Below are 114899 nucleotides of genomic sequence, written 5' to 3'. Positions count from 1 at the left end.
CCGCCCTGACCGGGCGGCCGGACGCGGTCTTCCACCCCGGACAGCTCGAGGCGATCTCGGCCCTGGTCGAGCACCGGCAGCGCGCCCTCGTGGTGCAGCGCACCGGATGGGGCAAGTCCGCCGTGTACTTCCTCGCGACCCTGCTGCTGCGTCGTCGCGGGGGCGGCCCGACCGTGCTGGTGTCGCCGCTGCTCGCCCTCATGCGCGACCAGGTCGCCGCGGCCGCGCGGGCCGGCGTCCGCGCAGTGTCGATCAACTCCGCGAACGCCCACGAGTGGGCGGACACGCAGGCGGCCCTCGCGCGCGACGAGGTCGACGTGCTCCTCGTCTCCCCCGAGCGGCTCAACAACCCACGCTTCCGCGACGAGCAGCTGCCGACGCTGATCACCCGGATGGGCATGCTCGTCGTCGACGAGGCACACTGCATCTCCGACTGGGGACACGACTTCCGCCCCGACTACCGCCGGCTCGCCGAGCTCATCCGCTCGCTCCCCCAGGGTGTGCCCGTGCTCGCGACGACGGCGACCGCGAACGAACGCGTGGTCGAGGACGTCGCCGAGCAGCTCACCGCCGGCCCCGACGCTCCCGTCTTCACGATCCGCGGTTCGCTGGCGCGTGCGTCGCTCCGGCTCGGCGTCCTGACGCTGCCCGACGCCCGACAGCGCCTCGGGTGGTTGCTCGCGCACCTCGGCGACCTGCCCGGCAGCGGCATCATCTACACGCTGACCGTCTCCGGGGCCGAGGACATCGCCCGGCTCCTGCGCGAGAACGGGTACGCCGTCCGCGCGTACACCGGACGGACCGACACCGAGGAGCGGGAGCAGCTCGAGCAGCAGCTCAAGGGCAACGAGCTCAAGGCGCTCGTCGCCACGAGCGCGCTCGGGATGGGCTTCGACAAGCCGGACCTCGGGTTCGTCGTGCACGTCGGCGCTCCCTCGTCGCCCGTCGCCTACTACCAGCAGATCGGCCGCGCGGGGCGTGCTACCGACAACGCCGACGTGCTGCTGCTGCCCGGGCGCGAGGACCGCGAGATCTGGCAGTACTTCGCGAGCGCGTCGATGCCGACCGAGGCCCGCGCCTCCGCCGTGCTCGGTGCGCTCTCCACCGACACGGCGATGTCCACCGTGGCACTCGAGGGGCTCGTCGACATCAAGCGTTCCACGCTCGAGCTGCTGCTCAAGGTGCTCGACGTCGACGGAGCTGTCCGCCGCGTCGCCGGCGGCTGGGTGTCGACCGGGCAGCCGTGGCGGTACGACGCCGCCCGGTACGAGCGGGTCGCCGCCGCTCGCGAGGCCGAGGCCGCGTCGATGCTCGCCTACGAGTCCACCTCGGCGTGCCGCATGCAGCTGCTGCAGCAGGACCTCGACGACCCGTCCGCCGAGCCCTGCGGGCGCTGCGACAACTGCGCGGGCGTCTGGTACCCGACCTCGGTGTCCGACTCGGACGCCTCGGGTGCCGCCGCCGCACTCGACAAGGTGGGCGTCGAGATCGCACCCCGCGCGCAGTGGCCGTCCGGCATGTCCTCCCTCGGCGTGCCCGTGAAGGGGAAGATCGTGGCCGCTGAGCTCGTCGAGCCGGGCCGGGCCGTCGCCCGTCTCACCGACCTCGGCTGGGGCGGCCCGCTCCGCGCGCTCTTCTCGGCGGCGACGCCGGACGGCCCCGTCTCCCGTGAGCTGGTCGACGGGTGCATCCGCGCCCTGAAGGACTGGCCCTGGGCCGAGCGTCCGACCGGGGTCGTGGTGATGTCGTCGCGGTCCCGGCCGGAGCTCGTCGGGTCGTTGGCGCAGGCACTGGCTTCGATCGGGCGGCTGCAGTTCCTCGGGACACTCGAGCGGAGCGGTGGGGAGCCCCGCGGTGACGGCGCGACGAACAGCGCCTACCGGTTGGCCGGGGTGTGGGACACCTTCGTGGTGGACCCGGCGTTGGCTGCGGCGTTGGCGTCGCACCAGGGGCCGGTGCTGCTCGTCGACGACCTGGTGGACAGCCGGTGGACGATGACCGTCGCGGGGCGGGAGCTCCGGCGTGCGGGCGCGTCGGCCGTGCTGCCGTTCGCGCTCGCGACGGTGGCCTGACACCCGACGGCGGACCGGCCTCGACGTCCTTCGCGTCCGCCCGTCCGGTGTGCTCCGCTCAGGCTGCGCCGATCGCGTCCAGCTCTCGGATCGCGTCGGCCGGCAGCGTGATGCCCGTACCTTCGACGTTCTGCCGCAGGTGCTCCACCGAGGACGTGCCAGGGATGAGCAGGATGTTGTCCGAGCGCTGGAGCAGCCAAGCGAGGGCGACCGACAGGCGCGACTCCCCCAGTCGCTCCGCGACCGCGTCGAGCGCCTCGGACTGGATGGGCGAGAAGCCCCCGAGGGGGAAGTACGGCACGTACGCGATGCCCTCGGCCGCCGTGAGGTCGACGAGGTCGTCGTCCCCGCGCTGCGCCACGTTGTACATGTTCTGCACGCAGACCACGGGCGCGATCCCGAGGGCCTCGACGAGCTGCGCGCCCGTCACGGTCGAGAGTCCGAGGTGGCGGATCTTGCCCTGCTGCTGCAGTTCGGCGAGCGCCTCGAACTGCGGGGCGATGCTGCCCGGCTCCGGGGCGTCGAAGCCACCGACGCGGAGGTTGACGACATCGAGCTGCTCGAGACCGAGCCGGTCGAGGTTCGCATGCACGTCCTCGACGAGCTGCTCGGGCTTCCGCGCGGGCGGCCACTGCCCCTTGTCGTTCCGGCGTGACCCGACCTTCGTGACGATGTGGACCTGCTCGGGGTACGGGTGCAGGGCTTCGCGGATGATCTCGTTCGTGACGTGCGGTCCGTAGAAGTCCGCGGTGTCGATGTGGGTGATGCCGAGTTCGACCGCCGTGCGCAGTACCCGGACGGCCTCGTCGCGGTCGGCCGGCGGGCCGAAGACGTGCGGGCCGGCGAGCTGCATCGCGCCGTAGCCGAAGCGGGTGACCTCGAGGTCGCCGAGGTCGTAGGTGCCACCGGGGAGGCTGTTCGTCGTCATGGTTCGACCATGCTCCCGATCACTGCGATGTGCCTGGCCCTGGTTGTCCCCGGGTCCACGAGGCGTTCCTCGGGCAGGGACCGGCCACCGGCCGCGATCACACCCCCGGACGATCCCCGGGCGTCCTGACGGGCTTCGGGAACGTCGCACGCATGTGGTCGCTCGTCAGCACGTCGCCGATGCCGATCATCAGCAGCGAGAAGAGGATCTGCTCGACGACCATCCAGAACGGGTAGAGGCCCGGGATCGCCGCGACGACGAGGGTGACGACGGGGAACATCCGGCTGAAGAGCCGGAGCCGCTGGTACGCCCAGTAGTAGCCGAGCTGCGCGCGCCACGCGAACACGTACAGGGTCAGGGTGATCAGGAGCACCACGGTCGCCCGGAACCACACCGCCCAGGCGACGCTCTCCCCCGCCCGGGTCAGGAGCACCGCGACGACGATCGCTGCGAGACCGACGACGGTCTCGGCGACGAGCAGCCACCGGATCCACCGGAAGGACCGCACGGTGTCGGGGTGCGCGAGCATGTCCTCCCGGATGACGTAGTCGGCCTGTCGACCGCCGGCCAGGCGGTCCAGGTGCAGCCGGCACCACAGACGGTCGGCGAGGACGGGGAGGGACACGTCTCCATGGTGCCGCATCCGGCTCGTGTCCTGGGTCCGGTCGGGGCCGTCGGACTGCGGGAACGACCAGGTCGCGGGCGTCTCGGAGTGTCGACAGGCCGGGCGGACGGCCCGCGTCGGCGTCAGTCCACCGGTACGAGCAGGGCGACGCCGAGCACCTGGTCGGTGTCGCCGTCGACCAGGGCCGCGGACCGGGTGTCCGCCTGCAGCGAGGACGCGTCCGTGACGACCGAGAAGCCCCCGGCGGTGTCCCCGTCCATCGGGACCCGCATGGACGCCGACGCGTGGGCGAGCGCGCCGAGGTCGGGCGTCGGGTCGGACGTCAGGACGAGTCGGACCGCCCGGTGCTCCGGCGGCAGGGTCACGCCGTCGACCCGGACCGCGACGGCGTCGGCACCGAGCCGCTCGATGCGGACCGACGCGGCGACGCCGTCGACCGTGGCCGCGAGGGGACCGCCGACGGGCAGCACCCGGGCGACCCAGTCCTCGACGCTGCGCGGGACACCCTGCGGACCGGTGGCCTCGGGGACAGGAGCACCGAGCGCGTTCGACACCCCGAGCGGCACCGGTCCGTCGGCGTCCTGCGGCGCGGGTGCCGTCGGTCCTGGGCCGTCCGGCACCGCGGACGCGGGATCGGCGGGGCGCGCCTGCCGGAACGCGTCGTCGTCGACTCCCGTGCTCAACCAGGCCACGCCGACGGCGGTGACGACGACGGCGAGCACCACCAGGACCGTCCCCGGTCCGCGCAGTGCCCGCCGCCCCATGCCGTCGTCCGACCGCTACGTACGCTTGCGGCGCTCGCGCACCCGCATGTTGACGTTGATCGGGGTGCCCTCGAAGCCCCACACCTCGCGTAGACGGCGGGTGATGAAGCGGCGGTACTGCGGGTCGAGGAAGGCCGACGTGAACAGCACGAACGTCGGCGGCTGGCTCGACGCCTGGGTCCCGAACAGGATGCGGGGCTGCTTGCCGCCACGGACCGGGTGCGGGTGCTCCTGCACGAGCTCGGCGATGAAGGCGTTGACCTTGCCGGTCGGGATGCGGGTGTCCCACGACTCGAGCGCGGTCTCGAGCGCCGGCACGAGCTTCTCGAGGTGACGGCCGGTCCGTGCCGAGATGTTCACGCGCGGTGCCCAGGCGACGTGCGCCAGGTCCTGCTCGATCTCGCGCTCGAGGTAGCGGCGACGGTCGTCGTCGAGCAGGTCCCACTTGTTGTAGGCCAGGACGAGCGCGCGGCCGGACTCGAGCACCAGGTCGATGATCCGGAGGTCCTGCGTCGAGATCGGTTCCGTCACGTCGAGCACGACGACGGCGACCTCGGCCTTCTCGAGCGCCGCAGTGGTGCGGAGCGACGCGTAGAAGTCGGCGCCCTGCTGCAGGTGCACGCGCTTCCGGATGCCGGCGGTGTCGACGAAGCGCCAGACGCGGCCACCGAGCTCGATCTGCTCGTCCACCGGGTCGCGCGTGGTGCCCGCGAGGTCGTTCACGACGACGCGCTCCTCACCCGCCGCCTTGTTGAGCAGCGAGCTCTTGCCGACGTTCGGTCGGCCGAGGATCGCGACGCGACGGGGTCCGCCGACCTCCTGCTTCGCGACGGCCGACGTGTCCGGCAGCGTCTTGATGATGAGGTCCATGAGGTCGGCCACACCGCGGCCGTGCAGCGCGGACACCGGGTGCGGCTCGCCGAGCCCGAGGTTCCACAGCTCGTACGCGTCGAGGTCGCGGCGGTCGTCGTCGGCCTTGTTCGCGACGACGATGACCGGGCGGTCGGTACCGCGGAGCATCTTGACGACGTGCTCGTCGGTCGCGGTGATGCCGACCGTGACGTCGACCACGAAGAGCACGGCGTCGGCCAGGTCGACCGCGACCTCTGCCTGGGCGGCGACCGAGGCGTTGATGCCCCGGGCGTCGGGCTCCCACCCGCCGGTGTCGACGAGCGTGAAGCGCTTGTCGTTCCACTCGGCCTTGTAGCTCACGCGGTCGCGGGTGACGCCGGGGACGTCCTGCACGACGGCCTCACGTCGACCGATGATGCGGTTGACGAGCGCCGACTTGCCGACGTTCGGCCGACCGACGATCGCGAGCACCGGGTACGCGGGCAGGTAGTGGACGCCGTCCTCACCGATCTCGCCCGCCTCGAGGAGGGCGACGTCCTCCTCGTCGAGCTCGTACTCGTCGAGCCCGGCACGGAGCGCGTTGGCGCGCTGGTCCGCCTCGGCGTCGTCGAGACCGGCGAGCCGCTCACCGAGCGCGTCGTCGTACTCCGGGAAGTCGTCGTTGTCGTGGCTGTCCTGCTGGGCCATGGTGGGTTCCTCGTGTGCGACCGGGGTCGCGGTGTCGGTGGCCGGTGCCGGCCTGGCCGGTTCCCCGGCCGTGGTGACCGGACGGTGTCCGGTCGTGCGTCAGTGCGTGGCCGCTCGGGCCAGGTCGACGACCGCCTGCACGGTCTGGTCGAAGTCGAGGTCGGTGGAGTCGAGCGTCGTGACGCCGTCCGCGGCGTTCATGAAGTCGACGACCTTGGCGTCCGCCGCATCACGTCGGGCGAGTGCGGCGGAGGTCTCGGCGGCCGACTGGGTCGTGACCTCTGCCGAACGCCGAGCCATCCTAACCGACTCGTCGGCGGTGAGCAGGATGCGGACCTCCGCGTCGGGAGCGACCACCGTGGTGATGTCACGCCCCTCGGTGATGATCCCCTGCGCGTCGGCCTTCCGCATCACCTGTCGGAAGAGCTGCACGAGCTTCTCGCGGACCTCGGGCAGCTTCGCGATGTGCGCCACCGCGGCGGTGACCTCCGGCGTGCGGATCGCTTCCGTGACGTCGGTGTCGCCGACGCGGACGAAGTAGTCGTCGGGGTCGGTGCCGATCGCGTAGTCGAAGGTCTCCCAGCTCGCCACGACGGCCGCCGGGTCGTCGAGGTCGACGCCCTGCTGCAGCGCGTGCCACGCCAGGGCACGGTAGGCGGCGCCGGTGTCCTGGTACCCGAAACCGAGCGCCCGGGCGGCGGCACGCGAGACGCTCGACTTGCCGCTGCCGGCCGGACCGTCGACCGCGATGACGGTCTTCGCGACGAAGGCTCCCTGCGGCAGACCGGACGGTACCGGGGCACTCGTCGACCCCGGCTCACCACCGGGGGTGCCGAGTCCGCCGTCGGGCCCGCCGAGCGCACCGCCGTCGGCACCACCGGCAGCGCCGTCACCGGGCGTCGGGGTGGGCAGGCCGGAGTCGGGCCCCTCGGGGCCCCCGGTGACGCCGGACTCGTTCGGCGTGACGTGCGTGTCGTCGTTCAGGCCCATGCTGCTGCGATCCTCCATCCGCGACCCTCGAGCTCTTCGACGAGTCGCTGTTCCTGCTCGGGCACGACCGACACCTCGACGATGCCGATGGGTGCACCCGGTGAGTGCTCGAGGCGCATGTCCTCGAGGTTGATGCCGATCTCCCCGATGAACTGCAGGAGCGCGGCGATCTGGCCCGGGGTGTCGTCGACGAGGACGACCACCTGGGCGAAGCGCTTCGTGGTGCCGTGCTTGCCCGGCAGGCGCTCCACACCGCGGTTGCCGGCGGCGATGGTCTCGGCGATCGTGCGGGGCGAGCCCTGGGCGTCGGGGGCGTCCAGGGCACGGAGCACCCGGTCGAGGTCGTCGCGCAGGTCGGCGAGCACCGGCTTGATGTGCGCGGCGTTCGCGCCGATGATCTGCACCCACAGCCCCGGGTCGCTCGCGGCGATGCGGGTCACGTCGCGGACACCGCCGCCCGCCAGGCCGAGCGAACCGTCCGGTGCGTCCCGCAGCCGTGCCGCCATGAGCGTCGAGACGAGCTGGGGCGCGTGCGAGACGTACGCGACGGCGAGGTCGTGCGACTCCGGCTCCATCGGGACCACGGTCGCCCCGACGTCGAGCGCGAGGTCCTCGACGACGGCGGCCCGCTGGTAGGAGATGGCGTCGTGGCCGGCGATCACCCACGGCCGTCCGACGAACAGGTCGGCCCGGGCCGCGGTGGGACCACTGCGCTCCCGACCCGCCATCGGGTGGGAGCCGATGTACCGCGAGACGTCGGCTCCGGATGCCCGCAGCCGTTCGAGCGGCCCGGTCTTCACGCTCGCGACGTCGGTGACGATCGCGTGCGGGAACGCTGCGAGCTCGCGTTCGACCACGGCCGCCACCACGTCCGGCGGCACCGCGACCACGACGAGCTCTGGCTGGTCCCCCTCGGCCGGGCGACGACCGGCGCCGTAGTCCACGGCGAGCGCCAGCGCGGCCGGCGACACGTCGTCGAGCACGACGTCGACGCCCTTCTCGCGCAGCGCGAGTCCGATGGACGCTCCGAGCAGCCCGGCACCGACGACCCGCACGGGTCCGCGGAGCCGCCGGTCGATGTCCGGGTCGGCGAGCGGGGCGGGGGCGTCGGTCACGGGCCTCAGCCTACCGAGCGTCAGTCGGCAGTCTCCTCGTCGGTGTCGACCTGTGCAGAGGCCTTCGCGTCGCGGGCGATGCGGAGGAGCCCACCGAGCTCGACCGTCGACAGCTCCCGCGTCCGCCCGATCGGCAGCGAGCCGAGCTGCAGCGGACCGAAGGACCGACGGACGAGTTCGAGCACGGGGTGGTCGACTGCGTCGAGCATGCGCCGCACGATGCGGTTGCGGCCCGAGTGCAGCGTGATCTCGACCAGGGACTCGCCGCGGGAGGACTCGAGCAGCCGCACCTTGTCCGCCGCGATCGGCCCGTCCTCGAGTTCGACACCCTCGAGCAGCCGCTGCACGGTCGCCGGGTTGACGTTGCCCGCGACCTTCGCGATGTACGTCTTCGTCACACCGAAGGACGGGTGCGCGAGGACGTGCGCGAGGTCACCGTCGTTCGTCAGGAGCAGGAGCCCCGAGGTCTCGGCGTCGAGGCGACCGACGTTGAACAGGCGTTCCTCGTAGCGGTCGACGTACTCGGACAGGTCGCGCCGTCCCCGCTCGTCCTGCAGGCTCGACACCATGCCCGTCGGCTTGTTGAGGAGCACGTAGCGGCGCGAGCTGTCCACCTGCACCGGCACCCCGTCCACCGCGATCTGGTCCGTCTCCGGGTCCACCCGCCGCCCGAGGGCGTCGACGACCTCGCCGTTGATCGTCACGCGGCCCTCGACGATCAGGTTCTCCGCGACCCGTCGGGACGCGATCCCGGCAGCGGCGATCACCTTCTGCAGGCGCTCACCGTCGGCCTGGAGGCCCGACTCACCGCCGGTGGCCGAGCCCGCCCCCGACGCGTCCCAGTCGGGGATGACGGGGCGCTCCGGTGTGCCCTCGAGCGGGACGCCGTGGTCGTCGCGCGCACCCTCCGGGCGCGGCGTCGTTCGCGGGTCGGTGCGGCCTGCGCCGGCACCACCGTTCCGCGGACGGTCGCTGTTCCGCGCCGTGGTCGTCCCGCCGACGTAGCGACGGCCGTTGTGCCACACGGTGCTGGGGCGTCCGTCCGGGCTGCGGCGGTCCTCGGGCGCCGGGTCGCGGCGGTCGTCACGGCGGTCGTCACGGCGACCGACACCACGTCGGTCGCTCGCGCCGCCACGGTCGTCACGACCGCGGTGGCCACCGGACGAACGGTCGTCACGACCGCGGTACCCACCCGACGAACGATCGTCACGGTCACGCGCGCCGCCGCCCTGACGGTCGTCACGGCCGCGGTACCCACCGGAGGAGCGGTCATCGCGACCGCGGTACCCACCGGAGGAACGGTCGTCACGACCCCGGTACCCACCGGACGAGCGATCGTCACGGTCACGCGGACCGCCGCCCTGACGGTCGTCACGACCGCGGTACCCGCCACGGTCTCCGCCCGGACGCTCGTCCCGCCCACGGTACCCGCCACGGTCGTCGTTCCCGCGGTACCCGCCACCGGTCCCACCGGAGCGGTCGTCCCGCCCGCGGTACCCACCACCGGTCCCGCCGGAGCGGTCGTCCCGCCCGCGGTACCCACCGGAACCACCCGACGGGCGCTCGTCGCGACCGCGGTACCCGCCACGGTCGTCGTTCCCGCGGTACCCGCCTCCGGTGCCACCAGAGCGGTCGTCCCGCCCGCGGTACCCACCACCGGTCCCGCCGGAGCGGTCGTCCCGACCGCGGTACCCACCGGAACCACCCGACGGGCGCTCGTCACGCCCGCGGTACCCGCCACGGTCGTCACCGGACCGGCCAACCCCGCGTGCGGAGCGGTCGTCGCGGTCGCGGGACGGGCCTCCGTACCGGCCGCCGTCGCCGCGACCCGAGCCGCCCCGGGGGCCGCCTCGTCGTTCGTCCTCATACGCGGCCATCGGGGATCCCTTCGTTGTGCCCGAAACCGTCCGCGCCGTCCTCCAGGAGCGGCGAGATGAGCGGCAGTTCGTCGAGCGAGTTGATGCCGAGCTGCTGGAGCAGCAGGTCGGACGTGACGTAGTTGATGGCGCCGGTCTCGGCGTCGGTGAACGACTCCTCGATGAGCCCGCGGGCGACGAGGGTGCGGACGACACCGTCGACGTTCACCGCACGGATCGAGGCGATCTGCGAGCGGGTGATCGGCTGCTTGTAGGCGACGACGGCGAGGGTCTCGAGGGCGGCCTGCGAGAGTCGGGCGGGGCGTTCGGCCTCGACGAACTGCTCGACCACGTCGTCGAGCTCCCGTCGGACGTAGAAGCGCCACCCGCCACCGACCTCGCGGAGTTCGAAGCCCCGCCGCACGGTGCCGTCGACACCGTCGAAGTCGGCGACGAGCCGCTCGATCGCCTGGCGGACGGCGGGGACGGGTGCACCGACCGCCGCACCGAGGGCGACCAGGGACTGGGGTTCGTCCGCGATCATGAGGATCGCCTCGAGCTGCCGGTCGACCGGGAGCTCCGCGCGGGCGGCCTGCGTCGCGAGGAGCTCCTGCTCGACGGCGCGGGCCTCGGCCACCTCGTCCGCTCCCCCGGGTTCGGCGCTCGACGAGGCGGCGCGTGCGTCATCCGTCATAGTCGGCTCCCAGGTTGGCGAGGCTCTCGTCGGACCAGTCCTCGGCGGTCCAGCGGAGTGTCAGCTCCCCCAGCGGTTCGAACTGCTCGAACGAGATCGACGCGTTCCGGTACAGCTCCAGGATCGCCAGGAAGCGAGCCACCACGATACCCGTCTCCGAGACACCGGCGACCAGCTCGCGGAACGACACGTCCTCGTCGGCGCGGGTGCGCAGGATCGACACGACGATCGCCGCCTGCTCCCGGATGCTGACGAGCGGGGCGTGCAGGTGGTCGAGGCCGACGGTCGGGATCTCCCGCGGTGCGAACGCGAGCGTGGCGATCGCGGCGAAGTCCTGCACGGACAGCGTCCAGACGAGTTCGGGCGTCCGCGCGCGGAACCGCTCCTCGAGCCGGACGCGGCGCACGTGCCGACGCGACTCCTGCTGCCAGCGGTCACCGAACCACTCCGCGGCCTGCTTGAACGCCCGGTACTGCAGGAGTCGGGCGAACAGCAGGTCGCGGGCCTCGAGCAGCGCGACGTCCTCGGCGTCGACCAGTTCGCCCTGCGGCAGGAGTCCGGCGATCTTCAGGTCGAGCAGGGTGGCGGCGACGACGAGGAACTCGCTCGCCTCGTCGAGCTCGTCCGCCGACTCGGCCTGGCGCACGTACTGGATGAACTCCCCGGTGACTGCTCCGAGGGCGACCTCGGTGATGTCGAGCTCGTGCTTCGTGATGAGCGACAGCAACAGGTCGAACGGACCGTCGAAGTTGCGCAGTCGGACCCGGAACCCCGGCGCGGTCGCGGTGCCCGCGGGTGCGGGCGCGGTGCCGGTGCCGTCGTCGGTGACGCCACCGGTCGGGGTCGGCTCAGGCGACGGCGCCACGCTCGACGAGCTCCCTGGCGAGCGCCCGGTACGCGTGCGCCGCGGCGTGCTCCGGTGCCGTCTGCGTGATCGGGCGCGCGGAGACCGTGGCGTCCGGGAACTTCACGGTGCGGCCGATCACCGTGTCGAGCACGTGGTCGTCGAAGGTCTCCACGACGCGCTCCATGACCTCTCGCGAGTGCAGGGTCCGCGAGTCGTACATCGTGGCGAGGATGCCGTCGAGCCGCAGCGCCGGGTTGAGCCGGTCGCGCACCTTGTCGATCGTCTCGATGAGCAGTGCCACACCGCGCAGCGCGAAGAACTCGCACTCGAGCGGGATGAGCACCCCGTGCGCGGCGGTCAGGGCGTTGACGGTGAGCAGCCCGAGCGACGGCTGGCAGTCGACCAGGATGAGGTCGTAGTCGTTCGACACCTTGCGGAGGACGCTCGCGAGGATCTGCTCACGGGCGACCTCGTTGACGAGGTGGACCTCGGCCGCGGACAGGTCGATGTTCGCCGGGATGACGTCGAGCATCGGCACGTTCGTGGGCCGGATGACCTCGCGCGGGTCCTTCACGGCGCCCATGAGCAGGTCGTAGACGGTGGGGACGTCGTGGGTGCGGACACCGAGGCCGGCTGACAGCGCGCCCTGCGGGTCGAAGTCGACGGCCAGGACCTTGCGCCCGTACTCGGCGAGCGCCGCTCCGAGGTTGATCGACGTCGTGGTCTTGCCGACGCCGCCCTTCTGGTTGCAGAGCGCGATGATGCGGGCGGGGCCGTGACCGTCGAGTTGCTCGGGTACGGGGAACTGCCGCACGGGCCGACCGGTGGGGCCGACCGGGATCTCGTCGGTGCCGGGGGTGGTCGTCGGGTTCGTCCTCACCCGGTCATCGTACCGGCGTGGCGTCCGGGCCTCCGGTCGCACCGCCGCGCGTCCGCAGCCGACGGGTCGGACCCGCGCCGTGCCTCCGTGCCGACGGGCCGCTCCGTCACGCCGGACGGAGCGCCACCCGCATGCTGTCCACCCGGTCCGCGATGACCGCATCGGCGGTCCACCGCTGCTGCAACCGGCCGACCAGGGCCTGCACCGCGGCCTGGTCGAGCCCGGGGTGGAGGGCCAGACCGACCGTCAGCTCGGCGCCGGCGAAGCGGCCGAGCGGGTCGCCCGGTGAGAGCTCGACCCGTGCGACCGCACGTTCCTCGCCGACGGACTCCGCGAACGCCTGCGCGACCTCCGGGTCCTCGAAGCACGGCGTCCACGGCAGGTCCTGGCCGATCGCCCAGACGGCGGGGCGCCGCAGCACGAACTCGGTCGGCGCCGTCGGGTCGAGGACGACCAGCTGGGTCTCCTCGCTCGCCGCGGCCATCGCGACGCGGCGCGAGTCTGCGGGTACGGGGCGGGCGGTGGCGTCCCACGACCGCATCGCCTCGGCCGAGGTGAACGCGGGCATCACGCTGCGACCGTCGGGTCCGGCGACCGTGACGATCGACAGCTCCTGGGTCTTGTCGACGAGCTTCCCGTCGGCCGTGTGCCCGACGTCGCCGGCCTCGGCGACGAGGGGGATGAGCAGTCGGGCGCCGCGGAGGGCGTCCACGACCGCCCGCTGCGAGCCGCCCTGCTGCAGCGCGGCGACGGCCGCGACGACCGCCGGGTCAGCCAACCCGTCGTCGTCCGCGAAGGCGTCGTCGTGCGCGTCGAAGGTCCGACCTGCCCAGGGGTTGCCCGCGGAGTCCGCGGCGCCGCCCGGCGTGTGGGCGTCGTCGGTCGCGCCCGGCTCCGGGGCGTCGGGCCCGGTGCCGCGCCCGTTCGAGATGCCCGCCACGACGACTACTCCGAGGCGATGTCGAGCGCGGCCGGCAGCGTGAACGCGCCGGAGTACAGGGCCTTGCCGATGATGGCGCCCTCGAGGCCGTGCGGCACGAGCTCGCGCAGCGCGCGGAGGTCGTCGAGGGTCGAGATCCCGCCGGAGGCGACGACGGGCTGGTCCGTCCGGTCGCAGACGGCGCGGAGGAGCTCGACGTTCGGCCCCTGCAGGGTGCCGTCCTTGGTGACGTCGGTCACGACGTACCGGGCGCAGCCGGCTGCCTCGAGCCGGTCCAGCACCTCCCACAGGTCGCCGGCGTCCTCGGTCCAACCGCGACTGGCGAGGGTGGTCCCACGGACGTCCAGCCCCACGGCGATCTGCTCGCCGTACTCGCCGATGACCCGCGCCGCCCACTCCGGCTTCTCGAGCGCGGCGGTCCCGAGGTTGACGCGGGCGGCGCCGGTGGCCAGCGCGGCCTCGAGCGACGCGTCGTCGCGGATGCCGCCGGAGAGCTCGACCGAGACGCCCTCGACCTCGTGGATCGCCTTCGCGATCACCCTGCGGTTGTCGCCACGGCCGAACGCCGCGTCGAGGTCGACGAGGTGGATCCACTCCGCGCCCTGGTCGCGCCAGGTGCGGGCGGCGGCGACCGGGTCGCCGTACGAGGTCTCGCTGCCGGCCTCGCCCTGGGTGAGGCGGACGGCCTGGCCGTCGACGACGTCGACGGCGGGCAGCAGGACGAGGGGCGGGGTCGCGGTGAGGTCGGTCATGGTCCTGTCGGTTCTCGGGGGTGGGACGGGCGGGCGGGCGGCGCGGTTCGCGTCCGGGAGGCACGGTGTGCGGTCGTCGCGCCCGGCATGTCCGGTGCGGTACCGGTCCGGTGCACGGCGCGCCGGTCGCGGTCCGGGTCGGGCTGGTCCACACGGCCCGCAGCCTCGTGCCGGACGACGCGGGTGTCAGAGCGAGTCGACCCAGTTGCGGAGCAGCCGGATCCCCGGCTCCCCCGACTTCTCCGGGTGGAACTGGGTGGCGGTGAGCGGCCCGTTCTCGACGGCCGCGACGAAGCGCTGCCCGTGCTCGGACCAGGTCAGGCGCGGCGCACGGAACGGGCCGTACGCGTCGAGCGGGAAGTCCGTCACGCCGTACGAGTGCACGAAGTAGAAGCGCTCGTCGTGCAGCCCGTCGAAGAGGACCGAGTCCTCGGGCGCCTCGACCGTGTTCCACCCCATGTGCGGCAGCACCTCGGCCTCGATCTCCTCGACGACGCCGGGCCACTGGCCCAGGCCCTCGACGTCTGCACCGCGCTCGACACCGCGGGCGAACATGACCTGCATGCCGACGCAGATCCCGAGCACCGGGCGGCCGCCGGCGAGGCGGTGGTCGACGATCTCGCCGCCGCGGACCCCTTCGAGCTGGTCGACGACCGCGGCGAACGCGCCGACGCCCGGCACGAGCAGGCCGTCGGCCCGGAGGGCGGCCTGCTTGTCGGCCGTCAGCGTCACGTCGGCCCCGGCGCGCTCGAGTGCCTTCGCCGCGGAGTGGACGTTGCCCGATCCGTAGTCGAGGACGACGACGTTCGGCTTGGCGGTCACAGCTTCCCCTTCGTGGACGGGATGCCGTCGACCCGGGGGTCGAGCTCGACGGCGCGGCGCATCGCGCGGGCGAAGGCCTTGAACTCTGCCTCGGCGATGTGGTGCGGGTCACGGCCGCCGAGCACGCGGACGTGCACGGTGATGCCAGCGTTGAAGGTGATGGCCTCGAACACGTGGCGGACCATCGAGCCCGTGAAGTGCCCACCGATGCGGTGGAACTCGAAGCCGTCGGGCTCCCCCGAGTGGACGAGGAACGGTCGCCCGGAGACGTCGACCACGGCCTGCGCCAGGGCTTCGTCGAGGGGCACGAGCGCATCGCCGTAGCGGCCGATGCCGGCGCGGTCGCCGAGGGCCTGCTTCAGGGCCTGCCCGAGCACGATGCCGGTGTCCTCCACCGTGTGGTGCACGTCGATGTCGGTGTCACCCGTCGAGCGCACCCGCAGGTCGATCAGCGAGTGCTTGCTGAACGCGGTCAGCATGTGGTCGAAGAACGGGACGCTCGTCGAGATGTCGGACGAGCCGGTGCCGTCCAGGTCGAGCGAGAGCTCGATGGTCGACTCGCTCGTGCTCCGGCTGATCGAGGCGGTGCGGGCGGTCATGCGTCAACCCTAACCGGCGGCTGCACGGCGGCCACGCGGCGCATCGCCTCGAGGAACGCGGTCGTCTCCTCCTCGGTGCCCGCGCTCACCCGCAGGTGGTGCGGGATGCCGAGGTCGCGGACGATGACGTCCTGTTCGAGCAGCGCCTCGAAGGCGGCGTGCGGATCCGCGACGCCACCGAAGAGCACGAAGTTCGACCACGTCTCGTAGGTGCGGTAGCCCATCTCGCGCAGCTCGACGACCATGCGGTCGCGCTGCTGCTTGATGTCGTCCACCATCGCGAGCATCGCCGGGGCGTGCCGGAGTGCGGCGATCGCGGCCGCCTGGGTCAGCGCGGACAGGTGGTACGGCAGGCGCACCAGGCGGAGGGCGTCGACCACCGCCGGGTCGGCCGCGAGGTACCCGACGCGGGCCCCCGCGAACGCGAACGCCTTGCTCATGGTGCGGGAGACCACGAGCCGCGGGCGGCCCGGCAGGAGCGTGACGGCGCTCGGGGCATCAGCGGGCATGAACTCGGCGTACGCCTCGTCGACCATGACGATGCCGTCCGTCGCGTCGTACGCGGCACGGATCGTCTCGATGTCGAGCGGGGTGCCCGTGGGGTTGTTGGGCCCGCACAGGAAGACGATGTCCGGCTGGTGCTCGCGGATGGCGGCCACGACGGTCTCGGGCGCGATCCGGAACTCGTCGTCACGCTGCGCGGGGATCCACCGTGTCCCGGTGCCGGCCGCGAGGATCGAGTGCATCGAGTAGGTGGGCGGGAACCCGAGCACCGAGCGACCCGGGCCCCCGAACGCCTGGAGGAGCTGCTGCAGCACCTCGTTCGAGCCGTTCGCCGCCCAGAGCTGCTCGGGCGTCAGCTGCTGCTCACCGGACAGCCCGCCGTTCAGGTAGCGGGTGAGCGATGCACGGAGCTCGGTGAACTCGCGGTCCGGGTAGCGGTTGACGGTCGTCAGGGCCTGCCGGATCGAGGCCACGATGTCCTCTGCGACGTCCTCGGGAACGGGATGCGTGTTCTCGTTGACGTTGAGCTGCACGCGCACGTGCTTCTGCGGAGCGCCGTACGGGCTCTGCCCACGGAGGTCGTCGCGGATCGGGAGGTCTTCGAGCGTGGTTGCCACCGATCCATCGTAGGCCGCGTCCGCCGGGCGCCGACCGGCCGTCCGGACGGTGGCCCGGCGATCGCCGACCAGGTTCAGTCGCCGGCGGTGTACTTGGCCGGGATGGCGATCTGCTCGCCCGCCTGCAGCGTCGACCCCTCGAGCGCGTTGAGGCTCACGACGTCCTGGACGAAGTCTCGCGGGTCGGCCTGCGGAGCCGTCTCCTCCGCCAGCTGCCACAGCGTCTCGCCGGGCTCGACGGTGACCGTCTCGAAGTGCACGGGCACACCGGCGCGTGAGGAGTCGCCGGCCGAGGCCTGGCCCCCGTTCAGCACGGACAGGGCGACGACCAGGAAGACCGGGAGTGCGGCGAGCGTCGTCAGGACGATGCGGCCGCGGCGCGTGATGCGCAGGCGCGTACGGACGTCGGGCGTCGCGGTGCGCTGCTGGTCAGCGATGGCGATGGTGCTCATGTCGTTCTTGCCTTCCCGTCCGGAGGAACCGAAGTCGTGTACCGAACATAGTTTCGAATGCCACCTCGCACAAGTCCCAGGATCGGATTCGTGGAGGATTTCCTGCCGACACGCTCGAACAGGTGTTTGTCCGGCCCGGGGCGGTCGGATACTGTTTCGATCGACTGGGACGAGTCAAGCGGGGACCACTGACATTCCCGCCCGACCTCCCGGCATCGACGAAGGGCGAGACGACGTGGCGGACGAACTGCGGGTCCAGAAGCCGTTGACGGCGAAGCAGCAGGCGATCCTCGACGCGATCCGTGCGTCGATCGCCAGCCGGGGCTACCCGCCGAGCATGCGCGAGATCGGCGACGCCGCCGGCCTCTCGTCGCTGTCGAGCGTCTCCCACCAGCTCGGCCAGCTCGAGCTCGGCGGCTGGATCCGACGCGACCCGAACCGCCCTCGCGCCCTCGAGGTCCTGGTCGACGAGCCCACGCCCGACGTCGAGACCCCGGACGTCGACGCCACGACCCTCGTGCCGCTCGTCGGACGCATCGCCGCGGGTGTGCCGATCACGGCGGAGCAGCACGTCGACGAGATCGTGCCGCTCCCCCGTCAGCTCGTCGGCACGGGCGACCTCTTCATGCTCAAGGTCGTCGGGGAGTCGATGATCGACGCCGCGATCTGCGACGGCGACTGGGTGGTCGTGCGGTCGCAGCAGACCGCCGACAACGGGGACATCGTCGCTGCGATGCTCGACGAGGAGGCGACCGTCAAGGTCTTCCGCCAGCGGGACGGCCACACGTGGTTGCTGCCGCGGAACTCGGCGTTCGAGCCGATCCTCGGCGACGCCGCGAACGTGCTCGGCAAGGTGGTCGCGGTCCTCCGCTCCGTCTGACCCCGCGTCCCTCCACCGGACGCAGAGCCCCACCACGGACGGGAGGCGCGGTGCCAGCTGGCACCGCGCCTCCCGTTCCGTGCGGGTGGGGATCCCCTGACTAGGCCGACACGGCGGGCGCGACCACGTACGGGTCGAGCTCGGCGACCTGGCGCTGGAAGACCCGCACCTGCAGGCGCGTGCCGTCCTCGACGTAGTCGGTGGTCTCGACCGCACCCGCGTCGTGGAGCGACGAGACGAGGTCACCGCGGTCGTAGGGCACCACCAGGGTGAGCGACACGTCCGGCTCCGGCAGGCGCTCCTCGATCGCCGCGAGGAGCTCGGGGACGCCCTCGCCCGTCCGCGCCGACACGAAGACCGCGTCCGGTACGAGCCCGACCAGGACCAGCCGCTGGGACTCGTCGATCAGGTCCGCCTTGTTGAAGGCGACGATCTCCGGGATGTCCCGCGCCCCGACGTCCCCGATCACGTCGCGGACGGTGGCGAGCTGTGCTGCCGGGTCCGGGTGGGACGCGTCGACGACGTGCACGATGACGTCGGACTCGCCGACCTCCTCGAGCGTGGAGCGGAACGCCTCGACCAGCTGGTGCGGCAGGTTCCGCACGAAACCGACCGTGTCGGCGAAGGTGTACTCGCGGCCCTTGCTCGTCTCGGTCCGACGGACCGTGGCGTCCAGCGTCGCGAACAGCTGGTTCTGCACGAGCACACCGGCGCTGGTGAGCCGGTTGAGGAGCGAGGACTTGCCCGCGTTGGTGTACCCGGCGATCGCGACGCTCGGCACGTCGTTGCGGTGACGGTCGGCACGCTTCGCCTCACGCGCGGGACGGAACCCGGCGATCTGGCGGCGGAGCTTCGCCATGCGGGTGTGGATGCGGCGACGATCGAGCTCGATCTTCGTCTCACCGGGACCACGCGAGCCCATGCCCGCGCCGCCGGAGACCTGACCACCGGCCTGGCGGGACATCGACTCACCCCAACCGCGCAGACGCGGGAGGAGGTACTCGAGCTGCGCGAGCTCCACCTGCGCCTTGCCCTCGCGGCTCTTGGCGTGCTGGCTGAAGATGTCGAGGATGACCGCGGTCCGGTCGATCACCTTGACCTTGACGACGTCCTCGAGCGCACGGCGCTGGGACGGCGCGAGCTCGGTGTCGGCGATCACGGTGTCGGCGCCGGTGGCCTTGACGACCATCGCGAGCTCCTCGGCCTTGCCCTTGCCGAGGTAGGTCGAGGGGTCCGGGTTCGGACGGCGCTGCAGGAGGCCGTCGAGCACCACGGCGCCGGCGGTCTCGGCGAGGGCCGCGAGCTCGCGGAGGGAGTTCTCGGCGTCCTGTGCGTCGCCCTGCGGGTACACGCCGATGAGGACGACCTGCTCGAGCCGGAGCTGCCGGTACTCGACCTCGGTGACGTCCTCGAGTTCGGTGGAGAGACCGGTGACGCGGCGCAGGGCTGCGCGGTCCTCCCGGTCGTACTGGTCGCCGTCGCCGGACCAGCCGTGCTCGTCGACCGATCGGGTCTGGATGGCCTGTGCGGGAGCGAAGATCGCCGACGATGCCTTGGTGTCGGCGTTGCGGAGGACGCGCTCCACGACACCTTCGGCGCTGTCGTCGGATCGTCCGTCGTTCATGGTGGTTTCCGTCATCTTCTCCACAGGGTACCGCCGCCACGCCCGGGACACACGGGGTCGACGGTACGGTTCTTCCATGGCGAACGACCACTACTTCTCCGCCAGTCCGTCGTCGGAGAACCGTGAGCGCCAGGTGCACGTCACGCTCGCCGGTCGACCCCTCACCCTGTCGACGGCGGCGGGTGTGTTCAGCCCGGACGGCATCGACCGCGGCACGAAGGTGCTGCTCGGTTCCGTGCCGCCGCCCGCTGCGGAGGGCGCGCTGCTCGACGTCGGGTGCGGCTGGGGGCCGATCGCGATCACGATGGCGCTCGAGTCGCCGGACGCGCAGGTGTGGGGCGTGGACGTCAACGAGCGGGTGCTCGGCCTCGCGGAACGGAACGCGAGCGCAGCCGGACTGACCAACGTGACGGTCGGGCTGCCCGACGACGTGCCCGGGGACCTGCGCTTCCGCACGATCTGGTCGAACCCGCCGATCCGCGTCGGCAAGGACGAACTGCACGCGATCCTGCTCACGTGGATCCCCCGGCTCGAAGTCGGCGGGGACGCGTGGCTCGTGGTCTCGAAGGACCTCGGCGGCGACTCCCTGCAGCGCTGGCTCCGGGACACGCTCGGCGGCGGGTTCCAGGTCTCGCGGGCGTCGACCGACAAGGGGTTCCGGGTCATCCGGGTGCGCCGCGAGGCGGAGTAGGGCGCGAGGGACCAGTCGTCGCCGGGTGCCGGTGTGCCGCTCGGACAGCACGCGGGCGCGATCACCGCGCCGCTGGCGTCAGACCGTCAGGTCCCCGGAGAACACCAGTTCCGCCGGCCCCGCGAGCGCCACGTGCTCGCCGTCCTCCGCCGCGAACATCCGCACGGTGACGACACCGCCCGGCACACGCACACGCCAGGTGTCCGGCGCCGACGGCCCGGCCCAGTACCGCGTCGCCAGGGCCGCCGCGACCGCGCCGGTGCCGCACGACAGCGTCTCGCCGCTCCCCCGCTCGTGCACGCGCATCGTGATCTCGCCGACGCCGTCCTCGACCAGCGGGTCACCCGGGAGCACGAACTCCACGTTCGCCCCCGCTGCCGGCACCGGGTCGAGCACCGGGACGTACGTCAGGTCCAGCTCCGCGAGCTCGTCCTCGGTCGCCACCGCGACCACGACGTGCGGGTTCCCGACGTCGATGCCGAGGCCGGGTCGGGCACCGTCGAGCTCCTTCGCCCGCACGGTCACGTCGTTCGCCCCGCCGCCCTCGATCCCGAGGCCCCAGCGGCCGAGGTCCGCCGAGAACCCGTTCGTCGTCCGCTGCACGTCGACCAGGCCCTTGCGGCTGCCGACCGTGAGCGTCTCGCCCGGCGCGAGGTCGACGAGCCCCGACTCGGTCAGGTACCGGGCGAAGACCCGGATGCCGTTGCCGCACATCTCGGCCACCGAGCCGTCGGCGTTGTGGTAGTCCATGAACCACGTCGCTGCGGGCTCCACCGCCACGAGCGCACGCCCCTCGGGCAGCGCGTCCGACCGCACGGCGCGGATGACACCGTCCGCGCCGACGCCGAACCGCCGGTCGGCGATGGCCCGGATGCGCTCCGGGGTCAGGTCGACCGTGGCGTCCGGGTCGGCGAACAGGACGAAGTCGTTGCCCGTCCCCTGGCCCTTCGTGAAGTGCAGCTCGGTCACGGCACGATCCTACGGGCCACCGCCTGCAGTCCCGCGACGTCGGTCCCGGTGACGTCGAGCACCTCGGCGTCGTAGCGCTTGAACCACGACACCTGGCGGCGGGCGTACTTCCGGGTCGCGACGGCGGTCGCCTCGACCGCTTCCCCGACGGTCGACCGTCCGTGCACGACGTCGAGTGCCTGCGAGTACCCGATGGCGGCACGGGCCGTCCGTCCCTGCTCCAGCCCGGCCGTGCGGAGGGCGTCGACCTCGTCGACGAGCCCGTCCCGGAACATGCGCTCGGCGCGCGCGTGCAGGGACCCGACGAGTTCGTCCCGCTCGCGGTGCAGTCGCAGCACCCGTGCGGACCGCCAGGCGCGCGGGACGGACGGGAGGCGCGGGGTCACGGCCTCCGACCGGCTCGCGATCTCGACGGCCCGGATCAGCCGCCTGGGGTTGCGCGCGTCGACGTCGGCGGCGGCAGCCGGGTCGAGGACGCGCAGGCGTGCCAGGAGGGCGTTCGGGCCGTGCTCCGCGTGCTCCTGCTCGAGCGCCGCGCGGAGCGCCGGGTCGGTGCCGGGGAACGCGAGGTCGAACAGCACCGAGGACACGTAGAGGCCGCTGCCGCCGACGAGCACCGCGGTCCCGCCCGCTGCGGTGATCCACTCGACGTCGGCGCGCGCGTCCCGCTGGTACGCGGCGACGCTCGCCTCGTCCGTGACGTCGAGCACGTCGAGCTGGTGGTGCGGGACACCCCGGCGTTCCTCGACGGACAGCTTCGCCGTCCCGATGTCCATGCCGCGGTACAGCTGCATGGCGTCGGCGTTGACGATCTCGGCCGGACGGCCCTGGGCAGCCAGCCGTTCGGCGATCGTCAGCGCGAGCTCGGACTTGCCGGTGCCGGTCGGACCGACGACCGCGACGAGGTCCGGCATGCCGGGCTCGTCGCCGCCGGCACCGCCGCCTGCGCGGCCCGCTGCCCGCGCGTCAGCGACCGACACGGAGGCCCGGCAGCCCGAGCGACACCGGACGCGGCCCGGTTCCCGGTGCGGCAGGGGTGGGGACGCCGCAGCTCTCCGCCTGCGCACGGTCCCAGGCATCTCCGGCACGAGTCCGGCGGATGCGCAGCGGCGCCTCGCCGTCGGCGATGAGGAAGTGCGGCGCGGCACGGGTGACCTCGACGGTGACGACGTCGCCCGGGCGCGGTACGTCGGAACCCTGCGGCACGGCGAAGTGCACCAGCCGGGAGTCCTCGGCTCGACCCGACAGACGGTGGGTGGACTCGTCCTTCTTGCCCTCGCCCGTGGCGACGAGCACCTCGACGGTGCGACCGACCTGCTTCGCGTGCTCCTCGGCGGTGATGCGGTCCTGCAGCGCGATCAGCCGGTCGTAGCGCTCCTGCACGACCGCCTTCGGCAACTGGTCCGGCATGGTCGCTGCCGGGGTGCCGGGTCGGATCGAGTACTGGAACGTGAAGGCCGAGGCGAACCGCGACTGCTCGACCACACGCAGCGTGTCCTCGAAGTCCTCGTCGGTCTCACCGGGGAAGCCCACGATGATGTCCGTCGAGATCGCCGCGTGCGGGATCTTCGCCCGCACCCGGTCGAGGATCCCGAGGAACCGCTCGCTCCGGTAGCTCCGGCGCATCGCCTTGAGCACCCGGTCCGAGCCGGACTGCAACGGCATGTGGAGCTGCGGCATGACGTTCGGGGTCTCGGCCATCGCGTCGATCACGTCGTCGGTGAACGCCGCCGGGTGCGGACTCGTGAAGCGGACACGCTCGAGCCCCTCGATCTGCCCCGTCGCGCGCAGCAGCTTGCCGAACGCCTGGCGGTCCCCGAACTCGACACCGTACGAGTTGACGTTCTGCCCGAGCAGCGTGACCTCGATCGCACCATCGTCGACGAGCGCCTGGATCTCGGCGAGCACGTCGCCCGGTCGGCGGTCCTTCTCCTTGCCACGGAGCGACGGGACGATGCAGAACGTGCAGGTGTTGTTGCAGCCGACGGAGATGGAGACCCAGCCGCTGTGCGTCGAGTCGCGCTTGGTGGGGAGGGTCGACGGGAACACGTCGAGCGCCTCGAGGATCTCGATCTGCGCTTCGTCGTTGTGCCGGGCCCGCTCGAGCAGGGTCGGCAGCGACCCCATGTTGTGCGTCCCGAAGACGACGTCGACCCACGGCGCCTTCTCGAGGATGACGTTCTTGTCCTTCTGCGCCAGGCACCCGCCCACGGCGATCTGCATGCCCGGGTGCTCCCGCTTGATGCCGGCGAGCTGCCCGAGGTTGCCGTAGAGCCGGTTGTCGGCGTTCTCGCGCACCGCACACGTGTTGATCACGACGACGTCGGCCTGCTCACCGTCGGCGGAGACGTACCCGGCCGCCTGGAGCGACCCGCTCAACCGTTCGGAGTCGTGGACGTTCATCTGGCACCCGTGGGTGCGGACCTCGTAGGTGCGGGGGCGGGCTTCGACGGTGGCCATGATCGTCCCAGTGTAGGTCGGTCACGGCCACCGCCGGCGCTACTCGAACCGGACGGCCCCACCGCCCGACGGGCTCCGACGCGGCGGACCGTCGAGCGCGCGCTGCACGGCGATCCGGACGACCCCGGAGCCGTAGCCCTTGCGCATGAGGAAGCCGCTGAGCCGACGCTCCGCCGTCTCCCGGTCGAGACCGCGGAGCTGTCGCGCGCGCTTCTCGGCGAGCTCGACGGCGCGGACGAACTCGTCGTCGGCGTCGTCCGCTGCTGCCTCGAGCGCCGCGTCGATCGCGGCCTGGTCGATGCCGCGTCGGCGGAGCTCCGCGACCACGCCCTGACGTCCGAGCCCCTTGCGTTCGTGCAGCCGGTCGACGAGCTCGGTCGCGAGTGCGACGTCGTCGAGCAGTCCGACCCGCACCAAGCGGGCGACCTCGCCTTCGACGACGTCGGCGTCGAGGTCCTGCTTCATCAGCAGCTGGCGCAACTCCGATTCGCTGACGCCCTTGCGCCCCAGCGCCCGCATGCTGATCCGTTCGGCATCGGCGCGCTGCTCGTCGAGCGGTCGCGGCGCATCCGCCGGGTCGATCTCGTCGCCGCTGCCGATCGCGAACACGGAGGCCGTCGTCGCATCGGCCGTCTCGGCGTCGTACCCGTGCTGTTCCGCGCGCGCACTCCGCCCGGAACCGTCACCCACCACCGGGGACACCCACTCGGCCTCGGTCTGCTGCGCCCGGAACGGGATCGCGGTGGGCGCCGGCGCCTGGTGTGCATCCGACGGACCCGACGCTGCTCGTGCTCCCGTGTCGTGGGGGGTGCGGGTCGGCGCTCGCCTGGATCGCAGCTCGTCGTCACCGAGCTCGGTCGATTCCGGCGCCCACTCGCCGTCGGACGCCCAGCGCTCCTCCGGCTCCGGTCCGCGCCCGGTCGACGGGTCCGGCTCGACCGCAGGGGTGGGTCGACCACGACGGGACCGCGCACCGAACAGGTCGGTGACCGGCGCGAGGCCCTCGTCGTGGTCGTGTGTGTCCGTCACGCGCCCTTGCGCTCCGCGAGCTTCGGCGCGATCGAGTCGACCGGAGCGTCGGCCTTGGCTCCGCCGACGCCGAGCTTGGCGAGGATCTTGCCCTCGATCTCCGCCGCGATGTCCGGGTTCTGGATGAGGAAGGAGCGCGAGTTCTCCTTGCCCTGGCCGAGCTGGTCGCCGTCGTACGTGTACCAGGCGCCCGACTTCTTGACGATGCCGTGGTCGACACCGAAGTCGAGTAGCGAGCCCTCGCGCGAGATGCCCGTGCCGTACAGGATGTCGAACTCGGCCTGCTTGAAGGGCGGTGCCATCTTGTTCTTCACGACCTTGACGCGGGTGCGGTTACCGACGGCGTCGGTACCGCTCTTCAGCGTCTCGATGCGACGGATGTCGAGGCGGACCGAGGCGTAGAACTTCAGCGCCTTACCACCGGCGGTGGTCTCCGGGCTCCCGAAGAAGACACCGATCTTCTCGCGGAGCTGGTTGATGAAGATCATCGTGGTCTGCGTCTGGTTCAGCCCACCGGCGAGCTTGCGCAGCGCCTGCGACATGAGGCGTGCTTGGAGACCCACGTGGGAGTCACCCATCTCGCCCTCGATCTCGGCGCGCGGCACCAGGGCGGCCACCGAGTCGACGATGATCAGGTCGATCGAGCCGGAGCGGACGAGCATGTCCGCGATCTCGAGCGCCTGCTCACCCGTGTCGGGCTGGGACACGAGGAGCGCGTCGATGTCGACGCCGAGCTTCTTCGCGTACTCCGGGTCGAGCGCGTGCTCCGCGTCGATGAAGGCCGCGATGCCACCGGCGCGCTGGGCGTTGGCGATGGCGTGGAGCGTCAGCGTCGTCTTACCCGACGACTCCGGGCCGTAGATCTCGATGATGCGGCCGCGCGGGAGTCCGCCGATGCCGAGCGCGACGTCGAGCGCGACGGACCCGGTCGGGATGGTGGCGACCGGTGCGCGCTCGTCCGACCCGAGACGCATGACCGTCCCCTTGCCGAACTGCCGGTCGATCTGGGCGAGTGCGGTCTCGAGGGCCTTCTCGCGGTCTGCGGGTGATGGCATGGGGTGCTCCTTCGTGCTCGGTGTCGGCCGCCTGTAGGCTGTCGCGTCCACCCCAGCCGGTGGTGCAGGGCTGGTGCTCGGCGACAAGGCTTCGGGCTGTTCCCGATGACCTCGAACCTAGGGCGGGCCACCGACATCACTGCCTGCGGCCGCGCGATCTGTGGAGGAGGGTCCTGGACAGCGCTGTTGTGCAGGAACCTAGCACCGATCGAACACGCGTTCGAGCAACACGCCGAACACAGTTTCGGACGGGGAACTCAGTCGCGCGGTTCCGCCAGGCCCTTGCCGTGCCGCTTGTCGACCGGGACGTCCTGCGAGTCACAGAGCGCCTCCCAGACACGGCGCGCGTCGATGCCGGCGTCGAGCGCCTCCGCCGCAGAGCGGCCCCCGAGCTCCTCGAGCACGACGTCACGGGACACCACGGCGCCGTACGCCTCGCCGAACACCTGGTCGACCGCTCGCCAGAACTCACTCACGCGCATCGGACCAGCGTAACGACGAACGCCCCCGCCGGCGGACCGGCGAGGGCGTTCGTGGTGGTGGTGCGTCAGCGCACCGCGAGGTCGTTGTCGAACTCGGCGACGAGGTCGTCGGGCAGCGTGTCCGGGACCGGGGTGAGTCCCTCCACGACCGCGAGACGGTCGCCGACCTCGCGCATGATGGTCGAGATCGGGGTGTCGAGGGCGTCGGCCACCGACGCGAGGATCTCGGAGCTGGCCTCCTTCTGGCCGCGCTCCACCTCGCTCAGGTACCCGAGCGCCACACTGGCCTTGGACGCGACCTGACGGAGGGTCCGGCCCTTCTGCAAGCGGAAGTCTCGCAGGACATCGCCGATCTCCTGACGAACGAGAACCATGGGGACTCCTCCTCTCTGTCGTCTCCGCGCCCGCCTGGCCCTGGTGACCGTGGTCGGGTTCAGCAACAGTAGCGTTGCCGTTCGCAGCATGCTAACCACGCTGGCTGCCGTACTGCTGGAGATTGCGTGGGATGTAACCCAGTGGCAACAGGGCCTATTCCCCGCCGCGGATCCTGGCCGACATCCGTGCCAGGAGTTCGGAGACGGTGGCGTGACGGATTGCATCGCGGTCCCCGTCGAGGTGCAACTCGACGGCCTCGACGCGTTCCGCGGAGGCGATGCCGACGAAGACGGTGCCGACGGGCTTGCCGTCCTGCGGGTCGGGTCCGGCCACGCCGGTGGTGCTGATCCCCCACGTCGCAGGTTCGCCGTCCACCGCCAGCGCGGTCCGGACACCGGACGCCATCTGCCGCGCGACCTCCGGGTCGACCGCGCCGTCGGCCGCGAGCAGCTCGGGGTCCACGCCGAGCAGGGAGGTCTTGACGGGCGTCGCGTAGGCCACGACGCCGCCGCGGACCACGGCACTCGCACCCGCCACGTCGACGAGCGTCGCCACCACCAGTCCCCCGGTCAGCGACTCCGCCACCGCCACCGTCTCCCCACGGGCGGTCAGCTCCGCGACGAGGCCGGGGGCGACGGGGACCACCTCGCCACCGCCGGGAGGCACGTCGCCGCTCGGTCCGTCGGCCTGTGTCACGCTCTGGTGCGGTTGTGCTTCCATGCCTGCCAGAGGTAGTCGGCGCCGCTGAGCACGGTCGCAGCCAGCGCCGCGGTCATGAGGATGCCGTTCACCCAGTGCGCGAGGTCACCGACGACGTCCCACCACGGGAACAGCGCGAGCGTGATCGCGACGGCCTGCAGCACGGTCTTGACCTTGCCGCCGCGGCTCGCCGGGATCACCCGGTCCGACAGCACCGCGAAGCGGAACACGGTGATGCCGATCTCGCGCACCATGATGAGGACCGTGACGATCCAGGGCAGTTCGCCCAGGATCGAGAGCGCGACGAGGGCGCCACCGATGAGCACCTTGTCCGCGATCGGGTCGACGAGCTTCCCGAAGTCGGTGACCAGGTTCTGCCGTCGGGCGATGATGCCGTCGGCGCTGTCGGTGACGATGGCCACCACGAAGACGACTGCCGCCCACACGCGCAGCGACGTGTCCTGCCCGCCGTCGGCCAGCAGCATCACGAAGAACAGCGGCGCCATGAGGATGCGCACCACGGTGATGATGTTGGCGACGTTGGCGGTCGATGCCGGGCCGTCCCCCTTGCGGAGCAGTCGTCCGCGCCAGGGGAACCGGGCTCCGTGTGTGGTCTCCGAGCCGGTCATGTCGCTCACTCCCTGCCCGTCAGTCCCCACGCGTCCTCGTCCGGTCCGTCGTCCTCGACCTCAGGGTACCCGCGGGTCATGTCCGCCACCGGGTCCGAGCCGTACCGGTCGTCGTCCCCGCCGCCCGGGGCGCCCGTCGGCGAGCCGGCGCCGGCCCCGTCGGCCGGCACCGCGCCTCCGGGCTGGGCCGGTCCTGCCGGTCCTGCCGGTGCCGGACCACCCGGCGCGGCAACCGCCGGCGGCTCCTCACCCCGGAGCTTCGCGAGCACGCCGGGCAGCTGGTCGGGCGTGACGAGCACGTCGCGGGCCTTCGAGCCCTCGGACGGGCCGACGATGTCGCGGGACTCCATGAGGTCCATCAGGCGTCCGGCCTTCGCGAAGCCGACACGGAGCTTGCGCTGCAGCATGGACGTCGAGCCGAACTGCGTCGACACGACCTGCTCGACGGCCGCGAGCAGCAGCTCGAGGTCGTCGCCGATGTCCGCGTCGATCTCCTTGCGCTCGACCACGGCCTGGACGTCCTGGCGGTACTCCGGGCGGGCCTGGCGGGTGACGTGCGCGACGACCTCGGCGACCTCGCTCTCCTGCACCCATGCGCCCTGCACGCGGACGGCCTTCGACGACCCCATCGGCAGGAAGAGCCCGTCGCCCTGGCCGATGAGCTTGTCGGCGCCCGGCTGGTCGAGGATGACGCGGGAGTCCGTGACGCTCGTGACCGCGAAGGCCACGCGGGACGGGACGTTCGCCTTGATCAGACCGGTGATGACGTCGACCGAGGGGCGCTGTGTGGCGAGCACCAGGTGGATACCGGCGGCGCGGGCGAGCTGGGTGATGCGGACGATCGACTCCTCGACGTCGCGCGGGGCGACGAGCATGAGGTCCGCGAGCTCGTCCACGACGACCAGCAGGTACGGGTACGGCTTGAGCTTCCGCTCGCTGCCGGCCGGCAGCACGATCTCGTCGTTCTGGACGGCCTTGTTGAAGTCGTCGACGTGGCGGAACCCGAAGGACGCCAGGTCGTCGTACCGCATGTCCATCTCCTTCACGACCCACTGCAGCGCCTCGGCTGCCTTCTTCGGGTTCGTGATGATGGGGGTGATGAGGTGCGGCACGCCCGCGTAGATCGACAGCTCGACACGCTTCGGGTCGACGAGGACCATCCGGACCTCGGACGGCTTCGCGCGCATGAGCAGCGAGGTGATCATCGAGTTGATGAACACCGACTTGCCGGAGCCCGTGGAGCCCGCGACGAGCAGGTGCGGCATCTTCGCGAGGTTCGCGACGACGAAGCCGCCCTCGACGTCCTTGCCGACGCCGATGGTCATCGGGTGCTTCGACTTCGTGGCCGCGCCGGAGCGCAGGACGTCGCCGAGCGAGACGATCTCGCGGTCCGTGTTCGGGATCTCGACGCCGATGGCGCTCTTGCCCGGGATCGGCGAGAGGATCCGGACCTCGTTCGACGCGACCGCGTACGACAGGTTCTTCGACAGCGCCGTGACGCGCTCGACCTTGACGCCCGGACCGAGCTCGATCTCGTAGCGCGTGACCGTCGGCCCGCGCGAGAAGCCCGTGACCTTCGCGTCCACCTTGAACTCGGTGAGCACGCCGGTGATCGCCGCGACGATGTCGTCGTTCGCCTGGCTGCGAGCGACGGAAGGGGTGCCGGCGCTGAGCGTGGTCGCCGCAGGCAGGCGGTACGGGGCGGCCGGGTCCTCGTCGGCGGCGGTCGCGGCGGGCAAGCCGTCGTCGGACGCCTCGGGCTCGGGCGTCGTCGGCGACACGACCGGCGACACCCCGGCGTCGGGACGAGCGACGGCCGCGGGCTGCTCCGGCACCGGGGTGCCGAAGTCGCGGAGGGCCTGCTCGGCCACGGCGAGGTCCTGCTCGACCTGCTGCTCGCCGTGCACGTCGTCGTGCTCGACCGAGTCGTTGAGGTTGACCGAGGCCGGCACGGCGGGTGTGTGGTCCACGAGCCCGGCGGCTGCGCCGGCGTTCGGGTTCGCTGCGGGAGCGCCCGGAGCCGTCTGGGGCGCCGACGCGGGCAGCACGGGGCTGTCGTACGCCGGGTCTTCTTCTCGTCCGGACTTGTTCCGTCGCCACCAGGGGACGGTGCTCGCAGAGTCGTCACCGCCGTCGGTGCCCTGCTCGTCCTCGAACCCGAGGTCCTCGAAGAGCGGGAAGTCGGTCTGGTCCTTCGTGCGGCGCTTCGTCGTGCGCGCTCGCGGTGCGGCCGGCGCGGCGTCCGCCTCGGCGGCGACGTCGTCCTCGGCAGCGGGAGCCGGTGCACCGAACAGGTACGCGTACAGCTCGTGCAGGCGACGACCGGTCTTGTTCGGCGGGGTCTTCGTGATGATGAAGAGCGAGAGCACGAGCAGCACGACCGCGACCGGCACGGCGACCCACACCGTCGCGACGGCGACGAGCCAGCTGATCACGACCCAGCCGAGGACACCGCCCGCGGCGGCCAGGGCGACCATGCCGTCCGAGGCGCTCGGCTGTCCGCCGAACACGTGGCAGAGCGATGCGATGGACACGAGCATCAGTCCGAGGCCGATCCCGATCCGGGTGTTGTCGTGCACCGATGCGGGGTGCCGGAAGAGCCAGCCGGCGAACACGATCATGATGACGGGCAGCGCGACCGCCAGCCGCCCGAACAGGCCGCCGAACGTGTAGGCGTCGAGCGTGACGGACACCGGGTTCGTGGGGTTGAGCCACTCGACCACGCCGCCCGCGAGCGCGAGCACGAAGAGCAGGAACGGGAAACCGTCGCGCCGTTCGTCCTTCGCCAGGGTTTCCTTGCCGAGCAGCCGGAAGAGCGCCCCGACGCCGTGCGCCATCGCGAGCCACGCGGTCACGACGGGGTTCTGCTCGCGGAACACCGGCGTCGGTGCGGCCTGCGGCAGCTTCTTCGTCGTGGCCTGGGTACGCGTCGTCCCGCGCGACCCGCTCCCGCGGGACGACGTGGACGCGCGCGAGCGCGTGGTCGACTTGGTGCCTCCGGCCATGCGACGGAGCCTAATCCCCGCTCGGGACATTCCGTGGATGCCCCGCCGCGGCCGGACGCCCCACGCGCTCAGTACCGGATCGCGTCGATGACCTTCACCCGCACCGCCACGATCGCCGGCAGGAACCCGGCGAGCGCCCCGACGAGCAGCGCCGAGCCGACCCCGATCAGCGCAGCCTCCACAGGGAAGGGCGCTCCCCCGACGTCGACCCCGTTCGTGATCAGCCCGCGGACCGTGCCGTTGCCGAGCACCGCCGCGCCGACCATCACCCCGACGGCACCGGCGACGAGCGTCCCGAGCACGTTCTCGAGCAGCACGGCCACGAAGATCCGTCCGGCGGTCGCACCCACGCCGCGACGGATGCCGATCTCACGGATGCGCTGGCGGACGCTCACGAGCGACACGTTGAGCAGCCCGAGGCCGCCGAGCACGAGGACCAGGACCGCGACCCCTGCGATCACCCAGCGCAGCGCTCCGAGTGGGTCGCCGTCGACCGAGCCGGCCGCGTCGGAGCGCGTCGCGTCGACGGTCCACCCGGGGCCGAGGGCCCGCTCCGCGTCCGAGGCGATCCGCTGCGCCACCGCCTTCCCGTCGTGCTCGGGCACCCAGACCTCGAAGAGCCGCTGCGACCCGTCATCGGGCGAGGCCACGGCGTTCGCCGTCGCGACGGAGTCGGCGAGCTGGTAGAACATCGGCTCGGTGTCGTACTCCGACGACGCGTACCGGCCGATCACGACGGCGGTCACGTCGGGGTTCCCCGGCAGGCGCACGACCGGGTGCGTGGCGACGTCCGGGCTGCCCAGGCGGTCCAGGAACGCCTGGTTGACGACGAGCGCGGGCGCGAGGCGGTCCCGGTCGTCCTCGGTGAACCACGAGCCGTCGTCGATCCGAACACGGTGCATCTCGGCGTACGCGGGGTCGACGGTGACGCCCTGCGCCAGGGTGACCCCGTCCGGGAACTGCACCGGGCGCTGGGTGAAGGAGGCCTCGGTGGCGAAGCGGACGCGGTAGCGCTCGGCCCCGGCGCGGAGCTCCCGGTCGAGGGCATCGGCGTCCGCGGCCGCTGCTGCTCCGCTGCCGTCACCACCAGCGGAGGAGGACCCGGTGACCTGGTACGTCGCCGGTCGGCCGCCGTACTGCTCGTTGAACGCCGCCGTCACCCGTTCCGCGAGCGTCCCGAAGCCGACGACGACCGCGAGCGACGCGACCGCGATGGTCACGCCGACCAGGCTGAGCACGACGCGTCCCCGGTGCACCCGGAGTTCCTGCCACGACTCGACGACGGTCCCGACGACCGTGGTGAGCAGCCGGTTCACGCCGCCACCACCCCGGTCACGACATCAGCGCCGTCGACGACGAGTCCGTGGTCGATGCGGTGCACGACGTCCGCACGTGCGGCGACGGCTGCGTCGTGCGTGATGGTGACGAGCGCGGCGCCGGACTCGGCCGCGACGGTCTCGAGCAGCTCCATGACGACCCGACCGGTGTCGACGTCGAGCGCCCCGGTCGGCTCGTCGGCCAGGATGAGCCGCGGCGAGCGGACGAGCGCCCGGGCGATGGCGACCCGCTGCTGCTCGCCGCCGGAGAGCCGGTGCGGCTGGGTGTCGGCCCGGTCGGCCAACCCCACACGGTCGAGCATCTCGAGGGCGAGCCGACGCCGCGACCAGAACGCCCGGCCGGTCGCGTAGAGCAGGGGGACCTCGACGTTCTCGAGGGCGGTCCGGCCCTGGAGCAGGTTGAACTGCTGGAACACGAACCCGACGTCGGCGCCGCGGACGCGGTCGCGGCGGACGGACCCGGCTCGGCCGAGGTCCTGCCCGTCGAACTCGTGCAGTCCCTCGGTCGGGGTGTCGAGGAGACCGAGGACGTTGAGGAGCGTCGACTTGCCCGATCCCGAGCGGCCGACGATCGCGACACGGCTGTCCGCCTCGACGTCGAGGTCGACCCCGCGGAGGATCTCGAGTGTCGAACCGTCCGGCAGGGCGACGGACTTCCGCAGGTCGCGGACGCGCACGAAGCTCATCCGCCCACCACCGTGCCGTCCTCGGCGGACTCGTCGTCGGGCTGCGCCTCCTTGCCTGGGACGAACTGCAGGACGGTGTCGCCCTCGGTCAGTCCGTCTTTCACCTCGACGCGCTCGCCGTCGTTCAGGCCGAGGGTGACCTGGCGCTCGGAGCGCTTCCCCTCGGCGTCGACGACGGTGACGACGCCGCGCTGTGCGGTTCCCTGCACCGCGGTGGTCGGCAGGGTGAGCACGCCCTGGGCCGAGCCGGCCGAGACGGCGACCGTGACCTCGAGCCCGGGGAAGACCGTGACGTCCCCGGGGACGTCGCAGCGCAGTTGCGTCGAGCCGCCGCCCGACGCCGAGCCGTCCTCCGCGCCCTCGGACGCTGCCGACGAGGCGTTGTCGGGAGCGGCGGCGGAGGCGGAGCTGAGCGACAGGTTCGTGCAGGTGAACGGCGCCGGTCCGTCCGTGATCGTCACGGTCGCCTCCGACGGACGCGAGGTCAACCGGTAGAGCTGCGCGGCCTTGAGCGTGGCGGTGACGCGGTACGCCTCGGGAGCGACGCGCGCGACGGTGTCCCCGATCGCGACGGGCTGCTTCGCCACCAGGTCGAGGCCGGAGACCGTGCCCGACGACGACGCGACGACGGTCGCGAACGTCACGACCGCGGGGAGCGGCTCACCGTCCTCGGTCGTCCCCGTCGCCGGTGTCTCGACCCGCAGGTCGATGATCGGCGCGCCCTGCTCGACGTGCGTGCCGTTCGTCACGAACACCTTGTTCACCGTGCCCTCGGCGGTCGACCGCACCGGCGTCGAGGCGACGGACTCGATCGTCCCGGTCGCCTCGACGTCGTTGACGACGTCGCCCGTCTCCACGGTGACGGTCGGGTCCTCGAGCTGCGCCGTCGGCAGCGTCTCGGCCTCGTCGGGCTGCGCCGCGAAGAAGGCGAGGCGGACGAGGGACACCGCGATGGCGGCGAACACGAGGAACTTCAGGCCGGGCCACACCCAGCGACGCAGGACGGTCACCCTCGGACGGTATTGACTGACATACCGAGCGAGCATCAGCCTGAGGGATGACGCAGGGTGGCCGCCCGGCCGATCCTGGCGGACCCGCGGGACGGGCCCCTGTGATCACGATGTCACCACGTGGCGGGAACGGCCGGGAGGCACGGCGAGCGTTCCCGGGGAACGCTCGCCGTGCCTCCCGGCCGGTTGCCGTGCGGGTGCCTACGCCTCGATGACCACCGGGACGATCATCGGACGACGACGGTGCTTGGTGTTCACCCAACGGCCGACGGTCCGTCGGACGACCTGGCTGAAGGCGTGCGCGTCGCGGGTGCCGTTCGCCGCGGCTTCGGCGATCGCCTTGGCGATCTGCGGGCGGACGTCGTCGAAGACGGAGTCGTCCTCGGCGAAGCCGCGCGACTGGATCTCCGGCCCGACCACGCACTGACCGGTGGTGAAGTCGACGGCGCAGAAGATCGAGATGAAGCCCTCCTCTGCCAGGACACGGCGGTCCTTGAGGTCGGCGTCGGTGATCTCACCCACGGTCGAGCCGTCGACGTAGACGTAGCCGATGTCGAGCTGGCCGGCGACGCTGGCCACGCCGTCCTTGAGGTCGACGACGATCCCGTCCTGCCCGAGGATCACGTTGCGCGGCGGGACGCCGGTCTGGATCGCCAGGTCGGCGTTGGCGTACAGGTGACGGTGCTCACCGTGCACGGGCAGCACGTTCCGGGGACGCAGGATGTTGTAGCAGTAGAGCAGCTCGCCGGCGCTCGCGTGTCCGGAGACGTGCACCTTGGCGTTGCCCTTGTGCACGACCTTGGCGCCGAGCTTCGTCAGGCCGTCGATGACCCGGTAGACGGCGTTCTCGTTGCCCGGGATCAGCGACGAGGCGAGGATGACGGTGTCGCCCTCGCCGATCTCGATCTGGTGCTCGAGGTTCGCCATGCGCGCGAGGACGGCCATCGGCTCGCCCTGCGACCCCGTCGACATGTAGACGATCTGGTCGTCCGGGACGTTCTTCGCCTTCTTCGTGTCGATGAGGACGTCGTCCGGCACCCGCAGGTAGCCGAGCTCGGCGGCGATGTTCATGTTGCGGATCATCGACCGGCCCATGAACGCGACCTTGCGGTTGGTCGCGGCTGCGGCGTCGAGGACCTGCTGCACGCGGTGCACGTGCGACGAGAAGCTCGCGACGACGACCTTCTTGCGGGCGCGCGAGATGACGTTCTCGAGCACCGGTCCGATGTCGCGCTCGGGCGCGGTGAACCCGGGGACGTCGGCGTTCGTCGAGTCCGGCAGGAACAGGTCGACGCCCTGCTCGCCGAGTCGGGCGAAGGCGCGGAGGTCGGTGATGCGGTCGTCCAGCGGGAGCTGGTCCATCTTGAAGTCACCCGTGTGCAGCACGCGGCCGGCCGGGGTGGTGATCGCGACGGCGAGGGCGTCCGGGATCGAGTGGTTCACGGCCACGAACTCGAGGTGGAACGGGCCGAGCTGCTCGGTCTGGTCCTCCTGCACGACGAGCGTGTAGGGCTTGATCCGGTGCTCCTTCAGCTTCGCCTCGACGAGCGCGAGGGTCAGCGTGGAGCCGATCAGGGGGATGTCGGCCTTGAGCTTGAGCAGGTACGGCACGGCGCCGATGTGATCCTCGTGTCCGTGCGTGAGCACGACGCCGAGGACGTCGTCGAGACGGTCACGGATCGGCCCGAAGTCGGGGAGGATGAGGTCGACGCCCGGCTGGTGCTCCTCGGGGAAGAGCACACCGGCGTCGACGATCAGCAGCTTGCCGTCGAACTCGTAGACGGTCATGTTGCGACCGATCTCGCCGAGGCCCCCGACGGGGATGACGCGGAGGGTGCCGGGTTCGAGCGGCTGCGGTGTGGAGATCTGGGTGGGCATTCGGTCCTGACTGTCGTGCGGCGCGCTCCGGCGCCGCGGCTTCCCTAACGTGTGGTGCCTGGCACCTTCGGCAGTGCGCCGCCGGCCGCCGCGTTGCGGTCGGGGCGGAAGTTCGAGAAGTCGGCGCCGGGGATGTCCCGGACCGCTTCGAGGGAGGTCTCGATGGCGTAGGCCTCGGTGTCCTCGGGGCCGACGAGCGGGAGCCGGACGCGCGGGCTGCCGATGCGGCCGAGCCCGTGCAGGACGTACTTCGCCGCGACGGTGCCGGGGACGTGCGTCATGATCGCGCGCACGAGCGGCTCGACGCGCTTGTGCTCGGCGGTCGCGGTCGCCAGGTCGCCGCGGTTCACGGCGTCGACGATGGTGCGGTACGGGGTGCTCGTGATGTTCGCCGTCACGCCGATGAGTCCGGTCGCGCCGATCGACAGGTGCGGGAGCACGTTCGTGTCGTCGCCGGAGAAGTACATGAGGTCGGTGTTGTTGAGCACCCGGGAGACCTCGGCGAAGTCGCCCTTGGCGTCCTTCACAGCGAGGATGTTCGGGTGGTGCGACGCCCGCACGATCGTCTCGTACGTGATCGGGATGCCCGTGCGACCCGGGATGTCGTACAGGATCACCGGCAGGTCGGTGGCGTCGGCGATCATGCGGAAGTGGGTGAGGACGCCCGCCTGCGTCGGCTTGTTGTAGTACGGCGTGACGATCATCACGCCGTCGGCGCCGGCCCGCTCGCTCTGCTTGTAGAGGTGGATCGCGTGCGCGGTCTCGTTCGAGCCGCCGCCCGTGATGATCTTCGCCCGGCCCGCGGCGACGGACTTGCCGACCTCGACCAGGCGGAGCTTCTCCGGGTCGGTCAGGGTGCTCGTCTCGCCGGTGGTGCCGGTGACGACGATGCCGTCGGCGCCGGCCGTGATGCAGTCGTCGATGTGCTGCTCGACGCCGGGCCAGTCGACCTCGCCGTCGGCCGTGAACGGCGTCACGAGGGCGACGAGGACCTGACCGAAGGGATTCTCACGCGGGGACACGCGCACCAGCGTACCGGGGATGCGCGGCGCAGCCGCCGTCCGGTCGGACGGTGCGCGGCGTTCGGACCGTCCGGGAGGCACGGCTCGCCCCCGTCACGCCGGTCATGCTCGGCGGTCGGTTCGCCTCTCGGTCGCCGCGGCCCTGCACCGAACCACGTTCCCGACACCGAACCAACACCGGGACCTGGTTCGACGTCGGTTCCGTGGTTCGGAACCGCCGCGCGCGCTGCACTGCGCGCTACGCGCGGCGGCGCCACTCCAGGAAGCGGAAGCGGGTGCCGTCGACGCGGGACTCCTGCCAGGGGCCCTCGTCGACGAGCTCCCACGCGTCGTCGAGCTCCGGCGCGCGGGTGTCGCCCGGCACGTCGAGGTCGAGGTCGACGACGGTCTCGCACACCCGGTCGGCGAAGGGCAGTGCGTCCGCGTAGACCGCTCCCCCGCCGATCACCCACACGGGCTCGTCGGTGTCGAGCGCGGTCGCCAGGTCGCGCACCACCTCGGCACCCTCGGCCGACCACGAGTCGTCCCGCGTCAGCACGACGTTCCGCCGCCCGGGCAGCGGCCGGAACCGCGGCGGCAGCGAGTCCCAGGTGCGCCGTCCCATCACCACCACGGCGTCACCGGTGACCTGTCGGAAGTGCGCGAGGTCCTCGGGCACGTGCCACGGGATGCCCCCGTCGGCGCCGATCACCCCGGAGTCCGTGCGCGCCCACACCATGCCGACACCACGGACGGGCTCGGTCCAGCCCATCAGACCGCGACCGCTGCCTTGATCGCCGGGTGGTGCTCGTAGCCCACGACCGTGAAGTCCTCGTACTCGTAGTCGTCGATCGAGTCGCGTGGGGCGATCTCCAACGTCGGGTACGGGTACGCCGTGCGGCTCAGCTGCTCGCGGACCTGCTCGACGTGGTTGTCGTACACGTGGCAGTCGCCGCCGGTCCAGACGAAGTCACCGACCTCGAGCCCGGTCTGCGCCGCGATCATGTGGGTGAGCAGCGCGTACGAGGCGATGTTGAACGGCACGCCGAGGAACATGTCCGCGCTCCGCTGGTACAGCTGGCACGAGAGCTTGCCGTCGACCACGTAGAACTGGAAGAAGGCGTGGCAGGGGGCGAGCGCCATGTCCGGCACGTCGGCGACGTTCCACGCCGACACGATGAGCCGACGCGAGTCCGGGTTCGTCCGGATCTGCTCGATCACCTGGGCGATCTGGTCGACGTGCTCGCCGGAGGGAGTCGGCCAGGACCGCCACTGCACGCCGTACACCGGTCCGAGGTCGCCGTCCTCGTCGGCCCACTCGTTCCAGATGCGGACGCCGTGCTCCTGCAGCCAGCGGGCGTTGCCGTCGCCGCGCAGGAACCAGAGCAGTTCGTACGCCACCGACTTGAAGTGCACGCGCTTGGTCGTGACCAACGGGAAGCCCTGCGACAGGTCGTAGCGGAGCTGCGCCCCGAAGATGCTGCGCGTGCCGGTGCCGGTGCGGTCGCCCTTCGGCGTGCCCTCCTCGAGCACGCGGCGCAGCAGCTCCTCGTACGGCGTGGGCACTGCGGACGTCGGCACTGCGGACGTCGGCACTGCGGGAGTCGGCACTGCGGGAGTCGGCACTGCGGGAGTCGGCACTGCGGGAGTGGGGACGGCGGGGTCGGGCTGCACGGTCTCGCTCACGAGAAGAGCCTACGTTGCGTGAGTAGCGTCGTGGGCATGTCGACCCAGCCGCTCTCGATCCTCGTCGCCGGTGCGTCCGGCTTCATTGGGACACCCCTCGTCCGTGCCCTCCGCGACGCCGGGCACCACGTCACGACGCTGGTCCGCCGCACCCCGCGGACGGCCTCCGAGTTCCGCTGGTCCCCCGGCACGCGACCGCTCGACCCGGCGGTGCTCGACGGTGCCGACGTGGTGGTCAACCTCGCCGGTGCGAGCATCGGCAAGCTGCCGTGGACCGCCGCGTACAAGCAGCAGATCCTCGACTCGCGGGTGCAGGCCACCGAGACCCTGGTCGAGGCGATGCGCGGCGCCGCCAGTCCGCCGGCACTGTTCCTGTCGGGCTCGGCATCGGGCGTGTACGGCGACCGGCCCGTCGACGTCCTCGACGACGACGCCGCCCCGGGAACGGGGTTCCTCGCGGACGTCTGCACCGCCTGGGAGGCCGCGGCGACCGCTGCCCCGGAGGGCGTCCGCGTCGTGCTGCTCCGGACCGGCGTCGTCGTCGGGCAGGGCGGCGGCGCGCTCGCGCCCCTCGTGCCGCTCACGAAGGCCGGTCTGGGCGGGAAGCTCGGCACCGGCGGGCAGTACTGGCCGTGGATCGCGCTCGAGGACGAGGTCGGCGCGATCGTGCACCTCGCCACCAGCCCGGACGCCGCCGAGGTGCGCGGACCGGTCAACCTCGCGGGCCCGGAGGCCGCGGTGTCGAACCGGATCACCCGCCGCGTCGCCGAGGACCTGCACCGCCCCTCCCTGTTCAGCGTCCCGGCCTTCGCCCTGCGCACGCTGCTGGGCGAGGCCGCCGACGAGATGCTCCTCTCGAACCAGCGGATGGTCCCGCGCAAGCTCACCGACTCCGGGTACCGGTTCCGGTACGCGTCCGCCGAGGACGCGGTCGACGCCGCCTTCTGAGCGGCTCACGGTCCGGAGGCACGGGGCGGTCCCGGCTCGCGCCTCCGGACCGCGATCAGCGCGCCGCCGCCTTCGCCAGTGCGGTCCGCATCGCAGCGCGCGCCCGCTTGCGGTCGCCGGCCGCGTCGTAGACGATGCCGAGCCGGTACCAGGCACGCCAGTCGCCGGGGTCGGCCTCGACCGCCTCCTTGTACCGCGGGAAGAGCTCGTCGGCGGCCTCGCGTGTCGGTCTGCCTGACGCCCGGACCGGGACCACCTCGTCCGGGGTGCCGCCCTCCCGTTCGAGTCGTGCCCCGAGCCGTGTGATGCGCACGCCGAACCGGAACTCGAGCACCAGGAGCAGCGCGCCGATCGCCGCGACGACGAACAGCGCGACACCGATGCCGATGCCGATCGGCTGACCGGTGCGCACGAACGCGACGGCGCGCTGCCCGACGAGCACGATGTAGAGCACGAGGAGCGCGGTCATGAGCGCCGCCCCCCAGAACGGCGAGCGGAGCGACCGCCAGGTCGACCTCACGGCTCAGCCGATGCCGAGGACGCTGCCGAGACCGACGGTCAGCCCGCGGGCGTCGACCACGGCGGTCAGCGCCGCACGGATCCCGGCGACGTACGCCACGTCGTCGTTCGTGTCGTGGCGGATCGTGACGGTCTCGCCGGGTCCGCTGAGCAGCACGTCCTGCACCGCCTTGACACCGGGCAGTCGCAGCGAGTGGATCGGGACGCTCGCGACCTGCTGTCCGCGGGCGCGCTGGTCGACGTGCGGGGCGTCCACCGGACCCACCTCGCGTCGGGCGTCCGCGATGAGCTCGGCGGTGCGGACGGCCGTGCCCGACGGGCTGTCGATCTTGCCCGCGTGGTGCGTCTCGACGATCTCCACCGAGGGGAACCACGGCGCCGCGATCGTCGCGAGGTGCGTGGCGAGCACCGATCCGACGGAGAAGTTGGGGACCACGAGGACGCCCTGGTCGGGTCGTGCCTCGAGACCGGCGCGGAGCGTCGCCAGGCGGTCGAGCGACCAGCCGGACGTCCCGACGAGGACGTTCGCACCGCTCGCCAGGGCGTGGTCGACGATCGCGGGGCTGAGCGCCGGGACGGTGACGTCGACCACGACGGTCGCGCCGCCGAAGACCGACGGCGGCGCCTCGTGCACGGCGTCCTTCGAGGACAGCGAGGCGACGAGCTCGAAGCCGTCGAGCGACTCCACGACGGAGGCCACCAGGCCTCCGAGACGACCGGTGGCGCCGACGACGGCGACGGGAGTGACCATGCGTCCATCCTAGGATCGACCCATGCCGCTCCAGGTCAGGTCCGTACCCGCCGACGTGCCCGAGGTGGACGCCCTGCTCGACGCCTACCTCGACGAGCGCGAGGCGACGTTCCCGAGCGCGCAGGGCACCTACTCGCGGAAGCGCACGCCGGCCGCCGAGTTCGAGCCCCCGAACGGCGTGTTCGTCGTCGCGTACGACGAGGTGGGCGGGACGTCGGTCGCGCTCGGCTGCGGTGGTCTCCGTCGGATCCCGGACGACGACGGCGACGTCCGGTTCGAGGTCAAGCACGTGTACGTCTCCCCCGCCGGCCGCGGCCGGGGCGTCGCGACCGCGGTGATGGACGCGCTCGAGCGGGCGGCACGGGAGTTCGGCGCGACGAGCGTCGTCCTCGACACCAACGACTCGCTCGTCGCAGCCGGTGCGATGTACCGGGGCCGCGGGTACCAGCGCGTCGAGCCGTTCAACGACAACCCGAACGCGACCGCCTGGTACCGCCTGCCGGTGCGGTGACCGGCGGCGCGCCTCCCGACCGGCGGCGCGCCTCTGGACCGGCGGCGCGACGGGGCGGCCGTCAGACGGGCTGGTCGACCGGCAGGCCGGTGCGCAGCTCGACCGGCAGGTGGGCCAGGTCGTTCAGCGTGACGACCTCGGCCGGCTTGGCCGAGCGGATCCGGATGATCGTCAGCGCGGTGTGGGCGACGTTGGTCCCCATCCACCGCCACTCCGGTGCCTGGAAGGCCTCGCGCACGAACCACCCGATCACCGCGTTGTGCGTGATGAGCAGGTCGTGCCGGTCCTCGCGGGCGGGCGTGAACCACTCGGCGACCGCGTCGCCCATCTGTGCCTGACCGGCGACGATCTCCTCCTCCGTCACGCCGCCGTACCAGCCCTGGTACGCGTGCGGCATGTCCGGCGTCGGACCGGAGGGGATGCAGTCGAACAACAGGGTGGACGGCTCGGGCTGGATCGAGGGGAGCCGCTGCGCCAGGAAGGCCGCGGTCTCGCTCGGAGCGTCGAGCGGCGAGTGGTACACACCGTCGAAGGGCACCCCGCCCAGGCGGTCGGCGACGAGCATGGCCTGCCGCTTGCCACGTTCCGAGAGCTTGCCGTCACGGAGACCGTGTTCGGCGTCCTGGTGCTCACCGTGTCGGACGAGGTAGAGGTAGTGGGACACGTCCGTCACCCCTCGGCACCGATGGCGGCGGCCAACCGCTCCCGCTCCACGGCCCCGACCACCGAGGTGATCGTGGGTCGGGTGAGCAGGTCGCGGGCGAGGTCGAGCACGTCGCCCGAGGTCACCCGGTCCACGCGCTGCAGCGCCGTCCCGAGGTCGGTGAACTCCCCCGTGCCGAGCTCGGACCGGCCGAGGCGGGTCATGCGGGCGTCGGAGTCCTCGAGCGAGAGCGTCAGCGCCCCCTCGATCTGGCCCTTGGCACGACGGAGTTCGTCCTCGGTGATGCCGTCGTCGACCATGCGGGCGAACTCGGCGTCGATGATCTCGACGACGCCCGCGACGTTGTCCGGAGCGCACCCGGCGTAGACGCCGAAGGCGCCGTTGTCGAGGTAGGCGGGGGCGAACGACGACACCGCGTACGCGAGCCCGCGGCGCTCCCGGACCTCCTGGAAGAGGCGGGAGCTCATGCCGCCGCCGAGCACGGCGTTCAGCACGCTGAGCACGGGCCGGCGGTCGTCACGCAGGTCGAGGCCCTGGGAGCCGCGGAGCATGCTGACCTGCTCGGTCGGTCGGTGCGCGACCGCCAGGCGCGGGACCGCGGGGTCGGCGACCGGCTGCGGGGTGCGGCGCGCGAGCGGGGACGCCTTCGGCGCGTCGCGGAACACGTGCTCGACGAGCTCGCGGAAGCGGTCGTGGTCGACGGCACCGGCGGCCGTCACGACGATGCCGTTCGGTGCGTAGTGCTCGCGGTAGTGGTCGAGGACCTCGTCGCGACCGACCGCGCGGATGCTCTCGGGCGTCCCGCCGATCGGGCGACCGAGCGGGTGCCCGTCGAAGGCCGCCGCGAAGAACGCCTCGCCCGCGACGTCGGCGGGGTCGTCGGCCGCCATGGCGAGCTCTTCGAGGATGACCCCCCGTTCGACCGCGAACGCGTCGGCATCGAGCACCGAACCGGTCACCATGTCGCCGATCACCTCCACCGCCATCGGGACGTCGGTGTCCCGGACCCGCGCGTAGTAGCAGGTGTACTCCTTGGCCGTCGCAGCGTTGTGCTCGCCGCCGACCGAGTCGAACGCGATCGCGATGTCGAGCGCACTGCGGCGCCCGGTGCCCTTGAACAGCAGGTGCTCGAGGAAGTGCGTGGAACCGTACTGCCCCTCGCGCTCGTCGCGGGAACCGACACCGACCCAGAAGCCGAGGCTCGTCGAACTCGCCCCCGGCACCGACTCGGTGAGGACCCGGACCCCGGACGACAGCACGGATCGACGGACGAAGGCACCACCGGACGTCAGGAACGACGTGTCCTGGGCCTCGAGCGGCAACGGCACTGGCTGGTTCATCGCAGACGAGCCTACTGATCCGTCGAGGCTGGTCGCCCAGTTTCCACAGCCTCGTGGCACGTGCCTCGAAGTGGGGGACAGTGAAGGAGGATAGAAAGACTCGTCTGTCTGTCCTCACTGTGGTACAGTTTCTGCATCGGGTCGGAAGCCCCCCTAGATTCCGGCCCGGTGGCTCGGGACATCAGTCCTGCGCGGCGGAGTCCCCCCACTCCCCCGCGGAGCCGATGAGTCCGAGGAGCAGCGCTGTGACGGTCGATTCCCCCCAACCGGCCGTCCAGCGTCTCCCGGGCCCGAGCACGAACCTCGTGTCGCCGGACGGGTCGAGCGTCCCCCCGGCTCCCCGTTCCGGCGGCGCGAAGGTCCGCATCCTCGAGACCGCGTCCCGGCTCTTCTACGAAGAGGGCATCCGCGGCGTGGGCGTCGACCGTCTGATCTCCGAGGCGAGCGTCACCAAGGCGACGTTCTACAAGCACTACGGGTCGAAGGACAACCTGATCCTCGCCTACATCCGGGCGCAGGACGAGCGGGTCCGACAGGCGTTCGCGCGACTCGTCGCCGACGCCGACTCCCCGACCGAGGCCGTCCGTGCCTGGGTCGCCGCCGTCTCGGACGAGGTCGGCGGCGCGGAGTTCCGCGGTTGCGCGTTCCTCAACGCCGCCGCCGAGTACCACGACCCCCGTGACCCGGTCCGCCAGGTCGTCGCGGCACACCGCGACTGGTACACGGACGAACTCGCCTCGCTGCTGCAGCGCGCCGGGCACCCGCTGCCGGGTGACGGCGCCGACGAGCTCATGCTCGCGCGCGACGGAGCGATGGCCGGCGCCTACGCGGGTGACGCGATCGCCGCCACCGCGGCACTCGGTCGGGTCGTCGAGCGCGTCATCGCCTGACGCCGCGCACCCGGCGGCGTGACCGCACGACGCGAGTCGTGCGCCGCGGCGCGCTCCGGCCGCGATCACGCGTCGGACGGGAGGCACGTGCCGGGCCCGCACCGCGCCTCCCGTCCGTCCCACCCGTGGACCAGGCCCCGGGTGTTGTCTGGACGCATGGCCAACGACCCCAACTGGAACCTCCCCGAGGTCCCCACGTTCACCCTGACGAGCCCCGACTTCACCGACGGTGGCGCGCTGCCCGACTGGGCACGAGGCACCGACGCCGGTGGCGAGGACCGCTCCCCCGCGCTCGAGTGGGAGGGCGCCCCCGAGGGCACCGCGAGCTACGTCCTCACCGTGTACGACCCCGACGCACCGACCGGCTCGGGGTTCTGGCACTGGAGCCTCACGGACATCCCCGCCACGACGACCTCGCTGCCGCAGGGCGCGGGCAGCGACGACGCCCTGCTGCCGGCCGAGGCGCTCCGTCGCCGCAACGAGTACGGCACGGACACGTTCCTCGGGGCCGCGCCGCCCGCCGGGCACGGTCCGCACCGCTACGTCTTCACCGTGAGCGCCCTCGACGTGCCCGTGCTCGAGGCCCCCGCCGACGCCACCCCCGCGGTCGTCGGCTTCCTGCTGCGGGAGCACCTGCTCGGTCGCGCGCAGCTGACCGGCACGCAGGAGACCCCCGCCTCCTGACGCCGGCCTGCACACGGCAAAGGCCGCCACTCCAGCAGGAGTGGCGGCCGTTGCGGTGTCAGCAGCGCGAGGCGCCGGGGATCAACCCTCGGCGGGGTCCTCGGTGTGCTTCTCGTGGCCCTCGCGGCCCTCGGTGTCCACCTCGTCGGCGACGACCGGCGCGAGCGACAGCTTGCCGCGGTCGTCCACCTTGGTGACCTCGACCAGGATCTTCTGGCCTACGCCGAGCACGTCCTCGACGTTCTCCACGCGCTTGCCACCGGCGAGCTTGCGGACCTCGGAGACGTGGAGCAGGCCGTCGCGACCCGGGAGCAGCGACACGAAGGCACCGAACGTCGCGATCTTGACGACCGTGCCGAGGAACTGGTCCCCGATCTCCGGGTTCGTCGGGTTCGCGATGGCGTTGACCTGCGCACGCGCAGCCTCGGCCGAGGGACCGTCGACGGCGCCGATGTAGACGGTGCCGTCGTCCTCGATGGAGATGTCGGCGCCGGTCTCGTCCTGGATGCCGTTGATCGTCTTGCCCTTCGGGCCGATCAGCTCGCCGATCTTGTCGACGGGGATCTGCACGGAGATGACGCGCGGAGCGGTGTCCGCCATCTCGTCGGGGGCGTCGATGGCCTCGGTCAGCACGCCGAGGATGGCCGAGCGGGCCTCCTTGGCCTGCTTCAGCGCGGCGTCGAGGACCGACGACGGGATGCCGTCGAGCTTCGTGTCGAGCTGGATGGCGGTGACGAACTCCGACGTACCGGCGACCTTGAAGTCCATGTCGCCCAGAGCGTCCTCGGCACCGAGGATGTCGGTCAGGGCCGCGTAGCGGGTCTGCCCGTCGACGGTGTCGGAGACGAGGCCCATCGCGATGCCCGCGACCGGGGCGCGCAGCGGCACACCGGCGTTGAGGAGCGACAGGGTCGAGGCGCACACGGAGCCCATCGACGTCGAGCCGTTGGAGCCGAGGGCCTCGGACACCTGACGGATCGCGTAGGGGAACTCCTCGCGCGACGGCAGCACCGGCACGAGGGCGCGCTCGGCGAGGAAGCCGTGCCCGATCTCGCGACGCTTCGGCGAACCGACGCGACCGGTCTCACCGGTCGAGTACGGCGGGAAGTTGTAGTGGTGCAGGTAGCGCTTCTTGGTGACGGGCGACAGCGAGTCGATCTGCTGCTCCATCTTGAGCATGTTCAGCGTGGTGACACCGAGGATCTGCGTCTCGCCGCGCTGGAAGATCGCCGAACCGTGGACGCGCGGGATCACGGCGACCTCGGCGTCGAGCGGACGGATGTCGGCGAGGCCGCGACCGTCCATGCGGACCTGCTCGGTCAGGATGCGGCCGCGGACGACCTTCTTCGTGACCGACTTGTAGGCGGCACCGACCTGGCCGTTCGCGGACTCGGGGAGCTCCCCGGCCTCGACCTTGGCGGCGACGGCCTCCTTGACGCGGGCCTTGAGGGCGTCGTCCTTGTCCTGACGCTCGAGCTTGCCGGCGATCTGGTAGACGTCCTTGAGCTCGTCGAGCGCGAGTGCCTCGACGGCCGAGTAGACCTCGGGGGCGTACGGCGGGAAGACCGGGTAGTCCTGGATCTCCTTGGCCGACTGCGCGGCCATCTTCGCCTGCGCCTCGACCAGGACCTTGAGGAACGGCTTGGCCGCCTCGAGGCCCTGCGCGACGATCGCCTCGTCCGGCTTGGTGGCGCCACCCTGGATGAGACCCCAGGCGTGCTCGGTCGCCTCGGCCTCCACCATCATGATCGCGACGTCCTCGTTGCCCTGCTCGTCGGTGACGACACGGCCGGCGACGGTGAGGTCGAAGACCGCTTCCTCGAGCTGCGAGGCCTTCGGGAACGCGACCCACTGGTCACCGATCAGTGCGAGGCGCACACCGGCGATCGGGCCGGAGAACGGCAGACCGGAGATCTGCGTCGACGCGGACGCGGCGTTGATCGCCAGCGCGTCGTAGAACTCGTCCGGCGCGATGCTCAGGACGGTGATGACGATCTGGACCTCGTTGCGCAGGCCGTCGACGAACGACGGGCGCAGCGGCCGGTCGATCAGACGGCAGACGAGGATCGCCTCGGTGCTCGGGCGGCCTTCACGACGGAAGAACGAGCCGGGGATCTTGCCGGCGGCGTACGAGCGCTCCTCGACGTCGACCGTCAGCGGGAAGAAGTCGAAGCCCTCGCGCGGGTGCTTGCCGGCGCTGGTGGCCGAGAGGAGCATGGTCTCCTCGTCGAGGTACGCGGCGACCGCGCCCTGGGCCTGCTGTGCGAGGCGACCGGTCTCGAACCGGACGACGCGCTTGCCGAACTTGCCGTTGTCGATGACGGCTTCGGCGAACTTGATCTCGGGACCCTCCAAAAGGGTGCCTCCTTGACGTGTTCGGCAGACCTGGGCGACGGCACCCGTGGTGCGTGCACGCCGAGGGGTCGGGGCGCATGTCTGGCCAGCAGTAGAAGCACTCGGGACGAACGGACTGCCCGCGAGCCACCACCGATGACCAGCTCCGTGCCCGGTCTGCGCAGTGTTGTGTGCCAGCCCCGCAGATGTGACAGCGGAGCGTGACGTCCGGAGAACGGTCCCCGGACGATGAGGACTTTACCAGTCCTCAGGCGCCCGGCGGGTGTTGCTCGCGGCGAACGGGCGTGTCCCCGGTAGCCTGCGGAGATGCGCACCAGCCCTTCCCGGCGCGTGCTCGTCGCGACCGCCGTGGTCGTGGGCGCGCTCGTCGCACCGGTCCTCACCGCCCTGCCCGCGAGCGCTGCGACGACGCAGTACCCGACGTGGCAGGACGTCCAGCAGGCGAAGGGCAACGAGCAGGCCGCTGCCGCTGAGGTGACGAAGGTGCAGGCGGCACTGCAGTCGGTGCAGGCCGACGCCGCCGCGAAGTCGCAGCGCGCACTCGACGCCTCCGCAGCAGCCGACCGGGCCGAGGCGGACCTCGCCACGGCGACGCAGACCGCATCCACCCTCCGCAACCAGGCGGACGACGCCGAACGCACCGCCGCCCAGGCGCAGGACCGGGCCGGGCAGCTCGCCGCGACCCTGTACCGCGACGGCAGCCAGAACGCCATGACGACGCGCATCGCGACCACGGACGACCCGGACCAGCTGCTCTACCAGCTCGGCGCGGTCGACCAGCTCTCGAGCACGTGGGAGGGCGTGCTCGAGGACGCCTCGGTCGCCGGCCACACCGCGGAGTCGCTGCACGACCAGGCCGAGCGCGCGGAGTCCGAGCGGAGCACCCTCGCCGCTGCCGCCGAGGACCGCTCCGCGTCGGCCCGCAACGCGTCCGACGCCGCCGCACGGGCCGTCGCGGACACGCAGCAGCACAGCGACGAGCTCTACGCGCAGTTGGCCGCACTGAAGGACACCACCGCCACGACCGAGCAGCAGTACGAGCTCGGCGTGCAGGTCGCCGCGCAGCAGGCCGCCCAGCAGCGGGCCCGTGAGCGAGCGGCCGCAGCAGCAGCGCAGCAAGCGGCAGCCGCCGCCGCACCGTCGTCCCCGGCGCCGGCGGCGACGAGTGGCGGCTCGGGTACGTCCTACCCGAGCACGGGCGGCGTCACCGTCGACCCGGCCGGCGCGAAGGCGTACGCCCGCAGCGCCATCGGCGCCTACGGCTGGGGCGGCGACCAGTTCTCCTGCCTCGTGTCCCTCTGGACCCAGGAGTCCGGCTGGCGGGCGAACGCCCTCAACGCCTCGAGCGGCGCGTACGGCATCCCGCAGTCACTGCCGGCGAGCAAGATGGCGGTCGCCGGCGCGGACTGGCGGACGAACGCGGCGACGCAGATCAACTGGGGGCTGGCGTACATCCACGACGCCTACGGCTCCCCCTGCGCGGCGTGGAACCACGAGATGAGCGTCAACCCGCACTGGTACTGAGCGCCCGCCGGGCGCCTCGGTCAGTGACCGAGGCCGCCGAGCAGGGACGCGAAGTCGGTCGGCGCGGCGAGCGTCTCCTGCTGCGGGGTCCGTCGGGAGGCGCGGATCGCCCATGCGAGATCGACCCCGGCCCGTCGGACGCGGGCATCGAGCGCGGCGGCGTCCGCTTCGCTCCCCCAGTCGTCGGTTGCTGCGAACACGCCGGTCGGCACCACCGCTGCGCGGAGGTACGCGAACACCGGGCGCAGGGCGTGGTCGATCGCGAGCGAGTGCCGTGCGGTGCCGCCGGTCGCGGCGAGCAGCACCGGCAGGTCGGTCACGCCGTCCTTGTCGAGCACGTCGAGGAACGACTTCGCCAGACCGCTGACCCCCGCGGTGAAGACCGGGGTGACGAAGACGAGCGCGTCGGCCTCGAGCACCGTGCGCTGGGCGGCGGCGAGACCCGGTGCGGCGAACCCGGTGAGCATCGCGTCGACGATCTCGTGCGCGATCGGACGCAGCTCGACGTGGCGCACCTCGGCGGTGCCACCCGGACGGTCGGCCTCGACGGCGGTGACCGCGGCCTCGGCGAGACGGTCGGCCAGCAGGCGGGTGGAGCTGGGCTCGGAGAGTCCGGCGGAGACGACGGCGATGGTGGTCATGAGTGATCCCGACTTTCGATGCGTTTGCATGAACATCGTACCGAACCACGCTGAGCACGCAACCATTCCCGGGAACGAGGAACGCCCCGGTCCTCACGAGGAGGACCGGGGCGTTCGGTCACGCAGTGTCTGCGGGTCGACTAGCGACGCAGGCCGAGGCGCTCGATGAGCGACCGGTAGCGGCTGATGTCGACGTCGGAGAGGTAACCGAGGAGACGGCGACGCTGACCGACCATGAGCAGCAGACCACGACGCGAGTGGTGGTCGTGCTTGTGCTCCTTGAGGTGCTCGTTCAGGTCGTTGATGCGACGCGTCAGAACGGCGACCTGGACCTCGGGGGATCCGGTGTCGCCCGGGTGGGTCGCGTACTCTTCGATGATCTCCTGCTTGACCTTCGCGTCAAGTGCCATGGATGATCCCCTTCCTGTCCGTTGCGCGGTGCTCATGCCTGATGCATGGGCGCTCTTTGTCCGCGGCCGTTCGACGGCAACCGGACGAGACTACCAGAGTTCAGGCCGTCCGGGCACGCAGGCGCTGTCGTCGGGGCACGGGCAGCAGGCTCCGGACGAGTCCGACGAGCGTCGCACCGAGGAGCCCGCCGAGCCCGTTCGACAGCACGTCGCGCGGGTCGGCCACGCGGTACGGCAGCCAGCGGGCCTGCGCGAGCTCGATGCCGACCGACAGCACGACGGCGACGACGGCACCGAGCAGCCACCACCGTCGGGGCAACCAGAGCGCCGCGAGCATGCCGACGGGGACGAACATGCCGATGTTCGCGAGGAACTCCACGCGGTCGTAGGTGAACCACGCGCCGTGCGGCAGTGCCTGCACCCAGGCGACGGCGTGCAGCACGAGCTCGTCCTGCGCGTGCGTGAAGACCCGCGGCGTCAGGGTCATCCGCCAGATCACCCAGGCGTAGCCGGCGGTGAGCGCGAGCAGCAGGAGCTTCCGGAACATCCGGACAGTATCGCCGCGTGCTCCTGGTAGCAGCCCGCGCTCCACCTGGGCGGTCGCCCGGCCGCCCTGGCAGGACCGGCCCTCGGCCTGCCAGCATGGACGCATGCCGGAGCAGGGGAAGCGCGGCCGCTCCAGGGACAGCGGACGCCGACAGTGGGCATGGCTCGGAGCAGGGGCCGTGGTCGCGGCCGCCGTGGTCGCCGTCGTCCTCACGACCCTGCCCGCTCCCCCGCCGGACGGACGCGGCACGGCCGGAGGGGGCACCGACCGACCGGTCGCGGCACGCGAGTCGGCGGCGGCGGCCTTCCCGGGTGGTCTGGCGCGACAGCCGGACGCCGACAACCAGGCGGCTCGCCGTGCGGCCGAGGCGCGGGCGGACGGCGAGCGCACCACCGCCGAGCGGATCGACGAGATCGCGGACCAGCCCGTCGCGACCTGGTTGACCGACCCGTCCGAGCGGGCCACGCGGGAGACGGTTCGACGGGTCGTGCGGAGCGCCGAGCAGCAGGGACGGACACCGGTGTTCGTGCTCTACGCGATCCCCGACCGCGACTGCGGCAGCTACTCGGCGGGCGGGACCGCGGAGGACGCCTACCTGCCCTGGGTGCGGTCGGCCGTCCGGGCGATGGCCGGCTCGCACGCGGTCGTGCTCGTCGAGCCGGACTCGATCGCACAGATCCACGTCTGCGAGCGCCTCGGGCAGGACCGCCTGCGGCTGCTGGACCGCGCGGTGGACGAGCTGTCCGGGCACGGACTGACGGTGTACCTCGACGGCGGCAACGAGGACCGGGTCCCCGTCGCCACGATGGCGCGCTGGCTCCGGCAGGCCGGGGTGGACCGGACGCAGGGCTTCGCGACGAACGTGTCGAACTTCTACCGGGTCGACCAGGAGCGCGCCTACGCGGAACGGTTGGCCGACGCCGTCGGCGGTGACCCGCACTACGTCATCGACGTCTCCCGGAACGGGCAGGGGTGGCGCGGGACGTGGTGCAACCCCGCGGGTGCGGGACTCGGCCAGGCGCCGCACGTCACCCGCGGCACCACCGGGCTCGACGCGCTGCTGTGGGTGAAGACGCCGGGGCTCAGCGACGGCACGTGCAACGGCGGACCGGCCGCTGGCCAGTGGTGGGAGTCGTACGCCCTGTCGCTCGTCGAGCACCGCCGACGGGACTGAACCGCCCGGCCCGTCGTCGGTCGTCGGTGGTTCCATGGCGCCATGACCGCCGCCCACCGCCGATCCGTCGTCCCGCCCTACCTGCTGCGCGCCGTCGCCGATGCGGCGGAGCACCCGCGGGCCGCCTCGGCCGCGCGGACCGCGCTCGCCGAGATGTCCGCCGTCGCCGCACCGAAGCACGAGCACCGCACCCGACCGCGGAGCATCAGCGGGACGGTCGACCGTTCCCCGCAGCGCACCATCGCGGACGCGCACGGATCGACGTCCCTGCCCGGGACGGTCGTCCGACGCGAGGGCGACGCGGACACCGGGGACGCGGCCGTCGACGAGGCGTACGCGGGTCTCGGCGCGACGCACGCCTTCTGGCTCGACGTGTTCGGGCGGGCGTCGATCGACGGCGCCGGGCTCCCCCTCGACGCCACGGTGCACTACGGGCAGGACTACGACAACGCGTACTGGGACGGCCGGCGGATGGTGTTCGGCGACGGGGACGGCGAGGTCTTCGAGCGGTTCACCGTCTCCCTCGACGTCATCGGGCACGAGCTGGCGCACGGGGTCACGCAGTACACCGCGGACCTGACGTACGAGGGGCAGTCGGGTGCGCTGAACGAGTCGGTCAGCGACGTGTTCGGGTCGCTCGTCGCGCAGCACGCCGCCGGGCAGACCGCCGACCAGGCCACGTGGCTCATCGGCGAGGGGCTGTTCACCGACGCCGTGCACGGCGTCGCCCTGCGGTCGATGCGAGCGCCGGGCACCGCCTACGACGACCCGGTGCTCGGCCGGGACCCGCAGCCGGCGACGATGGCCGACTACGTCGAGACCACCGAGGACTCCGGCGGTGTGCACCTCAACTCGGGCATCCCGAACCACGCCTTCTTCCTGGCCGCGACGGCGATCGGCGGGTACGCGTGGGAGGGCGCGGGGGCCGTGTGGTGGGACGCCCTGACCGCGCCGGAGACCACCGAGGGCATCGACTTCGCCGGCTTCGCCCGGGTGACGGTGGACGCCGCCGCGAGCCGCTTCGGCCAGGACTCCGTGCAGCGCGCCGCGGTCGAGGACGCCTGGCGCGCGGTCGGTGTCCCCTCCGGGTCGTGACGGCGTAGAACCGGAGCATGCACATCGTCGTCCGCCGCAGTGGTGGACTCGCAGGCCTCTCCCGGGGCTGGCGGGTCGACACCGACTCGTGCGACGACCCGGACGCCTGGTACGACCTGGTCGGCGCACTCCCGCGCGAGGCCCGGGTCCGGCGCAGACACTCGGTGCCCGACGACTTCACCTGGACGGTGACGGTCGCCAGGACCACCGTGACGATCCCCGGCAGCCAGCTCGACGGCCCCTGGGCGGCCCTCGTCGCCCGCGTGCGCGACGAGGGCGACCCCGTCAGCTGAGCGGCGTGTGGCCGCGGCGTACGCCGCGACGTGGGCACGGCCGGACGGGAGGCCCGTGGCGGCCCCGCCACGGGCCTCCCGTCCGGCTGCCGCTGGCGTCCCGGGGTCAGTCCGTCACGTCGACGACCACCAGGCGGCGCGTCGGGCGGGTCATCGCCACGTAGACGGCCGCTGCGGCGCGTGCCGCGTCCGCCCCGACCCGGTCCGGGTCGACGAGCAGCACGCCGTCGAACTCGAGGCCCTTCGCGTCGGCGCCCGTGAGCACCGTCACCGATCCGGGCCGCGGCGAACCGAGCCCGCGGACGTCGGCGTCGGTCCGCGCCAGGCGCTCGCGCACCGCGGTCACGTCGGACTCCGGCACGATGACGCCGATGGTGCCGGAACCGATGCGCTCGCGCTCCGCCCCGACCCGCTCGGCGACCGTGTCGAGCAGCGCCGTCCGGGGCACCGACACGCGGTCGACGGGGTCACCGTCGCGCACGGCCTCGGTCCGGGTGACCGCCAGTCCGGCGGCGTCGGCGAACGCACCCGCCGCCTGCACGATGGACCGCGGCGTCCGGTAGTTGACCGTCAGCTCCTCGACCCGGTGGTCGAGCGGCACGACGGGCGCGCGACCGCGACGACGACGCGCGAGCGCACCGACGACGTCGTCCCACGTCCGCGCCGCGGCCGGCGACGAGCCCTGCGCCATGTCGCCGACGATGGTGAACGACCGCAGCGGGTTCCGGCGGGCGAGCACCCGCCACTGCATCGGGGAGAGCTCCTGCGCCTCGTCGACCACGATGTGTCCGTAGGTCCACTCACGGTCCTCCGCGGCGCGCTCGGCCGTGGTGCGCGGGTCGCCGCCCTCGGCGAAGGACCCGGCGACCTGCTCGGCGGTGACGATCCCCTCGACGCCCATGTTCTCGATCGCCTGGCGCGCGTTCTCGATGTCGCGGTTGCGGCTGGCCTTCGCCGCACGCTTCGCCGCGCCCCCGGTCGGGTCGAACGGCCCGAGGAGCTCCGCCGCCTCGTCGAGGAGCGGGACGTCCTCGATGGTGAAGCCCGCACCGCGCGGGCGCTGCAGCAGGGCCCGCCGCGCCGGGGTCCAGTCCGGGGTGAGCGAGGCGAGCCAGTTCGGCCGGGCGTACAGGTCCTCGAGGAACTTCTCCGGCGGCAGCGGCAGCCACGCCGTGTTGAGGAGCACGCGGGCGTCGTACGAGCTGCGGATGTCCTCGCGCAGGACCTTCTCGTCGGCCTCGTCCACCGTGGTGCCGCGTGCGCGCAGCTGGTCGGCGAGGAGCCGGGTCATCGCGTCGAGCGCGATCTTGTTGAACGTCACGCGGGCGACGTTGTGCGGCTTGCCCCGGTCCTGCGCACGCTTGAGGGCGTCGGCGACGAGCTGCGGCGGCACCGTGAGGCGCTCCCCCTCGACGTCGAGCACGACCGGCTCGGTCGGCACCACCTGGCGGGAGCGCACGGCACGACGGAGCAGCGACGCCATCTGCGCCGAGCCCTTCACCGCGGCCACGTCGCCGTGGTCGTGCGTCGTCGCGTGCACGCCCGGGTACAGCGACCCGAGCGACGCCATCACGACCCCGGTCTCGCCGAGCGACGGCAGCACCTGCTCGATGTACGTCAGGAACGCCGGCGACGGGCCGACCATGAGCACGCCGGAGCCCCGCAGGCGCTCCCGGTGCGAGTAGAGCAGGTACGCGGCGCGGTGCAGCGCGACGGCGGTCTTGCCCGTGCCGGGGCCGCCCTGCACGATGAGCACGCCCTCGAGCGGGGAGCGGATGATGCGGTCCTGCTCGCCCTGGATCGTCGCGACGATGTCGGTCATCCGACCGGTGCGCTCCGCCGTGACGGCCGCGAGCAGTGCGCCCTCGCCCTGCAGGTGCGTGCGCTCGTCGTCGTACAGCGAGGCGTCGAAGACCTCGTCCTCGACGCCGACGACCGTGCGGCCCTCGAGCGTCAGGTGGCGGCGGGCGCGCATGCCCATCGGGTGTGCCGCGGTCGCCTGGTAGAAGGCGCTCGCACCCGGGACGCGCCAGTCGAGCAGGAGCGGGCGGTGCTCGTCGTCGCGGAGGCCGACCCGCCCGATGTAGCGGAAGGCGTCGTCGGCGGAGTCCGGCTCGGAGACCTCGAGCCGACCGAACACCAGGCGGTCGCCGACGCGTTCGAGCGTCGCGATGGTGTCCTCGTAGAGCCGGGCGTACGCGTCGCGCTCACTGCGGCTCTGGTGGTTGCCCCCGACCGCCTGGCGGCGGGTCTCGGCGAGGCGCTGCTCGGCCTCGGCCGTCAGCTCGTCGAGACGGGCGAAGAGCCCGTCCACGTACCCACGCTCACGGTCGATCTCGGTCGGTTCGGACACACGCCACCCTTCGGGAAACAGGGGTGTCCAGTGTAGTCCCGCCGAGCGGCGACGCGGGGCGACGTGTCGCCGGACGATCGGGAGGCACGTGGCGGACCCGCCACGACCCCCCTCGCAGACGCGGTCGGTGCACCCCGCGCAACGCTCCGCGTTGCCGCCGAGCGGGGTGCGCCCGTCCGTGGGGCGGCAGCCCCTACATCTCCTCGTGCGTGTCCGGGTCGCCGTCCCAGAGACGCCCGCGCTCGAGTCCCGAGATCGCGCGGACCTCGTCGTCGGTCAGCTCGAACCCGAAGACGTCGAGGTTCTCGCGCTGCCGGTCGGGGTCCCCGGACTTCGGCACGGGCACCGCGCCGAGCTGGACGTGCCAGCGCAGCACGACCTGACCAGGCGTCACGCCGTGTGCGGCCGCCGCGTCGAGCACCGGCTGCTCGGTCAGCAGCTCGGACTGCTTCGCGAGCGGGCTCCAGCTCTCGGTGACGATCCCGTACTCGGCGTGCACCTTGCGGAGCTCCGCCTGCGGGAAGTACGGGTGCAGCTCCACCTGGTTCACGGCCGGGGCGACACCGGTGGCGTCGATGATCGCCTTCAGGTGCTCCGGCGTGAAGTTCGAGACACCGATCGAGCGGACCTTGCCGCTGTCGCGGAGGTCGACGAACGCCTTCCAGGTGTCGACGAACTTCCCGACCGAGGGGTTCGGCCAGTGGATGAGGTACAGGTCGACGCGGTCCAACCCGAGGTTCCCGAGCGTCTCGTCGATCGAGCGGTGCGCCTCGTCGTAGCCGTGGTGGCGTCCGGGGAGCTTCGAGGTGACGACGAGGTCCTCGCGGTCGACCTCGGACTCGCGCACGGCACGGCCGACGGCGTCCTCGTTGCCGTAGTTGAGCGCGGTGTCGAGCAGCCGGTAGCCGCTCGTGATCGCCGCTCCGACCGCTGCGGTGCCCTCGTCGCCGTTCAGCCCGTACGTGCCGAGGCCGAGCGCCGGGAAGCGGTGCCCGTCGTTCAGCTCGATGGTGGGCGCGCCGACCTGCATCAGCGGACCCCGAGCAGGTCGATGATGAAGATGAGGGTCTTGCCGGACAGGAAGTGACCGCCGCCGGCCGGGCCGTAGGCGAGCTCCGGCGGGACGGTGAGCTTGCGGCGTCCGCCGACCTTCATGCCGGGGATGCCCTCCTGCCAGCCGCGGACGAGCGCCGCGAGCGGGAAGTCGATCGGCTCGCCGCGGTTCCACGAGCTGTCGAACTCCTCGCCGGTCTCGTACTCGACGCCGGCGTAGTGGACCTTGACCGTCGAACCGGGCTGCGCGACGTCGCCGTCACCCTCGACGATGTCGGTGATCACGAGCTCGGCGGGGGCCGGGCCCTCGGGGGCGTCGAACTCGGGCTTGCTGTTGAGGTCAGTCATGTCCGTCAGTCAACCAGGTGGGGTGCGTGGGCATCCCGAGCGGCGCGGACGTCTCGCTGCCCGCGAACGGGCACGGTCCGTCGCGTGCTGCGCCGAACGGGCGAGATCTGTCACGCTCGGCGGACGAACGCGACGGGTTCCGCCCGTTCGTGCCCGGGCCGGTGCCGATTCCGCCCGCTCGCCCGACGCAGGCCGCAGAATGGTTCCACCGTGACACGACCTGACACCGAACCCCGCCGCCGCCTGCTCGCCGACCTCACCCCGCTCCGCCGCTCCCCCGCGTTCGCGCGGCTCTGGGCGGGCACCGCGATCGCCGGCATCGGCACGCAGATGACCACCGTCGCGGTCGGCCTCGAGGTCTACGAGATCACCCGCTCGACCTTCGCGGTCGCGCTCGTCGGCGTGATCGCACTCGTCCCGATGATCGTCGCCGGGCTCTACGGCGGGATGCTCGCCGACGCATTCGACCGGCGGCTCGTGGCCCTGGTGTCGTCGGTCGTCGCCTGGGCCGCGGTCGCGCTCATCGCCACGCACGCCTGGCTCGGACTGCAGAGCGTGGCGCTCCTCTACGTGCTCGCGACCGTGAACGCCGTGGCCGCGACGGTGAGCAACGCGTCCCGCTCGGCGATCGTCCCCCGGCTCGTCGGGACCGACCTGCTCCCGGCGGCGAGCGCGCTCGGCGGCATCGCGTCCGGGTTCCAGGTGACCGTGGGCCCGGCGATCGCCGGTGTCCTCATCGCGAGCGTCGGGTTCGCGCCGACCTACACGATCGACGTCGTGCTCTTCACCTTCGCGTTCCTCGGCGTCTTCACCCTCCCCCGGATGGCGGCCGACCGCGACGCCCTGCGCCCCGGTCTGGGCTCGCTCATCGAGGGTGCGCGCTTCCTGAAGCGGTCCCGCAACATCACGATGACGTTCGTGCTCGACATCGTCGCGATGACGTTCGGGCAGCCCCGCGTGCTCTTCCCCGCGATCGGGGCGCTCGTCATCGGCGGTGGCTCGATCACCGTCGGCACCCTGACCGCCGCCTACGCCATCGGCGCGCTGCTGTCGAGCGTGTTCTCCGGACCGCTCGGGCACGTTCGACGCCAGGGCGAGGCCGTCGGGTGGGCGATCACGGCCTACGGTGCGGCGATCGCAGCGTTCGGTGTCGTCATCGCCGTCGCGCACCTGCTCGGTGGCCGGTCCGGCGAGGCGTTCGACGTCGAGATCCTGCCCGCGCTCGGACTCGCGGCCCTGTTCCTCGCGGCGGCGGGCGGCGCGGACAACGTCAGCTCGGTGTTCCGGAACACGATCCTGCAGGCCGCTTCGCCCGACGGCATGCGCGGTCGACTGCAGGGCATCTTCATCGTCGTCGTCACCGGCGGCCCGCGCCTCGGCGACCTGTACGCCGGTCTCGTCGTCGCGGCCGGCATCGCGTACCCGCCGATCATCGGCGGCGTGCTCATCATCGGCCTCGTCGCGCTGCTGCTCCGGCTGGTGCCGTCCTTCCGTCGGTACGACGCGCTCGACCCGCACGCGAACTGAGCAACGGGCGCGCGGCGACTCCTCCACGGGAGCGACAGATCCGGGCGGACGGTCCGCAGACGCCTGTCGCCTCCGCGGGGTGACCGGTGGTCGCGACGGCCGGGAGGCGCGGGACGGGGCCGCGCCGCGCCTGACGACCGGTAGGGGGTCGGGTACGGTACATCGCATGCCCGACAGCGCCTCGCGCGACCTGCAGCGGACCGGGGTCCGAGCGGTCGTCCGGCGCACCTACCACTCGGTGATCCGCCACCGGGTCGTGGACGCCGCGGCATCGCTGACGTTCTTCGCCCTGCTGACGGTGTTCCCGGCGGCGCTCACCGTGGTCTCCGCGTTGTCCGTCGTCGACCGTCAGGGCGACAGCCTGACCGACATCGTCCAGGTGCTCGGGTTCATCGTCCGCCCCGAGACCGCGCAGCACCTCGAGGGACCGCTGCGCCAGCTCCTGACGCTCGACAACCCGTGGGTCGGCTTCTCGATCGGCCTGGTGCTGACACTGTGGTCGCTCTCCGGGTACGCCACGGCGTTCGGCCGGGCGATGAACACCGCGTACGAGGTCGAGGAGGGCCGGCGGATCTGGAAGTTCCGCAGCATGATGCTCCTCGTCACGTTGCTCGTGATGGTCGGCGGCGCGATCGCGATCGTCATCCTGCTCGGCACCCCGACGATCTCGGCCGCGGTCGTCCGGCAGCTCGGGTGGGCGCCGTGGATCGACGACCTGTGGAACGTGGCGAAGTGGCCCGTGCTCGCGGTCGACCTCGTCGTCATGGTCGCCGTGCTGTACTACGCGACCCCGAACGTGAAGACCCCGCAGCTGCGGTGGGTGTCGGCGGGGGCGGCGTTCGCGATCGTGACCTGGGCGCTCGCGACCGTGGGCTTCTCCGTCTACGTCGAGACGATCGGCGGGGGCGGCAACCGGGCATACGGGTGGCTCGGCGGCGGGATCCTGCTGCTCGTCTACCTGTACATCTCGAACTTCGTGCTCGTGGTCGGCGGGGAACTCGACTCCGAAGTGATCCGGATGCGGCAGCTCCTCGCCGGCATCGAGGCGGACGAGGCGATCCGGCTGCCGCTGCGCGACGTCACGCGGAACTTCACGCTCGCCCGGTGGCGGGACCAGGACGTCGCGGCTGCGCACCACGTCCGGATCGCCGCGCAGCGACGCGCGGCGGACCAGGACGACGAACCGGACCCGTCCGAGGAGCACCTGCGCGCGATGTCCCGCCAGGTGCGGGTCGGCGAGCCCCCGATGCCGTAGGGAGCCCCCGTCGGCTCGTCAGCGCTCGCGCGCGACGCGCTCGGCCTCGGCGTTGGAGCTGTGCGCATCGAGCATGGCCTCGGTGACGACCGGGATCGCGCCCGTCGCAAGCTCGATGCCCGACAGCCGCGCCGGCGACAGCACGCGCTGCACCTGGTCCTCGTCCATCAGCCCCGCGGCCGTGACGAGCGTCGCGATCGGCGTCGAGGTCGTCAGCGCGGTGTGCGCGATCGACGCCGCTGCCGCGTAGCCGATGTACGGCGTCAGGGCGGTCACGACGCCGACGTTGGTGTCCACCTGGGCCGCGAGCTTCGCCTCGTTCGCCTCGATCCCCGTCACGCAGTTCACCCGGAGCGTGGCGCACCCGCTCGCCATCCACTGCAGCGACTGCAGGATCGCGTGCGTGATGATCGGTTCGAAGGCGTTGAGCTGCAGCTGCCCGCCCTCGGCTGCCATGGTGACCGTGGTGTCGGCGCCGGCGACGGCGAACGCGATCTGGTTCACGACCTCGGGGATCACCGGGTTGACCTTGCCGGGCATGATCGATGACCCCGCCTGCCGTGCCGGGAGCGAGATCTCGCCGAGCCCGGCCTGCGGCCCCGAGGCGAGCAGCCGGAGGTCGTTGCAGATCTTCGAGAGCTTGGCGGCGCTGCGCTTGACCGTGCCGGACAGGGTCATGAACGCGCCGGCGTCGCTCGTCGCCTCGATGAGGTCGGGCGCGGTGACGATGTCGAGCCCGGTCGCGACCTGGAGCTGCCGACGGACCTCGTCGCGGTACTGCGGGTCGGCGGTGATGCCGGTGCCGATCGCGGTCGCGCCGAGGTTCGTCTCCGCGAGCAGCGGTGAGACCGTGCGGAGCAGGAGGACGTCCTCCTGGATGGTGTGCGCGAAGCCCGTGAACTCCTGCCCGAGGGTCATCGGCACGGCGTCCTGCAGCTGGGTCCGTCCGATCTTCAGCACGTCCTGGAACGCCCGGCCCCGCTCGGCGAAGGCGTCCGACAGTCGCTCGAGCTCGCCGGTGAGCCGCCGCACCCCCAGGATCATCGCGAGCTTGATGCTCGTCGGGTAGGTGTCGTTCGTCGACTGGCTGCGGTTCACGTGGTCGATCGGGTGCAGGTACGCGTAGTCGCCCTTCTCCCGCCCGAGGATCTCGAGGGCCCGGTTCGCGAGCACCTCGTTCGTGTTCATGTTCGTCGACGTGCCCGCGCCGCCCTGCACGATGTCGACGACGAACTGCTCACGGAGGGCACCGTCACGGACCTCCTGCGCCGCCTGGTCGATGGCGTCCGCCCGCTCGGCATCGAGTACCCCGATGGCCTTGTTCGCCCGGGCGGCAGCCTGCTTCACGGTCGCGAGCGCCTCGACGAGGTCCGGGTACACCGCGATCGGCACCGAGGTGATCGGGAAGTTCTCGAGCGCCCGCAGGGTGTTGATGCCCCAGTAGGCGTCGATCGGGACCTCCCGCGATCCCAGGGAGTCGGTCTCGGTGCGCGTTCGTGGTGCTTCGTTGCCGGTCACCCGTCCGAGGCTAGCCCGTCCGGCCGGTCGGGTCCGGGAGCCGGGTGCGCGTGGGCCACATCGATGGAGCAGGTCGCGTCGGGTCCGGTCCGCGGACCCGACGCGACCTGCTCCACGGATCGCGCCACGGCCCAGAACGCGACCGTCAGTGGAACTGCGGGACGATCAGGTAGATGCCGTAGAGCACGGCCAGACCGGAGACGGCGAAGCACGCGACGGCGAGCGCACGGAACGCGCGCACACCCGGCTGGACCGCACCGGGCTGCGGGAAGCCGGCCGTGGCGGGGCCGACGGTGCCGTCGTCCTTCACGGTGTACTTGCCGGCGCGGGTGTCGGCGGCGCTCCAGAGCCGGAGGCCGATCGAGTAGACGAGGACCACGAAGCACGCGGAGACGACCGCCACCACGGCGACGGTGAGGAAGGCCAACCAGTCGATGCCCATCAGCGGCGTCCTCCGTTCCGTCCGGCCATGCGGCGCAGGGTGCGCTCGCGGCTGAGCTCGGCGCGACGCGCCTCGACCTGCGCAGCACGCTTCTTGCGCTGCAGGTCGCGCAGCTCCTTGCGGGTCAGCACCGCGTTCGCGGCGACGTCGACCTCGATCGCCGCGGCCTGCTCGTGCGGCTTGCGGAGCGACCAGAGGTACAGACCGAGGATCACCGCGGCGCCGACGACGGCGTCGATCACGAGACCGCCGACGCCGAGACGGGCGATGCCCGACGCGACCGCACCGACGGCCGCGGCGGCCGGCAGCGTGATGAACCAGGCGATGACGATCTTGCCCGCGGTGGACCACTGGATCTTCGAGCCCCGGCGACCGAGACCGGCGCCGATGATCGACCCCGACGACACCTGTGTGGTCGACAGCGCGAAGCCGAGGTGGCTCGACGCGAGGATGGTGGCCGCGGTCGAGGCCTCGGCGGCGAAGCCCTGCGTCGCGCGGATCTCGGTGATGCCGGAGCCGAGCGTGCGGATGATGCGCCAGCCGCCGGTGTAGGTGCCGAGGGCGATGGCGAGTGCACAGGCGACGACGACCCAGAACTGCACGCCCTGGTCGGCGGACTGCGCGCCGGAGGCGATGAGGGTCAGCGTGATCACGCCCATGGTCTTCTGCGCGTCGTTCGTGCCGTGCGCCAGGGACACCATCGAGCTCGTGAACACCTGGCCGATCCGGAAGCCCCCGCGCTCGTTCGGGAACACCGGACGGCGGGTGACCCGGTACGCGATGCGGGTCGCGAGCAACGAGACGAGCGCGGCGATCACCGGCGACAGGAAGGCCGGGATGATCACGACCGTCAGCAGTGCGGCGTAGTTGACGGAGTCGAACCCCGCACCCACGATCGCGGCGCCGATGAGTCCGCCGAACAGCGCGTGCGAGGACGACGACGGCAGGCCGCGCAGCCACGTGATCATGTTCCACACGACCGCGCCGATCAGGCCCGCGAAGATCATCTCCGGGCTGATCGCGACCCCGCCGGGTCCCTCGTTGATCAGGCCGTGCGAGATCGACGTCGCGACGGCGGTGCTGAGGAACGCACCGACCAGGTTGAGCACCGCGGCGACCGTGACGGCCACCTTGGGCTTCATGGCACCGGTGGCGATCGGCGTCGCCATCGCGTTGGCGGTGTCATGGAATCCGTTTGTGAAGTCGAAGAAGAGGGCCAACGCGATGACCAGGACGACTATGAGTGTGATGTCCACCGCGGGCAAGTGTCCCAGGCCCGACGGCTGAGCACAAACCCTGTCGTTCACCTTCCGTTCACCCGACCTGCGGGGTCGTTCAGGTTCGGAACCATCCCGATGGGAGGATTGCACACATGGACACCGCGGAACTCCTCATCCTGCTGATCGGTTCGCTCGCGGTGACCGGCTTCGCACGCGCCAAGGGCCTGCCCGCCCCGCTGCTCGTCACGGCGGTCGCGCTCGCCGCGTCGTTCCTCCCGGGCCTGCCGGAGATCGAGATCGACTCCGAGGTGATCCTCACCGTGGTGCTGCCGCCGCTCCTCTACTCCGCGGCGCTCGACGTGTCGTGGCAGAGCTTCCGGCAGTCGATCAAGCAGATCCGACGGCTCGGCGTCTTCCTCGTCATCGTCACCGCCCTCGCGGTCGCGGTCGCCGCCTACCTCCTCATCCCGGACATGGACTGGCCCGCCGCGATCCTGCTCGGCGCGGTCGTGGCCCCGCCGGACGCCGTCTCCGCCGCCGCCATCGGCCGGAAGCTCGGGCTCCCCCGCCGCGTGATGACGGTGCTGTCGGGCGAGAGCCTGATCAACGACGCCGCGTCGCTCACGCTCGTGCGCGTCTTCACGCTCATCGCCGCGGGCACCTCGCTGACGATCTGGCAGGACATCGGGATCTTCGGCCTGGCGATCGGCGTCGGGTTCGCGGTCGGCATCGTGCTCGGCGTCGCGGTGCACTGGATCCGGATGCGGATCAACGACCCCGTCGTCGAGACGATCATGAGCATCCTGCTGCCCTTCGTCGCGTACATCCTCGCCGAGGACCTGTCCGGCTCCGGTGTCATCGCCGTCGTCACCGCGGGGCTCTACATCGGCTACAACTCGCCGAAGGAGGGCTACGCCACCCGGCTGCAGGAGCGTCCGCTGTGGACGAGCATCGACGTCATCCTCGAGGGGTTCGTGTTCGCCCTCATCGGGCTGCAGCTGAAGACGGTCGTGCAGAACCTGCTCGAGAGCGACCGGAGCCTGACGCAGACGCTCACCGCGGCGGCCGTCGTCCTGGTCGTCGTCATCCTGGTCCGGCCGCTCTTCGTCTTCGAGTCCTACGTGCGCAACCGGATCAACGGGCGGTGGCTGCGGCCCCTGCGGGTCCGGCTGTCCCGCGGGCACCGCTCGCTGCGGTGGATCCGCGGTTCCGCTGAACCGAAGCTCAACTGGCGGGAGCTCACCGTCATCTCGTGGACCGGCATGCGTGGTGTGGTGACCCTGGCCGCGGCCGTCTCCGTCGTCGGCAACTCGGTCCAGATCAAGGCGCAGGACACCATCTTCGTGATCGCCTTCGTCGTCACCGTCGGCACGCTCCTGCTGCAGGGACTGACCCTGCCCTTCGTGATCCGGGCGCTCAAGGTGCAGGACCCGGCAGAGGGCGAGGAGGACGTCCGCAGCGAGATGCGCCTCAACCAGCGCACCACCGAGGCCGCGATCGCGCTGCTCGAGCGGCGCCGACCGGCGTGGGCCGAGCAGTACGGCGCCGAGGCCTCGGACAGCGTCGTGAACCGGCTGAAGGCGCGTCTCGAGCGGCAGGCCGAGACCTTCCGCCGTGACGCCGAGGAAGAGGAGGTCGAGGACCGCGACGCTCCCCTCCGTCTCCGCGGTGCGCAGATCCAGGACATCCGACGCGAGCTGCTCGACCGGCGCCGCGAGATCGTGCTCGAGGAGCGCGAGAAGGGCAACCTCGACGAGGAGGTCATGCGCCGTGTGCTCGTGACCCTCGACGCCGAGGAGCTCGCGATGGACTCGGCCCAGGCGTCCCGCAGCCGGTCCTGACCCTCCCGCTCACGGGGCGCGGTGAGCACGCCCGGCGTAACGTGACGCTCCGACCAGCAGAAGGAGCAGAGCGCCGAGTGAGCGAGCCGCGGAACGACGTCCCCAGGAAGAGCGACCTCCCCGACCGTGACGGAGCGCCGCGGTCGTCCGCGCCGAAGCCCCGGCAGACCCGTCCGTCCACGCGAGGCGGTTCGCGGCCACGTCGCGGTGCCCCCGTCGCCGGCAGCCGCAGCGCCGGCAGCCGGTCCGGCCGTGTCCGGCAGGCACCGGTCCCCGAGCCGCAGCGGATCAGCCGCTACCGGCGCTGGTACGGCACACTGCACCCCTCACTGCAGCTCATCGGACTGCAGCTCTGGATGCCGCTGTTCTTCATCGTCGGCTTCTGCCTCTGCTACGTCTTCGCCTTCCACGCCCCGCACCCGCACGACGTCCCCGTGGCGCTGGTCGGCAGCGACCCGACGTTGGTCGCGGCGGTCGACAAGGCCCTGCCGGGCGAGTACGTCTTCCACACCTACGACTCGCTCGCCCGGGCGAAGCAGGACGTCCTGGCCGGAACGATGGCCGTGGCGTACGACCCCTCGGCGAACGAGGTCTTCAAGGCGAGCGCCCACCAGTTCCAGGTCGCGTCGCTCGTCCCCGCGACGCTCAGCTCCGTGCTCACCGGCATCGGCGTCGCCGCCCCGACCGTCACCGAACTCGCACCGCTGCCCGCGTACGACGAGTACGGCACCGTCGCGATGTACGTCATGCTCGCGTGGTGCATCGGCGGCTACATGGTCGCGATGTTCATCGGCATCATGGGCGGACCGCTCCGGCACCGCACCCGCATGACGGTGATCGTGGTCGGCGGGCTCGTCATCTCCCTCGTCACGAACACCCTGGCCGGGCCCGTCGTCGGCGCGATCCGGGGCCACTGGGTGGAACTCGTCCTCATCGCGTGGGGGTGGATCGTCGCGATCGGCCTCGCCGTCAACGGCCTGAGCTACTTCGTCGGCCGGTTCATCGCCGCACCGGCGATGATCTGCTTCGTCTTCCTGTCGATGCCGTCGTCCGGGGGTGCCTACCCGAAGTGGTTCATGCCGGAGCCGTTCGCGTGGCTCAACCACGTGGTGGTCGGGTCGAGCATGGTCGACATGATCAAGCACGAGGTCTACGGCGTCGGCCCGGGGTTCGGCCGCGGGCTCGTGACGATGGCCTGCTACGCCGCGGCCGGGCTCGTGCTCATGTTCTTCGGCAAGCAGTGGTGGGAACGACGGCGCATCCGGGCGATCGTCACGGGTCGGACCACCATGTTCCAGGACGCGCAGAACGCCAACCGCGAGTTCCTCGGCAAGGAGCGCGACGCCGAGCTTGAGCGCCACGGCCTGACCTCGACCGAGACCGGCACGCTGAGCGTCCTGCGCGACGACGACTGGGAGGACGACCGCGTCTCCGGCGACGTCTTCACCGGTGGTCGCGACGGGCTCGAGCAGGAGCCCACCCCGACGGGGCGCATCCCGGTGGTGCGGCAGGCGGACCGATCAGCGCCGGGCCGACCGGGAGGCACGGGCAACGGACCGCGCACCCGTCCCGTCCCCCGCGTGGACGCCTCCGGTCGTCGTCCCGCCCCGGACGGGTCGCGTCCGTCGCGCCCCGCGCCGACCGAGGAGCGACCGCACGGACGGCACGCGGAGCGCTGACCCCGCACCCGAGCGCGGGACGTGCATTCCGTCGGGCCGGGGTGCGTGCCGCGCGTATCCTGTTCCGCATGCACCCGCGCACCACCTGGCACCGCGTCCTCGTCACCCTCGTCGTCGCGTTCCTCGTGCTCGCGGCCGTCCTGTACGCCGCCAGCGTCCTCCTCGCACCGTCCGACGGTCGGAACACCGCGGGCCTCTTCGTCGGGTGGGCGATGTTCGCCGTCGTCGGCGCGATCGTCGCGGGCATCGTCGACTTCTTCGTGCGCCCGCTCGGCGGTCGCAGCGGGGACGCCGACGTCCTCGCCGCCGCCGAGGAGGCCCGCACCGGCAGCACCCGCACGCAGCAGGACCGCAGCGCCAGCACCCGCTGACGGCCCGCCGCTAGACGCCCCTGCCGGAGAACCCGGCGACGGTCGCGTTGTCCTCCGAGAACGTGAACCGTGCCGACACCGCTCCCCCGCGGAGCACGCCGGGCAACCAGTAGCGCGCGTCGTCCCACATCGCGTCGTAGGGGACGGCGTCGACCGGGATCCACCGGGGCTCGAGCTCGTCGCCGCCCGAGGGGTCTCCCTGCCAGCGGCGGCAGACGAAGACGTCCGAGACCTGCGACCAGGACGGTCGGAACGGGAACCGGTAGTCCAACGTGCCACGGGCCTCCAGGTCGGACGCCTCGAGACGGAGGCCGACCTCCTCGGCGACCTCGCGCACCGCGGCGGCCTCGGACGACTCCCCGGGTTCCCGCTTGCCGCCCGGACCGACGAGCCGTCCCGTGCCGAGGCCGCGGCGCTTCTCGCCGAGCAGCACCTCGGGGCCGCCGGCGCCGTCGCGGAGCAGGTAGACGACCACGACCGGGGCGTGCTGGGACTTCGTCTCGTCGCGTTCCGTCACGGTCCCCAGTCTGGCGGACGTGTCCGGTGAGCACCCGACGCTGGCGTACGCTCTCCTCATGGCAGGCGTGCTGCGGGGGCACCATGGCTGAGCCCCGCAGGACCGGGCGCAGCCTCGAAGTGCTGCGCGCCGAGGCCGCCGAGGAGATCTCGATGATCGTCGAGCACCGCAGTCGTGCGGGTGAGGACCCGTGGGAGTTCATGCCGACGCTGCCGAGCGTCGACGAGCAGGTCGTGCTCATCCTGCGCGCCGACGCCGTCGAGCTCGACGCGACGATCAGCCAGCGGAGCGCGCACTGGGCCGGTCACCCGGCGTCCGGACAGGGCACCGAGCTCGGCGAGGAGTACCACCGTCTCCGCCGCATCGCCCTGCAGCACCCGGAGCTGACGCCCGCGGTGTGGAAGCTCATGGGTGCGCTGCCCGGCCGCGACCGCCCCTGACCGGTCGGCACTGCGGTTGGATGGGGACATGACCGACACCGTCCTCGCCGTCCTCAACCAGCCCTCCCGCGACGCCGCCCCGCACGACCCGTCGGCCGACGCCTACACGTGGGCGAAGCCGCTCGAGGAGCACCTCCAGGTGCAGGACCTCGGGGCGATCCGGGGCGACGGCGTGTTCGAGACGATCACGGTCGTCGACGGCCGTCCACAGGCACTCGAGCCGCACCTGGCCCGGTTCACCCGGTCGGCGGCGATGCTCGACCTGCCGGCCCCGGACCTCGACGCGTGGCGACGCGCGATCGAGGCGGTGTGCGCCCGGCTCGACCCCGTCCACGAGGCGTTCGCGAAGACCGTGATGACCCGCGGCGTCGAGGGCAGCGGTCGCCCGACCGGGTGGGTGTACGCAGCGCCGTCGGGCGACCAGACCACCGCGCGCACCGAGGGCATCTCGGTCGTGACGCTCGACCGCGGCTACCGGCACGACGTGGAGCGGACCTCGCCGTGGCTGCTGCAGGGTGCGAAGACGCTGTCGTACGCGGTGAACATGGCCGCACTCCGCGAGGCCGAGCGCCGCGGTGCCGACGACGCGCTCTTCGTGTCGACCGACGGGTACGTGCTCGAGGGCACGCGCGCGAACCTCGTCATGTCCGTCGACGGTCGGTTCGTGACACCGCGCACCGACATCGGCATCCTGGCCGGCACGACGCAGGCCGACGTGTTCCGCTTCGCCGAGGGTGCGGGCATCGCGACGTCGTACGAGCTCGTCACGCTCGCCGACCTCGAGGCCGCCGACGCCCTGTGGCTGCTCTCGAGCGTCCGCCAGGCGGCACCGATCCGGTCGGTGAACGGCGTCACCCGTCCGATGGACCTCGAGATGACGACCCGCATCAACGACTTCCTGCTGTCCCGCGACGCCTGACGCCCGGCGCGCGCCTTCCGCAGGACGCAACGACGGCGGTTGCTCGCAGCGGTACCGCGCTGCGAGCAACCGCCGAGGTCGCGTCTTGCGAGTGGGGAGGGGACGGACGGGAGGCGCGGGGCGGAGCCGTCACGGGCCTCCCCACCGGCACGCCCGGCCTGCCGCTGGCGCGTCACGCCGGGACCGGCGGCGTGGGCCCGATCCGTCAGCCGGTCACCAGCGCGGGGTGGTCACGCCCGTCCCGTCGGCCCACTCGTACACCGGGGCGCCCTCGATCCAGACGCGCCTCGCGCGGCTGGTCGCGGCGAGCGGGTCGCCGTCCCAGAGCACCAGGTCCGCGTCGAAGCCCGGGGCGATGCGGCCCACCCGGTCCCCGAACCCCAGGAAGTCCGCCGGGTTGGTGGTGAGGGCCTCGAGCGCGGTCTGCCACGGGAGGCCCTCCTTCACGGCGGCCGTGGCCTGGTCGACGAGCATGTTGATCGGCACCACCGGCGCGTCCGTCGTGATGGCGACACGCACCCCGGCGGCGGCGAGCTTCGCGAGGTTGGGGATGCCGCGGTCGCGGAGCTCGACCTTCGAGCGGCTCGTGAACAGCGGACCGTAGATGACCGGGACGTCCCGCTCGGCGAGCACGTCGGCGATCTTGTGCGCCTCGGTGCCGTGGTTGACCACGAGCCGGTAGCCGAACTCCTCCGCCAGGCGCAGCGCGGTCGCGATGTCGTCGTGCCGGTGGGTGTGCTGGTCCCAGGCGAGCTCGCCGTCGAGCACCCGGACGAGGGTCTCCTTCGTCAGGTCGCGGGTGAACGGATCCCCCTTCGCAGCCGCAGCATCACGGGCGGCACGGTAGTCCTGCGCGGCGACGAATGCCTCGCGGATGACCTTCGCGACGCCGAGCCGCGTCGACGGGGTCCTCCCCTTCTCGCCGTACACGCGCTTCGGGTTCTCGCCGAGGGCGCTCTTCACGCTGACCGCGTCCGAGATGAGCTGCTCATCGATCGTCCGGCCGCCCCACGTCTTGATCGCGACGGTCTGTCCGCCGATCGGGTTCCCCGAGCCCGGCTTCACGACGATGCTCGTGATGCCGCCGGACAGCGCGTCGCGGAAGCCCTCGTCGTCGATGTCGACGGCGTCGATCGCGCGCACCGCCGCGGTGTTCGGGTCGGTCATCTCGTTCGTGTCGTTGCCCGCCCAGCCGTTCGCCTCCTCGTGGATGCCGACGTGCCCGTGCGACTCGACGAACCCGGGGACGAGCCAGGCCCCCGCCGCATCGACGACGGGCAGCCCGGCAGGCGGCGTGACGTCCGGTCCGACGGCGGTGATCCGGCCCTCCTCCACCACGACGGCGCCGCCGTCGAACTGCGGGGCGGAGACGGGGACGACGTGGGCACCCGTGACGACGAAGGAGTTGCGCATGCCACCACGCTACGACGCGGCGGCGGAGCCCGTGCGGGACGGCGTCGAGGCCCGTGCGCATAGGGTGGCGGGGTGAGCAGCGAGCACGTCCAGGCCACCCCGCCGACCGCCGCCAAGCGGCCCGTCACGCGGACCCACCACGGCATCGACTTCGTCGACGACTACGAGTGGCTGCGGGACAAGGAGTCGCCCGACACCCTCGCGTACCTCGAGGCCGAGAACGCGTACACCGAGGCGCAGACCGACCACCTCGCCGGGTTGCGTGACCGCATCTTCGCCGAGGTGAAGAACCGCGTGCAGGAGACGGACCTCTCGGTGCCGGTGCGCATGGGCGACTGGTGGTACTTCACCCGCACGGCCGAGGGCAGCCAGTACGGTGTGCACTGCCGTGCCCCGATCGCCGGCCCGGACGACTGGACCCCGCCCGCGGTGGACGAGGGCGCCTCGACGCTCCCGGGCGAGCAGGTCGTCCTCGACGGCAACGCGCTGGCCGAGGGACACGACTTCTTCTCGCTCGGCAGCTACGACATCAGTGACGACGGCACGCGACTCGTCTACGGCGTCGACGTCGAGGGCGACGAGCGCTACACCCTGCACGTGCGGGACCTGGAGACCGGGAGGGACCTCGGGGACGAGATCCCGAACACCGGCTCGGGAGCGACCTTCGACCCGTCCGGCCGTTTCGTGTTCTACCCGACGGTCGACGAGTCGTGGCGCCCCGACCGCATCTGGCGCCACACCGTCGGCACCGCCGCGTCCGACGACGTCGTCGTGTTCACGGAACCGGACGACCGCTACTGGGTCGGCGTCGGCGTCACCCGCTCGTCGCAGTACATCGTCATCGAGCTCGGGTCGAAGATCACCTCCGAGGCCCTGGTGCTCGACGCGGCCGACCCGACCGGCGAGTTCCGGGTCGTGTGGCCGCGGCGGGAGGGCGTCGAGTACGAGATCGAGCACGCCATCGTCGGCGGCAGCGACCGGTTCCTGGTCCTGCACAACGACGGTGCGGAGAACTTCGAGCTCGTCGACGTGCCGGCAGACGACCCGACCTCGGAGTCCGACCGGCGCGTCGTCGTCGCACACCACCCCGAGCGCCGCATCGAGTCGGTGGACGCCTTCGCCGGGCACCTGGCGCTCGAGTACCGCTCCGAGGCGCTCCCCCGCGTCGCGATCGTCCCCATCGAGGGCGACGGGTACGGGGACGCCCACGAGGTCCCGTTCGACGAGGCGCTCTTCTCGGCCGGTCTCGGCGGGAACCCGGAGTGGGACCAGCCGACGCTGCGCATCGGCTACACGTCCTTCGTCACGCCGTCCGAGGTGAGCGACCTCGACCTGGCCTCGGGCGAGGTGACCGTGCTCAAGCGGCAGCCGGTGCTCGGCGGCTACGACCCGGCCGACTACGTGCAGGAGCGGGACTGGGCGACCGCGCCGGACGGCACCGAGGTGCCGATCTCGCTCGTCTGGCGCCGGGACGCCGTCGACGCCGACGCACCCGCGCCGCTGCACCTGTACGGGTACGGCTCCTACGAGCACTCGATCGACCCGGGCTTCAGCGTCATGCGCCTGTCGATGCTCGACCGCGGCGTCGTCTTCGCGGTCGCGCACGTGCGCGGCGGCGGCGAGCTCGGGCGCCACTGGTACGAGGACGGCAAGACGCTCACCAAGAAGAACACCTTCACCGACTTCGTCGCCGTCGCCGAGCACCTGATCGACACGGGTCGCACGAGCGCCGACCGGCTCGTGGCCGAGGGTGGCAGCGCGGGCGGCCTGCTCATGGGCGCCGTGGCGAACCTCGCGCCGGAACGGTTCGCCGGCATCCTGGCGGCGGTGCCGTTCGTCGACGCGCTGACGAGCATCCTCGACCCCGACCTGCCGCTCACCGTCATCGAGTGGGACGAGTGGGGTGACCCGCTGCACGACCCCGAGGTCTACCGGTACATGAGCGAGTACTCGCCGTACGAGAACGTGCGCGACGACGTGCAGTACCCGCGGATCCTCGCCGTGACGTCGATCAACGACACCCGTGTGCTCTACGTCGAGCCGGCCAAGTGGACCGCGAGGCTCCGCGAGGTCGGGGCGTCGGTGCTGCTGAAGACCGAGATGGCGGCGGGGCACGGCGGCGTCAGCGGCCGGTACGACTCCTGGAAGGAGCGGGCCTTCGAGCTCGCGTGGTTGCTCGAGGTGCTCGGTCTCGCCGACGTCAACCCGGCAGCTGCGTCCGCGGAGCCGATCGCGGCCGGCTGACCCGTCGGACCGACTGCGCGGACACCCCGCGGGCGCGCTAGACGCGGTTGAGCGCGTGCACGGCCTGGTCGTAGGACTCCTCGGCGAGCCGCACGCGGTCCCCCGCGAGCACGCCGTACCCGAACGTGCCCTCGCCGCCGCGCTCCGCGATCCCCGAGTGCACCCGCAGCACGTCGAGCGCGTGCAGCGACCGAACCCGCTCCGTGAGCACGTCCGCCGCGTCACCGATGCGCTTCCACAGCGCGTGCGGGAACGCGTCGTCGCCGAGCACGTCCATCGCCGCCCGGGCCCGCGACGCAGCGCGCCAGGCCGCTTCGGTGGCGGCACGGTCGGCGGCTTCCCGGTCGACGAGACCGACGCTCTCGTCATCGTCCCCGACGGCGCTGCGGACGAGCTCGCGCACGCGCGGCTTCTCGATCGCCGAGACGTCCTGGGCGACCTGCTTCGGCGAGCGGAGCGCCCACTCCGTCGGGGCCGGACGCTCGACGGCGTCGTCGAGGGCGTCGAGCAGCTCGAGGTACGGCTCCGAGTGGAGGAAGGCCGTGACTTCCCCCACGGCGACGGAGCGCCGCTCACGGGTCGCCGCGAGGATTCGCTCGCGCGTCATCGCGTCGACGAGCAGGTCCTGTGCGGGCGTCGACGCGTGCGGCAGCCGCTCCACCAGGTAGTCGGCCAGGGCGGCACGGGCCGTGACGGCCGCCAGGGCGTCCGCTGCCTCGGCGGCGCGGTCGGCGGCGGCGGTCGCGGCGAAGCCCGGCCGGTACGACCCGAGCACGGCGGCGATGTCGAGGGCGGTCCGGGCCGTCTCGCGCAGGTCGGCGTCCTCACCGGAACGGAGGCGCGCCTCCTGTCCGAGCAGCGCCGTGCGCAGCTTGCGCAGACGCTTCGTCAGTGCGCGGGCAGCCGTGCCCTTCTCGGCCTTCTCGGTGGTGACGAGGCGTGCGGCGGGAGCGCCCTCGAGGCCCCGGGCGAGCTTCGACGAGACCGCGGCCGGAGCGGCCCCGATCGCGGCGAAGCGCCCGTCGAGCGAGGCGAAGAGCTCGTGCGCGACCTGCTCGTCGACGTCGCCGACCGTCTCCACCTCGACCTCGCGCCAAGTGCGCGGGGTCGACGGGGCCCGGTCGTCGAGGCGTCGCGCGACCACGCGGTCGTCGGCGAGCTCGGCGACCTGGTCGTCGTCCTCGTCGAGCAGACGGGTGACGGTGCGCGTCGTGGCGATGTGCACGACGGGCCGGAGTCCGCGGCCCCGGCGCTCGGTGAACAGCGCGGCGAGGACCGCGTCCGGAACGGTGTCGGCGTCCTCCGTCAGCGGGAAGTGCTGCTCGTGCCGGACGGTGTCCGACGCGGCGCGCTTGATGTGCCAGCCGGCGTCCGGACCGCCGGTGCGCCGCCGGACCGTCACGCGGGAGGCCACCAGGTCGTAGCGCTCGGTGTCCCAGTAGGTGGCGTCGAGGACGAACGGCTCCTGGTGCTCGGTGCGGGCGATGGCGCCGACGCCGACGAGGTCCGGCAGGTCGTCGCCCTCGGGCATGTCGTACGTGCGCTCGATCTCGAGGTGGGTGTCCGTCACGCGGTCCTGTCTACCAGGGGTGACGGGTGTTCCCCGAACTCGCCGGGCTAGCCTGTCGACATGAGCGAGACAGTCACCCGCGACGCGTTCGTGCCCGAGGCCGGCGGCGTCACGATGTTCACGACGAGCTGGTGCGGCTACTGTGCCCGGCTGAAGAACCAGATGTCGAAGGCGGGCGTGCCGTACCGCGAGGTCGACATCGAGCAGACCCCCGGCACGGCCGAGCTCGTCGCCGAGGTCAACGGCGGCAACCAGACCGTGCCGACCCTGGTGTTCCCGGACGGCAGCACCGCGACGAACCCGTCGCTGGCCGAGGTGCAGTCGCGCATCTGAGGCCACCGCACCCCTGACGGACGACGCGCCCCGCTGTGACGGGGCGCGTTGTTCGTTCCGGGGTTCGACCAGCGGGGACGTCAGCCCCCGAGCGCCTCGGTGAGCAGCGCCACCATGGCGTCGAGCTGGATGTCGCCCGAGTCGTCGATCTCCTCGTCCGAACCGTCCAGTGCGCGTGCGGCCAGGGAGGCCTTCGAGTCGATGAGCTCGGCGATCTTGGTGTCGATCGTCTGCGCGGCGATGATGCGCCAGGCAGTGACCGGCTCTTCCTGGCCGATGCGGTGCACGCGGTCGATCGCCTGCGTCTGCTCGGCGCTCGTCCAGGACAGCTCGGCGAGCACGACGTTCGACGACACCTGCAGGTTGAGGCCGACGCCCGCCGCGGTGAGCGAGCAGACGATGACCGCGACCTCGGGGTCGTTCACGAACGCGTCGATCTCGGCGGTGCGCTGCGCCGGCGTCTGGTCGCCTCGGACGGTGGCGGTCTTCAGGCCACGGCGGGCGAAGACCTCCTCCGCCTGGTCCATGACGTCGAGGTGCTTGGCGAAGAAGACGACCTTGCCGACGTTCGACGCGAGCTGCGCCGCGTAGTCGGCGGCGAGCTGGGCCTTGGCCCGGCCGATGCGGCGGACCATCGAGAACACGTTCTCGCCGGTCGACGAAGCGTCCTGGTCCTCGAGCTCCCACCGAGCGACCTGGCGGACGAGCTTGTGGTCGATGCCGACGACCGGGTCCTGCCCGGTGCGGGCGTCGAGCGCCTGGTGGTAGCGCCGGACGAGCTTCGCGGTGAGCTCACGCTCGGCGTCGCGGATCGAGCGCCCCTCCTCGCCGTCGAGCTCGACGGGGATGTCGGCGATGCGACGGGCGGGGATGTCCGCCGCCACGTCCACCTTGCGGCGCCGGACGATGCCCTGGTCGATGACGGCCTTGCGTGCCTCGACGAAGAACCCGGGGTCGGCCGGGGTGAGCCCGATGTCCTCGAGCTCGTTCATGAGCTTCGCGCGCGGCTTCTTGTCGTCGATCCAGCCGAGGAACTCCCAGATCGTGCGGAAGTCCTCGACCGAGTTGATCAGCGGGGTACCGGTCAGCGCCATGAACAGCGGCGCGGACACCCGCGAACGGATCTGCTCGGCGAGCTGCAGCACGAACCGGGAGCGCTGCGACTCCTTGTTCTTGATGAAGTGCGCCTCGTCGACGACCATGCCCTTGAAGCCGAAGGATCCGAGCCAGCCGACGTGCCGGTCGAGGATCTCGTAGTTCACGATGACGATGTCGGCGAAGCCGTCCAGGTCGTCCCCGTCACCGTGGATGACCGTCGCGCGGCGGTTCGGCACCCAGCGCTCGGCCTCGCGTGCCCAGTTCGTCTTGACGACGTTGGGCACGACGACGAGCAGCGGGAACGCGTTCGCCGCGTCGGCGGCCAGCAGCGACTGCGCCGTCTTGCCGAGGCCCGGCTCGTCGGCGAGCAGGAACGAGCGGTGCCCCTGCGCAGCGGCAGCGACCAGTTCGGCCTGGTGCTTCATGAGGGTGGTGCCGGACTTCGAGTGCAGCGAGGTCGGCTCCGGCAGCGGCATCGACGCCGCGCCCCCGCCGGCGCCGTACTCGAACGACTTGAAGAGCGGTCCGAACAGCTCCCAGTTCGCCAGGCGGCGCGGGTGTGCGACGGGCTGGTCGGCGAGGGCGAAGTCGGGCGCCAGGAACGGGTTGGCGAGCTGGCGCTGCACGACGGCCTGCGGCACGACCGAGCGCACCGGGGCCTCGACGACCGGGGACGGCTCGGCCGCGATCACGAGGTCCTCGGGCTGCAGCTCCATCCCGCCGGCGATCATCATGTCGCGCTTGACGGTGCGGGTCGCCTCGCTGACCGAGGCCTCCTCGGTCAGCAGCTGGATGACGCTGGTGTCCCGTGCCGCGGTCTTCGCCAGGATCGTCGCGACGCCGTCGAGCCGCTTGAGCTGCTCGGCGCGCTGCGCGTCCGTGAGCTCCGGGTCGGCCTTGACCCTTGCGCGCTCCTCGCGCATGAGCAGGGCGACCGCCTGGAACTTCGACCGGTTCGACGCCTTGAGCGGTCCGCGCTGCGCGGCCGCCTCGACCTCGCGCACGGCGCGGGCGAGCACGGGGATGACGCCGTCGTTGTCGAGCGGGCGGGTGCGACGCGACGCGGTCCGCGTCCCACCGGCTGCTCGCCGGGTGCCTGATCGAGCCAACGCTCCTCCTGTTCCGCCCGATCCGCACGGGCGAGCCGCCGTGGTGGCGGGAAGTCCTCGACCGGCGTCTGGCACGACCCCGGTCCCACGGGCCACCCTGGCCCGCTCGTTCGCCGGTCCCGCCGAGGGACGTCCGGTGGAGTCCCGCGGACCGTTCCGCCGGCTCCCACGGGTGCTCGACACGACGGTCCGCGCCGGGATCCGGCGCCGTCGCACGCACGTGGTGCCCTGTTGGACGCCCACGGACCCGGCCCCCGCGACGGTCAAGCGACCGACTGCCGCGTCCGGATGACGACGCGGCACGCGAGGAAACGGTGCGTGCTGGGTGCAGTTTACTCCCCGACCCCCGACGGCGGCGACTCGACGGGCGCCGCGCGCGTCGCGCCTCCCGACCGGGTCGAGGGGGCGACCTGCCGACGGTCGGCCCGGAGGCACGACGCGACCACGCTGTCCGGCCCGCGCCCGGCGCGGTGCCGCCTCAGACCTGCGGCGCGGAGCGCGGTCGGAGCACGCCGGCCGACGGGACGGTGGGCGACGACGACTCGGCGAGCGCCACCCGCGTGGCCGCCAGGAGCTGCTGCGCGGTCTCGATCCCGTTCGCGGATCCGGTCGTCGCCTGGCCGCCGGCGTGCGCGAGGAGCTGCGCGCCGATGGCCGGACCGATCCGGTCGGCCTCGCCGGGGTTCCGCGCGACCCAGTCACGCGCCACGGCGTCGGCCAGGCGCTCCGCCGCGGCACCCCGCTCGGCGTCCCCGCGGGAGCGGTGCCACAGCCCCGTGACGACGAGGTGCGCGACGACGGCACCGATGTCGCGCACCGGGAAGCCCCAGCCGGCGGTGTCGATGTCGAGGAGCCCCGAGATGCGCCACGGCTCGTCCTCGTCGACGAAGACCTGCTCGAGGTGCAGGTCGCCGTGCACCACCTGCTTCGTCGCCGTGCCCCACCCGATCGAGCGGCGACCGATGGCGTCGTAGAGCTCGTCGATCTCCGCCGCGTCCTGCGGCAGCGCGGTCACGAGCGTACGGCGGTGCCAGTCGGCGTGGTCCATGGCGTCCGCACGGGCCTGCTGGGTCATCGGGACCGACGCGATCCGACCGGTCAGCGCAGCGAGCGAGCCGACGAAGCGCGGGTCGTCGGCGATCTCGGTGATGCGGCTCCCGGCGGGCACACCCCGGATCCGTTCGAGCACGAGCAGCCCGTCACCGCGGCTCGACAGCACGCGTGGCACCGGCAGGCCGGCCGCGACGAACTGCTCGTGCGACTCGACGATCGGCGCGACGCGGTGCGGACGGACGATCTTCAGGAAGACGACGCGTTCGGGGGCATCGACGCGGACCACGGCGCGCTTGCCCGGGCGGTACGCGGCGACGGAGAGGGTCGGGTCGGTGACGGGCATGCCGATGCCCGCGAGCAGCTCGGCCACGGCGTCTCGGTAGGTCACCTGCGGCAGCACCGGGAGCCCGGGGTCGTTCGGGTAGGCCCACACCGACACCGGCTCACCGGTGGTCGGGTCGGTGACGATGGCGCTGTTCTGGTCGTGGGCGCCGCCCGTGTCGACGTAGGTCAGGACGGTGGCGCGCTGCCCGGCCCGGTCGACGGTGTCGACCTCGTAGCCGTACAGGTACCCGTTGCCCGACGGCTCGACCGAGTGGGCGCGTGCGGCCACGACGGAGGTCCCGGAGCCGGCGAAGGCCTGCGGGATGACGCGCTCGTGGTTCGGCCACACGGGAACAGTCAACCGTGCCGGGGCCGTTTCGTCGCCAACGTGCACGGCTCGGCGTGCGGCTCGTGGCTACCGTGGTCGTCGTGAACCCGGTCGCACGCCTCCGCAGTTCGAGCCGCACACCGTTCCTGCAGGTCGTGAAGACCGCGGTCGCGGTGGTCGCCGCCGTCCTGCTGTGCCGCCTGCTCATCGACGGCCCGTTCCCCACCTTCGCCGCGATCGCCGCGCTGCTCGTGGTGCAGCCGAGCATCAACCAGTCCTTCGTGAAGGGCCTGGAGCGCAGCGCCGGTGTGGTGCTCGGAGTGGTGCTGGCGACCGCGTTCCACCTGCTCCTCGGCGACGCCGTGTGGGTCGTGCTCGTCGTCATCGTCCTGGCGATCCTGCTGAGCTGGGCGCTCCGACTCACCCCGACCTCGGCGACGCAGGTCGGCATCAGCGGGATGCTCGTGCTCACCGCCGGGGTGGTGACGCCGAACTACTCGGCCGACCGGATCCTCGAGACCGTCGTCGGCGCGGTCGTCGCGCTCGCGGTGAACGCCGTCATCGTGCCGCCCGTGCTCCTCGAACCGGCCCACCTGGCGGTCGCCCGGCTCGCCCGCGACACCGCCGCGGCCTTCGAGCGGATCGCGATCGGGCTGACCGAAGGGTGGGATGCCGACCGCTGGCACCAGGCACTCCTGCAGGCTCGGGCACTCCGTCAGCAGCACGCCCGTGCCGAGGCATCGCTCACGGCGGCGGGTGAATCGCTGACGATGAACCCGCGGGGCGGGCGGCACCGGACGATCCTGGAGCGGGACACCGCGATCGCCGAGCACCTGCGTGTGCTCGTGACCCGCGTGACCGGCATGACGCGGGCGATCCGGGACAACACGGCGCCCGACCTGCGGGCGGACCCGGTGGTGGGCAGCATCGCGACCGAGGTCGCACGGATCGGCGCGGACGTCCGTGCCCTGAGCGCGCGGGTCGAGGCGACCCGGCTCCACCACTCCGAGAGCGACGGCATCACCGGCGCCGCGGCGGACGACGCCGGGTCGCCGGAACCGGCGCTGACGGCGCCGCTCGAGGTGGTCCGACCGAACTCACGGCACTGGGTGCTCATCGGCGCGCTGCTCGAGGACATCCGACGCGTGCGCGAGGAGCTGCTCGGCGAGGACGACTGACCTGCCGTCAGCCGGTGGCGGCGCGCTCGCGGCTCGTCGTACGGTCCACTCCACCGGGCTCGACGGCGGCCGCCGCCTCGACCGCGGTGAGCACGATGCGGTCCCACAGCGCGGTCGCCGGATCCCCGTGGTCACCAGCCGCGTCCGCGAACCCCTGGATGGTCGCGACGACGCCGTCGGCTCCGGCTTCGTGCGCAGCCCGGCTCGCGACGTCGGGGACGGCGCTGAGCAACTCGGCGACGACACGGTCCCGACGGGCGTCCTCCAGGTCGGCGAGCACGTCGATGCCACGACGTGCCGCGTCGAGTTCGGCGTGCAACCGGGCGATGGCCGGGTGGACGGACGGTTCTGACTGGTCCTGCATGGTGCCCCCTACGGACGCTGCGTCGGGTACGCCTCGTCCGGTGCGGAGCCTAGCAACGAGCACCCCTCGGTACCCATACCCCCCTCCGCGGGACAGGTCGTCCTACCCCTCTCCGGGCGACGTCGACCGATCCGCCCCGCCGAGCAGTCGTGCCAGCCCGCCGAGAGGTCGCTGTGACGAGGTTCAGCGAGTTCCGAGCGGGATCGTGCCCCCGACGGGCGATCCCTGCCACGATGGGCTCCGAGGAGGTCGATCATGCGCCTGTTGGTGGTCGAGGACGACGACGAGATGCGTGCGCTCATGGAGCGTGGACTCGCAGCAGAGGGGTACCGCGTCACCGCGGTCGAGAACGGGGTCGAGGCGCTCATCGCCCTCGGCGACCAGGCCTTCGACCTGGCCGTGGTCGACGTGATGATGCCGGGGATGTCGGGCTTCGAGCTCGCCCGTCGCATCCGCGAGCGCGAGGACCCGGTCCGCATCCTGCTCGTCACGGCACGCGACGCCGTGGACGACCGGGTGTTCGGCCTCGACGCCGGTGCCGACGACTACCTGACCAAGCCGTTCGCCTTCGCCGAGCTGACCGCACGTCTGCGCGCGCTCGGTCGGCGCGAGTCCGCCGCCGGTCAGCGCACGATCGAGGTCGGCGACGTGGCCATCGACTCCGAGGCACGCCGCGTCTCGATCAAGGGCCAGCGCGTGGCGGTCAGCCCGACCGAGTTCGCACTGCTCCGTCTGCTCGCACGCTCGGTCGGCACCGTCGTCGACCGTCCGAAGATCCTCGAGGAGGTCTGGGACGGCTCGCAGCACGTCGACCCGAACGTCGTCGAGCAGTACATCTCGTACCTCCGCAAGAAGCTCACGTCGCACGAGGCGACCGTCGCGATCGCCACGGTCCGGGGCCGCGGCTACCGGCTCGACCTGCTCGGGGCGTGACCGACCCCGCACCGACGCCCGGGAGCGCCCGACGCCGTGGGCTGCCCCGGCCCCTCCGCGTGCTGTCGCTCCGCGCCCGGATCACCATCGGGTCGACCGCCATCGCCGCGGTCGTGATCGTCCTGCTCGTGCTCGTCATGCGCGTCAGCGTGGTCAGCGTCGTCGCCAGCGCCACCCGCACGCTGCTCGACGCCGACGTGGACCCGTACGTGGCGACGCTCGAGGTGGACAGCGACCCCGACCTGTCGGCGCCGGGCAACGCACAGCTCGTCGCGGTCGTGGCGCCGTCCGGGCAGATCCGGCTCTCGACCATGCCACCGCGCGTCGAGCGGGCACTCGGCAGCCTGACGTCGAGACCGGCCGGCACCTCGCTCATCACCGTGTCCGGTTCCGAGTACCGCGTCGTCATCGAACACCCGGTGAACCAGGCCGGACGCTGGACCGTCGTGGCCGCACGCAACTCGCAGGCGGAGGCCATCGTCGTCGACGACCTGACGACGACCCTGTCGCTCACCGGGCTGGCGATCCTCATCGCCTTCGGCATCGCCTCGTGGGCCCTCGCCACTGCGGCGCTCCGGCCGGTCAACCGGATGCGTCGCGAGGCGGAGCGGCTCTCCGTCGCCCCCGAGCGCGCCGAGCTCCCGGTCGGCCCCGCGCAGGACGAGCTCGCGTCGCTCGCGACCACCCTCAACGCGTTCCTCGCCCGGACCCGCCAGGCCACCGAGCGTGAGCGGCAGATGGTGTCGGACGCCAGCCACGAACTGCGGACCCCGCTCGCGATCCTCACGACGCAGCTCGACCTGGCCTCGCTCGACGGTGACGACGCGGCCGCGCTCGCGGCGCACATCGACCGCGCCAAGCGCAGCGTCGCGCGGCTCTCGCGGCTGGCCAACGACCTGCTCACCCTGTCCCGCATCGAAGAGTCCGAACGACACGAGCAGGACGGCGCGCAGGCAACGACCTCGTGGAGCGACCTCGGCGACGAGGTGATGGCCGCCGTCGACCGCGTCCGGCTGATCGCGTCGGCGAAGGACGTCACGGTCGACTTCGACCTCGAGCCGCCGGCTCCGACGACCGTCGGCAGCAGCGTGGGGGGTCGGGACGGCTCGGGGACCGACCCCAGCTCCGGCCGCTCGGCCGAGCCGCACTTCCGCCTCGACACCGGTGGCATCGCCCAGCTCGTCACGAACACCGCGAGCAACGCGGTCGCGGCACTCCCCCGCGGCGGCGGCGTCTTCGTGTCCTGGCGGGTCGAGGGCGACGAGGGCGTCCTCCAGGTCACGGACGACGGCCCCGGGGTGCCCGAGTCGTTCATCCCGGTCGCCTTCGACCGGTTCACCCGGCCCGACGAGGCCCGGACCTCCCGCCGCGACCCCGATCCGGCGACCGGCGGGACACCGATGCCGGGCGGCTCCGGTCTCGGACTCGCGATCGTGCGCGCCATCGCGGAACGGTCGGGAGGCACGGCGTCCCTCCGTAACGTCCGCTCCGGCGGGCTCGAGGTCACCGTCCGCGTCCCCGTGGTGCACGAGCAGGCCGCCGGCTGACCTCCCCGGGCCGTGGCGGGGACACGGAGGCGGAACGGACCGGCCGGCGGCTGCCGTCCCCGGGCCGCGACGGCGCCACGGACCCGGGACGGGCTCACTGGAAGTCCCGCGACCGGGTCCGCACCGACAAGGGCAGGTGCTCGATCCGGTCCGCCACGAGGTTCACGACCCCGTCCGGTGACCGCTCGAGGATGCCCCGCACGACCACGGCGGGTGACTCCCGTGCCACCCGCCGGTACCGGCCCCACACCCCGACGCTGCAGATCACGTTGACCAGTCCGGTCTCGTCCTCGACGTTCATGAACGTGATCCCCGAGGCCGTCGCCGGACGCTGCCGATGGGTGACGATCCCACCGACCTCGACGCGCCGCCCGGTCTCCGCCGTCGCGGTGTCGAGCACGCTGAGCGCCCCGCGGGCGTCGAGGCGCGGTCGCACGTGCCGCACGGGGTGGTCGTCGGTGGTCATGCCCGTCGACCACATGTCGGCGATCAGGACGTCCCCGCTCGTCATCTGCCCGAAGAGCGGCGGCTGCACCGTCACCTGCGTGTCGGGCAGTTGGTCCGGGCGCTCGGCTGCGGCCTGCGCGGCGGACCACATGCCGCTGCGCCGGTCGATGCCGAGCCCGGCGAAGGCGTCCGCCGCCGCAAGTGCCTCCAGCTGCGCCGTGGTCAGACGTACGCGGCGTGCCAGGTCGGACATGTCGGTGAACGGGCCGTGCGCATCGCGTTCGGCGACGATCGCCTCGGCGCTCTTCCGCCCCAGCGAGGCCACCTCGGCCAGGCCCAGGCGGACCGCGAAGGCCCCGTCGCGGCGGTGCTCGGCGGTGTCGTCCGGACGGGAGGCGTCGAACGGCAGCACGGGCGGCTGCTCCTCGGCCAGGCACGTGTCCGGACCGCCTCCGGTCCCGGCGTCGCTGCCCTCGCCGTCGCCGTCGCCGCTGCCGTTGCCGTTGCCGTTGCCGCCCGAGGCATCACCGTCGCTACCGTCACCGTGCAGGGGTTCCAGCGTCGCGTCGACGCCCGAGCGCAGGATGTCGGGCCGGAGCACCCGCACCCCGTGCCGTCGGGCGTCCGCCACCAGGGTCTGCGGCGAGTAGAACCCCATCGGCTGCGCCCGGAGCAGCGCTGCCAGGAACGCCCCGGGGTAGTGCAGGCGCATCCACGCGCTCGCGTAGACGATGAGCGCGAAGCTGATCGAGTGGCTCTCCGCGAAGCCGAAGTTCGCGAACGCCTGGATCTTGGCGTAGATCGCGTCGGCGTCCGCACCGTGGATGTCGTTCGCCGCCATCCCCGCGTAGAGCTTCTCGCGCAGCCGCTCGATCTTCTCGAGGCCCCGCTTCGAGCCCATCGCCCGGCGGAGCAGGTCGGCGTCGTCCCCCGAGCACCCGCCCACGGCGATGGCCATCTGCATGAGCTGCTCCTGGAACAGCGGCACCCCGAGCGTCCGCTCGAGCACGGGCTCGAGCGACGGGTGGATGTAGGTGATCGGTTCCTCGCCCGTGCGTCGTCGGATGTACGGGTGCACGGCACCGCCCTGGATTGGTCCGGGCCGCACCAGGGCGACCTCGATGACCAGGTCGTAGAACCGTCGGGGCAGCAGCCGCGGCAACGTCCCCATCTGCGCGCGGGACTCCACCTGGAACACCCCGATCGTGTCCGCCCGGCACAGCTGGTCGTAGACGCCCTGTTCCTCCTTCGGGATGGAGTGCATGTCCCAGCGCTCCCCGCAGTGCTCATCGGCCAGGTCGAACGCGTACTGCAACGCCGCGAGCATCCCCAGTCCGAGCATGTCGAACTTCACGAGCCCCATGTACGCGCAGTCGTCCTTGTCCCACTGCAGCACGGTCCGGCCGTCCATCCGGGCGTGCTCGATCGGGACGACCTCGCCCACGGGGCGGTCGGTGAGGACCATGCCCCCGGAGTGGATGCCGAGGTGCCGCGGGAACCCGAGCACCTGCTGGGCCATGTCGACCACGGTGTCCGGGATGTCGTGGTCCTGGCTCTCGGTCACCGACCCCCACCGCTCGACCTGCTTCGACCAGGCGTCCTGCTGCCCGGGGCTGTGCCCGAGCGCCTTCGCCATGTCCCGGACGGCCCCCTTCGGCCGGTAGGTGATGACGTTCGCGACCTGGGCGGCGTTGAAGCGCCCGTACTTCTCGTAGACGTACTGGATCACCTCTTCACGGCGGTCCGAGTCGAAGTCCACGTCGATGTCCGGCTCCTCGTCGCGCATGGCCGACAGGAACCGCTCGAACGGCAGCCCGTACCGGATCGAGTCCACCGCGGTGATCTCGAGCAGGTAGCAGACCGCCGAGTTCGCCGCCGATCCGCGGCCCTGGCAGAGGATGCCCCGCTGCCGGGCGTACTGCACCATGTCCCGCACGATCAGGAAGTAGCCGGGGAAGTCCTTGTCCGCGATGACGGAGAGCTCCCGCTCGATGCGTTCGCGCTTCTGCGGGTCGACGCCGTCCGCGCTGCCCGGGTAGAACCGCCGTGCCCCACGCCAGGTGAGTTCCCGGAGCCACGACATCGTGGTGTGCCCCTCCGGCACCTCGACGTCGGGCAGGCCGGGCTTGGCGGTCCGGAGCCGGAAGCCGAGCTCGTCGGCCAGCTCGACGCTCGTCTCCACCGCCCCCGGGTAGCGCGCGAAGCGCCGGGCCATCTCGGCGCCCGAGCGCAGGTGGGCGGTCGGTGCCGCCGGCAGCCAGCCGTCGATCTCGTCCAGGCTCCTCCGGGCCCGCACGGCCGCCAGCGCGGTCGCCACCGGGAAGCGGTCGGGGGTCGCGTAGTGCACGTTCCCCGTCGCCACGACCGGCAACCCGTGCCGTGCGGCGAGCCCCGCGAGGAGGTCGTTCCGGGCGGTGTCGAGCGGTTCGCCGTGGTCGGTGAGCTCGACGACGACCCCGGCCGTGCCGAACCGGTCGAGCAGCGCGCGCAGCGCCACGTCCGCCGCGGACTCGCCCCCGTGCTCGAGGGCCTGGCGCACCGTGCCCTTCCGGCAGCCGGTCAGGACCCGCCAGTGCCCGTCCGCCTGCGCCGCGAGCTCGTCGAGGTCGTACTGCGGCCGCCCCTTCTCGGCACCGACCGCCAGGTGCGCCCGGGTGACCGCAGCGGCGAGCCGGTGGTAGCCGTCCTGGCCGTCGGCGAGCAGCAGCAGGTGCGTGCCCTCGGGGTCTGGCACGCCGTTCTGCGGCTCGGTCAGCCCGAGGGACAGCTCGGTGCCGTACACGGTCGTCACGGTCGGGTACGCCTCGGCCACCTCGGCCATCCGGGCGGCGCCGTAGAACCCGTCGTGGTCGGTCAGAGCGAGGCCGTGCAGGTGCAGGCGCGCGGCCTCCTCGACCAGGTGCTCGGGACCGCTCGCCCCGTCGAGGAAGCTGAAGGTCGAGTGCGCGTGCAGTTCGGCGTACGGCACGACCGGGGCGTCGTCGTCCGACGCCGTCGGCGGTGGGACGTACCGGGACCGCTTGCGCGACCACGCCGGGCTGTCGCCGCCGTCTCCGGCGTGTGCGCTGTCCGGGCGCTTGTCCGACAGGGCACGCTCGAACTGCGACCACGGGATGGGTGGGTTGCTGTACCCCATCAGGACTCCTTCACGTCGCGACCGCCTCGGCCCACCACCGGTGGTCGGCGAGCACCAGGTACCAGGCGCGGCCGTCACCGTCGACGAGCTGCAGTCGGTGCAGCCGCCGTCCCCCCGCCTCCCACCAGCGCACGACGAGTGGCCATGGCCCGGCCCACGCGGTCACCGGGGCGAACCGCCCGCCACGCTCACCCTCGGCCCGGAACCGCTCGGGAGCGCCGGTGAGGGATCCGCGCTCGTCGACGTCGACGCTGTCGCCCCCTGCCGCCACGACGTCCACCGGTCGGGGTCGCTCGAGGACGGTCGCCGGGGGCGGCCCGGGCAGCCTGCCGGGCCACGGGCGGTCGCGCACCGTCGCCAGTGCCCGCTCTCCCCCGACGGGCGCGTCTCCCCACGGCACGAGCACGACGCGTTCGGCCAGGGTCCGGCCGCCGCCGATCCGCGGGGTCACCACCCCGTCGTGCCCGACGAGCCCCTGCACGCGGGCGAGGGCATGGTGCACGCGCTCATCGGGGCCGGTGCCCCAGAGTCCGCGCTCGTGGTTCGCGGCGTCGTCGACCGCGACCGGCTCGAGCATGACCTGGACCACGGGTGCCTCGAGCCCCGTCGGGTCCACGCCGCCGGCGAGCTGCCACCGCACCCGGTCGACCACGTCGGCGGCGTCGAACCAGCGCGGGTGCACCCAGGTCCGCTCGAGCAGCAGGTCGCGCTCGTCGACGATGCCCACGCGGATCGTGGTGGCGACCAACCCGGCCGCTCGCAGTCGGGCGGCGAAGTCGTCCGCCGACCGCCGGAACGCGAACGCCACCTGGTCGGCGCGGTCGAGCGGGGGTTCGAAGGACGCCTCGACCCGGAGCTCGGGCGGCACCGCACGTGCAGTGACCGCTCGCGGGTCGCGACCGCCGGCGAGCCGGTGCAGGAACGCCCCGGCGACGCCGAAGCGGTCCCGCACCTGCTCGTCACCGAGTGCCGCGAAGTCACCGAGCGTGCCGACGCCCAGCCGCCCGAGCACCATCGCCAGGTCGGGGTCGCCGAGCACGCCGAGCGGTAGGTCCGCCAGGAACGCCGCGGAGCCACCGACGGGGACGATCCGCACCCGCTCCCCCGGCCGCACCGGTCTCGCCCGCGCCGCCTGCTCCGCCGCGAACGGCGTGTCCGCCACCCCGGCTCGCACGCCGGGGGCGCCGTGGTCGGCCGCGATGCCCGCGAGTGTCGCCGCCGCCGCCCGTTCACCGCCGTAGTAGCGCGCCGGCCCGCGGGAGCGCAGGGCGACCGTGCCGGGCCGCAGGACCTCGACCCCGGGGACCGCCTCCTCGATCGCGCGGATGACGGGTTCGAACGCTCGGTGGTCGAGCGCGTCGTCGTACGGCTCGACCACGAGCTCAGGGCAGCGCGCCTGGGCCTCGCGCACGCGGAGCCCCCGGACGACCCCCTGCTGCCGGGCACTGGCCGAGCTGGCGAACACCAGCCCCTTCGCGACCAGGGCGAACGGGTGGTCGGGCGGTGAGCCGGCCGCTCGGGCGGCAGCGATCACGGGCCAGTCCGGGCACCACAGCACGATCGTGCGGGCGGGCGGTGGCTCGGGCAGGGCGCCACCGCGCGCCAGGGCGTCAGCGCGCACCGCACCCGGACCGGGTGTCCCGGCGCCGCCGCTCCTGGCGGGTGCCAGGGGGGCGGCCGCCCGTGCCCGTCCGCGGGGGCTCACGACGCCACCGCGACGGGACGCAGCACGCGCGGCGAGTCCACGCCACCGGAAGCGCCGGCAGCGCCGACCACCGCGGGTCGCACCGCACCGTCGGCCGCCGGCAGCAGCAGGTCGGCGCTGACCGGTCGTCCCGCTCCCGCGCGGCCGGATGCCGTCACCGTGGCCCGGCGCTCCGCCAGGTGCCCGTGGCCGTCGCCGATCCCGCTCCACACCGACTCCGTCACCCGCAGCGTGACGTCGGCGCCCGGCCAGGACCCGAGCGCGACGAGCGCTCCACCGCGCTGTCGCAGCCGTGCGGAGAGCCGCGAGACGTCACCGGGCGCCACCCGCCCGAGCGGCCGGGTCAGGACGATCTGGGCGACGTCTGCGAGCGCCGCGGTCACGGTGAGCCACTGGTCGCCCGGATCGGGGACGAGCACGAGCCGTTCGAGGTCGATGCCCATCGCCGCAGCGGCCTCGACCCCGAAGGACGGCACGCCGACGACGGCGCACCAGGCACCCTCGGCCGAGGCTGCCTGCAGCATGGTCATCGCGAGGAGCACCGACTCCTGCACGGCGTAGGCCCCGCCGACCCGGATCGCACCACCCGGCAGCAGGGGCTGCAGCGCCGTGGCGGTGGGCAGCCCCTGGACGTCGACGCGGGGTGCTTCCATCTCGGCCACGCGGGAGCGCAGTGCCGTGATCCGCTCGAGCGCTGCCCGGGCGTCGCCCAGGTGATCGACGCGTCGGGTCGGCCGGCCCGCCCCGGACCGAACGGCGGGGCGAGCAGGGGCATCGTGCCCGGACGCCCCCTCGGCCCCGGGCGACAGGAGTGCCGCCGCCGTCTGCATGCCCTCATATTCGAACATGTGTTCGATGATGTCAACCGGGTCCGACATCCGGTGGACAGTCCTTCGAACACCCCTTCGACACGGCGGGGTCGCGAACCGGTTCCGTCGTTCCCGACGGACCGGACGGCTCACCAGCGAGCTGTGACCCCCAGCGCGCTGAACACCGACCGTGTCTTCGTCTCCACCTCGTCCGCCTCGTCCGCCGCGACCGAGGACCACGTCACCGCTCCCCCGGCCCCGTACGACCGCGACCGCTCGGCACCCCGGTCGTCGAGGACCGTCACCAGTGTGCGGATGGCCACCGACAGGTCGACCGACCCGTCCGCCGAGAAGTACCCGACCGCACCGGAGTACACGCCCCGCGGTGCGTCCTCGAGCCGGTCGGCGACGGCCATCGCGCTGATCTTGGGCGCCCCGGTCATCGACCCCGGCGGGAACGCCGCGCGCACGACCGCTGCCCGTGCAGTGCCCGGCGGCAGCACCGCCGAGACCGTCGACACGAGCTGGTGCACGCTCGCGTAGGTCTCGACGTCGCAGAGCCGCTCCACGTGCACCGACCCCGGCACCGCGGTGCGGAGCAGGTCGTTCCGGAGCAGGTCGACGATCATGACGTTCTCGGCTCGGTCCTTCGCACTCGCCATCAGCCCGGCCCGCACGACGGCGTCGCGCTCCGGGTCGGGGTCACGGCGCCGCGTGCCCTTGATCGGCTCCGCGACGACCGTGTCGTCCGCTCCGACGCGCAGGAACCGCTCCGGTGACCGGCTCGCCACCCGCAGGGGGCCGAGCCGCAGGTAGGCACCGAACGGGACGGGGTCGGCGCGGCGCAGTCGCAGGTACTCGTCCAGGTGTGGGTCCGCACCGGGGGCGACCCGTGCCTCCCGTCCGACCGCGCCGACCGCGCCGACCGCGAAGACGGTGGTGAGGCACACCTGGAAGGCGTTCCCCTCTCGGATCTCCGCGCGACAGGTCTCGACCGCGGCCTCGTAGGCGGCGCGCGACACCCGCCCGGTGGCGCCGACCGGGAGGCCCGTGGCTGCGTCCGGCAGGCCGCCCCGCGTGACGGACACGTGCGGCTCGTCGAGCCACGCCCGGTTCGCCGCGCTGGCCGCCGGCTCGTCGTCGGTCACCAGCGCGAGCGCCCAGGCACGGCCGTCGGCGTGCACGACGACGGCCCGGTCGACGAACCGCAGGTCCGCGTCGGCGTGCCCGTCGGCCGTGCGGTCCGGGCCACCGGACTCGCGGCCGAGCTCGTAGCCGAGGAACCCGACCCACCCGAGCGCGAAGCCGCACCCGACCACGGGAGCTGCGAGCGCCGGCGTCCGGTCGAGCAGGTCACCCAGCACGGCGAACGCCGGGCGGTCCTCGACGCGGGAGGTCCCGAACCACCGCTCGGCGGCGGGCGGGACGTCCACGACGGCACGGCGGCCCTCGTGCCGGAACCGGGTCGCGAACGGACCGTCCGTCTGCGCGAGGACGGACCAGCGGGCGCGCTCGTGGGCGGTGTCGGGAGCGCCGTCGGGCAACCCGGAGTCGAGCCAGACGACGTCACCGTGGGACGCGTCGGCCAGGGCTCCGAGGTCCGGGGTCCCGTCCAGACGGCGTGCGACGACCCGGGGTCCGGTCAGACGGCGGCGATCGTCCACGAGGCTGCGTGCGCGGCGCCGGGGTCGAGCACGACGAGGCCCGCGTCCTCGCCGGCGTTGAACGCGTCCGGCGCGCAGGTCATGGGCTCCACGGCGAGGCCGACGCGGTGGTACTCCGGCACGACGTGGTCTGCGGTGTGCACCTGCGCCCACCCGCACTCGGGCCCGAACGACACCCGCACGCCACGCCCGTCCACGGCGGTGAGCACGATGGTGGCGAGCCCCTCGGCGTCACGCTCGAAGCCGGTGAAGGCGTGGTCGATGAACCGGTCGCCGATCGGGGTCGCGGTGCGCAGGTCGAACTCGTCGTGCACGGGTGCGAGGCCGGTCGGGACGAGACGGTCCTCGGTGACCTCGAGCACCTGCGACGCGGGCAGGGTGAGGGTCCAGTCGTCGACACGCCCCTCGCCGGCGACGAGGTACGGGTGCGGGCCGGTCCCCCACGGCGCTGCACCGGCGCCGGTGTTCGTGCCGGTGATCGTGGTGTGCAGCCCGTCGCCGTCGACGCGGTACTCGACGAGGACGTCGACGCGGAACGGGTAGCCCTCCTGCGCGGGCACCGTCGTGGCGAGGACGGCGCGGTCCGGCTCGTGGGCGACGATGCGGAAGTCGGTCCAGGCGACGAGCCCGTGCAGGGCGTGGTGCCGCTTCGGCTCCGTCAGGGCGAGCTCGTGCTCCTGCCCGCCGAAGGTGTAGCGGCCGTCGACGACCCGGTTCGGCCACGGCGCGAGGACGGCGCCGCGGAACGCCGGACGGACCTCGTCTGCGGCGAACGGCACGACCAGGTCGCGGTCTTCGGCGCGGAGCGTCCGGAGCGATGCCCCCACCGACGCGATCTCGGCGGTGTACCCACCGGCGGTGATCGTCAGGGCGGATCCGGACAGGGGCGCGTCGTTCATGCGCATCAGCGTAGTGGCGCGGGAGCCGTCGACCGGACGCGACCGGAACGCGCCGCAACAACGACAGAACCCCGCGGTTGTGACCGTGTCACTGCCGCGGGGTTCTGATGCTCGGGTGGATCTGAGGGGACTCGAACCCCTGACCCCCTGCATGCCATGCAGGTGCGCTACCAGCTGCGCCACAGACCCATGTTCACTTGCTCGGCGTGTTCTCCGTTCCCGGAGGCACCATGAAAGCGTACACCACGCGAACGCCGGGTGACGAAATCAGCTCCGTCACCCGGGCGCGTCGCGCCTACGCCGTGTGGTCGACGGGCAGCTCGAGCGGGATGGTCGGGCAGTCCGACCAGAGGCGCTCGAGCGAGTAGTACTGGCGGTCTTCCTCGTGGAAGACGTGCACGACGACGTCGCCGAAGTCGATGAGGACCCAACGGCCCTCGGTCCGCCCCTCGCGACGGAGGGGCTTGGCGCCGGCGGCGATCATGCGGTCCTCGACCTCGTCCGCGATGGCGAGCACGTTGCGCTCGTTCCGACCGGTCGCGAGCAGGAACACGTCGGTGAGCTGCAGCGGCCCGGTCACGTCGAGGGCGACGAGGTCTTCGGCCTGCTTCGCGTCGGCCGCCTGGGCGGCGATCTGCACGAGTTCCAGTGCGCGTGAGGAGGCGGTCACGGAGTCCTTCCGGTCGTCGGACCCACGATCGGTGGGTCCGTGTGGTGGGTCCTGATCATAAGCCACCCCGCCGACAGCGGCCAGGGCGGGCTCGGCCGGAGCGGCGGGGTGATCAGGATGGCGTGTGCGGAGCGAGGGCTCAGCCGCCGAAGTGCGTGGTGAGCAGGGCGACGATGATGACACCCGCCGCGGCCAGCCCGACGGCACCGACCGTGACACCGAGGATCACCGGCGTGCGGGACTCCTTCGGCTTCGCGGCAGCGAGCACGACCTGACGGGTCGACGTGTGGCTCGACACCGCACGGCTCGCCCGCACGGGGCTCGCGTCGGTCTCGGGCTGCTCGTCGTGCTGCTCGAGCAGACGGTCGACCTCGGCGCCGTCGATCGGCCGGTGCGACCCGGTCGACGACAGCGATGCGGGCAGGTCGATCGACCCGGTGAGGATGACCTCGCCCGTGGCGTTGAGGGCGCCGGTCGGGTCCGCGAGCGCCGAGTCGGGCAGGACGATCGAGTTCGTGTCCTGGACGGCGACGCGACGGGTGCCGGTCGTGTCGTGGACCTCGGCGTCGTCGGCCTGCTGCGACCAGTGCCCGGCGGGCGGCTCGAAGACGGTGGTGACCGGCTTCGGCTCCGAGCGTCGCTGGAACGCCGCGGGCACGCGTGGCGCCTCGCCGTCGTCGTCACGCCGCGCCGTGGCCGGCGTCGGGCGCTGGACGGGCACCTCGTTCGTGTCGTCGTCGAGCGAGAGCGGGAAGACCACGGGGGTCGAGGACGAGGGCGTCGGCGGGAGCCCCTCGGACGGCTCGGGGTCCTCGGTGGTCGGCGTCACCGGGTCGGCGTCGTCGTCCTCCGGCGGTGCCCAGGTCGAACGGTGCCGCCGGGGCTCCTCGGCGTGCGCGACGGCCTCGCTCAGGGACTCGACGGCGTCGGGCGAACCGTCGGCCTCGGTCGCCTGCGCGACGGCTGCTGCGTCGAGGTGCTCGGGAGCGTCCTCTCCGCTGCCGTCCTGCTCGGCCTCGGACTCGTCACGCTCGGTCGGCTCGGTACCGGCCCGGTCGGAGTCCGTGGGCGGGGACCCGGCAGTGCGCTCCGACACGTCCTGCTGCTCGTCGACGGCGGGCCGGTCCGTCTCGGACTCCGCCTGCGACGTCGAGGCGGGCGCGGGCAGGAGCGGGACCACGGCCGAGCGGCCTGCGGCCTGCGCGGGACGGACGCGCTGGGCGTCCTCGCCGAGGCGGTCCACGGAACCGATGACGTCCTGCACGGTCCGGTCGGACGACTGCGGGGTGGGCGCCTGCAGCGGGACCGGCTGCACGGCCTGCCCCTCGGCCTCGCGCATGAGCCGGAGCTGGCGACGGGTGAGCCCACCGGTGCCCGGGACGATCTCGGTCGCCGAGGCCGGAGCCGGGGCAAGCGGGAACACGCCGCCCGTCGAGCCGGGTGCACCACCGCTGGTCGGCCGGGCCGCGGACTGCGCCGGGCCGCTCGGCGACGGCGCGACGTGTGAGCCGGGGCGGCGTCGGGCCTCGGGCTGGTCGGTCGACGCCGCGACCGTGGGCGGCGGCGTGACCGGCTGCCCGCCGGCCGCGGCGGCACGCTCCCGCTCGCGCGCCTGGCGCCGCGAGAGTGGCGGCTGCGCGTCGGACGAACTCATGCAACGCTCCGATACAGATGGTGCTTGGAGATGTACTGGACGACACCGTCTGGGACCAAGTACCACACGGGGTGGCCACGCCTGACCCGGTCGCGGCAATCGGTCGAGGATATCGCCAGGGCGGGGACTTCGAGCAAGCTCACGTCACGTTCGGGCAGTCCGGTGATGCTGAGATCGTGGCCCGGCCGGGTGACCGCGACGAAGTGCGCGAGGTCCCACAACCCATCATGATCCTTCCAGTCGAGGATCTGCTGAACGGCGTCCGCGCCCGAGATGAAGACGAGCTGCGCGTCCGGACGCTGCTCGTGCAGGTCGCGGAGCGTGTCGATCGTGTAGGTCGGCCCCGGGCGGTCGATGTCGACACGGCTGACCGTGAACATCGGGTTCGACGCCGTGGCGACGACGGTCATCAGGTACCGGTGCTCGGCGTCGGTGACGCCCGACTTCATGTACGGCTGACCGGTGGGGACGAAGACGACCTCGTCCAGGTCGAACGCACGGGCGACCTCGGACGCGGCCACGAGGTGGCCGTGGTGGATGGGGTCGAACGTGCCACCCATCACACCGATGCGTGGGCGCCCCGTGCTCTCGAGCATCGAGCGGCGCGTCAGAGCTTGGTGTGACCGAACTCGTCGACACCCGTCTCGTGGTGGCGGGTGGCCTCGAACTTGTGCGAGTGACGGTACGCCACGTCGCGGAAGCTCCACGTGACGAACCCGAGGAAGGTGAAGAACAGGGCGCCGACGAGCGGGAAGACGTAGGCGGGGACCCCGGAGGCGTGCTCTGCGGCTTCAGCGAGGAAGGTCATCGGTCCGGTGCTCCGTTCGATCGGGTGGGAAGTCGCCGCCCAGTCTAGCCGCGGATCTGTCCATGCCCGCGCACGATCCACTTGGTGCTCGTGAGTTCGGGCAGGCCCATCGGCCCCCGCGCGTGCAGCTTCTGCGTCGAGATGCCCACCTCGGCACCGAAGCCGAACTCCCCGCCGTCGGTGAACCGGGTCGAGGCGTTCGCCATCACCACCGCCGAGTCGACGCCCGCCAGGAACCGTTCCGCCGTGTCGACGTCGTTCGTCACGATCGACTCGGTGTGGTGCGTCGACCACCGGGCGATGTGCGCCATCGCGGCGTCGACGTCGGGCACGACCCGGATCGACAGGTCGAGGTCCATCGACTCGGTCGCCCAGTCGGCCTCGGTCGCCCGCAGCACACCCGGCACGATCACGCGTGTCGCGTCGTCGCCCCGCAGGGTCACCCCGGCGGCACGGAGCCGGTCGGCGAGCACCGGCAGCAACCGCTCGGCGGCCTGCTGGTGCACGAGGAGGGTCTCGAGGGCGTTGCAGACGCTCGGACGCTGCACCTTGCTGTTGAGGACGATGTCCACCGATCGCTCGAGCGGCGCCGACGCGTCGAGGAAGACGTGCACCACGCCGGCACCCGTCTCGATCACGGGCACCTGCGACTCGGTGACCACGGTCTGGATGAGCGACGCGCTCCCCCGCGGGACGAGCACGTCGACCAGCCCACGGGCACGCATGAGGTCCGTCGCGCCCTGCCGCCCGAACTCGTCGATGGTCTGGACGAGGTCGGCGGGCAGCCCGACCGAGGCGACCGCCTGCCGGATGCGCTCGACGAGCTCCGCGTTCGTGCGCTGGGCCGCCGACCCGCCTCGGAGCACCACCGCGTTGCCGCTCTTCAGCGCGAGCGCGGCGATGTCGACGGTGACGTTGGGCCGTGCCTCGTAGATGGCACCGACGACGCCGAAGGGGACACGGATCTGCGTGAGCTGCAGGCCGTTCGGCAGCCGCGAACCGCGCACGTGCTCACCGACCGGATCCGTCAGCCCGACCACGTGCTCCACCGCCGCGGCCAACGCCTCGATCCGGGCGGCATCGAGACGCAGGCGGTCCAGGAGCCCCGACGAGAGCCCGCCGTCCTCACCCGCCACGAGGTCCTCGTGGTTCGCGGCGACGATGGCGTCCGCCCCCGCACGGACCGCTGCTGCCACTGCACGCAGGGCCTCGTCCTTGACCGCGGTGGTGGCCGTCGCGAGTGCCGACGAGGCGTCGCGCGCTGCGACGAGCTTGTCGGAGAGGGAGGGAGCGGTGGCGGTCGACGACATGGTCCGATACTAGGTCGACCCCCCGTCCCGTGACGCTGCTCGCGTCACAGCTGTGGAGTGGACCGGGAGGCGCCGCGCCTGTGCCGGACTCCGCTCACGTCTCCGAGGGGTGCTCCCACCGACCCGGGCGCCGCGAGGCGCCGGCGTCCGTCCGGGACGGACCGGCTCCGCCGAGACGGTCCCGTACCGTGCGGCGTCTCGACGGGGTGACGGTGTCCCGCGTGGTGGGCGGCGTCTCGCGCACCCACGTCGTCCGGCGGGCCGACGTGGCGGGCCTGCCCCGCGCCTCCCGGCCGGCGGCCGACCTGTGCGGCAGTAGAACCGTGCCGCGGCAGACCCGTGCCGCGGCAGACCCGACCGACGGCAGACCCGTGCCGCGGCAGACCCGACCGACGGCAGGACCGTGCCGCGGCAGACCGGATCAGCCGCAGACCGTCAGCTGCGCGGCGCCGCGTGGAACCAGGTGCCGACGTGCTCCCCGGCGAGCGCGCGGTCGACCAACGAGGTCGCCGTCACGAGCACCGCGGTGCCCGCCTCGGCCGCCAGGCGGGCCGCGGCGACCTTCGTCCCGGCTCCCCCGGTGCCGACCCCGGCCTTGCCCACGGACCCGAAGGTCACCCCTGCGAGCTCGTCACCGAACGGGACTTCGTCGATGGGTCGGGCGTCCGGGTGCTCCGGGGGCCGCGTGTAGAGCGACTCGACGTCCGACAGCAGCACGAGGGCGTCGGCCCCGAGCAGGCGCGCGACGAGCGCCGCGAGCCGGTCGTTGTCGCCGAAGCGGATCTCGTGCGTGGCGACCGTGTCGTTCTCGTTCACGATGGGCAGCACCCGCAGGGCGAGCAGCCGGTCGACGGCACGCTGGGCGTTCACCCGGTGCGTCGGGTTCTGCAGGTCCCCAGCGGTGAGCAGGATCTGCGCCGCGACGATCCCGTGCCGGTCGAGCTCCTTCTGGTACCGGAACATGAGGACGTTCTGCCCGGTCGCAGCCGCCGCCTGCTGGGTGGCGAGGTCGTCCGGACGCCCCTCGAGCCCCAGGAAGGGGAAGCCCGTCGCGATGGCACCGGACGACACGAGGACGACCTCGGTCCCCCGCGCGTGTGCCGCGGCGAGGGCGTCGACGAGTGCCGCGATCTGGCCGGTGTTGGCGCCGCTCACCGAAGACGAGCCGACCTTGACCACGAGGCGACGCGCACGCGGCACGTCCTCCCGCCGGGTGACGGGGCCGAGGTCGGTGCGCGCGCTCGTGTCGGTCATGCCGTGGTCAGTCCTCGTCGGTGCGGGCGTCGTCGTCGGCCCACAGCCCGGAGACGCGCTCCTGCTCGAGCTCGGCGCGCGCGGCGGCCTTGGCGTCCATGCGCTCGAAGTACTCCTCGCGGCGCTCGTTGCGGGTCGGACGCGACGAACCACCGACGCGGGCGTCGGTGCCACGGGCGCTGGTGATGAGCTCGGCGGTCGACGTGAGCGTGGGCTCCCAGTCGAACACCATGCCGCCGTCGCCACCGATGACGACGGTGGAACCGGCGACGGCCCCGGCCTTGAACAGGCCGTCCTCGACGCCGAGCTTGGCGAGCCGGTCGGCCAGGTAGCCGATCGCCTCCTCGTTGGTGAAGTCGGTCTGCGTGACCCAACGCTCGGGCTTCGCGCCGCGGACCCGGTAGAAGCGGTGCTCCTCGCCACCCTCGGCGCGCACGGTGAAGGGCTTCTCGTCCACGGCCTTCGGGCGGAGGACGATGCGCTCCTGCTCGGGGGCGGCGGGACGGTCGGCCCGGGCCTGCTCGACGACCTCGGCCAGCGCGAAGGTCAACTCGCGGAGGCCCTTGCGGGAGGCGGTCGAGATCGGGAAGACGCGGTACCCGCGTTCCTCGAGTTCCGCGGTGACGAACTCGGCGAGCTCGGCGGCCTCGGGCACGTCGACCTTGTTCAGGGCGACGAGCTGCGGGCGTTCGAGCAGCGGGGTCTGTCCCTCGGGAACCGGGTAGCGCTCGAGCTCGCCGAGGATGACGTCGAGGTCGGAGATCGGGTCGCGACCGGGGTCGAGCGTGGCGCAGTCGATCACGTGCAGCAGCGCCTCGCAGCGCTCGACGTGGCGCAGGAACTCGAGCCCGAGGCCCTTGCCCTCGGACGCGCCCTCGATCAGGCCGGGCACGTCGGCGACGGTGAAGCGGACCTCGCCCGACTCGACGACCCCGAGGTTCGGCGTCAGCGTCGTGAACGGGTAGTCGGCGATCTTCGGCTTCGCGGCCGAGATCGCGGCGATGAGCGAGGACTTGCCGGCGCTCGGGAAGCCGACCAGGGCGACGTCGGCGATCGTCTTCAGCTCGAGGCTGACGTCGCCGGTCCATCCCGGGGTGCCGAGCAGCGCGAAGCCCGGGGCCTTGCGCTTCGTGGTCGCGAGCGCGGCGTTGCCGAGACCGCCCTGGCCGCCGGGGGCGACGACGACGCGCATGCCCGGCTCGGTCATGTCGGCGAGGACCTCGCCGTCCTCGTCGTGCACGACGGTGCCGATCGGTACGGGGAGCTCGAGGGTCTCCCCGCTCACACCGCTGCGCATGTCGCCCATGCCCGGCTGGCCGTTGCGCGACGACCGGTGCGGCGAGCGGTGGTAGCCGAGCAGGGTCGTCACCTGCGGGTCGGCGACGAGGACGATGTCGCCGCCGTCGCCGCCGTTGCCGCCGTCGGGGCCGGCGAGGGGCTTGAACTTCTCACGGCGGACCGACACGCAGCCGTTGCCGCCGTTCCCCGCGGTGAGGTGCAGGGTCACGCGGTCGACAAAGGTCGCCATGGGTCCACTCCTAGGTGTTGCTGGTGTTGCACGAAAGAACGGGAGGAGCGGGCACGTGGCCCGCCCCTCCCGCAGAGTCTTGTCGTCGCTGGTGTTACGCGTTGACGATGTTGACGACCTTGCGGCCGCCCTTGGTGCCGAACTCGACCGAACCGGCCGAGAGGGCGAACAGCGTGTCGTCGCCACCGCGGCCGACGTTGGCGCCCGGGTGGAAGTGGGTGCCACGCTGGCGCAGGATGATCTCGCCGGCGTTGACGACCTCGCCACCGAAGCGCTTCACGCCGAGGCGCTGTGCGTTCGAGTCACGACCGTTGCGAGTGGAGCTCGCACCCTTCTTGTGTGCCATCTTCTACTCCCGCCTTACGCGATCGAGGTGATCTTGACGCGGGTCAGCTCAGCGCGGAAGCCCTGACGCTTCTTGTACCCGGTCTTGTTCTTGAACTTCTGGATGACGACCTTCGGACCACGGAGGTCCTCGAGCACCTGGGCGGTGACGGTCACGTTCGCGAGCTCGGAAGCCGCCGACGTGATCGTGTCACCGTCCACGAGGAGCACCGGGGCGAGGTCGATGTTGCCCTTGTCGTCGGCCTTGGCACGGTCGATCGTGAGGATCGTGCCGACCTCGACCTTCTCCTGACGGCCGCCGGCGCGCACTACTGCGTAAACCACGTGGAATTCCTTACGTACTCTGCTTGAGGGAAGTCTCGGGTGCCCACTTCTGCACGAGCGGCTCCCGGAGGCCGGGCCCGATCGGCGACGCAGGCAGAACGGCCCGCTGACACCAGGGATCGAGAATACTCGATCCCCCCGGGTCCGGTCAAACGGCGACACACGTACGATGGCTCGCGTGACCGTGTTGATCGACCCGCCGACGTGGCCCGCCCACGACACCGTCTGGTCGCACCTCGTCAGTGATGCATCCTACGACGAGCTCCACGCCTTCGCCGAACGGGCCGGGGTTCCGCGCCGTGCGTTCGACCACGACCACTACGACGTGCCGCGCTCCCGCTACGAGGAACTGGTCGCCGCCGGGGCGACGGCCGTCACCGGTCGCGAGCTCGTGCTCCGGCTCATCGCCAGCGGCCTGCGGGTCCCGCAGCGCGACAAGCGCGCGCACTGACCGCCCAGCGCGCGGACGGTCCGGACGGCAGGCGCACGGCCGGGAGGCACGGATCGCCTCCGATGCTCGTCACACCGCTCGGGGCGGGCGGCGTGGTCGCCGCGGTGCTGCTCGGCTCGGCCTCCCCGGCGCGGCAGGGCGCGGTCCGACCCCCGGTGCGAGATGTGGTCCGGGGACGACGCAGAGCGCGCGTGCCAGGGCGTGGGACGCTAGCGGGTCGGCGGAGCCCACCGATCGTCAGGACGCTGCCCTGCCTGCGGACCGCTCGGCTGCGCACCGTACGGGCGGCCCGCCTGCTGCGGCGCGGACGGTCCCGGGGCGGGCGGGAACGTCGACGGGGGCACGGCGTCCGCCGGCCGCACCGTGCCCGGCCGGCCGGCGTCCGAGCGCTGGCCGTTGCGCCCGCCGCGCGGACGACCGAGCCACAGCCAGGCCGCCGTCGCGGAACCGAGGAGCATCAGCGTGAAGGGCACGCCGTCCCGCAGCGGGCCGGTGACGACGTCGATCACGAGCCGCGCCCCGGAGCCCGTCCGCACGGCTGCGTACGCACCCGTGAACACCCCGACGAGCGCCAGGGCGATCGTGCCGCCGGCCCCGGCGAGCACTGCCCGCAGGAGCACGGTCGGCAGCGGACTGCGTCGGTCGATCGGCGTGAGGAACGCGAGCGCGAGGAACGCCCCTGCGTAGAACGGGAACGGCGATGCGAAGACCCCGGAGACGAAGCTGCCGATCAGGCTCGCGCCGGTGCCGTAGGTCGAGAAGGGGTGCACGACGAGGGACGTCCCGAGCAGCCCGAGGACCCCCGAGACGAACTCGACCAGCACGATCGACACCACGGCGATGAGCGCGCCGGTGGTGTTCGCGACGGAGGCGCCCGGTGCGAACGCGCGACGCGGGTCGGACGGTCGCCGGGGTCTCCGGGACGCGGCCCGGCCGAACGGCTGCTGCTGGCCGAACGGCTGCTGCTGGCCGAACGGCTGCTGCTGGCCGTACGGCTGCCCCGCGTACCCGGGGGCTCCGCTCGGCTGCCCGTCCGAGGGCGGTGCGGGCTGGGACCAGCCCGCACCGTAGTACCCACGGTCCTGCTGGCGACCTCGGGGGTCACCTGCGTCGGACACCTCAGTTCCCCACGATCACGGAACCGTCGTCCTGCGCGTCGTCACCCGTGGTCGCCGGCGCACTGATGCTCGGCGAGGACACGCGCCGCGAGCGCGACCGTCCCTGTCCCGGCTGCTTCGGCTCCGGGAGCGCCTGCAGCACGGAGTCGAGGAGCGACTCGGTGTCGTCGCGCACCGAGCGCGGCTCGCGCTTCGTCACCGCGACCGGGATGTCGAGGATCGCGACGGTGTTCTCGGTCGGGGTGACCGGAGCACTCGAGCTGACCCGACGACGGACCGGCGCGGCGGCCTTCACGGGCGCCGACTCCTCCGACGCCGTCACGGGCGCGGCCGGGGCCGCTTCCGGGGTGCTCGCGGCCGCCTCCGTGGCCGTCGACGCGGCTCCGGAGGGCCGGGCCTCGTCCGACGGCTGCGCGGCCGACACCTGCTCGTTCGATCCCTGCTGCTCGGTGGCGGGGCTGCCGGCACCGCGACCACCGCGACGGCGGCGGCGCTTCGAGCCGGAGCCCTGCTCGCCGTCACGACCCGAGCCGTCACGACCAGGAGCCTTCTGACCGGCGGTCTCGTCGGAGCCCTGCTCCGGTGCGGACGCGGGCGAACCGGCGGATGCGGGCGACCCGGCTGACGCCGGCGATCCGGCCGACTCGGGCGACGGGACCGACGCAGCACCGGCGCGCGGCGCGGCGACGCCGGTCACGCCTGCCGCCTCCTCGTGCGGCAGCGTGGACGCCGCGATGCGGGACAGCGCGTTCTTGACGTCCTCGGTGATCTGGTGCGCCTGCGAGGACTGTGCGTTGGAGCCGTTGCCCGAACCGCCGCCGTTGCTGCTCCCGCCGCCGTTGCCGTTGCCGTTGCCGTTGCCGCCGTTGTTGTTCGAGCCCGCGTTGCCGCGGCTCTTCCGACGGCTCTTGCCCTGCTGCTCGGCCGTGTTGTCGTTGACCTTCGCGTTGACCTCGTCGAGGGACTCGCGGAGCCCGACGCCGATCTTCTTGCGGGTCATCTGCACGAGGCCCAGCGAGGTCACCTCGGCGACCTGGTGCTTCGTGCGGTCACGGCTGAGGCACTCGACGAGACGCCGGAGCACGAGGTCGCGGTTCGACTCGAGGACCATGTCGATGAAGTCGATGACGATGATGCCGCCGATGTCGCGGAGGCGGAGCTGCCGCACGATCTCCTCGGCCGCCTCGAGGTTGTTCTTCGTGACGGTCTCCTCGAGGTTGCCGCCGGAACCGACGAACTTCCCCGTGTTGACGTCGACGACGGTCATGGCCTCGGTGCGGTCGATGACGAGCGAACCGCCCGACGGCAGCCAGACCTTGCGGTCCAGGGCCTTCTCGATCTGCTCGTTGAGGCGGTACTCCTCGAACGAGTCCGGGCCGTCGTAGACCTCGACGCGGTCCTTGAGGTCCGGTGCCACGGCGTCGAGGTACTCCTCGATCGTGCCGCGCGCCGCCTCGCCGTCGATGATGAGCTTCGTGAAGTCCTCGTTGAAGACGTCGCGGACGATCTTCACGAGCAGATCCGGCTCGGAGTGCAGCATGACCGGCGCGTGACCGTTCGCGACCTTCTTCTGGATCGCCTCCCACTGGCTGGTCAGGCGCTGGACGTCGCGCGTCAGCTGCTCCTCGGTGGCGCCCTCGGCAGCGGTGCGGACGATGACGCCCGCGTGCTCCGGCAGGACCTCCTTGAGGATCTTCTTGAGCCGCGCGCGCTCCGTGTCGGGCAGCTTGCGCGAGATGCCGTTCATCGAGCCGTTCGGCACGTACACCAGGTAGCGGCCGGGCAGCGAGATCTGCGAGGTGAGGCGGGCACCCTTGTGGCCGACCGGGTCCTTCGTGACCTGCACGAGCACCTTGTCGCCCGGCTTCAGGGCGGCTTCGATGCGGCGGCCGTGGTTGCCGGTGTCGACCGAGTTCCAGTCGACCTCGCCCGCGTAGAGCACGGCGTTCCGGCCGCGTCCGATGTCGACGAACGCCGCCTCCATCGAGGGGAGCACGTTCTGCACCTTGCCGAGGTAGACGTTGCCGATGAGCGAGACGTTGTGCGACTTCGTGACGTAGTGCTCCGCGAGGACGTTGTCCTCGAGCACGCCGATCTCGATCTTCGACGAGCTCGAGCGGACGATCATCTGGCGGTCGACGCTCTCGCGCCGAGCGAGGAACTCGTCCTCGGTGATGACGGTGCGTCGGCGACCGGCGTCACGACCGTCGCGGCGGCGCTGCTTCTTGGCCTCGAGTCGCGTCGACCCCTTGATGCGCTGCGGCTCGGTGATGAGCTCCGGCTCGCGGCGGCGCGGCTCCTGGTGGTCGCGCGGCTCACGGACGCCGCGCTCCTGACGGTCCGCGCTGCTCCCCCGACGGCGCGAGCGACGGCGTCCGCCGCCCTGCTCGTCGTCCTCGTCGTCGTCCTCGTGCTCGTCGCGGGCGGCACGCACCGGCAGGTCCAGCAGGACCGGGGCATGGAAGATGAGGCTCAGCGTGCTCGTGGCCTTCGGCACGAACGGCTCGTCGGCCTCCGGCGCAGACGTGAGCTCCGGCCGGGAGGCGGGGCTCCCCTCGCCGACGCCCGTCACCTCGGACGCGGGTGCGGCAACGACGCTGGGCTCCGGCGTGCTCGCACCGCCGTCGGGCGCGGCCGCGGTCTCGGCGGCCCCGGCGCCTGCGGGCTCGGCCGCCGTCGATGCGTCACCGGCGACGACGGGCTGGCTGCCGGTCACCGTCGAGACGTCCTGGGGTTCGGTGCTCGGGCTCGCGACCTGCTCCACGGCCACCTCGACCGGGGAGGACGGGGCGTCGGTCCCGGCGGGTGCGGCGCTCTCGTCCGAGGCGGGCGCGTCGTCCACCGGCACCTCGTCGACCGGCGCCTCGTCGACCGGTGCGTCGTCGGTCAGCGCGACCGACTCGACGTCCTGCGTGGTCTCGTCGACGTCACCACGGGCCTCCTGGCCGGTGGACCGGGCGCGACGGCTGCCGAACAGGCGGCCACGGCGCTTCGGTGCGACTTCTTCGTTGTTCGGGTTGTCGGTGTTCTGCTCCACCATGGATCTGGTGCACTCCTCGGCCCCACTCGCATCCTGACGGACGGCGGGAATTCTGTGGTTGTCACGGGCGGCGTCCACGCCCCCGCGTTCGTTGTCTTGCGACCGGTCCGCGGCACCCCGTCGTTCGGTCCGCAGCCGTTCCGTGTCGGGCACCCGGCCCGTCCGGCTCGGCATCGGAAGTGACGCGAGTCCCGGTCACGGCGCGCTCTCACCGCACCTGATCGTCCGGGCTGCTGCCCGGAAAGCTCTCTTCGCCGCACGGATGGCCGCGCGGCTGCTGTCATTGTCGCACGAGGTGCCAGGAAAGTACCGGAACGGGCATGCGATGATGACGCCGTGAGCACGAGTGCAACCACGCCCCGCCGCCCGATCGCGATGGCGGTCTTCCTCGTCGTCACCGGCGCGGTCGGCCTCTTCGCCGCGTTCAACCTCGTGCTCGACGAGTTCGCGAAGTACGAGAACCCGTCGAAGGCGCTCAGCTGCGACGTCAGCCCGTTCGTGAACTGCTCCCAGGTGATGACGAGCTGGCAGGGCTCGCTCTTCGGCTTCCCGAACCCGCTGCTCGGCGTCATGGGATTCGTCGCCCCGATCGCCGTGGGCGTCATGTTGCTCGCGGGGATGCGGAACGGCAACCGGTGGTTCTGGATCCTCTTCAACGCCGGGGTGTTCCTGGCGTGGGTCTTCGTCACCTGGCTCTTCACCCAGACCGTGTGGGTCATCGGGTACCTCTGCCCCTGGTGCATGCTCGTGTGGTCGGTGACGATCCCGATGTTCTGGATCTTCACCACCTGGAACGCTGCGCAGGGCCGCTTCGGCGCCGGGGTCCAGCGGGTCGGTCGCGCGCTGCTGCCCTACTCGTGGGCGCTCGTCCTGGCGAACTACGCGGTGATCGTGGTCTGCATCCTCATCGTCTTCCCTCGGGTGCTCACGACGCTCCCCTTCTGACGCCGCGGCGCCCCGGCCGCTGCGGAGTGCCCATCTCGGCCCACCGAGCGGGCCAGATCTGTCACCCTCGTCCGTCTCCGGCGACGGATCTTGCCCTCGCCCGAGAAGCCGACGGCATGTCCCGCCCGCTCGGTGCTCCCCCGCCGGCGGCTTCGCTCTGCCGGTGCGGCTTCCCGGACGGCGCCGGCTGCGGGCGTTCGTCCGAGCCGAGCGACACTGCGCCGCGCCCGGTCCTTCCCACGACACTTGTGATCCCGCGTGGGAACGGGCATCCCTGATGAGACCGATGCACCAGCTACGCCCGGTTCCGCTCGGTACGCCCGGATCGACGAGGCACCCGCACCAGTGCCCGCGCCCGCCGCGCCCGCGCCCGCCGCGCCCGCACCCACGCCGCGCCCGCGCGCACTCGCACCTGACCGGGAACGACGTCGGCCCCGCGCTCCCGGAGCGGGAGCGCGGGGCCGATCGTGGTCGAGCGGTTACTTCGCGGCGGCCTCGATGGTCGGCACGACGTCGGTGAGGGTGCTCACGCGCTTGCCGTCGACCAGGATCGTCGGCGTGCCGAAGCCCTGCGGGCCGGCGACCGCGGGGTCCGAGGTCACCTGGTTCGTGATCTTCGTCACCCAGCCCTTGTACGTCTCGTTCGACAGGCACTCGGACACGTCGGAACCGGTCGCCCCGCCGGCCTTCACCAGGTCGGCGATCTCGGCGTTGGTCAGGCCCTTCGTGCCCTCTTCCGGCTGCTTCTCGAAGAACTGCGTCTGCACGTCGAGGAACTTGTCCGGCGCGTAGTTCGCGACGCACATGGCGGCGTTCGCGGCACGGCTGGCGTACCGCGAGCCGAGGTAGCTGCGGTCGAGGATCGACACCGGGTGGATCTCGAGCGTCGCCTGGCCGTTCTTCACGAAGTCCGTGATCTGGTCGGCGTAGGCGGCCTCGAACTGCTTGCAGACCGGGCAGGCCCAGTCGACGTACTCGACGACCTTGACCTTGCCGTCGCTGTCCGCCGTGGCGACCGGCGACGGGGTGCCGTCCGCCGAGACCGCTCCGGTCGTGACGGGCGTGATCGTGCCGTCGCCTCCGGTGAACTGGATGCCGCCGGTCACCATGTTCTTCGGGCCGGCGGCCGAGGTGGTGCCGCCGCTGTTCACGTTCACCACGACGATCGCGATGATCGCCGCGACGGCCACGATGCCCAGGCCGATGCCGCCCTGCAGGAACCACTTGTTGCGGCGCTTGCGGCGCCTCTCGGCGTCGGCCCGCTGGCGGGCGATCTCACGCGCGTGCTGACGACGCTCGTTCTTGGTGGGACGGTCGTTGTTCGTCATCGCGTCTGTGCTCCGCTTCCGTCGATCAGGCGAACCAGAGGGCGAGCTCGCGTGCGGCCGACTCCGGGGAGTCCGAGCCGTGCACGAGGTTCTGCTGCACCTTCAGGCCCCAGTCGCGACCGAGGTCACCGCGGATGGTGCCCGGGGCGGCCGAGGTCGGGTCCGTGGTGCCGGCGAGCGAGCGGAAGCCCGCGATGACACCGTTGCCCGCGACGCGCACGGCGACGACCGGACCGGACTGCATGAACTCGACGAGCGGCTCGAAGAACGGCTTGCCCTGGTGCTCCTCGTAGTGGGAGTCGAGCAGCTCACGCGACGCCGTGACCATCTTGAGGTCGACGATCTCGTAGCCCTTGGTCTCGATGCGACGGAGGACCTCTCCGGTGAGCTGGCGGGCGACGCCGTCGGGCTTGACGAGGACGAGGGTCTCTTCGAGATCGGACACGCAGTTCTCCTGTGGTTCGGTGGTGGTCAGTCCTCGGCCTGAGCGGCCCGGAACGCGGCGTTCTGCCGGTCGAGCTGACCGCCCTTGACGAAGCAGAACACCCACAGCGCCAGGAACACCGCGCCGACCGCGAACATGAACGGTTCGATGAACCCGGTGGCGAGGATGGCCGCCTGCAGCAGCCACCCGAACCATACACCGGCCGGCTTGCCCGTCAGGCGTGAGGCAGCTGCGAGGACGATGATCGCCAGGATGCCCCCGCCGAACGCCGCGAGGGGCGGCAGCGTGCCCTTCCCGTAGACGACGAGCATCGGGAAGAAGAACATGACCGCTTCGAGTCCGAGCGTGATCGACAGCAGGCTCTCGCGGGCGCCGCGCTGCGGACGCGGCTTCCGCACGCGCGGCTGGCGGCCCGGTCGGGAGGCGCGTGGTGCGTCCGTCACTCGGCACCGCCTTCCGCGTGGACCAGGTCCATGACCTTGCCCACCATCACGATGGAGCCGGCGACGAGCACGAGGGCGTCCTCTGCGTCCGCCTCGTCCGCGAGGTCACGGGCCTCCTGCAGTGCCTGCTCGAGCGAGGGCTCGACGACCACGCGGTCCTCGCCGACCTCGGCGACGACGATGCGGGCGAACGCGTCGGCGTCGAGGGCGCGGTCCCCCGGTGGCTGCGTGACGACGAACGTCTGCACGGTGTCCTTCAGCGCACGGACGAAGCCGCGGGCGTCCTTGTCGCCGAGGATCCCGACCACGCCGACGACGTGCTCGGACGGGAACGCGACCGGCAGCGCCTCGGCCAGGGCGCGCGCTCCGTGCGGGTTGTGCGCGGCGTCGACCACGACGGTCGGCTCCTGCGCGATCGGCTGCAGGCGTCCGGGACTCGTCGCAGCGGCGAGACCCTCGGACAGGACGTCCTCGTCGAGGGCCTGCGACCCGCGTCCGAGGAACGACTCGACCGCGGCGATCGCGACGGCGGCGTTGTGCGCCTGGTGCTGGCCGAAGAGCGGCACGAACAGGTCGTCGTAGCGCCCGGCGATGCCCTGCACGGTGACGAGCTGGCCGCCGACGGCCGGGGTGTCCGACACGACGGAGAACCCGGTGCCCTCGACCGCGAGCGTCGACTCGGTGAGTTCCGCAGCGCGCTCGAGCTCGGCGAGGGCCTCGGGCGTCTGCGCGCTCGACACCACCGACGAGGACGGCTTGATGATGCCGGACTTGGTCCGGGCGATCTCGGCGACGGTCGACCCGAGCTGCTTGGCGTGGTCGATCGCGACGGGGGTGATCACCTGCACCTGGCTCTGCACGACGTTGGTGGAGTCCCACTCGCCGCCCATGCCGACCTCGATGACGGCGACGTCCACCGGCGCCTCGGCGAAGCACGCCAGCGCGAGGACGGTCAGCGCCTCGAAGAAGGTCAGCGGCTGCTCACCCTTGGCGGTGAGCTCCTGGTCCGTCATCTCGAGGATCGGGGTGATGTCGTCCCAGTTCTCGACGAAGCGGTCCGCCGCGATCGGCTCGCCGTCGATGACGATGCGCTCCCGGATCGACACCAGGTGCGGGCTCGTCATCAGGCCGGTGCGGAGTCCGTGCGCGCGGACGATGCTCTCGGTCATGCGCGCGGTCGACGTCTTGCCGTTCGTGCCGGTGACGTGGATGACCGGGTAGGCCAGGTGCGGGTCGCCGAGGAGCTCGACCGCGCGACGGGTGGCGGTCAGCCGGCGCTCGGGCGCCTGCTCGCCGATGCGGGCGTAGAGCGCCGCCTCGACCCGGCGGACCTCGTCGTCGTCCCCGCCGTACGGCAGGGCCTCGGTCGGGGCCTGGTCGCCGGACGGCCCGACCGGGATGCGGACCCCGGCCGTGTCGTCGAGCGGACCGAGGTCCTCGATGCCGTCGTGGTCGTCGTACTGCTCGCTGTCGCTCATGCGCGTGCCACCTCCACGGACACCTTCGCACCGTCGCCGACGTCCGAGCCCTCGCCGGGAGCGAACGTCGTCGTGGTCACCTCGACGCTCGTCGCCAGGGTCTCCCCCGCGATCAGCTGCTCGTGCGTGCGGACGGCGCCCTCAGCGTCGTCGGACACCCGGAGCGTCAGGGCGATCCGGTCGCTGACGTCGAGGTCGGCGTCACGGCGGGCCTGCTGCACGGCGCGCACGACGTCACGGGCGAGCCCCTCGGCCTCGAGCTCCGGGGTCGTGACGGTGTCGAGCACCGCGAAGCCGCCGCCGTCGAGGAACGCCACCGCGACGGAGTCGTCCGCCACGGTGAGGTCGAGCGTGTACTCGCCCTCGACGAGGTCGACACCGCCGACGGTCACGCCGGACTCGGTCGCGACCCAGTCGCCCTTCTTGGCGGCCGGGATCACCTGCTGCACCTGCCCGCCGATGCGCGGACCGGCGGCACGGGCGTTGACGGTGAGCTTGCGCTCGATGCCGTAGCGGCCGAGCGAGGACTCCTCCTGCTGCTCGAGCACGACCTGCTTGACGTTGAGCTCGTCGCGGAGGATGTCCGCGAACGGCTCGATCGCGGCGGGGTCCGGCACGACGAGCGTCAGCGTCGCGAGCGGCAGCCGGACGCGCTTGCCGGTGGCCTTGCGGAGCGCGAGGCCCTTCGACGCGACGTCGCGCACGCGGTCCATCGCGGCGACGAGGGCGTCGTCCGCGGGGAACTCGTCGGCGTCCGGGAAGTCCTGCAGGTGCACGCTGCGCCCGCCGGTGAGACCCTTCCAGACCTCCTCGGTGACGAGCGGTGCGAGCGGTGCGGCGACGCGGGTGAGCGTCTCGAGCACGGTGTACAGCGTGTCGAACGCCGCTCGGGCATCGGGCGAGGACTCCGCGCCGAGCCAGAACTTGTCGCGCGACCGACGGACGTACCAGTTCGTCAGCACGTCGGCGAAGTCCCGCACGGCCTGCGCGGCGAGCGGGGTGTCGAGCGCGTCGAGGTGCGTCGTGACGTCCTCGACGAGCACGCGGGTCTTCGCGAGCAGGTAGCGGTCGAGCACGTCGGTGCTGTCGGCGCGACGGGTGGCCTGGTAGCCGCTCTCCCCCGACGCGTTGGCGTAGAGGGTGAAGAAGTAGTACGTCGACCACAGCGGCAGCAGGAACTCGCGGACGCCCTGGCGGATGCCCTCCTCGGTCACGACGAGGTTGCCGCCGCGGATCACCGACGACGACATGAGGAACCAGCGCATGGCGTCGGCGCCGTCGCGGTCGAACACCTCGGAGACGTCCGGGTAGTTCCGCAGGCTCTTCGACATCTTCTGGCCGTCCGAGCCGAGCACGATGCCGTGGCTGATGACGTTCCGGAACGCCGGGCGGTCGAACAGCGCGGTGGACAGCGCGTGCATGACGTAGAACCAGCCGCGGGTCTGCCCGATGTACTCGACGATGAAGTCCGCAGGGCTGTGCTCCTCGAACCACTCGCGGTTCTCGAACGGGTAGTGCACCTGGGCGTACGGCATCGAGCCGGAGTCGAACCAGACGTCGAACACGTCCGAGATGCGGCGCATGGTTGACTGCCCGGTCGGGTCGTCGGGGTTCGGGCGCGTCAGCTCGTCGATGAACGGACGGTGCAGGTCGACCTCGCCGTCGGCGTTCGTCGGCAGGCGGCCGAAGTCACGCTCGAGCTCCTCGAGCGAGCCGTAGACGTCCTGACGCGGGTACGCCGGGTCGTCGGACACCCACACCGGGATCGGGGTGCCGAAGTAGCGGTTGCGGGAGACCGACCAGTCGATCGCGTTGCCGACCCACTTGCCGAACTGGCCGTCCTTGACGTTGTCCGGCACCCAGTTGATGTCCTGGTTGAGCTCGCCCATGCGGTCGCGGAACTCGGTGACGCGGACGAACCACGACGAGACCGCCTTGTAGATGAGCGGCTTGCGGCAGCGCCAGCAGTGCGGGTAGCTGTGCTCGTAGGACGCCTGGCGGAGGAGCCGGCCCGACTCGCGCACGGCCTTCGTCAGCGGCTTGTTGGCGTCGGACCAGAGCATGCCGGCCACGTCGCCGAACTGCGTCGTGAAGAGACCGCCCTCGTCGAGGGACAGCACGACCGGGATGCCGGCGGCCGCGCAGACCTCCTGGTCTTCGGCACCGTACGCCGGGGCCTGGTGCACGATGCCCGTGCCCTCGCCCGTCTCGACGTACTCGGCGACGAGGATGCGCCACGCGTGCTCGTAGCCCTCGGCGTCCGCGAGGAAGTCGAACAGGCGCTCGTACGCGACACCGTCGAGCTCGGCGCCGGCGACCGTGCGGAGCACGGCGGCGAGCGCGTCGTCGGCCGACTCGTAGCCGAGGTCCTTCGCGTGGGCGGCCACGGTGTCCGCGGCGAGCAGGTAGCGAGCCGAGCCGGCGTCGCCACCGTCAGCCGCGCCTCCCGGCCCGGCCGGCACGACCGCGTAGGCGATCTCCGGACCGACCGCGAGCGCCGCGTTCGTCGGCAGCGTCCACGGGGTCGTCGTCCAGGCGAGCGCACGGACGCCCTCGAGCCCGAGCTCGGCGGCGCGGGCGCCCTGCAGCGGGAAGACGACCGTGACCGACTGGTCCTGGCGCATCTTGTAGACGTCGTCGTCCATGCGCAGCTCGTGGTTCGACAGCGGCGTCTGGTCGTTCCAGCAGTACGGCAGGACCCGGAAGCCCTCGTACGCCAGCCCCTTGTCCCAGAGCTGCTTCCACGCCCACAGCACGCTCTCCATGAAGGTGACGTCGAGCGTCTTGTAGTCGTCCTCGAAGTCGACCCAGCGCGCCTGACGGGTGACGTACGCCTGCCACTCGTCGGTGTACTGCAGCACGGACTTCTTGGCCGCCGCGTTGAACACGTCGACGCCCATGTCGTCGATCTCGTGCTTCTCGGTGATGCCGAGCTGGCGCATGGCCTCGAGCTCGGCGGGCAGCCCGTGGGTGTCCCACCCGAACCGGCGGTGCACCTGCTTGCCGCGCATGGTCTGGTAGCGCGGGAAGACGTCCTTCGCGTACCCGGTCAGCAGGTGGCCGTAGTGCGGCAGGCCGTTCGCGAAGGGCGGGCCGTCGTAGAACGTCCACTCGGTGCAGCCCTCGCGCTGGTCGATCGACGCCTGGAAGGTGTCGTCGCCCTTCCAGAAGGCGAGGATCCCCTGCTCGACGGCGGGGAAGGACGGGGACGGCGTGACGCCGTCGGCATCGGAGTTGAGCGGGTAGCGCACCTGGGGGCTCCTGTGGGTCGGTTCGTCTCCACGAGGACGGAGTGTGCTCCGCGGTACCACCTCGCTTGCCGGACGCTGCTCGCGCTGCGACCGACCGCTCGTTCGCCGGATGGGGTGCGGTCCGGTCCGCCCGGGTCTACTGACGGCGGTGGTGCTGCCGCGTTCTTCCGGAGGCTCCCCGGTGATGGCCGGATCGCTGCCTGGTGGGGACGAGTCTACAAGAGTCGGAGCATGCTGGAGCGATGCCCTCGTCCGAGAAGCAGGACCGTCCGGAGTCCCTGCTCACCGTCGTCATCGCGTTCGCCGCCAACCTGCTCGTCGCCGTCGCCAAGACCATCGCCTCGCTGATCTCGGGGTCAGCATCGATGACGGCCGAGGCCGCGCACTCCTGGGCCGACACCGGCAACGAGGTCTTCCTGCTCGTGGCCGAGCGGCGTGGCGCGAAGCAGCGTGACCGGAAGCACCCGCTCGGGTACGGCCGCGAGACCTACATCTGGTCGATGTTCGCCGCCTTCGGCCTGTTCACCGCCGGTGCCGTCGTGTCGATCTGGCATCACCGAACTCGGTGAGACCGGTCCCGCGGAGGACGTCGTCCTGAACTACGTCGTGCTCGGGATCGCGTTCGTGCTCGAGGGCACGAGCTTCCTGCAGGCGTACCGCCAGGCGCACGGTGCGGCGACGAAGCGTCGCGTGCCCGTGCTCCGGCACGTGCTGCAGTCGTCGAACCCCACGCTCCGCGCCGTCTTCGCCGAGGACGCCGCGGCCCTGGTCGGGCTCGTCATCGCGTTCCTCGGTGTGCTCCTGCACCAGCTCACGGGGCTCGCGGTGTTCGACGCCGTCGGGTCCATCGCGGTCGGACTCCTGCTCGGCGTCGTCGCGATCGTGCTCATCGAGCGCAACCGCCGGTTCCTCGTCGGCGAGGCCACCTCGCCCGAGCTCGAGGACGCCGTCCTCACCGAGCTGCTCCGCCGCGACGAGGTCGAGCGGGTGACCTACCTGCACCTCGAGTTCGTCGGGCCGTCCCGCGTGTTCCTCGTGGCCGCCGTCGACCTGACCGGCAACGAGCTCGAGGACCACGTCGCGGTGCGGCTCCGCCGGGTCGAGGCCTCGCTCGAGGAGAGCCAGTACATCGAGGAGGCCGTCCTCACCCTGAGCATCCCGGGTGACGCGTCGCTCGCGGCGCGAGGGGACGGCGAGGTGCCGGGGATCGTGCGCGACGGCACGGTCGAGGACGTCGCGGCCGGCGGCGCGGGGACCCTGCGGACGGAGTAGCGGCGAGTGGCCGGTCAGCGGGCGTCGAGCCCGGCGGCCACGGGCGTGAGCGCCGCGGCGACGTACTCGACGAGCGACCGGCGCCCGACACCGTCCGCCACCCAGACCCCGAACGCAGCGGCGGCTGCCCCGAGCAGCGCACCGGACACGGTCTGCGGCCAGAGCGACGTCGGGTGCTCCCCCGTCCGGGCCCCGACGAACGCCGAGACCGCCCCGTGCTGCGCCATCACCCGAGCAGCGACGCTCGCGACGAGTTCCGTCCCGATGTCCATGACCTCGGCCTGCGCGATCGCCCACGGCACCCGCTCCGGGTCGTGCGCGCGGGCGGCGGCGACCAGGGCCTCCTCGACGGCCCGCACCGGGCTCGGCTCCGTGGACGCAGCGAGGAACGCGGGGATGTCGGCGACCGCGGCATCGAGCTCGAGCCAGAGCACGTCGGACTTCGCGCCGAAGTAGTTGAAGAAGGTGGCCCGGCTCACCCCCGCCCGCGCGGCGATGTGGTCCACGGTCGTCCGCGCGTACCCCTGCTCGAGGAACAGCTCGGCGGCCGCGTCGGCGAGGACCTCGGCGCTCGAGCGTCGGGGGCGGCCACCGCGGCGCATCGTCTCGTCCATGTCGCCAGTAAACCGCTAGACTCGGTCAGCCATGATCTTGGACCGAGTACAACAAACCCGAACCCGCGCGCAGCGCACCCTCGCCGGCGCTGCGGGAGCCACCGCGGTCCTGCTGGCCCTGACCGCCTGCACCGGCGGCGGGACGGCCACGTCCGACAGCACGCCGGTCAGCGGCGGCACGCTCACCTACGCCTCCGGTGACGCCGAGCCGACCTGCCTCGACCCGCACGTCGGTGGCAACTACCCGCAGGCGCTGCTGTCGACGCAGTACATCGAGATGCTGACCGGGCTCGACCGGGAGGGGCAGCCGACGCCGGCGCTCGCGACGGGGTGGACGACGAGCGACGACGGGCAGACACTGACGCTCGACCTCCGCAAGGACGTGACGTTCTCCGACGGCACTCCGTTCGACGCGGACGCGGTCGTCGCGAACATCCAGCACGTGCAGGACCCGGCGACGGCATCGAGCACGGGCTACCTCGCACTGCAGTCGATCACGAAGGCCACCGCCACCGACGAGCACACCGTCACGCTCACCCTGAGCCGTCCGGACAGCGCGCTGCTCGAGTCCTTCTCGCAGCCCTGGGTCGGCATGGAGTCACCGAAGGCCCTGCAGCGCCCGCAGGCGACGAACTGCGCCTCCCCCGTCGGCACCGGCCCGTTCACCGTGACGAAGTGGCAGCGCGGCGATCGCATCACGCTGACGAAGAACGACGACCACACGCCGCTCTCCGGCTCGACGAAGCCTCGCCTCGACGGCATCACGTGGCGCTTCCTGCCCGACTCCACCTCGCGCTACGCGGCACTGCAGGCCGGTCAGGTCGACGTCATCGACAACGCCCAGCCCGACCAGTTGGAGAGCGCGTCCACGAAGGGCGCGATCCGCGACCTCGACGCCCCGCGGCCCGGCGCCTCGAACCGCCTCGAGCTGAACTCCGGGCACGGCGTCTTCCGCGACGAGGCCGTCCGCAAGGCGTTCATCGCCGGCGCCGAGATCGACCCGGGCCTGCAGAGCCTGTTCCTCGGCACCGCGAAGCGCTCGTACTCGGTGCTGTCCAGCGTCGAGCCCGACGGGTACTCCGACCCCGCGCTGTTCGAGTACTCCCCGAGCACGGCGAAGCGCCTGCTCGACCGGGCCGGCTGGAAGGTCGGCAGCGACGGGGTCCGCGAGAAGGACGGGCAGCGCCTCACCGTCACGTTCCCGGTCTCGACGAACCAGTCCGTGCCGGCCGAGCGCAGTCTGTTCCAGCAGGTCCAGGCCTCCGAGAAGGCCGTCGGGTTCGACGTCCGGCTCGAGGAGCTCGACCTGTCCAGCTGGTACGCCGCCCTGGCCGCGAACGAGTACGACGTCGTCAGCGCGCCGTACACGAAGGTCGGCCCGGACGTCCTCCGCATCCTGTACGACAGCGCGAGCATCGAGCCCGCACCGTCCGGCTACTTCGCGAACCTCGCCCAGCTCGACGACCCGACGGTGGACGACCTCCTCCGCCGTGCCGCCCGCACGAGCGACGCCGACGAACGCGGGACCCTGTACCGCCAGGCGCAGCAGCGGATCCTGGCGAGCGGGACGGTCCTGCCGCTGTACGACCAGCAGAACCACTTCCTGTACCGCTCGGCCGTCCACGGCATCGAGACCACCTCGGTCTCCACGCCCTGGTTCGGCACCGCGTGGATCGCACGCTGACGGGCGGGCTGGCCGGGAGGCGCCCCCTACGTCCGTCCCGCGAGCTCCGCGCCACCGGCTGGTCGGCATGGGTCCGGTGGGGCCTCCGCCGACTGGCCGGCGGCATCGGCGTGCTCTGGGCGGTCGCCACGATCGTCTTCGTCGCGATCCGGTTGATCCCCGGTGACCCGGCACTCGCGATCCTCGGCGGGCCGGGGTCGCAGGCCTCGGCCGAGGCGGTCGACGCCGTGCGGCGGGAGTACGGGCTCGACCGTCCGGTGCTGGTGCAGTACGCGGTGTTCCTCGGGCGCCTGGTGACCGGGCACCTCGGCGACTCGTACGCGTTCCGCACCCCGGTGTCGACGCTGCTCGCGCAGCAGCTGCCGGTGACGCTGACGCTCGCCGTCGCCGGGCTCGTCGTGGCGTGGGTCCTGGCGATCGGCGCCGCCTGGTGGTCGACGCAGCGCGGACGGATCGCCGCCG

Annotated in this window: 103 protein-coding genes, 1 tRNA gene and 1 pseudogene (2 of these 105 running past the window's edge); 28 read left to right on the top strand and 77 right to left on the bottom strand. The window is 72.2% G+C overall.

From position 1 onward, the window contains the following. Positions 1 to 2072: the 3' portion of a RecQ family ATP-dependent DNA helicase gene (locus tag DEJ22_RS05315; protein ID WP_258379645.1), read on the top strand. The gene continues 97 nt to the left of window position 1, outside the view; only the last 2072 of its 2169 coding nucleotides appear in the window; its start codon lies beyond the left edge, outside the window; its stop codon occupies positions 2070 to 2072. A 58-nt stretch (positions 2073 to 2130) separates the two neighbouring features. Here the strand turns inward: DEJ22_RS05315 and DEJ22_RS05310 are convergent, their stop codons facing one another. The 16 genes from DEJ22_RS05310 to DEJ22_RS05235 all read right to left on the bottom strand — a co-directional run bounded on the left by DEJ22_RS05310 (position 2131) and on the right by DEJ22_RS05235 (position 16996). Continuing rightward, positions 2131 to 3000, bottom strand: coding sequence for an oxidoreductase (locus tag DEJ22_RS05310; RefSeq protein ID WP_111227474.1), 870 nt, complete (start codon positions 2998 to 3000; stop codon positions 2131 to 2133). Positions 3001 to 3097: 97 nt separating this feature from the next. After that, the gene (locus tag DEJ22_RS05305; RefSeq protein WP_258379646.1) at positions 3098 to 3625 is read right to left on the bottom strand and encodes a hypothetical protein; all 528 of its coding nucleotides are present in this window, start codon (positions 3623 to 3625) and stop codon (positions 3098 to 3100) included. A gap of 122 nt (positions 3626 to 3747) precedes the next feature. Next, positions 3748 to 4389, bottom strand: coding sequence for a hypothetical protein (locus DEJ22_RS05300; RefSeq protein ID WP_111227476.1), 642 nt, complete (start codon positions 4387 to 4389; stop codon positions 3748 to 3750). Positions 4390 to 4404: 15 nt separating this feature from the next. Beyond that, complete coding sequence (gene der, locus DEJ22_RS05295) at positions 4405 to 5928, bottom strand: ribosome biogenesis GTPase Der (RefSeq protein WP_111227477.1); 1524 nt, start codon at positions 5926 to 5928, stop codon at positions 4405 to 4407. Positions 5929 to 6027: 99 nt separating this feature from the next. Continuing rightward, the gene (gene cmk, locus DEJ22_RS05290) at positions 6028 to 6711 is read right to left on the bottom strand and encodes a (d)CMP kinase (protein ID WP_258379660.1); all 684 of its coding nucleotides are present in this window, start codon (positions 6709 to 6711) and stop codon (positions 6028 to 6030) included. A 197-nt stretch (positions 6712 to 6908) separates the two neighbouring features. After that, complete coding sequence (locus tag DEJ22_RS05285) at positions 6909 to 8033, bottom strand: prephenate dehydrogenase (protein ID WP_111227479.1); 1125 nt, start codon at positions 8031 to 8033, stop codon at positions 6909 to 6911. A gap of 20 nt (positions 8034 to 8053) precedes the next feature. Next, the gene (locus tag DEJ22_RS05280) at positions 8054 to 8809 is read right to left on the bottom strand and encodes a pseudouridine synthase (protein WP_258379661.1); all 756 of its coding nucleotides are present in this window, start codon (positions 8807 to 8809) and stop codon (positions 8054 to 8056) included. Positions 8810 to 9896: 1087 nt separating this feature from the next. Beyond that, positions 9897 to 10583 (bottom strand): SMC-Scp complex subunit ScpB, encoded by a 687-nt coding sequence (gene scpB / locus DEJ22_RS05275; RefSeq protein WP_111227481.1) that lies wholly within the window; start codon positions 10581 to 10583, stop codon positions 9897 to 9899. Beyond that, positions 10573 to 11448 (bottom strand): segregation and condensation protein A, encoded by an 876-nt coding sequence (locus DEJ22_RS05270; RefSeq protein WP_502862371.1) that lies wholly within the window; start codon positions 11446 to 11448, stop codon positions 10573 to 10575. The genes scpB and DEJ22_RS05270 overlap by 11 nt, the downstream gene beginning before the upstream one ends. Beyond that, the gene (locus DEJ22_RS05265; RefSeq protein ID WP_111227482.1) at positions 11432 to 12310 is read right to left on the bottom strand and encodes a ParA family protein; all 879 of its coding nucleotides are present in this window, start codon (positions 12308 to 12310) and stop codon (positions 11432 to 11434) included. Before DEJ22_RS05265 ends, DEJ22_RS05270 begins: the two co-directional genes overlap by 17 nt. 106 nt (positions 12311 to 12416) lie before the next feature. Further along, the gene (locus DEJ22_RS05260) at positions 12417 to 13250 is read right to left on the bottom strand and encodes an SseB family protein (protein WP_111227483.1); all 834 of its coding nucleotides are present in this window, start codon (positions 13248 to 13250) and stop codon (positions 12417 to 12419) included. Between the two features lie 5 nt (positions 13251 to 13255). Then, positions 13256 to 14002: a bifunctional 1-(5-phosphoribosyl)-5-((5-phosphoribosylamino)methylideneamino)imidazole-4-carboxamide isomerase/phosphoribosylanthranilate isomerase PriA gene (gene priA / locus DEJ22_RS05255; protein WP_111227484.1), complete on the bottom strand. Its 747-nt coding sequence runs from the start codon at positions 14000 to 14002 to the stop codon at positions 13256 to 13258. Between the two features lie 186 nt (positions 14003 to 14188). Further along, positions 14189 to 14824, bottom strand: coding sequence for an imidazole glycerol phosphate synthase subunit HisH (gene hisH / locus DEJ22_RS05250; protein WP_111227485.1), 636 nt, complete (start codon positions 14822 to 14824; stop codon positions 14189 to 14191). Next, on the bottom strand, positions 14821 to 15423 hold the full coding sequence (gene hisB, locus DEJ22_RS05245) for an imidazoleglycerol-phosphate dehydratase HisB (protein ID WP_111227486.1): 603 nt from the start codon (positions 15421 to 15423) through the stop codon (positions 14821 to 14823). Before hisB ends, hisH begins: the two co-directional genes overlap by 4 nt. Next, the gene (locus DEJ22_RS05240; RefSeq protein WP_111227487.1) at positions 15420 to 16544 is read right to left on the bottom strand and encodes a histidinol-phosphate transaminase; all 1125 of its coding nucleotides are present in this window, start codon (positions 16542 to 16544) and stop codon (positions 15420 to 15422) included. Before DEJ22_RS05240 ends, hisB begins: the two co-directional genes overlap by 4 nt. Before the next feature lie 74 nt (positions 16545 to 16618). Next, a complete protein-coding gene (locus tag DEJ22_RS05235; RefSeq protein ID WP_111227488.1) occupies positions 16619 to 16996 on the bottom strand; it encodes a LysM peptidoglycan-binding domain-containing protein in 378 nt (125 codons plus the stop codon). 214 nt (positions 16997 to 17210) lie between these two features. Here DEJ22_RS05235 and lexA point away from each other — a divergent pair, with 214 nt between their 5' ends. Further along, positions 17211 to 17876 (top strand): transcriptional repressor LexA, encoded by a 666-nt coding sequence (gene lexA, locus DEJ22_RS05230; protein ID WP_111227622.1) that lies wholly within the window; start codon positions 17211 to 17213, stop codon positions 17874 to 17876. Between the two features lie 100 nt (positions 17877 to 17976). Here lexA and hflX read toward each other — a convergent pair whose 3' ends face one another. After that, complete coding sequence (hflX, locus tag DEJ22_RS05225) at positions 17977 to 19515, bottom strand: GTPase HflX (protein ID WP_111227623.1); 1539 nt, start codon at positions 19513 to 19515, stop codon at positions 17977 to 17979. A 61-nt stretch (positions 19516 to 19576) separates the two neighbouring features. Between hflX and DEJ22_RS05220 the strand changes: the two genes are divergently transcribed. After that, a complete protein-coding gene (locus DEJ22_RS05220; RefSeq protein WP_111227489.1) occupies positions 19577 to 20191 on the top strand; it encodes a class I SAM-dependent methyltransferase in 615 nt (204 codons plus the stop codon). Positions 20192 to 20269: 78 nt separating this feature from the next. Here the strand turns inward: DEJ22_RS05220 and dapF are convergent, their stop codons facing one another. From dapF to DEJ22_RS05135, 17 genes are all read right to left on the bottom strand, one after another. After that, positions 20270 to 21160, bottom strand: a complete 891-nt coding sequence (gene dapF, locus DEJ22_RS05215; RefSeq protein ID WP_111227490.1) for a diaminopimelate epimerase — start codon at positions 21158 to 21160, stop codon at positions 20270 to 20272. Then, positions 21157 to 22074: a tRNA (adenosine(37)-N6)-dimethylallyltransferase MiaA gene (miaA, locus tag DEJ22_RS05210; RefSeq protein ID WP_111227624.1), complete on the bottom strand. Its 918-nt coding sequence runs from the start codon at positions 22072 to 22074 to the stop codon at positions 21157 to 21159. The genes dapF and miaA overlap by 4 nt, the downstream gene beginning before the upstream one ends. A gap of 52 nt (positions 22075 to 22126) precedes the next feature. Continuing rightward, the gene (gene miaB, locus DEJ22_RS05205) at positions 22127 to 23620 is read right to left on the bottom strand and encodes a tRNA (N6-isopentenyl adenosine(37)-C2)-methylthiotransferase MiaB (protein WP_111227491.1); all 1494 of its coding nucleotides are present in this window, start codon (positions 23618 to 23620) and stop codon (positions 22127 to 22129) included. A gap of 39 nt (positions 23621 to 23659) precedes the next feature. Further along, the gene (locus tag DEJ22_RS05200) at positions 23660 to 24649 is read right to left on the bottom strand and encodes a regulatory protein RecX (protein WP_111227492.1); all 990 of its coding nucleotides are present in this window, start codon (positions 24647 to 24649) and stop codon (positions 23660 to 23662) included. Beyond that, on the bottom strand, positions 24646 to 25704 hold the full coding sequence (gene recA / locus DEJ22_RS05195) for a recombinase RecA (protein WP_111227493.1): 1059 nt from the start codon (positions 25702 to 25704) through the stop codon (positions 24646 to 24648). The genes DEJ22_RS05200 and recA overlap by 4 nt, the downstream gene beginning before the upstream one ends. A 257-nt stretch (positions 25705 to 25961) precedes the next feature. Then, positions 25962 to 26186, bottom strand: coding sequence for a DUF3046 domain-containing protein (locus tag DEJ22_RS05190; protein ID WP_111227494.1), 225 nt, complete (start codon positions 26184 to 26186; stop codon positions 25962 to 25964). 65 nt (positions 26187 to 26251) lie between these two features. After that, positions 26252 to 26560, bottom strand: coding sequence for a helix-turn-helix domain-containing protein (locus DEJ22_RS05185; protein WP_058742950.1), 309 nt, complete (start codon positions 26558 to 26560; stop codon positions 26252 to 26254). Positions 26561 to 26714: 154 nt separating this feature from the next. Next, the gene (locus tag DEJ22_RS05180; RefSeq protein WP_502862365.1) at positions 26715 to 27257 is read right to left on the bottom strand and encodes a CinA family protein; all 543 of its coding nucleotides are present in this window, start codon (positions 27255 to 27257) and stop codon (positions 26715 to 26717) included. Beyond that, on the bottom strand, positions 27254 to 27898 hold the full coding sequence (gene pgsA / locus DEJ22_RS05175) for a CDP-diacylglycerol--glycerol-3-phosphate 3-phosphatidyltransferase (RefSeq protein WP_258379647.1): 645 nt from the start codon (positions 27896 to 27898) through the stop codon (positions 27254 to 27256). The genes DEJ22_RS05180 and pgsA overlap by 4 nt, the downstream gene beginning before the upstream one ends. After that, a complete protein-coding gene (locus DEJ22_RS05170; protein ID WP_111227496.1) occupies positions 27895 to 30894 on the bottom strand; it encodes an FtsK/SpoIIIE family DNA translocase in 3000 nt (999 codons plus the stop codon). Before DEJ22_RS05170 ends, pgsA begins: the two co-directional genes overlap by 4 nt. Positions 30895 to 30962: 68 nt before the next feature. Then, the gene (locus DEJ22_RS05165; RefSeq protein ID WP_111227497.1) at positions 30963 to 32210 is read right to left on the bottom strand and encodes an ABC transporter permease; all 1248 of its coding nucleotides are present in this window, start codon (positions 32208 to 32210) and stop codon (positions 30963 to 30965) included. Next, positions 32207 to 32917: an ABC transporter ATP-binding protein gene (locus tag DEJ22_RS05160; RefSeq protein WP_111227498.1), complete on the bottom strand. Its 711-nt coding sequence runs from the start codon at positions 32915 to 32917 to the stop codon at positions 32207 to 32209. The genes DEJ22_RS05165 and DEJ22_RS05160 overlap by 4 nt, the downstream gene beginning before the upstream one ends. Beyond that, positions 32914 to 33927 (bottom strand): efflux RND transporter periplasmic adaptor subunit, encoded by a 1014-nt coding sequence (locus DEJ22_RS05155; RefSeq protein WP_181430860.1) that lies wholly within the window; start codon positions 33925 to 33927, stop codon positions 32914 to 32916. Before DEJ22_RS05155 ends, DEJ22_RS05160 begins: the two co-directional genes overlap by 4 nt. A 201-nt stretch (positions 33928 to 34128) precedes the next feature. Then, positions 34129 to 35805 carry a ribonuclease J gene (locus DEJ22_RS05150; RefSeq protein ID WP_058730182.1) on the bottom strand — a complete coding sequence of 559 codons (1677 nt, stop codon included), beginning with the start codon at positions 35803 to 35805 and terminating at the stop codon, positions 34129 to 34131. Between the two features lie 44 nt (positions 35806 to 35849). After that, positions 35850 to 36827: a 4-hydroxy-tetrahydrodipicolinate synthase gene (gene dapA / locus DEJ22_RS05145; protein ID WP_111227626.1), complete on the bottom strand. Its 978-nt coding sequence runs from the start codon at positions 36825 to 36827 to the stop codon at positions 35850 to 35852. A 238-nt stretch (positions 36828 to 37065) separates the two neighbouring features. Then, positions 37066 to 37578, bottom strand: a complete 513-nt coding sequence (locus DEJ22_RS05140) for a dihydrofolate reductase (protein WP_111227500.1) — start codon at positions 37576 to 37578, stop codon at positions 37066 to 37068. Beyond that, positions 37578 to 38402 carry a thymidylate synthase gene (locus DEJ22_RS05135; RefSeq protein WP_502862523.1) on the bottom strand — a complete coding sequence of 275 codons (825 nt, stop codon included), beginning with the start codon at positions 38400 to 38402 and terminating at the stop codon, positions 37578 to 37580. Before DEJ22_RS05135 ends, DEJ22_RS05140 begins: the two co-directional genes overlap by 1 nt. A 126-nt stretch (positions 38403 to 38528) precedes the next feature. Here DEJ22_RS05135 and DEJ22_RS05130 point away from each other — a divergent pair, with 126 nt between their 5' ends. Next, positions 38529 to 39440, top strand: a complete 912-nt coding sequence (locus DEJ22_RS05130) for a TIGR01777 family oxidoreductase (RefSeq protein WP_111227627.1) — start codon at positions 38529 to 38531, stop codon at positions 39438 to 39440. Between the two features lie 55 nt (positions 39441 to 39495). Here the strand turns inward: DEJ22_RS05130 and DEJ22_RS05125 are convergent, their stop codons facing one another. Then, positions 39496 to 39909: a tetratricopeptide repeat protein gene (locus tag DEJ22_RS05125; protein WP_111227628.1), complete on the bottom strand. Its 414-nt coding sequence runs from the start codon at positions 39907 to 39909 to the stop codon at positions 39496 to 39498. A gap of 54 nt (positions 39910 to 39963) precedes the next feature. Continuing rightward, on the bottom strand, positions 39964 to 40710 hold the full coding sequence (locus DEJ22_RS05120; protein ID WP_111227503.1) for a 4-hydroxy-tetrahydrodipicolinate reductase: 747 nt from the start codon (positions 40708 to 40710) through the stop codon (positions 39964 to 39966). 22 nt (positions 40711 to 40732) lie between these two features. Between DEJ22_RS05120 and DEJ22_RS05115 the strand changes: the two genes are divergently transcribed. Beyond that, on the top strand, positions 40733 to 41221 hold the full coding sequence (locus DEJ22_RS05115; protein ID WP_111227504.1) for a GNAT family N-acetyltransferase: 489 nt from the start codon (positions 40733 to 40735) through the stop codon (positions 41219 to 41221). Between the two features lie 61 nt (positions 41222 to 41282). Here the strand turns inward: DEJ22_RS05115 and DEJ22_RS05110 are convergent, their stop codons facing one another. Together DEJ22_RS05110 and DEJ22_RS05105 are read right to left on the bottom strand one after the other, a co-directional pair. Continuing rightward, positions 41283 to 41885 (bottom strand): histidine phosphatase family protein, encoded by a 603-nt coding sequence (locus tag DEJ22_RS05110; RefSeq protein WP_111227629.1) that lies wholly within the window; start codon positions 41883 to 41885, stop codon positions 41283 to 41285. Positions 41886 to 41890: 5 nt separating this feature from the next. After that, entirely contained in the window at positions 41891 to 43225 is a 1335-nt protein-coding gene (locus DEJ22_RS05105) for a M16 family metallopeptidase (RefSeq protein WP_111227505.1), read from the bottom strand. A gap of 245 nt (positions 43226 to 43470) precedes the next feature. On the opposite strand from DEJ22_RS05105, the gene DEJ22_RS05100 reads away from it, so the two are divergent. Further along, positions 43471 to 44115 (top strand): TetR/AcrR family transcriptional regulator, encoded by a 645-nt coding sequence (locus DEJ22_RS05100; RefSeq protein ID WP_181430862.1) that lies wholly within the window; start codon positions 43471 to 43473, stop codon positions 44113 to 44115. A gap of 156 nt (positions 44116 to 44271) precedes the next feature. Continuing rightward, positions 44272 to 44799 carry a YbhB/YbcL family Raf kinase inhibitor-like protein gene (locus DEJ22_RS05095; protein WP_111227507.1) on the top strand — a complete coding sequence of 176 codons (528 nt, stop codon included), beginning with the start codon at positions 44272 to 44274 and terminating at the stop codon, positions 44797 to 44799. 81 nt (positions 44800 to 44880) lie between these two features. Here DEJ22_RS05095 and DEJ22_RS05090 read toward each other — a convergent pair whose 3' ends face one another. Continuing rightward, a complete protein-coding gene (locus tag DEJ22_RS05090; protein ID WP_111227508.1) occupies positions 44881 to 47154 on the bottom strand; it encodes a polyribonucleotide nucleotidyltransferase in 2274 nt (757 codons plus the stop codon). Positions 47155 to 47460: 306 nt separating this feature from the next. On the opposite strand from DEJ22_RS05090, the gene DEJ22_RS05085 reads away from it, so the two are divergent. Further along, the gene (locus DEJ22_RS05085) at positions 47461 to 48678 is read left to right on the top strand and encodes a coiled-coil domain-containing protein (protein ID WP_146241772.1); all 1218 of its coding nucleotides are present in this window, start codon (positions 47461 to 47463) and stop codon (positions 48676 to 48678) included. Between the two features lie 20 nt (positions 48679 to 48698). Here the strand turns inward: DEJ22_RS05085 and DEJ22_RS05080 are convergent, their stop codons facing one another. From DEJ22_RS05080 to DEJ22_RS05070, 3 genes are all read right to left on the bottom strand, one after another. Then, entirely contained in the window at positions 48699 to 49319 is a 621-nt protein-coding gene (locus DEJ22_RS05080; protein WP_111227510.1) for a CE1759 family FMN reductase, read from the bottom strand. Between the two features lie 140 nt (positions 49320 to 49459). Then, the gene (gene rpsO / locus DEJ22_RS05075; protein ID WP_111227511.1) at positions 49460 to 49729 is read right to left on the bottom strand and encodes a 30S ribosomal protein S15; all 270 of its coding nucleotides are present in this window, start codon (positions 49727 to 49729) and stop codon (positions 49460 to 49462) included. Between the two features lie 100 nt (positions 49730 to 49829). After that, positions 49830 to 50276, bottom strand: coding sequence for a VanZ family protein (locus DEJ22_RS05070; protein WP_181430863.1), 447 nt, complete (start codon positions 50274 to 50276; stop codon positions 49830 to 49832). Positions 50277 to 50379: 103 nt separating this feature from the next. On the opposite strand from DEJ22_RS05070, the gene DEJ22_RS05065 reads away from it, so the two are divergent. From DEJ22_RS05065 to DEJ22_RS05055, 3 genes are read left to right on the top strand one after another with little or no spacing between them, the layout of a single operon-like run. Next, positions 50380 to 51450: a glycoside hydrolase family 6 protein gene (locus tag DEJ22_RS05065; protein WP_146241773.1), complete on the top strand. Its 1071-nt coding sequence runs from the start codon at positions 50380 to 50382 to the stop codon at positions 51448 to 51450. A 42-nt stretch (positions 51451 to 51492) separates the two neighbouring features. Beyond that, on the top strand, positions 51493 to 52545 hold the full coding sequence (locus DEJ22_RS05060; protein WP_111227514.1) for a M4 family metallopeptidase: 1053 nt from the start codon (positions 51493 to 51495) through the stop codon (positions 52543 to 52545). A 17-nt stretch (positions 52546 to 52562) separates the two neighbouring features. Continuing rightward, positions 52563 to 52838, top strand: coding sequence for a protealysin inhibitor emfourin (locus DEJ22_RS05055; RefSeq protein ID WP_111227515.1), 276 nt, complete (start codon positions 52563 to 52565; stop codon positions 52836 to 52838). Positions 52839 to 52944: 106 nt separating this feature from the next. Here DEJ22_RS05055 and DEJ22_RS05050 read toward each other — a convergent pair whose 3' ends face one another. From DEJ22_RS05050 to DEJ22_RS05040, 3 genes are all read right to left on the bottom strand, one after another. Then, the gene (locus tag DEJ22_RS05050; RefSeq protein ID WP_111227516.1) at positions 52945 to 55191 is read right to left on the bottom strand and encodes a HelD family protein; all 2247 of its coding nucleotides are present in this window, start codon (positions 55189 to 55191) and stop codon (positions 52945 to 52947) included. 193 nt (positions 55192 to 55384) lie between these two features. Further along, positions 55385 to 56221, bottom strand: a complete 837-nt coding sequence (locus tag DEJ22_RS05045) for an aldo/keto reductase (protein ID WP_111227517.1) — start codon at positions 56219 to 56221, stop codon at positions 55385 to 55387. Continuing rightward, the gene (locus DEJ22_RS05040) at positions 56221 to 56592 is read right to left on the bottom strand and encodes an FKBP-type peptidyl-prolyl cis-trans isomerase (RefSeq protein WP_111227518.1); all 372 of its coding nucleotides are present in this window, start codon (positions 56590 to 56592) and stop codon (positions 56221 to 56223) included. Before DEJ22_RS05040 ends, DEJ22_RS05045 begins: the two co-directional genes overlap by 1 nt. A 210-nt stretch (positions 56593 to 56802) precedes the next feature. Here DEJ22_RS05040 and DEJ22_RS05035 point away from each other — a divergent pair, with 210 nt between their 5' ends. Then, positions 56803 to 58119 carry an MFS transporter gene (locus DEJ22_RS05035; RefSeq protein WP_111227520.1) on the top strand — a complete coding sequence of 439 codons (1317 nt, stop codon included), beginning with the start codon at positions 56803 to 56805 and terminating at the stop codon, positions 58117 to 58119. A gap of 166 nt (positions 58120 to 58285) precedes the next feature. After that, entirely contained in the window at positions 58286 to 59374 is a 1089-nt protein-coding gene (locus DEJ22_RS05030; RefSeq protein ID WP_111227521.1) for a YihY/virulence factor BrkB family protein, read from the top strand. 18 nt (positions 59375 to 59392) lie between these two features. Here the strand turns inward: DEJ22_RS05030 and DEJ22_RS05025 are convergent, their stop codons facing one another. From DEJ22_RS05025 to DEJ22_RS05015, 3 genes are all read right to left on the bottom strand, one after another. Continuing rightward, positions 59393 to 60892: an aspartate ammonia-lyase gene (locus DEJ22_RS05025; protein WP_111227522.1), complete on the bottom strand. Its 1500-nt coding sequence runs from the start codon at positions 60890 to 60892 to the stop codon at positions 59393 to 59395. Between the two features lie 145 nt (positions 60893 to 61037). Beyond that, positions 61038 to 61334, bottom strand: coding sequence for a hypothetical protein (locus DEJ22_RS05020; protein WP_181430865.1), 297 nt, complete (start codon positions 61332 to 61334; stop codon positions 61038 to 61040). Then, positions 61334 to 62590, bottom strand: a complete 1257-nt coding sequence (locus tag DEJ22_RS05015; protein WP_111227631.1) for an inorganic phosphate transporter — start codon at positions 62588 to 62590, stop codon at positions 61334 to 61336. Before DEJ22_RS05015 ends, DEJ22_RS05020 begins: the two co-directional genes overlap by 1 nt. A 116-nt stretch (positions 62591 to 62706) precedes the next feature. Here DEJ22_RS05015 and DEJ22_RS05010 point away from each other — a divergent pair, with 116 nt between their 5' ends. From DEJ22_RS05010 to DEJ22_RS05000, 3 genes are all read left to right on the top strand, one after another. Continuing rightward, positions 62707 to 64395, top strand: a complete 1689-nt coding sequence (locus tag DEJ22_RS05010; protein WP_111227523.1) for a cation:proton antiporter — start codon at positions 62707 to 62709, stop codon at positions 64393 to 64395. Between the two features lie 77 nt (positions 64396 to 64472). Next, positions 64473 to 66074, top strand: coding sequence for an ABC transporter permease (locus DEJ22_RS05005; RefSeq protein WP_111227524.1), 1602 nt, complete (start codon positions 64473 to 64475; stop codon positions 66072 to 66074). Positions 66075 to 66142: 68 nt separating this feature from the next. Next, positions 66143 to 66445, top strand: a complete 303-nt coding sequence (locus tag DEJ22_RS05000) for a hypothetical protein (protein WP_146241774.1) — start codon at positions 66143 to 66145, stop codon at positions 66443 to 66445. A gap of 10 nt (positions 66446 to 66455) precedes the next feature. On the opposite strand, the gene DEJ22_RS04995 is transcribed toward DEJ22_RS05000, so the two are convergent. Further along, positions 66456 to 66962: an 8-oxo-dGTP diphosphatase gene (locus DEJ22_RS04995; protein WP_181430866.1), complete on the bottom strand. Its 507-nt coding sequence runs from the start codon at positions 66960 to 66962 to the stop codon at positions 66456 to 66458. Positions 66963 to 67045: 83 nt separating this feature from the next. Here DEJ22_RS04995 and DEJ22_RS04990 point away from each other — a divergent pair, with 83 nt between their 5' ends. Both DEJ22_RS04990 and DEJ22_RS04985 read left to right on the top strand, forming a co-directional pair. Continuing rightward, a complete protein-coding gene (locus DEJ22_RS04990) occupies positions 67046 to 67402 on the top strand; it encodes a tryptophan synthase subunit alpha (RefSeq protein ID WP_111227527.1) in 357 nt (118 codons plus the stop codon). Between the two features lie 28 nt (positions 67403 to 67430). After that, on the top strand, positions 67431 to 68321 hold the full coding sequence (locus DEJ22_RS04985) for an aminodeoxychorismate lyase (RefSeq protein WP_111227528.1): 891 nt from the start codon (positions 67431 to 67433) through the stop codon (positions 68319 to 68321). A gap of 213 nt (positions 68322 to 68534) precedes the next feature. Here the strand turns inward: DEJ22_RS04985 and DEJ22_RS04980 are convergent, their stop codons facing one another. Then, the gene (locus tag DEJ22_RS04980; protein WP_111227529.1) at positions 68535 to 69734 is read right to left on the bottom strand and encodes an amidohydrolase; all 1200 of its coding nucleotides are present in this window, start codon (positions 69732 to 69734) and stop codon (positions 68535 to 68537) included. A gap of 72 nt (positions 69735 to 69806) precedes the next feature. Between DEJ22_RS04980 and DEJ22_RS04975 the strand changes: the two genes are divergently transcribed. Further along, the gene (locus DEJ22_RS04975; RefSeq protein ID WP_111227530.1) at positions 69807 to 71978 is read left to right on the top strand and encodes a S9 family peptidase; all 2172 of its coding nucleotides are present in this window, start codon (positions 69807 to 69809) and stop codon (positions 71976 to 71978) included. A 37-nt stretch (positions 71979 to 72015) separates the two neighbouring features. Here DEJ22_RS04975 and DEJ22_RS04970 read toward each other — a convergent pair whose 3' ends face one another. Next, positions 72016 to 73548, bottom strand: a complete 1533-nt coding sequence (locus tag DEJ22_RS04970; protein ID WP_111227531.1) for a CYTH domain-containing protein — start codon at positions 73546 to 73548, stop codon at positions 72016 to 72018. A 60-nt stretch (positions 73549 to 73608) separates the two neighbouring features. Between DEJ22_RS04970 and DEJ22_RS04965 the strand changes: the two genes are divergently transcribed. Then, the gene (locus DEJ22_RS04965; protein ID WP_111227532.1) at positions 73609 to 73881 is read left to right on the top strand and encodes a mycoredoxin; all 273 of its coding nucleotides are present in this window, start codon (positions 73609 to 73611) and stop codon (positions 73879 to 73881) included. 80 nt (positions 73882 to 73961) lie between these two features. On the opposite strand, the gene DEJ22_RS04960 is transcribed toward DEJ22_RS04965, so the two are convergent. Next, entirely contained in the window at positions 73962 to 76088 is a 2127-nt protein-coding gene (locus tag DEJ22_RS04960) for a DEAD/DEAH box helicase (protein WP_181430868.1), read from the bottom strand. Positions 76089 to 76566: 478 nt separating this feature from the next. Then, positions 76567 to 77814, bottom strand: coding sequence for a phosphotransferase enzyme family protein (locus DEJ22_RS04955; RefSeq protein ID WP_111227533.1), 1248 nt, complete (start codon positions 77812 to 77814; stop codon positions 76567 to 76569). A gap of 80 nt (positions 77815 to 77894) precedes the next feature. Between DEJ22_RS04955 and DEJ22_RS04950 the strand changes: the two genes are divergently transcribed. Then, positions 77895 to 78971, top strand: a complete 1077-nt coding sequence (locus DEJ22_RS04950; RefSeq protein ID WP_111227633.1) for an FUSC family protein — start codon at positions 77895 to 77897, stop codon at positions 78969 to 78971. A 7-nt stretch (positions 78972 to 78978) separates the two neighbouring features. On the opposite strand, the gene DEJ22_RS04945 is transcribed toward DEJ22_RS04950, so the two are convergent. Then, complete coding sequence (locus tag DEJ22_RS04945) at positions 78979 to 79335, bottom strand: hypothetical protein (protein ID WP_111227534.1); 357 nt, start codon at positions 79333 to 79335, stop codon at positions 78979 to 78981. A gap of 255 nt (positions 79336 to 79590) precedes the next feature. On the opposite strand from DEJ22_RS04945, the gene DEJ22_RS04940 reads away from it, so the two are divergent. Beyond that, on the top strand, positions 79591 to 80268 hold the full coding sequence (locus DEJ22_RS04940) for a response regulator transcription factor (protein WP_111227535.1): 678 nt from the start codon (positions 79591 to 79593) through the stop codon (positions 80266 to 80268). Further along, the gene (locus tag DEJ22_RS04935) at positions 80265 to 81815 is read left to right on the top strand and encodes a sensor histidine kinase (RefSeq protein ID WP_111227536.1); all 1551 of its coding nucleotides are present in this window, start codon (positions 80265 to 80267) and stop codon (positions 81813 to 81815) included. The genes DEJ22_RS04940 and DEJ22_RS04935 overlap by 4 nt, the downstream gene beginning before the upstream one ends. Positions 81816 to 81909: 94 nt before the next feature. Here the strand turns inward: DEJ22_RS04935 and DEJ22_RS04930 are convergent, their stop codons facing one another. The 15 genes from DEJ22_RS04930 to rplU form a co-directional block, all read right to left on the bottom strand. Continuing rightward, entirely contained in the window at positions 81910 to 85398 is a 3489-nt protein-coding gene (locus tag DEJ22_RS04930; protein WP_111227537.1) for an error-prone DNA polymerase, read from the bottom strand. Between the two features lie 10 nt (positions 85399 to 85408). Continuing rightward, positions 85409 to 87019, bottom strand: coding sequence for a DNA polymerase Y family protein (locus DEJ22_RS04925; RefSeq protein ID WP_258379648.1), 1611 nt, complete (start codon positions 87017 to 87019; stop codon positions 85409 to 85411). Positions 87020 to 87099: 80 nt separating this feature from the next. Further along, complete coding sequence (gene imuA', locus DEJ22_RS04920) at positions 87100 to 87951, bottom strand: DnaE2-dependent mutagenesis accessory factor ImuA' (RefSeq protein ID WP_181430870.1); 852 nt, start codon at positions 87949 to 87951, stop codon at positions 87100 to 87102. Between the two features lie 110 nt (positions 87952 to 88061). Beyond that, positions 88062 to 89576 carry an anthranilate synthase component I family protein gene (locus DEJ22_RS04915; RefSeq protein ID WP_181430872.1) on the bottom strand — a complete coding sequence of 505 codons (1515 nt, stop codon included), beginning with the start codon at positions 89574 to 89576 and terminating at the stop codon, positions 88062 to 88064. Then, positions 89555 to 90475 carry an aldose 1-epimerase family protein gene (locus DEJ22_RS04910; protein ID WP_181430874.1) on the bottom strand — a complete coding sequence of 307 codons (921 nt, stop codon included), beginning with the start codon at positions 90473 to 90475 and terminating at the stop codon, positions 89555 to 89557. Before DEJ22_RS04910 ends, DEJ22_RS04915 begins: the two co-directional genes overlap by 22 nt. Before the next feature lie 116 nt (positions 90476 to 90591). Beyond that, positions 90592 to 90664: transfer RNA gene (locus tag DEJ22_RS04905), tRNA-Ala, on the bottom strand. A 106-nt stretch (positions 90665 to 90770) separates the two neighbouring features. Continuing rightward, a complete protein-coding gene (rsfS, locus tag DEJ22_RS04900; protein ID WP_111227540.1) occupies positions 90771 to 91145 on the bottom strand; it encodes a ribosome silencing factor in 375 nt (124 codons plus the stop codon). A 139-nt stretch (positions 91146 to 91284) separates the two neighbouring features. Continuing rightward, on the bottom strand, positions 91285 to 92799 hold the full coding sequence (locus DEJ22_RS04895) for a hypothetical protein (protein ID WP_111227541.1): 1515 nt from the start codon (positions 92797 to 92799) through the stop codon (positions 91285 to 91287). Beyond that, positions 92796 to 93395, bottom strand: coding sequence for a nicotinate-nucleotide adenylyltransferase (nadD, locus tag DEJ22_RS04890; protein WP_111227542.1), 600 nt, complete (start codon positions 93393 to 93395; stop codon positions 92796 to 92798). Before nadD ends, DEJ22_RS04895 begins: the two co-directional genes overlap by 4 nt. Before the next feature lie 11 nt (positions 93396 to 93406). Then, positions 93407 to 93607 carry a hypothetical protein gene (locus DEJ22_RS04885; protein WP_111227543.1) on the bottom strand — a complete coding sequence of 67 codons (201 nt, stop codon included), beginning with the start codon at positions 93605 to 93607 and terminating at the stop codon, positions 93407 to 93409. Between the two features lie 44 nt (positions 93608 to 93651). Further along, positions 93652 to 94917: a glutamate-5-semialdehyde dehydrogenase gene (locus DEJ22_RS04880; RefSeq protein WP_111227544.1), complete on the bottom strand. Its 1266-nt coding sequence runs from the start codon at positions 94915 to 94917 to the stop codon at positions 93652 to 93654. Positions 94918 to 95352: 435 nt separating this feature from the next. After that, a complete protein-coding gene (proB, locus tag DEJ22_RS04875; RefSeq protein WP_258379649.1) occupies positions 95353 to 96171 on the bottom strand; it encodes a glutamate 5-kinase in 819 nt (272 codons plus the stop codon). Positions 96172 to 96178: 7 nt separating this feature from the next. After that, complete coding sequence (gene obgE, locus DEJ22_RS04870) at positions 96179 to 97699, bottom strand: GTPase ObgE (RefSeq protein ID WP_111227545.1); 1521 nt, start codon at positions 97697 to 97699, stop codon at positions 96179 to 96181. Positions 97700 to 97793: 94 nt separating this feature from the next. Beyond that, positions 97794 to 98045 carry a 50S ribosomal protein L27 gene (gene rpmA / locus DEJ22_RS04865; RefSeq protein ID WP_022905368.1) on the bottom strand — a complete coding sequence of 84 codons (252 nt, stop codon included), beginning with the start codon at positions 98043 to 98045 and terminating at the stop codon, positions 97794 to 97796. A gap of 14 nt (positions 98046 to 98059) precedes the next feature. Then, the gene (gene rplU / locus DEJ22_RS04860) at positions 98060 to 98368 is read right to left on the bottom strand and encodes a 50S ribosomal protein L21 (RefSeq protein ID WP_058728431.1); all 309 of its coding nucleotides are present in this window, start codon (positions 98366 to 98368) and stop codon (positions 98060 to 98062) included. 178 nt (positions 98369 to 98546) lie between these two features. Between rplU and DEJ22_RS04855 the strand changes: the two genes are divergently transcribed. Further along, positions 98547 to 98819 (top strand): DUF4031 domain-containing protein, encoded by a 273-nt coding sequence (locus tag DEJ22_RS04855; RefSeq protein ID WP_111227546.1) that lies wholly within the window; start codon positions 98547 to 98549, stop codon positions 98817 to 98819. Positions 98820 to 99028: 209 nt separating this feature from the next. On the opposite strand, the gene DEJ22_RS04850 is transcribed toward DEJ22_RS04855, so the two are convergent. Together DEJ22_RS04850 and DEJ22_RS04845 are read right to left on the bottom strand one after the other, a co-directional pair. Continuing rightward, positions 99029 to 99937 carry a YoaK family protein gene (locus DEJ22_RS04850; protein ID WP_111227547.1) on the bottom strand — a complete coding sequence of 303 codons (909 nt, stop codon included), beginning with the start codon at positions 99935 to 99937 and terminating at the stop codon, positions 99029 to 99031. A 1-nt stretch (position 99938) separates the two neighbouring features. Next, the gene (locus tag DEJ22_RS04845) at positions 99939 to 102977 is read right to left on the bottom strand and encodes an Rne/Rng family ribonuclease (protein ID WP_111227548.1); all 3039 of its coding nucleotides are present in this window, start codon (positions 102975 to 102977) and stop codon (positions 99939 to 99941) included. 336 nt (positions 102978 to 103313) lie between these two features. On the opposite strand from DEJ22_RS04845, the gene DEJ22_RS04840 reads away from it, so the two are divergent. Next, the gene (locus tag DEJ22_RS04840) at positions 103314 to 103922 is read left to right on the top strand and encodes a vitamin K epoxide reductase family protein (protein WP_258379650.1); all 609 of its coding nucleotides are present in this window, start codon (positions 103314 to 103316) and stop codon (positions 103920 to 103922) included. Between the two features lie 479 nt (positions 103923 to 104401). On the opposite strand, the gene DEJ22_RS04835 is transcribed toward DEJ22_RS04840, so the two are convergent. The 5 genes from DEJ22_RS04835 to ileS are packed head-to-tail and all read right to left on the bottom strand — an operon-like array spanning position 104402 to position 110867. After that, the gene (locus tag DEJ22_RS04835; protein ID WP_111227550.1) at positions 104402 to 105250 is read right to left on the bottom strand and encodes a DsbA family protein; all 849 of its coding nucleotides are present in this window, start codon (positions 105248 to 105250) and stop codon (positions 104402 to 104404) included. A 25-nt stretch (positions 105251 to 105275) separates the two neighbouring features. Continuing rightward, entirely contained in the window at positions 105276 to 105695 is a 420-nt protein-coding gene (gene ndk, locus DEJ22_RS04830; RefSeq protein WP_111227551.1) for a nucleoside-diphosphate kinase, read from the bottom strand. A gap of 26 nt (positions 105696 to 105721) precedes the next feature. Beyond that, a complete protein-coding gene (locus DEJ22_RS04825; RefSeq protein WP_058728425.1) occupies positions 105722 to 106138 on the bottom strand; it encodes a DUF4233 domain-containing protein in 417 nt (138 codons plus the stop codon). After that, positions 106135 to 107616 carry a bifunctional folylpolyglutamate synthase/dihydrofolate synthase gene (locus tag DEJ22_RS04820; protein WP_111227552.1) on the bottom strand — a complete coding sequence of 494 codons (1482 nt, stop codon included), beginning with the start codon at positions 107614 to 107616 and terminating at the stop codon, positions 106135 to 106137. Before DEJ22_RS04820 ends, DEJ22_RS04825 begins: the two co-directional genes overlap by 4 nt. Beyond that, positions 107613 to 110867: an isoleucine--tRNA ligase gene (ileS, locus tag DEJ22_RS04815; RefSeq protein WP_111227553.1), complete on the bottom strand. Its 3255-nt coding sequence runs from the start codon at positions 110865 to 110867 to the stop codon at positions 107613 to 107615. The genes DEJ22_RS04820 and ileS overlap by 4 nt, the downstream gene beginning before the upstream one ends. A gap of 242 nt (positions 110868 to 111109) precedes the next feature. Here ileS and DEJ22_RS04810 point away from each other — a divergent pair. Continuing rightward, positions 111110 to 112139, top strand: a pseudogene (locus DEJ22_RS04810) (cation diffusion facilitator family transporter). A 14-nt stretch (positions 112140 to 112153) separates the two neighbouring features. On the opposite strand, the gene DEJ22_RS04805 reads toward DEJ22_RS04810, so the two are convergent. Then, positions 112154 to 112753, bottom strand: a complete 600-nt coding sequence (locus tag DEJ22_RS04805; protein ID WP_111227554.1) for a TetR/AcrR family transcriptional regulator — start codon at positions 112751 to 112753, stop codon at positions 112154 to 112156. Between the two features lie 31 nt (positions 112754 to 112784). On the opposite strand from DEJ22_RS04805, the gene DEJ22_RS04800 reads away from it, so the two are divergent. Together DEJ22_RS04800 and DEJ22_RS04795 are read left to right on the top strand one after the other, a co-directional pair. Further along, positions 112785 to 114437 carry an ABC transporter substrate-binding protein gene (locus tag DEJ22_RS04800; RefSeq protein ID WP_111227555.1) on the top strand — a complete coding sequence of 551 codons (1653 nt, stop codon included), beginning with the start codon at positions 112785 to 112787 and terminating at the stop codon, positions 114435 to 114437. Then, positions 114422 to 114899 carry the 5' portion of an ABC transporter permease gene (locus DEJ22_RS04795; RefSeq protein WP_258379651.1) on the top strand. It continues 593 nt past the right edge of the window, so 478 of the gene's 1071 nt are visible here — the first part of the coding sequence; its start codon is at positions 114422 to 114424; its stop codon lies off the right edge, out of view. Before DEJ22_RS04800 ends, DEJ22_RS04795 begins: the two co-directional genes overlap by 16 nt.

This window comes from Curtobacterium sp. MCSS17_007, assembly GCF_003234175.2.
GTDB lineage: Bacteria > Actinomycetota > Actinomycetes > Actinomycetales > Microbacteriaceae > Curtobacterium.
The sequence above is the reverse complement of the archived record's forward strand: the minus strand, read 5'-3'. Positions and strand labels throughout refer to the sequence as shown.

What these genes read in the sequence shown, in the direction of transcription:
- DEJ22_RS05115 (WP_111227504.1), top strand. Translation starts at nt 40,733, where the DNA reads ATGCCGCTCCAGGTCAGGTCCGTACCCGCCGACGTGCCCGAGGTGGAC.
- DEJ22_RS05125 (WP_111227628.1), bottom strand. Translation starts at nt 39,909, where the DNA reads ATGACCGCGCTCCTCGTGCTCTACATCGTGCTCGTCGGGCAGCGCGCC.
- DEJ22_RS04835 (WP_111227550.1), bottom strand. Translation starts at nt 105,250, where the DNA reads ATGACGAACAACGACCGTCCCACCAAGAACGAGCGTCGTCAGCACGCG.
- hflX (WP_111227623.1), bottom strand. Translation starts at nt 19,515, where the DNA reads ATGACGGAAACCACCATGAACGACGGACGATCCGACGACAGCGCCGAA.
- DEJ22_RS05045 (WP_111227517.1), bottom strand. Translation starts at nt 56,221, where the DNA reads ATGCAGGTCGGCGCGCCCACCATCGAGCTGAACGACGGGCACCGCTTC.
- DEJ22_RS05105 (WP_111227505.1), bottom strand. Translation starts at nt 43,225, where the DNA reads ATGAACCAGCCAGTGCCGTTGCCGCTCGAGGCCCAGGACACGTCGTTC.
- DEJ22_RS04805 (WP_111227554.1), bottom strand. Translation starts at nt 112,753, where the DNA reads ATGGACGAGACGATGCGCCGCGGTGGCCGCCCCCGACGCTCGAGCGCC.
- DEJ22_RS05085 (WP_146241772.1), top strand. Translation starts at nt 47,461, where the DNA reads ATGCGCACCAGCCCTTCCCGGCGCGTGCTCGTCGCGACCGCCGTGGTC.
- DEJ22_RS04880 (WP_111227544.1), bottom strand. Translation starts at nt 94,917, where the DNA reads ATGTCGTCGACCGCCACCGCTCCCTCCCTCTCCGACAAGCTCGTCGCA.
- imuA' (WP_181430870.1), bottom strand. Translation starts at nt 87,951, where the DNA reads ATGTTCGAATATGAGGGCATGCAGACGGCGGCGGCACTCCTGTCGCCC.
- hisB (WP_111227486.1), bottom strand. Translation starts at nt 15,423, where the DNA reads ATGACCGCCCGCACCGCCTCGATCAGCCGGAGCACGAGCGAGTCGACC.
- miaB (WP_111227491.1), bottom strand. Translation starts at nt 23,620, where the DNA reads ATGGCCACCGTCGAAGCCCGCCCCCGCACCTACGAGGTCCGCACCCAC.
- DEJ22_RS05095 (WP_111227507.1), top strand. Translation starts at nt 44,272, where the DNA reads ATGGCCAACGACCCCAACTGGAACCTCCCCGAGGTCCCCACGTTCACC.
- DEJ22_RS04845 (WP_111227548.1), bottom strand. Translation starts at nt 102,977, where the DNA reads ATGGTGGAGCAGAACACCGACAACCCGAACAACGAAGAAGTCGCACCG.
- scpB (WP_111227481.1), bottom strand. Translation starts at nt 10,583, where the DNA reads ATGACGGATGACGCACGCGCCGCCTCGTCGAGCGCCGAACCCGGGGGA.
- miaA (WP_111227624.1), bottom strand. Translation starts at nt 22,074, where the DNA reads ATGCCGGACCTCGTCGCGGTCGTCGGTCCGACCGGCACCGGCAAGTCC.
- DEJ22_RS05140 (WP_111227500.1), bottom strand. Translation starts at nt 37,578, where the DNA reads ATGGGCTGGACCGAGCCCGTCCGTGGTGTCGGCATGGTGTGGGCGCGC.
- DEJ22_RS05030 (WP_111227521.1), top strand. Translation starts at nt 58,286, where the DNA reads ATGCCCGACAGCGCCTCGCGCGACCTGCAGCGGACCGGGGTCCGAGCG.
- DEJ22_RS04930 (WP_111227537.1), bottom strand. Translation starts at nt 85,398, where the DNA reads ATGGGGTACAGCAACCCACCCATCCCGTGGTCGCAGTTCGAGCGTGCC.
- DEJ22_RS04910 (WP_181430874.1), bottom strand. Translation starts at nt 90,475, where the DNA reads ATGAACGACGCGCCCCTGTCCGGATCCGCCCTGACGATCACCGCCGGT.
- DEJ22_RS05000 (WP_146241774.1), top strand. Translation starts at nt 66,143, where the DNA reads ATGCACCCGCGCACCACCTGGCACCGCGTCCTCGTCACCCTCGTCGTC.
- DEJ22_RS04895 (WP_111227541.1), bottom strand. Translation starts at nt 92,799, where the DNA reads ATGAGTTCGTCCGACGCGCAGCCGCCACTCTCGCGGCGCCAGGCGCGC.
- DEJ22_RS04985 (WP_111227528.1), top strand. Translation starts at nt 67,431, where the DNA reads ATGACCGACACCGTCCTCGCCGTCCTCAACCAGCCCTCCCGCGACGCC.
- DEJ22_RS04945 (WP_111227534.1), bottom strand. Translation starts at nt 79,335, where the DNA reads ATGCAGGACCAGTCAGAACCGTCCGTCCACCCGGCCATCGCCCGGTTG.
- DEJ22_RS05080 (WP_111227510.1), bottom strand. Translation starts at nt 49,319, where the DNA reads ATGACCACCATCGCCGTCGTCTCCGCCGGACTCTCCGAGCCCAGCTCC.
- DEJ22_RS05060 (WP_111227514.1), top strand. Translation starts at nt 51,493, where the DNA reads ATGACCGCCGCCCACCGCCGATCCGTCGTCCCGCCCTACCTGCTGCGC.
- DEJ22_RS04800 (WP_111227555.1), top strand. Translation starts at nt 112,785, where the DNA reads ATGATCTTGGACCGAGTACAACAAACCCGAACCCGCGCGCAGCGCACC.
- DEJ22_RS04965 (WP_111227532.1), top strand. Translation starts at nt 73,609, where the DNA reads ATGAGCGAGACAGTCACCCGCGACGCGTTCGTGCCCGAGGCCGGCGGC.
- DEJ22_RS04980 (WP_111227529.1), bottom strand. Translation starts at nt 69,734, where the DNA reads ATGCGCAACTCCTTCGTCGTCACGGGTGCCCACGTCGTCCCCGTCTCC.
- DEJ22_RS05190 (WP_111227494.1), bottom strand. Translation starts at nt 26,186, where the DNA reads ATGCGCGTGAGTGAGTTCTGGCGAGCGGTCGACCAGGTGTTCGGCGAG.
- DEJ22_RS04820 (WP_111227552.1), bottom strand. Translation starts at nt 107,616, where the DNA reads ATGAGCGACAGCGAGCAGTACGACGACCACGACGGCATCGAGGACCTC.
- recA (WP_111227493.1), bottom strand. Translation starts at nt 25,704, where the DNA reads ATGCCATCACCCGCAGACCGCGAGAAGGCCCTCGAGACCGCACTCGCC.
- DEJ22_RS05120 (WP_111227503.1), bottom strand. Translation starts at nt 40,710, where the DNA reads ATGGTCACTCCCGTCGCCGTCGTCGGCGCCACCGGTCGTCTCGGAGGC.
- DEJ22_RS05130 (WP_111227627.1), top strand. Translation starts at nt 38,529, where the DNA reads ATGTCGACCCAGCCGCTCTCGATCCTCGTCGCCGGTGCGTCCGGCTTC.
- DEJ22_RS05070 (WP_181430863.1), bottom strand. Translation starts at nt 50,276, where the DNA reads ATGTTCCGGAAGCTCCTGCTGCTCGCGCTCACCGCCGGCTACGCCTGG.
- DEJ22_RS05010 (WP_111227523.1), top strand. Translation starts at nt 62,707, where the DNA reads ATGGACACCGCGGAACTCCTCATCCTGCTGATCGGTTCGCTCGCGGTG.
- DEJ22_RS05220 (WP_111227489.1), top strand. Translation starts at nt 19,577, where the DNA reads ATGGCGAACGACCACTACTTCTCCGCCAGTCCGTCGTCGGAGAACCGT.
- DEJ22_RS05300 (WP_111227476.1), bottom strand. Translation starts at nt 4,389, where the DNA reads ATGGGGCGGCGGGCACTGCGCGGACCGGGGACGGTCCTGGTGGTGCTC.
- DEJ22_RS05170 (WP_111227496.1), bottom strand. Translation starts at nt 30,894, where the DNA reads ATGGCCGGAGGCACCAAGTCGACCACGCGCTCGCGCGCGTCCACGTCG.
- nadD (WP_111227542.1), bottom strand. Translation starts at nt 93,395, where the DNA reads ATGCTCGAGAGCACGGGGCGCCCACGCATCGGTGTGATGGGTGGCACG.
- DEJ22_RS05185 (WP_058742950.1), bottom strand. Translation starts at nt 26,560, where the DNA reads ATGGTTCTCGTTCGTCAGGAGATCGGCGATGTCCTGCGAGACTTCCGC.
- DEJ22_RS05235 (WP_111227488.1), bottom strand. Translation starts at nt 16,996, where the DNA reads ATGAGCACCATCGCCATCGCTGACCAGCAGCGCACCGCGACGCCCGAC.
- DEJ22_RS04885 (WP_111227543.1), bottom strand. Translation starts at nt 93,607, where the DNA reads ATGACCTTCCTCGCTGAAGCCGCAGAGCACGCCTCCGGGGTCCCCGCC.
- obgE (WP_111227545.1), bottom strand. Translation starts at nt 97,699, where the DNA reads ATGGCGACCTTTGTCGACCGCGTGACCCTGCACCTCACCGCGGGGAAC.
- DEJ22_RS05020 (WP_181430865.1), bottom strand. Translation starts at nt 61,334, where the DNA reads ATGGGCATCGACTGGTTGGCCTTCCTCACCGTCGCCGTGGTGGCGGTC.
- DEJ22_RS05310 (WP_111227474.1), bottom strand. Translation starts at nt 3,000, where the DNA reads ATGACGACGAACAGCCTCCCCGGTGGCACCTACGACCTCGGCGACCTC.
- DEJ22_RS04940 (WP_111227535.1), top strand. Translation starts at nt 79,591, where the DNA reads ATGCGCCTGTTGGTGGTCGAGGACGACGACGAGATGCGTGCGCTCATG.
- DEJ22_RS05160 (WP_111227498.1), bottom strand. Translation starts at nt 32,917, where the DNA reads ATGAGCTTCGTGCGCGTCCGCGACCTGCGGAAGTCCGTCGCCCTGCCG.
- rpmA (WP_022905368.1), bottom strand. Translation starts at nt 98,045, where the DNA reads ATGGCACACAAGAAGGGTGCGAGCTCCACTCGCAACGGTCGTGACTCG.
- DEJ22_RS05040 (WP_111227518.1), bottom strand. Translation starts at nt 56,592, where the DNA reads ATGACTGACCTCAACAGCAAGCCCGAGTTCGACGCCCCCGAGGGCCCG.
- priA (WP_111227484.1), bottom strand. Translation starts at nt 14,002, where the DNA reads ATGACCGACCTCACCGCGACCCCGCCCCTCGTCCTGCTGCCCGCCGTC.
- rpsO (WP_111227511.1), bottom strand. Translation starts at nt 49,729, where the DNA reads ATGGCACTTGACGCGAAGGTCAAGCAGGAGATCATCGAAGAGTACGCG.
- DEJ22_RS05065 (WP_146241773.1), top strand. Translation starts at nt 50,380, where the DNA reads ATGCCGGAGCAGGGGAAGCGCGGCCGCTCCAGGGACAGCGGACGCCGA.
- DEJ22_RS05150 (WP_058730182.1), bottom strand. Translation starts at nt 35,805, where the DNA reads ATGCCCACCCAGATCTCCACACCGCAGCCGCTCGAACCCGGCACCCTC.
- der (WP_111227477.1), bottom strand. Translation starts at nt 5,928, where the DNA reads ATGGCCCAGCAGGACAGCCACGACAACGACGACTTCCCGGAGTACGAC.
- proB (WP_258379649.1), bottom strand. Translation starts at nt 96,171, where the DNA reads ATGACCGACACGAGCGCGCGCACCGACCTCGGCCCCGTCACCCGGCGG.
- DEJ22_RS04990 (WP_111227527.1), top strand. Translation starts at nt 67,046, where the DNA reads ATGGCTGAGCCCCGCAGGACCGGGCGCAGCCTCGAAGTGCTGCGCGCC.
- DEJ22_RS05055 (WP_111227515.1), top strand. Translation starts at nt 52,563, where the DNA reads ATGCACATCGTCGTCCGCCGCAGTGGTGGACTCGCAGGCCTCTCCCGG.